99 protein-coding genes (1 of these 99 running past the window's edge) are annotated in these 102,244 nt (G+C 66.0%); 53 read left to right on the top strand and 46 right to left on the bottom strand.

Annotated features, from left to right (window positions below):
- Both BLQ74_RS23730 and gbdR read left to right on the top strand, forming a co-directional pair.
- Positions 1-335 (top strand): L-serine ammonia-lyase, iron-sulfur-dependent, subunit alpha (locus BLQ74_RS23730; protein WP_212633168.1); only part of this gene is annotated, 335 nt, incomplete at its 5' end.
- Positions 336-709: 374 nt separating this feature from the next.
- On the top strand, positions 710-1,813 hold the full coding sequence (gene gbdR, locus BLQ74_RS23725; RefSeq protein WP_090267517.1) for a choline metabolism transcriptional regulator GbdR: 1,104 nt from the start codon (positions 710-712) through the stop codon (positions 1,811-1,813).
- Positions 1,814-1,872: 59 nt separating this feature from the next.
- On the opposite strand, the gene siaD is transcribed toward gbdR, so the two are convergent.
- The 7 genes from siaD to BLQ74_RS23690 form a co-directional block, all read right to left on the bottom strand.
- On the bottom strand, positions 1,873-2,667 hold the full coding sequence (gene siaD / locus BLQ74_RS23720) for a biofilm regulation diguanylate cyclase SiaD (RefSeq protein ID WP_212633167.1): 795 nt from the start codon (positions 2,665-2,667) through the stop codon (positions 1,873-1,875).
- 5 nt (positions 2,668-2,672) lie between these two features.
- Positions 2,673-3,053, bottom strand: coding sequence for a biofilm regulation phosphoprotein SiaC (gene siaC / locus BLQ74_RS23715; RefSeq protein ID WP_090267515.1), 381 nt, complete (start codon positions 3,051-3,053; stop codon positions 2,673-2,675).
- Between the two features lie 25 nt (positions 3,054-3,078).
- Positions 3,079-3,621 (bottom strand): biofilm regulation protein kinase SiaB, encoded by a 543-nt coding sequence (gene siaB / locus BLQ74_RS23710; protein ID WP_090267513.1) that lies wholly within the window; start codon positions 3,619-3,621, stop codon positions 3,079-3,081.
- A 9-nt stretch (positions 3,622-3,630) separates the two neighbouring features.
- Positions 3,631-5,628, bottom strand: a complete 1,998-nt coding sequence (gene siaA, locus BLQ74_RS23705) for a biofilm regulation protein phosphatase SiaA (protein ID WP_090267511.1) — start codon at positions 5,626-5,628, stop codon at positions 3,631-3,633.
- Between the two features lie 437 nt (positions 5,629-6,065).
- The gene (locus BLQ74_RS23700; RefSeq protein ID WP_090267508.1) at positions 6,066-7,676 is read right to left on the bottom strand and encodes an arylsulfatase; all 1,611 of its coding nucleotides are present in this window, start codon (positions 7,674-7,676) and stop codon (positions 6,066-6,068) included.
- A gap of 55 nt (positions 7,677-7,731) precedes the next feature.
- On the bottom strand, positions 7,732-8,559 hold the full coding sequence (locus BLQ74_RS23695) for an ABC transporter ATP-binding protein (protein ID WP_090267504.1): 828 nt from the start codon (positions 8,557-8,559) through the stop codon (positions 7,732-7,734).
- Positions 8,556-10,160, bottom strand: a complete 1,605-nt coding sequence (locus BLQ74_RS23690; protein ID WP_090267501.1) for an ABC transporter permease — start codon at positions 10,158-10,160, stop codon at positions 8,556-8,558. The genes BLQ74_RS23695 and BLQ74_RS23690 overlap by 4 nt, the downstream gene beginning before the upstream one ends.
- 243 nt (positions 10,161-10,403) lie before the next feature.
- Here BLQ74_RS23690 and BLQ74_RS23685 point away from each other — a divergent pair, with 243 nt between their 5' ends.
- Complete coding sequence (locus BLQ74_RS23685; protein WP_090267496.1) at positions 10,404-11,465, top strand: ABC transporter substrate-binding protein; 1,062 nt, start codon at positions 10,404-10,406, stop codon at positions 11,463-11,465.
- 127 nt (positions 11,466-11,592) lie between these two features.
- On the opposite strand, the gene BLQ74_RS23680 is transcribed toward BLQ74_RS23685, so the two are convergent.
- Positions 11,593-12,513: a LysR family transcriptional regulator gene (locus BLQ74_RS23680; protein WP_090267493.1), complete on the bottom strand. Its 921-nt coding sequence runs from the start codon at positions 12,511-12,513 to the stop codon at positions 11,593-11,595.
- A 357-nt stretch (positions 12,514-12,870) separates the two neighbouring features.
- Between BLQ74_RS23680 and BLQ74_RS23675 the strand changes: the two genes are divergently transcribed.
- From BLQ74_RS23675 to BLQ74_RS23665, 3 genes are all read left to right on the top strand, one after another.
- Positions 12,871-15,273, top strand: coding sequence for a TonB-dependent receptor (locus BLQ74_RS23675; protein WP_090267489.1), 2,403 nt, complete (start codon positions 12,871-12,873; stop codon positions 15,271-15,273).
- A 70-nt stretch (positions 15,274-15,343) separates the two neighbouring features.
- Positions 15,344-16,246, top strand: a complete 903-nt coding sequence (locus tag BLQ74_RS23670; RefSeq protein ID WP_090267487.1) for a TauD/TfdA dioxygenase family protein — start codon at positions 15,344-15,346, stop codon at positions 16,244-16,246.
- A gap of 86 nt (positions 16,247-16,332) precedes the next feature.
- Positions 16,333-17,217 (top strand): TauD/TfdA dioxygenase family protein, encoded by an 885-nt coding sequence (locus BLQ74_RS23665; protein WP_090267484.1) that lies wholly within the window; start codon positions 16,333-16,335, stop codon positions 17,215-17,217.
- 95 nt (positions 17,218-17,312) lie between these two features.
- On the opposite strand, the gene BLQ74_RS23660 is transcribed toward BLQ74_RS23665, so the two are convergent.
- From BLQ74_RS23660 to BLQ74_RS23635, 5 genes are all read right to left on the bottom strand, one after another.
- A complete protein-coding gene (locus BLQ74_RS23660) occupies positions 17,313-17,963 on the bottom strand; it encodes an HAD family hydrolase (protein WP_090267482.1) in 651 nt (216 codons plus the stop codon).
- A gap of 156 nt (positions 17,964-18,119) precedes the next feature.
- Entirely contained in the window at positions 18,120-19,166 is a 1,047-nt protein-coding gene (locus tag BLQ74_RS23655; protein WP_090267480.1) for a hypothetical protein, read from the bottom strand.
- Positions 19,163-20,977, bottom strand: a complete 1,815-nt coding sequence (locus BLQ74_RS23650) for a WVD2 family protein (RefSeq protein ID WP_170842862.1) — start codon at positions 20,975-20,977, stop codon at positions 19,163-19,165. The genes BLQ74_RS23655 and BLQ74_RS23650 overlap by 4 nt, the downstream gene beginning before the upstream one ends.
- Before the next feature lie 13 nt (positions 20,978-20,990).
- On the bottom strand, positions 20,991-21,848 hold the full coding sequence (locus BLQ74_RS23640) for a glycine zipper 2TM domain-containing protein (RefSeq protein ID WP_244507257.1): 858 nt from the start codon (positions 21,846-21,848) through the stop codon (positions 20,991-20,993).
- A 302-nt stretch (positions 21,849-22,150) separates the two neighbouring features.
- Positions 22,151-22,693 (bottom strand): gamma carbonic anhydrase family protein, encoded by a 543-nt coding sequence (locus tag BLQ74_RS23635; protein ID WP_090267469.1) that lies wholly within the window; start codon positions 22,691-22,693, stop codon positions 22,151-22,153.
- Positions 22,694-22,787: 94 nt separating this feature from the next.
- Here BLQ74_RS23635 and prlC point away from each other — a divergent pair, with 94 nt between their 5' ends.
- The 3 genes from prlC to BLQ74_RS23620 are packed head-to-tail and all read left to right on the top strand — an operon-like array spanning position 22,788 to position 26,187.
- A complete protein-coding gene (gene prlC, locus BLQ74_RS23630) occupies positions 22,788-24,833 on the top strand; it encodes an oligopeptidase A (protein ID WP_090267466.1) in 2,046 nt (681 codons plus the stop codon).
- 1 nt (position 24,834) lies between these two features.
- Positions 24,835-25,101, top strand: a complete 267-nt coding sequence (locus tag BLQ74_RS23625) for a YheV family putative zinc ribbon protein (protein ID WP_090267462.1) — start codon at positions 24,835-24,837, stop codon at positions 25,099-25,101.
- Between the two features lie 18 nt (positions 25,102-25,119).
- Positions 25,120-26,187, top strand: a complete 1,068-nt coding sequence (locus BLQ74_RS23620) for a hypothetical protein (protein ID WP_090267458.1) — start codon at positions 25,120-25,122, stop codon at positions 26,185-26,187.
- 40 nt (positions 26,188-26,227) lie between these two features.
- Here the strand turns inward: BLQ74_RS23620 and BLQ74_RS23615 are convergent, their stop codons facing one another.
- Positions 26,228-28,732, bottom strand: coding sequence for an EAL domain-containing protein (locus tag BLQ74_RS23615; RefSeq protein WP_090267454.1), 2,505 nt, complete (start codon positions 28,730-28,732; stop codon positions 26,228-26,230).
- 282 nt (positions 28,733-29,014) lie between these two features.
- On the opposite strand from BLQ74_RS23615, the gene BLQ74_RS23610 reads away from it, so the two are divergent.
- Both BLQ74_RS23610 and BLQ74_RS23605 read left to right on the top strand, forming a co-directional pair.
- Positions 29,015-30,076, top strand: coding sequence for a PA0069 family radical SAM protein (locus BLQ74_RS23610; protein ID WP_090267451.1), 1,062 nt, complete (start codon positions 29,015-29,017; stop codon positions 30,074-30,076).
- Positions 30,077-30,311: 235 nt separating this feature from the next.
- The gene (locus BLQ74_RS23605) at positions 30,312-31,028 is read left to right on the top strand and encodes a carbonic anhydrase (RefSeq protein ID WP_090267447.1); all 717 of its coding nucleotides are present in this window, start codon (positions 30,312-30,314) and stop codon (positions 31,026-31,028) included.
- 26 nt (positions 31,029-31,054) lie between these two features.
- On the opposite strand, the gene BLQ74_RS23600 is transcribed toward BLQ74_RS23605, so the two are convergent.
- On the bottom strand, positions 31,055-31,705 hold the full coding sequence (locus BLQ74_RS23600) for a hypothetical protein (RefSeq protein WP_090267443.1): 651 nt from the start codon (positions 31,703-31,705) through the stop codon (positions 31,055-31,057).
- A 373-nt stretch (positions 31,706-32,078) separates the two neighbouring features.
- Here BLQ74_RS23600 and coxB point away from each other — a divergent pair, with 373 nt between their 5' ends.
- From coxB to BLQ74_RS23575, 4 genes are all read left to right on the top strand, one after another.
- Entirely contained in the window at positions 32,079-33,203 is a 1,125-nt protein-coding gene (coxB, locus tag BLQ74_RS23590) for a cytochrome c oxidase subunit II (RefSeq protein ID WP_090267439.1), read from the top strand.
- 10 nt (positions 33,204-33,213) lie between these two features.
- A complete protein-coding gene (gene ctaD / locus BLQ74_RS23585) occupies positions 33,214-34,809 on the top strand; it encodes a cytochrome c oxidase subunit I (RefSeq protein ID WP_090267435.1) in 1,596 nt (531 codons plus the stop codon).
- A 70-nt stretch (positions 34,810-34,879) separates the two neighbouring features.
- A complete protein-coding gene (locus tag BLQ74_RS23580; RefSeq protein ID WP_090267525.1) occupies positions 34,880-35,437 on the top strand; it encodes a cytochrome c oxidase assembly protein in 558 nt (185 codons plus the stop codon).
- A gap of 25 nt (positions 35,438-35,462) precedes the next feature.
- On the top strand, positions 35,463-36,350 hold the full coding sequence (locus BLQ74_RS23575) for a cytochrome c oxidase subunit 3 (RefSeq protein ID WP_090267432.1): 888 nt from the start codon (positions 35,463-35,465) through the stop codon (positions 36,348-36,350).
- Positions 36,351-36,398: 48 nt separating this feature from the next.
- On the opposite strand, the gene BLQ74_RS23570 is transcribed toward BLQ74_RS23575, so the two are convergent.
- Positions 36,399-36,608 (bottom strand): twin transmembrane helix small protein, encoded by a 210-nt coding sequence (locus BLQ74_RS23570; protein ID WP_090267429.1) that lies wholly within the window; start codon positions 36,606-36,608, stop codon positions 36,399-36,401.
- Positions 36,609-36,635: 27 nt separating this feature from the next.
- On the opposite strand from BLQ74_RS23570, the gene BLQ74_RS23565 reads away from it, so the two are divergent.
- From BLQ74_RS23565 to BLQ74_RS23515, 11 genes are all read left to right on the top strand, one after another.
- A complete protein-coding gene (locus BLQ74_RS23565) occupies positions 36,636-37,418 on the top strand; it encodes an SURF1 family protein (RefSeq protein WP_090267426.1) in 783 nt (260 codons plus the stop codon).
- Positions 37,393-37,980: a hypothetical protein gene (locus BLQ74_RS23560; RefSeq protein WP_090267423.1), complete on the top strand. Its 588-nt coding sequence runs from the start codon at positions 37,393-37,395 to the stop codon at positions 37,978-37,980. The genes BLQ74_RS23565 and BLQ74_RS23560 overlap by 26 nt, the downstream gene beginning before the upstream one ends.
- A gap of 69 nt (positions 37,981-38,049) precedes the next feature.
- A complete protein-coding gene (locus tag BLQ74_RS23555) occupies positions 38,050-39,123 on the top strand; it encodes a COX15/CtaA family protein (protein WP_090267421.1) in 1,074 nt (357 codons plus the stop codon).
- A 47-nt stretch (positions 39,124-39,170) separates the two neighbouring features.
- On the top strand, positions 39,171-40,076 hold the full coding sequence (gene cyoE / locus BLQ74_RS23550; RefSeq protein WP_090267418.1) for a heme o synthase: 906 nt from the start codon (positions 39,171-39,173) through the stop codon (positions 40,074-40,076).
- A 107-nt stretch (positions 40,077-40,183) separates the two neighbouring features.
- Positions 40,184-40,822 carry an SCO family protein gene (locus tag BLQ74_RS23545; protein WP_090267415.1) on the top strand — a complete coding sequence of 213 codons (639 nt, stop codon included), beginning with the start codon at positions 40,184-40,186 and terminating at the stop codon, positions 40,820-40,822.
- Between the two features lie 22 nt (positions 40,823-40,844).
- The gene (locus BLQ74_RS23540; RefSeq protein ID WP_090267412.1) at positions 40,845-41,483 is read left to right on the top strand and encodes a hypothetical protein; all 639 of its coding nucleotides are present in this window, start codon (positions 40,845-40,847) and stop codon (positions 41,481-41,483) included.
- Positions 41,484-42,151: 668 nt separating this feature from the next.
- Entirely contained in the window at positions 42,152-43,270 is a 1,119-nt protein-coding gene (locus BLQ74_RS23535; RefSeq protein ID WP_090267409.1) for a Re/Si-specific NAD(P)(+) transhydrogenase subunit alpha, read from the top strand.
- A gap of 83 nt (positions 43,271-43,353) precedes the next feature.
- The gene (locus BLQ74_RS23530; RefSeq protein WP_090267408.1) at positions 43,354-43,674 is read left to right on the top strand and encodes an NAD(P) transhydrogenase subunit alpha part 2; all 321 of its coding nucleotides are present in this window, start codon (positions 43,354-43,356) and stop codon (positions 43,672-43,674) included.
- 1 nt (position 43,675) lies between these two features.
- Positions 43,676-45,112, top strand: coding sequence for an NAD(P)(+) transhydrogenase (Re/Si-specific) subunit beta (locus tag BLQ74_RS23525; RefSeq protein ID WP_090267405.1), 1,437 nt, complete (start codon positions 43,676-43,678; stop codon positions 45,110-45,112).
- Between the two features lie 214 nt (positions 45,113-45,326).
- On the top strand, positions 45,327-46,823 hold the full coding sequence (locus tag BLQ74_RS23520) for a succinyl-CoA:acetate CoA-transferase ScpC (protein WP_090267402.1): 1,497 nt from the start codon (positions 45,327-45,329) through the stop codon (positions 46,821-46,823).
- Between the two features lie 357 nt (positions 46,824-47,180).
- Positions 47,181-47,387 carry a DUF1127 domain-containing protein gene (locus BLQ74_RS23515; RefSeq protein ID WP_090267400.1) on the top strand — a complete coding sequence of 69 codons (207 nt, stop codon included), beginning with the start codon at positions 47,181-47,183 and terminating at the stop codon, positions 47,385-47,387.
- Positions 47,388-47,448: 61 nt separating this feature from the next.
- Here the strand turns inward: BLQ74_RS23515 and BLQ74_RS23510 are convergent, their stop codons facing one another.
- The 8 genes from BLQ74_RS23510 to BLQ74_RS23475 are packed head-to-tail and all read right to left on the bottom strand — an operon-like array spanning position 47,449 to position 56,486.
- The gene (locus tag BLQ74_RS23510) at positions 47,449-48,597 is read right to left on the bottom strand and encodes a glycosyltransferase family 4 protein (RefSeq protein WP_090267397.1); all 1,149 of its coding nucleotides are present in this window, start codon (positions 48,595-48,597) and stop codon (positions 47,449-47,451) included.
- Positions 48,598-49,731, bottom strand: coding sequence for a glycosyltransferase family 4 protein (locus BLQ74_RS23505; protein WP_090267394.1), 1,134 nt, complete (start codon positions 49,729-49,731; stop codon positions 48,598-48,600).
- On the bottom strand, positions 49,715-51,103 hold the full coding sequence (locus BLQ74_RS23500) for a glycosyltransferase family 4 protein (RefSeq protein WP_090267391.1): 1,389 nt from the start codon (positions 51,101-51,103) through the stop codon (positions 49,715-49,717). Before BLQ74_RS23500 ends, BLQ74_RS23505 begins: the two co-directional genes overlap by 17 nt.
- A complete protein-coding gene (locus tag BLQ74_RS23495; protein ID WP_090267389.1) occupies positions 51,100-52,362 on the bottom strand; it encodes an ABC transporter ATP-binding protein in 1,263 nt (420 codons plus the stop codon). The genes BLQ74_RS23500 and BLQ74_RS23495 overlap by 4 nt, the downstream gene beginning before the upstream one ends.
- Positions 52,362-53,159: an ABC transporter permease gene (locus BLQ74_RS23490; RefSeq protein ID WP_090267388.1), complete on the bottom strand. Its 798-nt coding sequence runs from the start codon at positions 53,157-53,159 to the stop codon at positions 52,362-52,364. The genes BLQ74_RS23495 and BLQ74_RS23490 overlap by 1 nt, the downstream gene beginning before the upstream one ends.
- On the bottom strand, positions 53,159-54,595 hold the full coding sequence (locus BLQ74_RS23485) for a mannose-1-phosphate guanylyltransferase/mannose-6-phosphate isomerase (protein ID WP_090267385.1): 1,437 nt from the start codon (positions 54,593-54,595) through the stop codon (positions 53,159-53,161). The genes BLQ74_RS23490 and BLQ74_RS23485 overlap by 1 nt, the downstream gene beginning before the upstream one ends.
- Positions 54,596-54,600: 5 nt before the next feature.
- Complete coding sequence (gene gmd / locus BLQ74_RS23480; protein ID WP_090267382.1) at positions 54,601-55,572, bottom strand: GDP-mannose 4,6-dehydratase; 972 nt, start codon at positions 55,570-55,572, stop codon at positions 54,601-54,603.
- Positions 55,569-56,486, bottom strand: coding sequence for a GDP-mannose 4,6-dehydratase (locus tag BLQ74_RS23475; RefSeq protein ID WP_090267379.1), 918 nt, complete (start codon positions 56,484-56,486; stop codon positions 55,569-55,571). Before BLQ74_RS23475 ends, gmd begins: the two co-directional genes overlap by 4 nt.
- A gap of 106 nt (positions 56,487-56,592) precedes the next feature.
- Between BLQ74_RS23475 and BLQ74_RS27485 the strand changes: the two genes are divergently transcribed.
- Together BLQ74_RS27485 and BLQ74_RS23470 are read left to right on the top strand one after the other, a co-directional pair.
- A complete protein-coding gene (locus BLQ74_RS27485; RefSeq protein ID WP_170842860.1) occupies positions 56,593-56,766 on the top strand; it encodes a hypothetical protein in 174 nt (57 codons plus the stop codon).
- Between the two features lie 514 nt (positions 56,767-57,280).
- Entirely contained in the window at positions 57,281-58,363 is a 1,083-nt protein-coding gene (locus BLQ74_RS23470; protein ID WP_170842859.1) for an acyltransferase family protein, read from the top strand.
- A 15-nt stretch (positions 58,364-58,378) separates the two neighbouring features.
- On the opposite strand, the gene BLQ74_RS23465 is transcribed toward BLQ74_RS23470, so the two are convergent.
- The 5 genes from BLQ74_RS23465 to BLQ74_RS23445 all read right to left on the bottom strand — a co-directional run bounded on the left by BLQ74_RS23465 (position 58,379) and on the right by BLQ74_RS23445 (position 65,146).
- Positions 58,379-59,752 (bottom strand): hypothetical protein, encoded by a 1,374-nt coding sequence (locus BLQ74_RS23465; RefSeq protein ID WP_090267373.1) that lies wholly within the window; start codon positions 59,750-59,752, stop codon positions 58,379-58,381.
- Positions 59,753-59,827: 75 nt separating this feature from the next.
- Positions 59,828-61,267 carry an ArnT family glycosyltransferase gene (locus tag BLQ74_RS23460; RefSeq protein WP_170842858.1) on the bottom strand — a complete coding sequence of 480 codons (1,440 nt, stop codon included), beginning with the start codon at positions 61,265-61,267 and terminating at the stop codon, positions 59,828-59,830.
- Between the two features lie 11 nt (positions 61,268-61,278).
- On the bottom strand, positions 61,279-62,100 hold the full coding sequence (locus BLQ74_RS23455; protein ID WP_090267370.1) for a class I SAM-dependent methyltransferase: 822 nt from the start codon (positions 62,098-62,100) through the stop codon (positions 61,279-61,281).
- 71 nt (positions 62,101-62,171) lie between these two features.
- Positions 62,172-63,716, bottom strand: a complete 1,545-nt coding sequence (locus tag BLQ74_RS23450; protein WP_090267366.1) for a glycosyltransferase — start codon at positions 63,714-63,716, stop codon at positions 62,172-62,174.
- A complete protein-coding gene (locus BLQ74_RS23445) occupies positions 63,713-65,146 on the bottom strand; it encodes a glycosyltransferase (protein ID WP_090267363.1) in 1,434 nt (477 codons plus the stop codon). The genes BLQ74_RS23450 and BLQ74_RS23445 overlap by 4 nt, the downstream gene beginning before the upstream one ends.
- A 276-nt stretch (positions 65,147-65,422) precedes the next feature.
- Here BLQ74_RS23445 and BLQ74_RS23440 point away from each other — a divergent pair, with 276 nt between their 5' ends.
- The 5 genes from BLQ74_RS23440 to BLQ74_RS23420 all read left to right on the top strand — a co-directional run bounded on the left by BLQ74_RS23440 (position 65,423) and on the right by BLQ74_RS23420 (position 68,774).
- Positions 65,423-65,620: a DUF1127 domain-containing protein gene (locus BLQ74_RS23440; RefSeq protein ID WP_090267360.1), complete on the top strand. Its 198-nt coding sequence runs from the start codon at positions 65,423-65,425 to the stop codon at positions 65,618-65,620.
- A gap of 102 nt (positions 65,621-65,722) precedes the next feature.
- Positions 65,723-66,040, top strand: a complete 318-nt coding sequence (locus tag BLQ74_RS23435) for a DUF2388 domain-containing protein (protein WP_090267357.1) — start codon at positions 65,723-65,725, stop codon at positions 66,038-66,040.
- 107 nt (positions 66,041-66,147) lie between these two features.
- Entirely contained in the window at positions 66,148-66,441 is a 294-nt protein-coding gene (locus BLQ74_RS23430) for a DUF2388 domain-containing protein (protein ID WP_090267352.1), read from the top strand.
- A gap of 39 nt (positions 66,442-66,480) precedes the next feature.
- The gene (locus BLQ74_RS23425) at positions 66,481-66,816 is read left to right on the top strand and encodes a DUF2388 domain-containing protein (protein ID WP_090267349.1); all 336 of its coding nucleotides are present in this window, start codon (positions 66,481-66,483) and stop codon (positions 66,814-66,816) included.
- Complete coding sequence (locus tag BLQ74_RS23420) at positions 66,816-68,774, top strand: DUF7844 domain-containing protein (RefSeq protein WP_090267522.1); 1,959 nt, start codon at positions 66,816-66,818, stop codon at positions 68,772-68,774. Before BLQ74_RS23425 ends, BLQ74_RS23420 begins: the two co-directional genes overlap by 1 nt.
- A 44-nt stretch (positions 68,775-68,818) precedes the next feature.
- Here BLQ74_RS23420 and BLQ74_RS23415 read toward each other — a convergent pair whose 3' ends face one another.
- Entirely contained in the window at positions 68,819-69,220 is a 402-nt protein-coding gene (locus BLQ74_RS23415; RefSeq protein ID WP_090267347.1) for a GFA family protein, read from the bottom strand.
- Positions 69,221-69,230: 10 nt separating this feature from the next.
- Positions 69,231-69,980 (bottom strand): phytanoyl-CoA dioxygenase family protein, encoded by a 750-nt coding sequence (locus BLQ74_RS23410; RefSeq protein ID WP_090267344.1) that lies wholly within the window; start codon positions 69,978-69,980, stop codon positions 69,231-69,233.
- A gap of 214 nt (positions 69,981-70,194) precedes the next feature.
- On the opposite strand from BLQ74_RS23410, the gene BLQ74_RS23405 reads away from it, so the two are divergent.
- Together BLQ74_RS23405 and BLQ74_RS23400 are read left to right on the top strand one after the other, a co-directional pair.
- A complete protein-coding gene (locus tag BLQ74_RS23405) occupies positions 70,195-70,422 on the top strand; it encodes a CopG family ribbon-helix-helix protein (protein WP_090267341.1) in 228 nt (75 codons plus the stop codon).
- Positions 70,419-70,700: a type II toxin-antitoxin system RelE/ParE family toxin gene (locus BLQ74_RS23400; RefSeq protein ID WP_090267337.1), complete on the top strand. Its 282-nt coding sequence runs from the start codon at positions 70,419-70,421 to the stop codon at positions 70,698-70,700. The genes BLQ74_RS23405 and BLQ74_RS23400 overlap by 4 nt, the downstream gene beginning before the upstream one ends.
- A gap of 314 nt (positions 70,701-71,014) precedes the next feature.
- On the opposite strand, the gene BLQ74_RS23395 is transcribed toward BLQ74_RS23400, so the two are convergent.
- Together BLQ74_RS23395 and BLQ74_RS23390 are read right to left on the bottom strand one after the other, a co-directional pair.
- Positions 71,015-71,326, bottom strand: a complete 312-nt coding sequence (locus BLQ74_RS23395; RefSeq protein WP_090267334.1) for a hypothetical protein — start codon at positions 71,324-71,326, stop codon at positions 71,015-71,017.
- A 205-nt stretch (positions 71,327-71,531) separates the two neighbouring features.
- Positions 71,532-71,813, bottom strand: coding sequence for a DUF2218 domain-containing protein (locus tag BLQ74_RS23390; protein ID WP_090267331.1), 282 nt, complete (start codon positions 71,811-71,813; stop codon positions 71,532-71,534).
- 94 nt (positions 71,814-71,907) lie between these two features.
- Between BLQ74_RS23390 and BLQ74_RS23385 the strand changes: the two genes are divergently transcribed.
- Both BLQ74_RS23385 and BLQ74_RS23380 read left to right on the top strand, forming a co-directional pair.
- A complete protein-coding gene (locus BLQ74_RS23385) occupies positions 71,908-72,834 on the top strand; it encodes a LysR family transcriptional regulator (RefSeq protein ID WP_090267327.1) in 927 nt (308 codons plus the stop codon).
- A 49-nt stretch (positions 72,835-72,883) separates the two neighbouring features.
- Positions 72,884-73,342 carry a GNAT family N-acetyltransferase gene (locus BLQ74_RS23380; protein WP_090267323.1) on the top strand — a complete coding sequence of 153 codons (459 nt, stop codon included), beginning with the start codon at positions 72,884-72,886 and terminating at the stop codon, positions 73,340-73,342.
- Positions 73,343-73,360: 18 nt separating this feature from the next.
- On the opposite strand, the gene BLQ74_RS23375 is transcribed toward BLQ74_RS23380, so the two are convergent.
- Positions 73,361-73,735 (bottom strand): hypothetical protein, encoded by a 375-nt coding sequence (locus BLQ74_RS23375; RefSeq protein WP_090267320.1) that lies wholly within the window; start codon positions 73,733-73,735, stop codon positions 73,361-73,363.
- A gap of 491 nt (positions 73,736-74,226) precedes the next feature.
- Here BLQ74_RS23375 and BLQ74_RS23370 point away from each other — a divergent pair, with 491 nt between their 5' ends.
- Genes BLQ74_RS23370 through BLQ74_RS23360 form a run of 3 tightly spaced genes read left to right on the top strand, consistent with a single transcriptional unit; the run spans position 74,227 to position 78,668 of the window.
- A complete protein-coding gene (locus tag BLQ74_RS23370) occupies positions 74,227-76,320 on the top strand; it encodes a 3-hydroxyacyl-CoA dehydrogenase NAD-binding domain-containing protein (protein ID WP_090267317.1) in 2,094 nt (697 codons plus the stop codon).
- A gap of 10 nt (positions 76,321-76,330) precedes the next feature.
- Positions 76,331-77,521, top strand: a complete 1,191-nt coding sequence (locus tag BLQ74_RS23365) for an acyl-CoA dehydrogenase family protein (protein WP_090267314.1) — start codon at positions 76,331-76,333, stop codon at positions 77,519-77,521.
- A 13-nt stretch (positions 77,522-77,534) separates the two neighbouring features.
- Complete coding sequence (locus BLQ74_RS23360) at positions 77,535-78,668, top strand: acyl-CoA dehydrogenase family protein (protein ID WP_090267311.1); 1,134 nt, start codon at positions 77,535-77,537, stop codon at positions 78,666-78,668.
- A 10-nt stretch (positions 78,669-78,678) separates the two neighbouring features.
- Here the strand turns inward: BLQ74_RS23360 and BLQ74_RS23355 are convergent, their stop codons facing one another.
- Positions 78,679-79,464 (bottom strand): IclR family transcriptional regulator, encoded by a 786-nt coding sequence (locus tag BLQ74_RS23355; protein WP_090267308.1) that lies wholly within the window; start codon positions 79,462-79,464, stop codon positions 78,679-78,681.
- 181 nt (positions 79,465-79,645) lie between these two features.
- Between BLQ74_RS23355 and BLQ74_RS23350 the strand changes: the two genes are divergently transcribed.
- A complete protein-coding gene (locus tag BLQ74_RS23350; protein ID WP_090267304.1) occupies positions 79,646-81,277 on the top strand; it encodes a long-chain-fatty-acid--CoA ligase in 1,632 nt (543 codons plus the stop codon).
- Between the two features lie 50 nt (positions 81,278-81,327).
- Complete coding sequence (locus BLQ74_RS23345; protein WP_090267301.1) at positions 81,328-82,863, top strand: 3-hydroxyacyl-CoA dehydrogenase; 1,536 nt, start codon at positions 81,328-81,330, stop codon at positions 82,861-82,863.
- A gap of 61 nt (positions 82,864-82,924) precedes the next feature.
- Here BLQ74_RS23345 and BLQ74_RS23340 read toward each other — a convergent pair whose 3' ends face one another.
- Positions 82,925-84,013 carry an aminopeptidase gene (locus tag BLQ74_RS23340; protein WP_090267298.1) on the bottom strand — a complete coding sequence of 363 codons (1,089 nt, stop codon included), beginning with the start codon at positions 84,011-84,013 and terminating at the stop codon, positions 82,925-82,927.
- 58 nt (positions 84,014-84,071) lie between these two features.
- Between BLQ74_RS23340 and BLQ74_RS23335 the strand changes: the two genes are divergently transcribed.
- Entirely contained in the window at positions 84,072-84,497 is a 426-nt protein-coding gene (locus tag BLQ74_RS23335) for a PA0061/PA0062 family lipoprotein (protein WP_090267295.1), read from the top strand.
- Between the two features lie 46 nt (positions 84,498-84,543).
- Complete coding sequence (locus BLQ74_RS23330; protein ID WP_090267292.1) at positions 84,544-84,972, top strand: PA0061/PA0062 family lipoprotein; 429 nt, start codon at positions 84,544-84,546, stop codon at positions 84,970-84,972.
- Positions 84,973-84,979: 7 nt separating this feature from the next.
- Here BLQ74_RS23330 and BLQ74_RS23325 read toward each other — a convergent pair whose 3' ends face one another.
- The 4 genes from BLQ74_RS23325 to BLQ74_RS23310 all read right to left on the bottom strand — a co-directional run bounded on the left by BLQ74_RS23325 (position 84,980) and on the right by BLQ74_RS23310 (position 86,918).
- Positions 84,980-85,219 carry a DUF1161 domain-containing protein gene (locus tag BLQ74_RS23325; RefSeq protein WP_090267289.1) on the bottom strand — a complete coding sequence of 80 codons (240 nt, stop codon included), beginning with the start codon at positions 85,217-85,219 and terminating at the stop codon, positions 84,980-84,982.
- 159 nt (positions 85,220-85,378) lie between these two features.
- Positions 85,379-85,603 (bottom strand): DUF1161 domain-containing protein, encoded by a 225-nt coding sequence (locus BLQ74_RS23320; RefSeq protein ID WP_090267286.1) that lies wholly within the window; start codon positions 85,601-85,603, stop codon positions 85,379-85,381.
- Positions 85,604-85,728: 125 nt separating this feature from the next.
- Entirely contained in the window at positions 85,729-85,944 is a 216-nt protein-coding gene (locus BLQ74_RS23315; RefSeq protein ID WP_090267281.1) for a dodecin, read from the bottom strand.
- Positions 85,945-86,030: 86 nt separating this feature from the next.
- On the bottom strand, positions 86,031-86,918 hold the full coding sequence (locus BLQ74_RS23310) for a LysR family transcriptional regulator (RefSeq protein ID WP_090267277.1): 888 nt from the start codon (positions 86,916-86,918) through the stop codon (positions 86,031-86,033).
- A gap of 160 nt (positions 86,919-87,078) precedes the next feature.
- Between BLQ74_RS23310 and trpB the strand changes: the two genes are divergently transcribed.
- Positions 87,079-88,284: a tryptophan synthase subunit beta gene (gene trpB, locus BLQ74_RS23305; RefSeq protein WP_090267274.1), complete on the top strand. Its 1,206-nt coding sequence runs from the start codon at positions 87,079-87,081 to the stop codon at positions 88,282-88,284.
- On the top strand, positions 88,281-89,087 hold the full coding sequence (trpA, locus tag BLQ74_RS23300) for a tryptophan synthase subunit alpha (protein WP_090267271.1): 807 nt from the start codon (positions 88,281-88,283) through the stop codon (positions 89,085-89,087). The genes trpB and trpA overlap by 4 nt, the downstream gene beginning before the upstream one ends.
- 71 nt (positions 89,088-89,158) lie before the next feature.
- Here the strand turns inward: trpA and BLQ74_RS23295 are convergent, their stop codons facing one another.
- Entirely contained in the window at positions 89,159-90,634 is a 1,476-nt protein-coding gene (locus BLQ74_RS23295) for a YdgA family protein (protein WP_090267267.1), read from the bottom strand.
- Positions 90,635-90,822: 188 nt separating this feature from the next.
- On the opposite strand from BLQ74_RS23295, the gene gloA2 reads away from it, so the two are divergent.
- Both gloA2 and BLQ74_RS23285 read left to right on the top strand, forming a co-directional pair.
- Positions 90,823-91,206 (top strand): SMU1112c/YaeR family gloxylase I-like metalloprotein, encoded by a 384-nt coding sequence (gloA2, locus tag BLQ74_RS23290; protein ID WP_090267264.1) that lies wholly within the window; start codon positions 90,823-90,825, stop codon positions 91,204-91,206.
- A 128-nt stretch (positions 91,207-91,334) separates the two neighbouring features.
- Positions 91,335-92,813, top strand: a complete 1,479-nt coding sequence (locus tag BLQ74_RS23285) for a DASS family sodium-coupled anion symporter (protein ID WP_090267261.1) — start codon at positions 91,335-91,337, stop codon at positions 92,811-92,813.
- A gap of 3 nt (positions 92,814-92,816) precedes the next feature.
- Here BLQ74_RS23285 and BLQ74_RS23280 read toward each other — a convergent pair whose 3' ends face one another.
- Positions 92,817-93,758 carry an AraC family transcriptional regulator gene (locus BLQ74_RS23280; protein ID WP_090267258.1) on the bottom strand — a complete coding sequence of 314 codons (942 nt, stop codon included), beginning with the start codon at positions 93,756-93,758 and terminating at the stop codon, positions 92,817-92,819.
- 309 nt (positions 93,759-94,067) lie between these two features.
- Between BLQ74_RS23280 and BLQ74_RS27480 the strand changes: the two genes are divergently transcribed.
- Positions 94,068-94,394 (top strand): antibiotic biosynthesis monooxygenase family protein, encoded by a 327-nt coding sequence (locus BLQ74_RS27480; RefSeq protein WP_090267256.1) that lies wholly within the window; start codon positions 94,068-94,070, stop codon positions 94,392-94,394.
- Here the strand turns inward: BLQ74_RS27480 and BLQ74_RS23270 are convergent.
- Together BLQ74_RS23270 and BLQ74_RS23265 are read right to left on the bottom strand one after the other, a co-directional pair.
- Positions 94,391-94,744 carry a DOPA 4,5-dioxygenase family protein gene (locus BLQ74_RS23270; protein WP_090267253.1) on the bottom strand — a complete coding sequence of 118 codons (354 nt, stop codon included), beginning with the start codon at positions 94,742-94,744 and terminating at the stop codon, positions 94,391-94,393. The genes BLQ74_RS27480 and BLQ74_RS23270 overlap by 4 nt on opposite strands.
- Entirely contained in the window at positions 94,741-95,646 is a 906-nt protein-coding gene (locus BLQ74_RS23265) for a choline sulfate utilization transcriptional regulator (RefSeq protein ID WP_090267251.1), read from the bottom strand. The genes BLQ74_RS23270 and BLQ74_RS23265 overlap by 4 nt, the downstream gene beginning before the upstream one ends.
- 128 nt (positions 95,647-95,774) lie before the next feature.
- On the opposite strand from BLQ74_RS23265, the gene betC reads away from it, so the two are divergent.
- Genes betC through BLQ74_RS23250 form a run of 3 tightly spaced genes read left to right on the top strand, consistent with a single transcriptional unit; the run spans position 95,775 to position 99,800 of the window.
- Positions 95,775-97,283, top strand: coding sequence for a choline-sulfatase (gene betC, locus BLQ74_RS23260; RefSeq protein WP_090267249.1), 1,509 nt, complete (start codon positions 95,775-95,777; stop codon positions 97,281-97,283).
- A 29-nt stretch (positions 97,284-97,312) separates the two neighbouring features.
- On the top strand, positions 97,313-98,236 hold the full coding sequence (gene choX / locus BLQ74_RS23255) for a choline ABC transporter substrate-binding protein (protein ID WP_090267247.1): 924 nt from the start codon (positions 97,313-97,315) through the stop codon (positions 98,234-98,236).
- A gap of 7 nt (positions 98,237-98,243) precedes the next feature.
- Positions 98,244-99,800: a SulP family inorganic anion transporter gene (locus BLQ74_RS23250; protein WP_090267244.1), complete on the top strand. Its 1,557-nt coding sequence runs from the start codon at positions 98,244-98,246 to the stop codon at positions 99,798-99,800.
- Positions 99,801-99,854: 54 nt separating this feature from the next.
- Here the strand turns inward: BLQ74_RS23250 and aroE are convergent, their stop codons facing one another.
- The gene (aroE, locus tag BLQ74_RS23245; RefSeq protein ID WP_090267241.1) at positions 99,855-100,676 is read right to left on the bottom strand and encodes a shikimate dehydrogenase; all 822 of its coding nucleotides are present in this window, start codon (positions 100,674-100,676) and stop codon (positions 99,855-99,857) included.
- Between the two features lie 115 nt (positions 100,677-100,791).
- Positions 100,792-101,706, bottom strand: a complete 915-nt coding sequence (hemF, locus tag BLQ74_RS23240) for an oxygen-dependent coproporphyrinogen oxidase (RefSeq protein WP_090267520.1) — start codon at positions 101,704-101,706, stop codon at positions 100,792-100,794.
- Between the two features lie 181 nt (positions 101,707-101,887).
- Here hemF and BLQ74_RS23235 point away from each other — a divergent pair, with 181 nt between their 5' ends.
- On the top strand, positions 101,888-102,244 hold the 5' portion of the coding sequence (locus tag BLQ74_RS23235; protein ID WP_090267238.1) for an NADPH:quinone reductase. The gene runs 621 nt beyond the window's last position; 357 of the gene's 978 nt are visible here — the first part of the coding sequence; it begins with the start codon at positions 101,888-101,890; the stop codon falls past the right edge of the window.

The following is a 102,244-nucleotide window of genomic DNA, read 5'->3' as shown; positions in this document are numbered from 1 at the left end:
GCTCCGCCTGCGCCATGGCCGCGGCCGGCCTCGCGGAAGTCCTCGGGGCCTCCCCGGAACAGGTCGAGAACGCCGCCGAGATCGGCCTGGAACACAACCTCGGGCTGACCTGCGACCCGGTCGGCGGACTGGTCCAGGTGCCCTGCATCGAACGCAACGCCATCGCCGCGGTGAAAGCCATCAACGCCGCACAGATGGCCCTGCGCGGCGACGGCCAGCACTTCATCAGCCTCGACCAGGTGATCCGCACCATGCGCGACACCGGCGCCGACATGCACGACAAGTACAAGGAAACCTCGCGCGGCGGCCTGGCCGTCAGCAGCATCGAATGCTGACCTGATATCGCTCACCGGGAGGCGGGCGCGCTACCTTTTGGCGCACCGCCCCGGCTGCCCCGGCGAGCTGAAGACAATTCTGACAAACGTTACTTTTCCGACCAGCCGGTCGCATCCTGCCTCCCGCGCCAGTGCTACCAAAAGCCTCAGAGGCCCCAGCACATAAGCATTTGCGACCTCCCGGATGTCGCTTCTACGCTCCCAAATGCGCCGCCCTGAGCCTTCCTCTTTTTTATATTGAACGCCCAATCAATTTAGGCATGGCATTTGCCTTGCTCTAGATATGGGTAATGCCCGCGGGCAACCCCCAAGCAGAGAACAACCATAAGAAAGGCCCCTTCCGGGCGACTGTGACTAGCGTGAGGAGATCAAGCATGAATGCCTTCAATCCCGGAGTTCCCCCGCAGAACCGAGCTCCGCAGTCCATCGGCTTCCTGCTGCTGGACAATTTCACCCTGATCTCCCTGGCCTCCGCGGTGGAACCCTTGCGCATGGCCAACCAGCTCTCCGGACGCGAGCTGTACCGCTGGCACACCATCAGCCTCGACGGCCGCCAGGTGTGGGCCAGCGACGGCCTGCAGATCACCCCCGACGCCGGCGCCGACAGCGCCCCGGCCATGGACACGCTGATCGTGGTCGGCGGCGTCGGCATCCAGCGCAGCGTCAGCCGCGAGCACGTCAGCTTCCTGCAGACCCAGGCGCGCCTGGGCCGCCGCCTCGGCGCCGTGTGCACCGGCAGCTGGGCACTGGCCCGCGCCGGCCTGCTCGACGGCTACGACTGCAGCGTGCACTGGGAATGCCTGGCGGCGATGCAGGAGGCCTTCCCGCGGGTGGCCATGAGCACCCGCCTGTTCTCCATCGACCGCAACCGCTACACCTCCTCCGGCGGCACCGCACCGATGGACATGATGCTGCACCTGATCGGCCGCGAGCACGGCCGCGAACTGTCGGCGGCAATCTCCGAAATGTTCATCTACGAACGCATCCGCAACGAGCAGGACCACCAGCGCGTGCCGCTCAAGCACATGCTCGGCACCAACCAGCCGAAGCTGCAGGAAATCGTCGCGCTGATGGAAGCCAACCTGGAAGAACCGATCGACCTCGACGAACTGGCGGTCTACGTCAACGTGTCGCGGCGCCAGCTCGAACGGCTGTTCCAGAAGTACCTGCACTGCTCGCCATCGCGCTACTACCTGAAGCTGCGCCTGATCCGCGCGCGCCAGTTGCTCAAGCAGACCTCGATGTCGATCATCGAAGTGGCCTCGGTGTGCGGCTTCGTTTCCACCCCGCACTTCTCCAAGTGCTACCGCGAATACTTCGGCATCCCGCCGCGCGACGAGCGCCAGGGCCAGCCGCTGGGCCAACCGGTGGTGCTGATGCCGATCCCCCAGGACCTGGCGCTGATGCCGCATTCCTCGGCCATCTCGGCGCTGAGCCAGGCGCAGGGTGAATCGACCTTCGCCAGCGTGCGAATCTAAGGCGCCGCGCAACACCCGCCCGGCCCGCCGTAGAAGCGGGCCGCCTGGGCGCAGCGCGCTCAGTCCTCGACCAGGCTGGCCACGCACTTGTCGCGCCCGCCGCGTTTGGCGGCGAGCAGTGCCGCGTCGGCGCGGCTGAGGGTCTGCGAGTAGCTCTCGCCCAGCTGGTATTCGGCAACCCCGAAGCTGGCCGTCACCGACAGCGCCTCGGTGCCGACGCGCACGGCCAGGGCGCGGATATCGTTGCGAACGCGCTCGATCACCTGCCCGGCCTCGGCCATGCCGGTATCTGGCAGCAGCAGGAGGAATTCCTCGCCGCCCCAGCGGCCGCAGAGGTCGTATTGGCGCAGTGCGGCCTGCATGGCGCGGCCGATTTCCACCAGCACGCGGTCGCCCACCTCATGCCCCCAGTTGTCGTTGACCAGCTTGAAATGGTCGACGTCGAGGATCACCAGCACATAAGGGCGCTTCTGGCGCTGGGCGCGCTCGCTCTCTTCGCGCAGGCGATCCATCAGCAGGCGGCGGTTGCCGATGCCGGTCAGCGGGTCGTGGGTGGAGGCTTCCTTCAGCGCCAGGTTGAGGTCGCGCATCATGTCCTGGTAGCGATCGGAGATGCGCGCGACCTTTTCCAACTGGCGCAGTTGCTTGTGATAACGCTCGGACAGCGTGGAGTTCTGCGCGCGCGCCATCGACTGGAAACCGTCGGAGATACGCGCGATACGCTCCAGGCGAGCCAACTGTTCGAGGGATTGCTGGTGCTTGAGGAACAAGGCCTCGCGCAGGGGATGGCCGACGTACTGGGGGTCGGCCAACAGCTCCTCGATCAACAGGTCCAGCTCGCGCTCGCTGCTCATGGCCGTCACTCGTCGTAGGGCTGGATTTCGAAGGGGAAGCTGCAGTCTTCGCGGAATTCCTCGGCCAGCTCGGCGACCCGTTCGTTGCGCCGGTCGTAGTGCCAGCTCACCTGGGTCCGAAGCCCCCTGCCATGGGCTTCTTCGAGCAGGTCGAAGATATCCATCATGGCCTTGATCGAGCTGGTGTTGAGGTACAGCAGGCGCAGGTCGAGGGACAGCGGGCGCTGCTCCTCACTGAGGAAGCGCTGCACCCACTCGATCACTTGGCCGAAGAGTTCGTAGGAGTTCTCCGGATAGGAATCGCCCTGCATGGCGAGGACGCCGGCCTGCCAGTCGCCATGGATCGACGGGGTGGACTGGGTGCCGCTGATATTGAGGTCACTCATAGCGTTGTATTCCTGAAACGCAGGGTCAGATAACGGCGCGCAGGCTGAAGAACGCGCGGCCATCGGGTTGTTCGGTAAGGGAAGTGAACAGCGGCGCGCTGGCTTTGCGGGCGATGTCCAGCAGGCCCAGACCGGCACCGCTGCTGGCCTCGGCGTCGCGCGGGCGGCGCAGTTGTTCCTTGTAGGCGGCCTTGAGCTGGGCCTTGTCGAGCCCGGCGATGGCCTCGATGCTGCGCACCAGGGCGCGGCCGTCTTCCAGTTCCACCAGGTTGCCGGCGGAGACCAGGTAGTGGCCGTCGTCGTCGCGGGCGATGGCCACGGTGGCCGAGGCATCCTGCTCGCTGTAGCCGCGCGTGCTGGCGTAATGACGGATGTTCTGGGTCATCTCGATGTACACCGCGAAGACATCCATCGCCTCGCTGGGATGCGCCTGCTCGGCCTGCATGTAGTTGCGCAGGGCGTGGCCGATTTCCTCGATCAGGCTGCGCGAGATCGGTCCGTTGAAGCACAGCAGGATGCGTTGCCGGGTAAAGCTGTCACGCATGGCCAACAGGTCTAGTGTCTCCATGGCGAACTCCTACTCGAAGCGGAAGGAAAGGATAGTAATGTCGTCGCGCTGCGGCCGCTCGCCCTGATACTCCGCGAGGCTGGCGGCGAACACCCGCGCCTGCTCGCCCAGGGGCAGCCGCGCATGCTGGCGCAGCAACTCGGCGAAACGGCTGTTGCCGAAGCCGAAGCCATGCTCGCCGCCGGCCTGGTCGAGGAAACCGTCGGTGCACAGGTAGAAGGTCCAACCCGGCTGCAGGGCGACCTCGATGTTCTGGTACTCGCCCTGGCGCTTGTCGCCGAGGGCGCGGCGGCCGCCCTTGAACTCGCGGACTTCCTCACCGTCGCAGGCGAATAGCGAAATCTTCGCCCCGGCGAAGTGCAGCAGGCGGCGGTCGTGGTCGATGCGCACGAAACCGGCATCCATGTTGGTAGCCAGGGCCTGGGTCAGTTGCTCCTGGCTGAGCATGCCGCGCATCACCTGGTCGGTTTCCCGCAGGATGGACGCCGGATCGTGGCTCTGCACGCTGTCGATGGCGTGGTCGATGGCGGCCAGGGCGAGCATGGTCATGAGCGCGCCGGGCACCCCATGGCCGGCGCAGTCGACCACGCCGATCAGGCTGTCGTGGCTGCCTTCGCGGTAGATGTAGAAGTCGCCGCCGACCACATCGCGCGGCTTCCACAGGACGAAATGGTGTTCGCCGAGGGAGGCCTGCAACTGACGGTCGGGGAGGATGGCGCGCTGGATCAGGCTGGCGTAATCGATGGAATCGCCGATCTTCTTCTGCGCTGCGGCCATCTCGCGGTTGGCCTGCTCCAGGGCGGACGTCCGCTCGCGGACCTTGTCTTCCAGCTCCTCGGTGTGCCGGCGCACCTGCTCGGCCATGCTCGAGAAGGCTTGCGACAACTCGCCGATCTCATCCCCGCGAGCCTTCGGCATCGGGTTGTCGTAATGCCCGGCGGCGATCGCCTTGGCCGACTGGCGCAGGGCGCGCAGCGGCCTGAGCACCAGCAGTTCGACGGTGTAGGCGAAGCCCAGCAGGAGCAGCGCCAGCAGTCCCACCAGGGTTCCGAGCAGCGGCCAGATCCAGCGGCTGTCGAGCACCTGCGCGGCATGCAGGTCGACGGCGCTGAGCACGTGCCAGCGCAGTTCCGGGATATAGGCGGTGGCCAGCAACTGGCGCTTGCCGTCGAGGGTCGCCCAGAAGGTGCGCACCTCGCCGGGATGCGCCTCGGCGTCATCCATCGCGCCGCGCAGGCCGCTGCGCTCGGCGTCGCTGCCGAGCAGGTCGAAGATACGGTGCTGGGCGGCGGCGCCGGTACCGGTGCCCGAGCTGTAGGCGATCAGGCGCTTGTCCGGGTGCGCCTGGATGGCGCCGTCGGCGTCGACGATCATCGAGGTCACGCCGGGCTCGCGGCGGGAGATGAACTGGTCGAGGAAGGACGTCAGGTCGAGGCCGCCGCCGGCCAGGCCGATCTTGCGGTTGCCGGCGATCACCTGGACGTTGAACCAGACCTTGGTGACCTTGAGCTTGGCGTCATAGTTGACGTTGATGTTGTAGGGCTCGGCACTGGCCATGCTGGCGAAGTACCAGGAGTCCTGCGGATCGTCGGGGCTCAGGGTGTAGCGCGGGGCGTTGGAAAGGGGCGCCGTGGAGTCGTTGAAATAGTAGTGGTGCGAGGCGTCGACGATGACGAAGTAGGAATAGTCGTTCTGCTGGTCGCTGCGGTAGCCCTCCACCTCGCGGAAGAAGCGCGTGCGCCGCTCGGAATCGCCTTCGTCGAGCAGCCAGTCCTGGGTCACCACCGACTCGGCCAGACGCCGCGACAGCGACAGCTCGCGGATCACCGGGGCGAGAATCTTCTGCTGGTTGAGCAGGGTGAAGTTTTTCGCATAGGCCAGGCCGAAGTGCGTACGGATGTCCTCCATCGCCTTCCAGCCAAGCAGCACCGCGGGAACCAACGCCAGAACGCAGGCCAATAACAGCGCTACTACCGATTTGCCGCGCAACCCCCATCTTGCCGCCATGGCCGTCCCCAGAAGTCCCGTTCGCCGTTTTCTGTCGTTCTTTTGGCGAAAGCGCAATTGTGCAGTTGTGTAGGAAAGCAGGCAATGCAAATTGCTGGCAAAACGCCATTTCATTGACGCCATTCAACTGACTGCCGAATTCTAGACGCCTTTCCCGCTTTCGCTAGCGCGCCTGGGCGCGGCCTTGCCCGATGCCCGCAGCCCAGCATCCGTGGGGCTCGCCGGCGGCATCCGGGGGCACGGCGGCGACCGCGCGGCAGCGCTGTCGCGGACGCTGTGTTTCGACTGGCGAGGAGTTGACCCTCAGTTTTTACTGAAGGTCATGTCGTGCGGAGTAGGAATTCACTGAATCTGAAAGGGGTTGTGCGGGAGGCCTGCTTCGCCTGGTCAGGCGCAGCAGGCCACGCGGGTGCCGCCGCCGACGGCAGCGGCCGGGTTCACTTGACCAGGAAGGGCGAGGCGCCCTCGATCACCCCGGTCTCGCTGACGTACTGCTTCCAGTGCTCGATCAGCTCGGCCAGCTTGCCGGCATGGCTCTTCGCCAAGTCGTGGATCTCGCCGGGGTCCTTGGCCAGGTCGTAGAGCTGCCAGGTGGCCGGACCGACCGGCGCCGGCAGGTACACCGCCTTCCAGTCGCCCTGGCGGATGGCGCGCATGCCGAACAGCTCCCAGCCGGTCACGGTCTTCTCGTCGTGGGCCTGGGCGGTCTCGCCGGACAGCCAGCCCAGCCAGGACTTGCCGCGCGGCTCGGCGACCTCGCGGCCGCGCCAGTGCTTGCCGGGATGGCGCACGCCGGCCAGGTCGAGGATGGTCGGGGTGATGTCCATCACGGTACTGAAGGAATCGCTGATGGCGCCCTGGCGGGCCAGTTGTGGATAACGCACGAAGGCCGGCACGCGGATGCCGCCCTCGGTGGTGAAGGCCTTGTACAGGCGCGACGGCGCGGTGGCCGCCTGGGCCCAGCGCGGGCCGTACCAGACGTAGGAGTTGGCGCGGCCGATGTTGTCCAGGCTGTTGTCGTAGTGCTGGTCGAGGAAGCCCAGCAGGTCCGGGCCGAATTTCGGGAAGGCCTCCAGCAGCGCGCCCTCGGCGCCGTTGTCGGACATGAACAGGACGAAGGTGTTGTCCAGCTCGCCCTGCTGGCGCAGGTAGTCGAGCACCCGGCCGATGTTCCAGTCCATGCGCTCGACCATGCCGGCGTAGACCTCCATGGCGCGCGCCGACCTGGCCCGCTCCTCGGCGGAAAGCTGGCTCCACTCCTTGCTCAGCGCCAGCACCATGTGCGCTTCCACGTCGGGCTCGACCAGGCCCAGCGCCTTGAGTCGCGCCAAGCGCTCCTGACGCAGCGCCTCGGGCCCGGCGTCGTAGCGGCCACGGTACTTGTCCACCACCTCCTTGGGCGCCTGCAGCGGCCAGTGCGGCGCGGAGAACGGCAGGTAGGCGAAGAACGGGCGGCTCTGGTCGCGCTCCTTGAGGTACTGCAGCAGCTTGTCGCCGAAGGCGTCGGAGGAATAGAAGCCCTCCGGCAGCCGCTCGATGAACTGGTCGTCCTCGATGTACAGCGCCGGGGTGCCCTTGAGGATGCGCGGCGTGCTCTCGTCGTAGGGCGGCTCGTAGCCGTAATGGTTGGCGGCGCCGGGCAACAGCGAGAAGGAACGCTCGAAGCCGCGCGCGTGGGGGGCCTGCTCGGCCTTCAGGCCGAGGTGCCACTTGCCGGACATCAGCGTCTGGTAGCCGGCCTCGCGCAGCAGCTCGGGCAGCGCCACCACGCGCTCGTTGAGGTAGCCCTCGTAACCCGGCTTGCCCTCCAGCTCCGGGGTCAGCACCTCGGCCATGGTGCCGATGCCGGCGATATGGTGATCGGTGCCGGTGAGCAGCATCGAGCGGGTTGGCGAGCAGGTCGGCGCGGTGTGGAAGTCGGTCAGGCGCAGACCGGCGTGGGCCAGGGCGTCTAGGTTCGGCGTGGATATCTCACCGCCGAAGGCGCCGATGTCGGAGAAGCCGAGGTCGTCGGCGACTATCACCAGGAAGTTGGGGCGTTTGCTCATGTCGGGACTCGGATGGTGTGGGGGAAACGGCCTGTCGCGGCACCAGGGAAAGCGCTCAGCAGGCGATGAACTCGAAGGGCAGGTTCTCCACGCGCCTGGGCAGCGGGGCGAGGTAGTCGCCGTCGGCGGTCAGCTCGTGCAGCAGTGCCTCGCGCAGGCGCAGGAAATCGAAGCCGCCACGCTCGCGCGGGTGCGCCAGCGGCACCTCGACGATGCGTTTGATGCGCCCCGGCCGTGGCGCCATGACCACCACGCGGTCGGCGAGGAACAGCGCCTCCTCGACATCGTGGGTCACCAGCAGGGTGGTGATGCGTTCGCGCGCGCGGATGCGCAGCAGCTCCTCCTGCAACTGCTGGCGGGTCAGCGCATCGAGGGCGCCGAAGGGCTCGTCGAGCAGCAGGATGCGCGGGCTGGCCACCAGCCCGCGGGCGATCGCCACGCGCTGCGCCATGCCGCCGGACAGTTGGTGCGGGTAGGCGCGCCGGAAGCTCGACAGGCCGACCAGCTCCAGGTAGTCGGCGACCTTGCGCGCCTTGTCCGCCTCGCTCAACGGCTCGTTGACCAGGCCCAGGGCGACGTTCTGTTGCACCGTCAGCCAGGGGAACAGGCGGTGTTCCTGGAAGACGATGCCGCGCTCGCTGCCAATGCCGTCGATGGGCTGGCCGGCGATGCGGATCTCGCCGCGGTACTCGCGGTCGAGGCCGACCAGCAGGCGCAGCAGGGTCGACTTGCCGCAGCCGCTGGCGCCGACAATGGCGATGAACTCGCCGTCGCCGATGTCCAGGTCGAAGCGCTGGATGGCCTCCAGTTCACGGCCGTCCACGGGGAAACTCTTGCCGACCTGGCGGAAGCTCACCAGCGGCTGGGAAGTCAGGGCGTTCATGCGTGTCTCCAGCGCGTGGCGCGCGCTTCGATGCGTTGTCCGAGGGCGCCGAGCAGGGCGCCGGTGAGGCCGACCAGGAGCATCCCGGCGCTGACCAGGTCCATGCGGAACAGTTGCTGGGCGCTGATCATCTGGCTGCCGATGCCTCCGTTCGACGGCATGAAGTACTCGGCACCGATGGTCCCCAGCCAGGCGTAGATCAGGCCCAGGCGCAGGCCGGCGAAGATCGACGGCGCGGCGCCCGGCAGCACCAGCAGGCGCAGGCGTTGCCATGGCCCGAGGCGCAATGCGCGGGCCGCTTCCGCCAGTTGCGCCGGCAGGCTGGCGATGCCGCGCTGGGTCGCCAGCAGCAGCGGGAAGAACGCGGCCAGGGCGACGAACACCACCTTGGCCGCCTCGCCCAGGCCGAACCAGGCGGTGAGCAGCGGCACCCAGGCGAAAATCGCCACCTGGCGCAGCGCCGCGAAAGACGGGCCGAGCAGACGTTCCGCCGGGCGCCACAGGCCCAGCGCCAGGCCGAGCAGGAAGCCGGCGCCGCCGCCCAACAGCAGGCCAAGCAGCGTGCGGCTCAAGCTACTGCCCAGGGCCCGCAACAGGCTGCCGTCGAGCAGCCCCTGGGCAGTGGCGTCCAGCACCGCCGCCGGGCTGGCGAGAATCGCCGGATCGACCCATTGCAGACGGCTCGCCGCCTGCCACAGCGCCAGCAAGACCAGCGGCAGCGTCCAGGGTTGCAAGCGTTGCCAGCCACGTCCGCGGCTGCCGCGACGGAACTCGCCGGCGGCCTGCTGCGGCCAATGCACCAGGCGCCGCTCCACGGCCTGGATGCCGCGATCCATGGCGGCGCCGACCAGGCCGACGACGAGGATGCAGACGAACACCACGTCGAGCATGAACAATTGCCGGCTCTGCACCATCAGGTAGCCGATGCCTTCGCTGGACGCCAGCAACTCCACCGCCAGCAGCGAGGTCCAGCCTTGCGCCAGGGCCAGGCGCACGCCGGTGAGAAAGGCCGGCAGCGCCGCCGGCAGGAGCAGGCGCCAGACCAGCAGGCGCGGCGGCAGGCGCAGCACGGCGGCGGCCTCACGCAGTTTGGGCTGGGCGTCGCGCACACCGACCAGGGTGTGCAGGGTGACCGGGACGATCACCGCCTTCACCAACACCACCAGCTTGAGCAGCTCGCCGATGCCGAAGAACAGCATGAACAACGGAATCCAGGCCAGGGTCGGGACCTGCGCCAGGGCGGTGAAGGTCGGCAGGATGAAACGCTCGGCGCGGCGGCTGAAACCCAGCCAGGCACCCAGCGCGAGACCGCTGGCGATCCCGGCGAGCAGGCCCCAGGCCAGGCGCTGCAGGCTGATCGACAATTGCTGCCAGAGTTCGCCGGCGATCAGTTCGCGGCCGCTCTGCCAGACCAGCGCCGGCGCCGGCAGCACCTGCGCCGACATCCAGTGGCGCTCGGCGGCCAGCCACCAGAGGCCGAACAGCAGCGCCGCCGGCAGCCAGGCCAGCAAGCGCTCGCCGAGCCGACCGGGACGCCAGGCCGGGAAGCCTCGGGGCGAGAAGAGGGGCGCGGCGGCAAGCGCCTTCTGATTATTCTTCATTGGAATAATAAAATATCCGTCAATGCATTTAAGAGCTAAGAGAACCCATTTAAGGAAAGTGCCCCGCCCGCGGCCAATGCATTCGGCGAATATTTTTTATGCCTTTTGCGCATCTGCCCGGCAAAGCAGAGCGGACGCGCCTTAATACTTAAAGTTACTAAAAAATAAGTTTTTATTATTTTATTTATCAGCCGTTAGCTGCCTTAAGTGCCTCCCCTATCCCACCCGCAGGAGGCAGGCGCCATGAGAGCCCTCACCCATCAGTTGCTGTCCCTATTCGCCGCCCCGGTCCTCGCCGGCCTGCTCGGCGCCTACGCGCCCTTCACCAGCGCCGCCGAGGCGCCGAAGGAAATCCGCATCGCCGTGCCGGACGTCAGCGCCGGGCCGAATCACGCCGGCGGCGGAATCGTCGACGTGATCAATACCCGCCAACTGCTGGAGAAGGAATTCGCCAACGATGGCATCCAGGTGAAGTGGACCTACTTCAAGGGCGCCGGCCCGGTGATCAACGAGGCCCTCGCCAACGGCCAGGTGGACTTCGCCTACCTCGGCGACCTGGCGGGCATCATCGGCAAGTCCGGCGGGCTCGACACCCGCCTGCTGGCCGCCACCGGACGCGGGGTGAACCATTACCTGGGCGTGCAGCCGGGCTCCTCGATCAAGACCCTGGCCGACCTCAAGGGCAAGCGCGTCGGCATCTTCCGCGGCACCGCCAGCCAGTTGTCGTTCGACAACGCCCTGGCCAGCGCCGGCCTCAGCGAGAAAGACCTGAAAGTCATCAACCTCGACTTCAGCGCCGCCCTCGCCGCCCTGGCGGCCAAGCAGATCGACGCCACCTGGGGCCTGGCCGGGCTCTTCGCCCTGCAAGCCAAGGGCCTGGCGGACATCCCCCTGAGCACCCGCGACCTCAACGGCGCCGGCACCCTGCAAGGCGTGCTGATCGGCAACGGCGCCTTCGTCGACGCCCACCCGGAAATCACCCAGCGCCTGCTCAAGGTGGAACTGCAAGCGCTGGCCTGGGCCACCGCCGAGGCCAACCACGACGCCTTCGTCGACCTGATCTCCAAGCAGGCCAGCTATCCGCCGGTGATCCTGCAGACCGAGTTCAAGGACCGCCCACTGGCCGACGCCCTCTCGCCGCAACTGGATGCCGACTTCCTCGGCAAGCTCGACGCCTCGATCCAGGCCGCCAAACAGTTCGGCCTGATCCGCCGCGACTTCAAGGCCGCCGACTGGGCCAAACCGGACTACCTCGCCGCCGCCGCCAAACAAGCCGCCGCGCAGCCCGTGGCACAAGCGCAATAGCCCACACCGCCGTAGGAAGGCGTGGAGCGAAGCGATACCCATCGATGGGTATCGCTCCGCTCGTCCCATCCTACGAACGCGCCCACCCGCCAAGCCCCGCAGCCGGGGGCACGGGCGCCGTGGCCGCTCAGGCCAGCGCGCTGTCCCCTTCGCTGTCCAGCCGCACCAGGGTTTCGATCAGCGCCCGCGCCGCCGCCGAGAAGCGGTAGCCGGTGCGGCTGACGATGCCGCAGTGGGCGTGCAGGCCGTCGATGTTGGGCGGCAGGTTGCGCACCTGCAGGCGGTGCAGTTCGCCGCTGGCCAGCGCCGCGCGCAGGCCGTCTTCGGTGCCCAGGCCGATGGCCTCGGTCTGCGCGACGATGCGGATCAGCGAGGTCATGTCCTCGCACTGGACGTTCGCCTGCAGGTCGGCCTTGCCGCTGAGGTTGGCGAGCAGCTTGCGCACCCCCGGCGGCATCCGCGAGGAGGCCAGCGGGTAGGCGAACAGATCATTGGTCGAGAGGCTGTCCTTGGCCAGCAGCGGATGCCCCGCGCGGCAGAAGAAGAAACCGCGCCGCGGATGCAGCGGGCGCGTCTGGAAGTTCGGGTCGGCCTCGAACTGGCGGATGTCGGCGACGAAGAATTCGATCTCCTCGCGCGCCAGGCTGCGGCTCAGGCGTTCCCAGTTGTCGACCTCGTAGCGGATCTGCAGGCGCGGGTGGCGCTGGATCAATTCCGCCAGCGCATCCGGCACCAGTTTCTGTGCCGGCGCCGGGCCGCAACCGAAGTGCAGTTCACCGGCGTCGAGCTTGTTCAACTGGGTGATTTCCTGGGTCAGGTTGGCCGCGCCCTGCACCAGGCTCAAGGCGTGCTGCAGCACCACCTGGCCCTCCGGCGTGGGGCGCAGTTCCTTGCTGCCACGGTCGACCAACTGGCAACCGAGTTCCTGTTCCAGGCCCTGGATGCTGCGGCTGAAGGCCGGCTGGGTGATGCCCATGGCATCGGCCGCGCGAACGAAACTGCGGTGTTCGGTGAGGGCGATGAAGTAACGCAGTTGGCGCAGATCCATGATGCTTTACCGGCATTGAAAATATTGGACAAAGGCATTTGCCGTCGGAGATGCGCTGGTTTTAAATGCAAGCTCTTATTCCGTCAACGAAGAATAAAACTTAAATCTATTCGATTAAGAAATAAGAATATGCACACGACCAGGAGCTGCCCGATGGCTACCCAGCGTTTCGCCGTTTCCCCCCTGTCGGCGCGAATGTGCCCCCCGCGCGGCTGTCGCCGCTGATCACCCCGGTGCCTGAGCCCTAAGGGCCAGGCCCAGCCAATCGAAGAGAGCCGCTTTCGCCAGCGACCGCCTGGCGCGGCCCCCTGTTGCCCGAAGAAAGCGGGCGGCGCCTATCGTCAAGGAATCCACTCGATGAGTTCGACAGTCCCGCAAGCCCACCCCCTCCTGCGTACCGGCCGAGCGTGGCCGGGCGTGCCCGACTACGCCTGGGTCCTGCTGCTCGCCCTGGGCGGCGCCCTGCCGCTGCAGGCAGCCGAGCAGAACGACGCGCAGACGACCACGCCCAGCACCGAACAAAGCGCCAGCGACACCCGCAAAGACAACCCGTCGGCCACCGCCCTGGGCAAGGTCACGGTCACCGCGCGGCGCCGCGAAGAGGATTCGCAGAAGGTGCCGACGCCGCTCACCGTGCTCGACGGCGCCACCCTGGAAAGCCAGCGCATCAGCAAAGTGCAGGACCTGCAGCAAGTGCTGCCCAGCGTCAACGTCGCCTTCATCCACGCGCGGCAATCGAGCATCGCCGTGCGCGGCATCGGCAACAACCCGGCCAGCGACGGCCTGGAAGGCTCCGCCGGGGTCTACCTGGACAACGTCTACCTGGGCCGTCCGGGCATGGCGGTATTCGACCTGCTCGACATCGAGCAGCTCGAACTGCTGCGCGGCCCGCAGGGCACCCTGTTCGGCAAGAACACCACCGCCGGCGTGCTCAACATCAGCACCCGCGCGCCGACCTTCACCCCCGAGCGCACCATCGAAGTCTCCGGCGGCCAGGAAGGCTACTTCCAGGGTCGAGGCACTGTCTCCGGCCCGCTCACCGACAGCCTGGCCGGGCGCGTCTCGGCCTACCACACGCGCGACGACGGCTACATCACCAACGTCCACGACGGCAACAAGCTCAACGGCGGCGAGCGCCAGGGCATCCGCGGACAGCTGCTGTACAAGCCGCACGACGACTTCAGCCTGCGCTTCATCAACGACTACAACGAGGAAGACTCCAGCTACGGCAGCATGGTGGTCTACGGCGCCGCGCCGAAGTTCTGGCAGCGCGCGGCGCTGGTCGGCGCCTCGCCGATCAGCGATCCGGGCCGGGACAAGGTCAACATCGACAGCCGCCAGCACGTCAGCGTGCATCAGGGCGGCAGCTCGGTGGAGGCCAACTGGAAGCTCGACAACGACTTCACCCTGACCTCGATCAGCGCCTACCGCTTCTGGAACTTCACCCCGGCCAACGACGAACAGCTCAACGTCTCGGCGATCCGCAACACCGGGGTGCAGGTCAACGACCGCCAGTTCTCCCAGGAAATCCGCCTGGCCTCGCCCACCGGCGGCGCCTTCGACTATGTGCTCGGCGCCTACGCCTTCAACCAGAACCTCGGCAACCGCACCTTCACCTACTACGGGCCGCAAGCGGACAGATACCTGCTGGGGACCAACCTCAACGCGCTGAACGACACCTACAGCAAGGCCAACGGCAAGATCGAGACGAACAGCTTCGCGCTCTTCTCCCAAGGCACCTGGCACCTCACCGACAAACTCGACTTCACCGCCGGCCTGCGTGGCACCTACGAAGAGAAGGACGCCAAGGTGCAGCGCTTCGACCCGGTCGGCGGCGCCGCCGTCAGCGGGGCCGCCGCCACGGTGCGCAGGAACCAGCTCGGCGCCTATGACTCCGGCGACCTCAGCCTGTACAGCTTCGCGCCCTCGGCGCTGCTCAGCCTGAGCTACCAGTTCAACGACGACCTGCTCGGCTACGCCTCGCTGTCCCACGGAGAGAAATCCGGCGGGGTGAACCTGGCGGTGGCCAGCGCGCCGACCGCCGGCGCCGACTCGCTGCTGGTCGGCCCGGAGCGCGCCAACGACGCCGAACTGGGCATCAAGTCGACCCTCTTCGACCGGCGCCTGCAGCTCAACGCCAACCTGTTCTGGACCGGCATCCACGGCTACCAGGCGACCACCTACTACCAGCCGGCCGGCTCCTCGCAACTGGTGCAGGTGTTGTCCAACGCCGGCGACGTGCGCTCGCGCGGCCTGGAATTCGAGGCCACCGCGCTGCCGCTGCGCGGCCTGACGCTGAATTTCAACGGCTCCTACAACGACGTCACCTACCTGTCGTTCAAGGACGCCCCGTGCCCGGCGGAAATCAGCACCCAGCCCGGCGCCCCGGCCACCTGCGACCTCAGCGGCAAGCGCGTGGTCGGCGCCTCGAAATGGATCGCCAACCTCAACGGCGAATACAAGTGGCAACTGGAGAACCGCTTCGAGCCCTACGTCAGCGCCAGCTACGCCTACCGCTCCGAAGCCGAAGGCACGCTGGACGACTCCAGCCTCTCGAAGATTCCCGGCTACGGCCTGGCCAACTTCTCCGTGGGCCTGCGCCACGACCTCGGCGACGGCCAGTTGGATGCGTCGGTCTGGCTGAAGAACGCCTTCGACAAGGAGTACTACCTGGCGGCCTTCGCCAGCCTCAACGGCTCCTACACCGCCTCGGTCGGGCAACCGCGGACCCTCGGTGCCTCGCTTCGCTACGACTTCTAGATCCCACTCGCCGCGCGCAGCCGTTCGCCGTGGCCCTTTGCAGTACTCCCTACAGCATGAGGAAAGACAGATGAGCAACGCAGCACACGCCGTACAACCGACCATCGCACTCGACATCCACCCGGTGGCCGGGCGCATCGGCGCGGAAATCCGTGGCGTGACCCTCTCCGGCCACCTCGACGCGGCGACGGTGGAGGCCATCCAGGCCGCCCTGATCCAGCACAAGGTGATCTTCTTCCGCGGCCAGACCCAGCTCGACGACCAGGGCCAGGAAGCCTTCGCCAAACTGCTCGGCAGCCCGGTGGCGCACCCCACGGTGCCGGTCCGCGACGGCACCGAATACCTGCTCGAACTGGACGGCGCCGAAGGCCGCCGGGCCAACTCCTGGCACACCGACGTGACCTTCGTCGACGCCTACCCGAAGGCCTCGATCCTGCGCAGCGTGGTGGCCCCGGCCGCCGGCGGCGATACCGTCTGGGCCAACACCGCGAGCGCCTACGACGACCTGCCGGACGAACTCAAGCTGCTGGCCGACAAGCTCTGGGCGGTGCACAGCAACGAATACGACTACGCCAGCGCCAGACCAAGCGCCTCGGTCGAGCAACTGGAGCACTACCGCAAGGTGTTCACCTCGACCCTCTACGAAACCGAGCACCCGGTGGTGCGCGTGCACCCCATCAGCGGCGAACGCACGCTGCTCCTCGGCCACTTCGTGAAGCGCCTCAAGGGCCTCTCGCAACACGACTCGGCGCACCTCTTCGCGGTGCTGCAAAGCCACGTCACGCGCCTGGAAAACACCGTGCGCTGGCGCTGGCAGGCCGGCGACGTGGCCATCTGGGACAACCGCGCGACCCAGCACTACGCCGTCGACGACTACGCCACCCAGCCGCGCATCGTGCGCCGCGTGACCCTGGCCGGCGAAGTGCCGGTGGGCATCGACGGCCAACGCAGCCGGACGATCAAGAAAGTCTGAGCCTTGCGCCGCCCCCTCTGCCCGGCCCTCCCTGCAGCGAGAGGGCTCGGCAGAGGGCAACCCCAGCCTGATACGGAGTACCCGCCATGAGCCAATCCGCCGCCCTGAAAATCACCCCCGACACCTTCGCCATCGTCCCCCTCGACGCCCCGCTCGGCGCCGAAGTCCGTGGCCTGGACGCGCGCCAGCCACTGACGCCCGAGCAGATCCTGGCGATCAAGCAGGCCCAGCGCGACCACCACGTCCTGATCTTCAGGAACCAGCACCTCGACGACGCGCAGTACCTGCGCTTCGCCACCCTGTTCGGCGCCGTGTTCCAGCCACCGGCGGATGTCCCGGTGCTCTCCTCCGGCGCCGACGGCAAGGCCCCGGACATCGTCAAGGTCGCCAACACCGGCGACGGCGAACTGGGCAACTTCGCCCTGCCGGCGCACATCGACCACCAGTGGACGCCACTGCCCTCCTCCGGCTCCTTCCTCTACGCCCTGGAAGTGCCGCAGCACGGCGGCGAGACCCAATTCACCAACCTGGCCCTGGCCTACCAGCGCCTGGACGACGCCACCCGCGCGGAAATCGACGGCCTGCGGCTGATCAACTACAACCCCTTCGTGCGCCTGAAGAACGGCTACACCGGCGGCCACATCCGCTATCGCACGCCGGACATCGAACCGATCCAAGGCAGCGAGCACCCGCTGGTGCGCACCCACCCGGAAAGCGGCCAGCGGGTGATCTACCTCAGCGTGCACACCGAAGTGGAAATCCCCGGCTACGCCGCGGAGCGTGGCCAGGCGCTGATCGAACGCCTGCGCGCGCACCTGCAACAGCCGGAACTGATCTACACGCACCAATGGGCGGTGGGCGACATCGTCTGGTGGGACAACCAGGCCACCCTGCACGGCCGCAACGCCTTCCCGGCCAGCGAACGCCGGCGCCTCAAGCGCATCAGCCTGAGCGGCAGCCGGCCGTTCTGACCCCGCAATGAGGCGCGGGGGGACGGTCGACGAGCCCCTCCGTCGGCCGTTCTGCCGCGCCTCACCAGCCAACGCCAGGCATCATTGCCCGGGGCTCAGGCGGCGGCGAACGCCTCGCGCAACTCGCCCAGGCTGGCGAAATAATGCGCCGGGCGCTCCGCCAGCAACTCCTCGCGGCTGCCAAAGCCGTAGCCCACCCCCGCGGCGCGCAAACCATTGCGGTGCGCGCCGATCAGGTCATGCTTGCGGTCGCCGATCATCAGCGTCTGCGCCGGGTCGAGCGCTTCACGCTGCACCAGATGCGCGATCAGCTCGACCTTGTCGGTGCGCGTGCCATCCAGCTCGCTGCCGTAGATCATCTTGAAGTGCCGGGCGAAATCGAAATGCCGGGCGATCTCGACGGCGAACACCGTCGGCTTGCTGGTGGCGATATACAGCGTGCGCCCCTGCCCGCCGAGCAGATCGAGCAACTCGCCGACGCCCTCGAACAGCCGGTTCTCATACAACCCGGTGTCCTTGAAACGCACCCGGTAATGCGCCACCGCCTCCCAGGCCCGCGCCTCGTCGAAGCCATAGCTCGACATGAAGCACTGCAACAGCGGCGGCCCGATGAAATGCTCCAGCCGGCGCAGATCCGGCTCATCGATGCCCAACTGCGCCAGCGCGTACTGGATCGACCGGGTGATGCCCTCGCGCGGGTCGGTGAGGGTGCCGTCGAGGTCGAAGAGGATGTTCTGGTAATGCATGGGCAAGCTCCGGCTGCGCGGGTCGGGGCGGGAAGGATACTGCGGGAGGCCAATGCGGGCGAAGAATCAGCTGACTGGCAGCACAGGGCGGACGGCTCGAAGAGCCCGGGCGGGACAGTAACCGGCACGGCAGTCAGACCACCGTGCCGATTCAGGTCAGAGAGCGCTGACCTCGGGGTTGAGACGCTCGACCAGACGTTTGCTGGCCGCCCCCCCACTGCTGATCTTGTCCAGATCGGCGAGGCGCACACGCTCTTCCGGTTTGATGCTGAAGGCCACGCCTTTGCGCTTACCATTGGCCACATCGACGGCAATTTCGCACAGCTCGATCAGCTTGGGCGCGGCATCGCGAATACCGCTCTCGCAATTTTTGCTGAAGTTGCGCAGGGTCCGCTCGAAGTATTCATCACGCTGCTTGTCGGCAGCGCCGGCGGTCGGGTCGAGAGTGGCGCCGTAACGCTTCTGCAGGGCGACACTGCGCTTCACCAAGCCATTGTCCTTCAGGCTCAGGCTCACTTCGGTCAGTTCGGCGCGCCCCAGGATATGCTCGAAGTCCGCATCGCTGTCGGCAAAGGCGGCCGCTGGCCAGCCGGGGTTCTTGCGCAGATTGTCGAGGCTCTTCTGCAAGCGCCGCATACTGCGATTGAAGTCCTTGAGGTTGGCGACGCCATAGCGCGTTTCGACGGAGAAAAGCTCCGGCAGGTCGAGACTCAACTCGGTCTCGGCGGTGCCTTCGCTGTCATCGGCATCGAAATACAGAGCGATGTCGAATGGCTTCAATTCGTTACGCCCACTGCTCAGCAGGGGACCATAGCCCGAGGCCTGGCGACCAATGCCGGTCATGCTGCCGTAGTTCTGGAACAGCCGAAGCAACTGCGGCGAAGCAGTGACACCCTGGACCTTCATGCGCACCCGGGTATGGCTGTCCTCGTCAATCAGCTCGGAGAGCTGCATGCGCTCGGCGTGCACGCTCAGGTCGAGACCCTTGGCAGTGCTGAACTCGACACCCTTGAGGGTCACGGTGCCGCCTAAAGGCGAGGCGCTGACCGACTCCCAGGTCAGGCTTTCATCGAGTCCGTGGTCGTAGACCCAGTCCTCGAGCCTTTTCTGCGCCTGCTTGCTGCTGTATGCACTCAGGCCGAAATAACCGGCGACCGCCACCACCAGGATGGCTGCCGGAACCCATACTTTCTTCTGCATCATTCCGCACTCTCTTGGTCGACGGCCCGATCCGGCCAGGCTTGCTTGACGGTTTCCCTGGCCGCTTCTGGCGTCCAGTGGTCATCACCCACCTGTTGCCGCACCAGCTTCAGCGGGTCGCGCAGGTCGGCGCAGCCGTCTTCGCTGCACGGCTGCAGGTTGCTGGCGGCGATCAGGGTCAGCGGCAGATCTTCCTTATCGCGTTTCTGGCCATCCAGGCTGACTTTGCCCTTGACCAGGAACCAGCCCTTGTCGGGACTGCTCTGGCCATCATCGACGCTGAGCAGCGCCTCGTAGGGATAGTCGACCGACCAGCCGCCGTCGCTCTTGCCGCTGATACGGACGATCTGGCTGACACTGGCGTTGCCGCCGGCAACCAGGCCGGCGTAGCCGCTGCTGCCCACCGGCGAGTAGCTGACGTCACTGAGAATGCGCGAGTAGAGCTGGCGGGGATTGTTGGCCTCCTTGCGCAGCTCGCGGTACAGGCGCAATTGCTGCTCGGCCTGGTAAGCCAGTTGCTCGCGCTTGAGCTGCTCCTCGCGCTGGCGTTGCGCGGCGAGTTCGCGCTCGCGCTGGGCAGCCTTGGCCTCGGCATCGAACAGCCAGTTGCGGGCGTATTGTGGGTTGAAGTCCCAGGCTTTGCTGCTCCAACCACGACTGGCACTGACCTCGTACAACCACTGCTCACGGTCGTTCTTCATCACACCCTGAGGCAGGTCGCGAATGGCGTAGAAATGCAGGCTGCTGGTCTTCGGAAGCGCCGAGTCGAGCTTGCTCAGGCCAAAGAACAGGGTGCTGCGGATGGTCTCGATCTTGCGGAAGAGGTCAAGGTTATCGGTCAGCGCAATCAGCGGTTGGTTATCCAGGTTCCAGCGACCATCCCAGCTTGCATCGGCCTGGATCAGGTAATGCACCCGGGTGGACGGCTCGCTATGCAGCAGCAGATAGGCGTTGTGGTTGCCATCGAACGCAACGATAGGTAGAGGCGGCACTTCGCGGTTGAACGGGATGCCACGATGGAAACCACCGCGATAGCTGCCGATTTCCATGCCATCGGAGCGCATGAGGGTCAGTTGACCGGCACCGCTGGCGTAGCCGTCGGGACCACAAACCACGCCCGTGGACTGGGCGCTGAGGTACTGTGCGTTGGCGTCTGTCTTGCGCACGAGACGGAAGCGGCAGCCGTTCTGATCCTGCACCTGGGTAAAGAAATCGGCGCCTTTGAGCACCTCCTCCTCAAGCGGCGGCTGCCAACCGTTGACGGCAAAGTCGCGCGGCACACTGTTGGCAACGCTCGCCTCGGCGACCGGAGCGGCGGCTGGAGCGGCTGGCGCAGCCGGAGTCGCTGGTGTTGCCGCGACCACCGGCGCCACCGGTGCGGAGGTCGGGGCGGGCGCAGCAGGCGGCGGCGCAGCAACGGCTGGCGCAGCGCTCGGGGCGGCAGCCGCCGCCGTGGCATTGGTCGGAGTCGCCTGATTCAGAGTAGCGACCCAGCCGGCTGCCTTGCTCGCACTGCCGCTGGCGACGCTCGCACCGCTTGCGTTGAAGCTCTTCCAATTCAACGATGCGGCTGTACCGCACTGGCTGTTCAATAGTCCGCCGAGCTTTGGCATCAGCCGCTCGATGGATGCCTGGACCGGCGTCGCAGCAAAGACGAAACGCAGCTCCAACTGCTGGCTGCACCAGGGCTGGCCATCGGGGTGGTCAACGAAGACCTCGACGTTCTCTGCCTTGGAGTACGCCAAACGGTAGCTTTCCGCCTGTGCAGTCAAAGAGACGGCAAGCAGGCTCAGGGTAATACCCAGTGTTCTCATCGAGCGTGCTCCGTCAAATCAGTTCCCAGGCGCCATCGCCGGCCTGGCAGGCTTTGACAGTCTGCTGCTCGCTGCCGCCCTGAGCCTTGATGTCATAGTTGACGGTACGGCAGGTTGTTTGCGCAGCCATGGTTTCCTGAACCGGAGCGGCATCGAGATCGAAGCCCTGAGCCTTGGCCTTGCTGTCGTCGAGGGCGTCGAGATCGGTCGCTGGCGCAGCGGCAACGGAACTCGCCGCGCTACCCGAAGTGGCGCTGGCCACGACCGGAGTGCCTGCCGGTGTAACCAGCGGGGCATAGACATAACCCACCGTCACACCACGGCGGCCGACCATGATCCAATTGTTGTCGGTGCGGCCAATGGCGGTGAAGGTCGCATTGGCTTGCAGACCGCCGACCTTGTCCGCGGCGTTGTCCGGCGCATTGCGCAGATTGGCAGACTTCAACGTGCGGTAAGGCTTGTTGAGCACGGTCATGTTCGGCACGGCCTGCACCTTGGGCAGCCGCTTGACCGCCACCTGGCGGGTTTCGGTCTCGGTCTTGACCGGGGTGATCTGGGCGGTTGCACCGCTGTGGGAAGAGGTCCAGGTGGTGGCCTGACCATCACGGCTGGCATCCAGCACCTGTTGCGTCTGCAGGGCCAGGGCCTGGCGGTCGTTCTCGTCCATCTTGGCGCCAATGGTCTTGCCCAGCGCACCACCGGCCAGCGCGCCGATCAGCATCGCCGCGGTACGGCCATTGCCCTGGCCAATCTGGCTACCGATCAGCACCCCTGCAGTGGCACCGACCAACGTACCGATATTCTCTTTGTTAGCCCACTCGTTGCCCGACATATTCGCGCAGCCGGACGAGATACCGATGGTGGCGATCAATACGGTAACGCTGGCCTTTCGTGCAAAACCCATTGCGAGACTCCCTTGAACCGTGAAAGAGGGCTCCAGAGATAGGCGCGCGGTAACACGAAAGCGGGTTTCCCAATGCTTCACATCCCTGGAGGCAGGGCGGATTAGACCTCAGCAAATGATGGCAAAACAATATCTTTTTGACGCCAAGGAATTGATTAATCGCTAAAATGGCCATTACAGCGCCATCTTAATGATGGCCATCGGCTGGTCGGCGGGCGAGCCTCGTGCCGATAGAGAATGCGGGCGGCCGCTGCGCCGCCCGCCTCGGCTCACTCGCGGTAGCCTTCGGCCAGGTGCTGGTCCTTGAGCTTCACGTAGTTGCCGGCGGTGTAGCGGAAGAAGCTGCGCTCCTTGTCGTTCAGCGGGCGGGCTTTTTTGGCCGGGCTGCCGACGTAGAGGAAGCCGCTTTCCAGCACCTTGCCCGGTGGCACCAGGCTGCCGGCGCCGAGGATGACCTCGTCCTCGATCACCGCACCGTCCATGACGATGCAGCCCATGCCGACCAGCACGCGGCTGCCGACGCTGCAGCCGTGCAGCAGCACCTTGTGGCCGACGGTGACGTCGTCGCCGATGTTCAGCGGGAAGCCGTCCGGGTTGTAGGGGCCGGCGTGGGTGATGTGCAGCACGCTGCCGTCCTGGATGCTGGTGCGCGCGCCGATGCGGATGCGGTGCATGTCGCCGCGGATGGTGACCAGCGGCCACACCGAGCTGTCGGCGCCGATCTCGATGTCGCCGATGAGCACGGCGCTGGGGTCGACGAAGACGCGTTCGCCGAGCGCTGGCGTTTTGCCCTGATAGGTACGAATGGCCACGATAGCTTTCTCTCCCAAAATCAGCCTTCAGGCTGCGGATGACGGCGATTGTATTTAAGATGGCCGGGTGTTTCTCCAGCCAAGGTTGCCCACCGTGAGCGTGAACCCCCTTCTGCAGTCCTACGACCTGCCGCCCTTCTCCGCCATTCGCCCCGAGCATGTGAAGCCGGCCATCGAGCAGATTCTCGCCGATAACCGCGCCGCCATCGCGCGCATCCTCGCCGAGCAGAACGGCACGCCGACCTGGGACGGCCTGGTGCTCGCCCTGGATGAGCTGCATGCCCGCCTGGGCGCGGCCTGGAGCCCGGTCAGCCACCTCAACGCAGTGTGCAACAGCAGCGAGCTGCGCGAGGCCTATGAAGGCTGCCTGCCGCTGCTCTCGGCCTACTGGACCGAGCTGGGCCAGAACCGCGCGCTGTTCGAGGCCTACGAGGCGCTGGCGGCCAGCCCGGCCGCCGATGGCTTCGAGGTGGCGCAGAAGACCATTCTCGAACACGCCCTGCGCGACTTCCGCCTGTCGGGTATCGACCTGCCGGCGGCGCAGCAGCAGCGCTACGCCGAGATCCAGTCGCGCCTGTCCGAGCTGGGCAGCCGCTTCTCCAACCAGTTGCTCGACGCCACCCAGGCCTGGACCAAGCACATCACCGACGAGGCCGCGCTGGCCGGTCTCACCGACTCGGCCAAGGCGCAGATGAAGGAGGCCGCCGAGGCCAAAGCGCTGGACGGCTGGCTGATCACCCTGGAATTCCCCAGCTATTACGCGGTGTTGACCTACGCCGAGGACCGCGCCCTGCGCGAAGAGGTGTATGCCGCCTACTGCACCCGCGCCTCCGACCAGGGCCCGAACGCCGGCAAGGACGACAACGGCCCGGTGATGCAGGAAATCCTCGACCTGCGCCAGGAGCTGGCGCGCCTGCTCGGTTACGCGAATTATTCGGCGCTATCGCTGGCGACCAAGATGGCCGAGTCGCCGCAGCAGGTGCTGCATTTCCTGCGCGACCTGGCGCTGCGCAGCAAGCCCTTCGCCCAGCGCGACCTGGAGCAGCTCAAGGCCTACGCCGCCGAACAGGGCTGCGCGGACCTGCAGAGCTGGGACGCCGGCTTCTACGGCGAGAAGCTGCGCGAAGCACGCTACAGCGTGTCGCAGGAGGCCTTGCGCGCCTACTTCCCGATCGACAAGGTGCTCTCCGGGCTGTTCGCCATCGTGCAGAAGCTCTACGGCATCCAGATTCGCGAGTTGCAGGACTTCGAGCGCTGGCACCCGGACGTGCGCCTGTTCGAGATCGAGGAGCACGGCCAGCACGTCGGACGCTTCTATTTCGACCTCTATGCCCGCGCCAACAAGCGCGGCGGCGCCTGGATGGATGGCGCCCGCGACCGTCGCCGTGACACCGCCGGCCAGTTGATCGCCCCGGTGGCCTACCTGGTGTGCAACTTCACCCCGGCGGTCGGCGGCAAGCCGGCGCTGCTCACCCACGACGAAGTGACCACCCTGTTCCACGAGTTCGGCCACGGCCTGCACCACCTGCTGACCCGCGTCGAACAAGCCGGCGCCTCGGGCATCAACGGCGTGGCCTGGGACGCCGTGGAGCTGCCCAGCCAGTTCATGGAGAACTGGTGCTGGGAGCCGGAAGGCCTGGCGCTGATCTCCGGCCACTACGAAAGCGGCGCGCCGCTGCCGCAGGACCTGCTGGAGAAGATGCTGGCGGCGAAGAACTTCCAGTCAGGCCTGATGATGGTGCGCCAGTTGGAGTTCTCGCTGTTCGACTTCGAACTGCACACCAGCCACGGCGACGGCCGCAGCGTGCTCGACGTGCTGGAGAGCATCCGTGACGAGGTGGCGGTGATGCGCCCGCCGAAGTACAACCGCTTCGCCAACAGCTTCGCGCACATCTTCGCCGGCGGTTACGCAGCCGGTTACTACAGCTACAAGTGGGCCGAGGTGCTGTCCGCCGATGCCTTCTCGCGCTTCGAGGAAGAGGGCGTGCTCAACCCGCAGACCGGCGCCGCCTTCCGCGAGGCGATCCTGGCCAAGGGCGGCTCGCAGGAGCCGATGGCGCTGTTCGTCGCCTTCCGTGGCCGCGAACCGTCGATCGACGCGCTGCTGCGTCATTCCGGACTCACCGAGGAGGCTGCGTGACATGAGCGCCAGCAAGAAACGTTTCATCGCCGGCGCCGTGTGCCCGGCGTGCAGTGCCGAAGACAAGATCCAGATGTGGGACGAAGACGGTGTGCCGCACCGCGAATGCGTGGCCTGCGGCTACGCCGACACGCTCAACGCGCAAGGCCAGTCGGTGCCCAAGGAGCTGGGCACGCGGGTCAACCAGCTGGCCCCCAAGCCGGCCGACCCCAAGGTGCAGAGCGTGCAGTTCTTCCCCAATCCGAAGCTGAAGAAACCCAGCGAATAACACCAGTCCAGGGACGGCATGAAACTTCTCGCCAGCGCACTGCTGCTCGCGCTCGCCACTCCGGCGAGCGCGGCCTTCCAGATCGACAGCCTGACCGCGACCCACCCCAGCGGCAGCCGCTACCGCTTCCCGCTGTTGCGCGACACCAGCCCGGCAGCGCAGAAGATCAACCTGTGGCTGCAAGGCATGGAGCTGCACAAGCTGCCGGGGCGCTACCGCACGGCGGCGTTCGAGGACATCTGGCCCCCCGCCGACAGCGAGCAGGGCGTGACCGCCCTGGACTACAGCGTGATCAGCAATGCGCCGGGCTATCTGTCGATTGGCTTCGCTGGCGAGTACATGGGCGCGTATCCATCGCAGAACACTTACAGCTACACCTTCGACGCGGCCAGCGGCACGCCGATCGACCTCGGCGATCTGTTCACGCCGCAAGGCCTGCAAGCGCTGCGCGCCGACGCGGTGGCGCAGCGGGTCAAGCGCATCGAGGCCTTCCTGGCCGGCCAGCAAGTCGAGCAAGGCGTGCAATTGCGCACCGACGATACGGAAACCGCCGACGAGCAGAGAGCGCTGTACACCGACTGCCTGCCGTTCATTCGCGACGACGACCTGAACTACAACGACCTGCAACTCGGCAGCGAGCGCCTGACGCTGGTGCGCGAGCTGTGCGCGCCGCACGTCGCCCAGGCCATCGATGACCTCGGCGAATACCGCAACAGTTGGCGCTACCAGGACCTGCGCGAGCAGCTCAGCGACTACGGCCGCTGCCTGCTGCTGGAACGGCGCAGCGATTGCCGCCGCCCCGACGCCCGCGTGGCTGGCGCTTTCCGGGGCACGCTGGGCGGGCGCTACCCGATCACCCTGGTGATCCGGCGGCGCATTGCCAGCGACGCGCTGGAAGCCGGCTACTTCTACGACAAGCACGCCACGTTCATCGAATTGAGCGGTGAGCAGAAGGCCGACGGCAGCCTGATCCTCAGCGAAGACGGCCCACCCGCCGCGCGCTTCGTGCTGCACCTGGATGGTGGCAGCCTGAAGGGTACCTGGCAGCAGGACGGCAAGGCGCCGCAGGCGGTGGAGCTGCATTGAGCGGGCCGGCCACGCGCTAGCCGTGCCGGCGGAGATCCGCTCAGCGCCGCTGGCGCAGCCACTCCTCCAGGCCGCCCGCCGGCAGCGGGCGGGAGAACAGGTAGCCCTGGGCCACCGGGCAGCCTTGCTCGCGCAACAGCGCCAGTTGCTGTTCGTCCTCCACGCCCTCGGCGATCACCATCAGTTCCAGGCTGCGGCCGATGTTCATCACCGCGCGGGTCAGCGCCTCGGCGGCGCTGCCGGCGCGCAGGTCGCTGACGAAACTGCGGTCGAGCTTCATTTCGCTGATCGGCAAGTGGTGCAGGTAGCTGAGGCTGGAATAGCCGGTGCCGAAGTCGTCCAGCGACAGGCGCACGCCCAGCGCATCCACGGCACCCAGGGTGTCGCGGGTGAGCGGGTTGTTGTCCAGCAGCAGGCCCTCGGTGATTTCCACCACCAGATCGGCGCCGCTCAGGCCGTGGCGCTGCAGGAGCGCCTGGATGCGCTGCGGCAGCGTGGGATCGTGGAAGTCCGGGGGTGACAGGTTGACCGCCACCGCCGGCACGTCGATGGCGCGGTGGCGCCAGTCGGCCAGTTGCCGGCAGGCCTCGGCCAGCACCCACTGGCTGAGTTCACCGATCAGGCCACACTCCTCCGCCAGCGGGATGAAGCGGTTCGGCGGGATCGTGCCCAGCCATGGATGGTGCCAGCGCGCCAGCGCCTCGACGGCATGGACGCGGTCGTCGTCGAGACGCACCTGCGGCTGGTAGTGCAGGCTCAGGCCGCCGTTGGCCAGCGCCTCGCGCAGCGCGCTTTCCAGGGCCATGCGCTCCTGCGCGCGCCGGTTCATTTCCTCGCTGAAGAAGCGGAAGCTGCCGCGCTCGCTGTTCTTCGCCTGGTACATGGCCATGTCGGCGCGGTGCAGCAGGCTTTCCATGTCCTGGCCATTGCAGGGGAAAAGGCTGATGCCGACGCTGGCCAGGGTGATCAGCCCGACGCCCGAGACGCTGTGCGGGATGGCCAGGCGCTGCAGGATGCGCTCGGCGATCTGCGCGGCGAGCAGGCTGCCGCAATGCGGCAGGACCACGACGAACTCGTCGCCGGACAGGCGCCCGACGATGCCCTGTTCACGCACCACCTCCTGCAAGCGCGCGGCGACCACGCGCAGCAGTTCGTCGCCGGCGGGGTGGCCAAGGGAGTCGTTGATCTGCTTGAAGCGATCGAGGTCGATGAACAGCACTGCCAGCTCGGCGTCCTCGGCCTCGACGCGGGCGATGGCCTGCTCCGCTTCGGCCAGCAGCAGGGCGCGGTTGGGTAGGCCGGTCAGGGTGTCGTAGAAGGCCAGCTGGCGAATGTGCGCGCGGGCGGCCTCGCGTTCCAGCGCCAGGGCGCAGAGGTGCAGGCTGAGGTCGACCAGGCGCTGGTGCAGTTCGTCCGGGCCACGGCATTGCTGGTAATAGAAGGCAAAGGTGCCGACCACCCGGCCGTCGCTGTTCTTGATCGGGCTCGACCAGCAGGCGAGCAGCCCGAGCGGCAGGGCCAGGTGCCGGTAATCGGCCCACAGCGGGTCCCTGGCAATATCGCTGACCAGCACCGGCTCGCCACGATAGGCGGCCGTTCCGCAACTGCCGGCGCTCGGGCCTATGAGCACGCCTTCGAGCGCCTGCGAGTAGGCCTGCGGCAGGCTCGGCGCGGCCAGCGGATGCACGCGGCCCTGTTCGTCGACCCGCAGGATCGAGGCCTTCACCTCGGGGGCGATGCGTTCGACTTCGCGGCAGACCAGGTCCATCACCTGCACCAGCGGCTCTTCGCGCACCAGGGCTTCGAGCACCTTGTTCTGCAGCACTTCGTGCATCTTGGTGCGGGTGATGTCGGTGAGCAGCATCACCGAATGGGTCGGCTTGCCACGCGTATCGAAGATCGGGTTGGCCACCACCGAACACCACAGCGGGTGCCCATGCAGGTCACGCACCAGTTCCTCGCCACGGAACAGCCCGGCGCCGGCCAGGCGCCAGCGTGCGGCACTGGCCTTGGGCACCTGCAGCAACTCCGACGGGTAATGGCCGACGGCCTGGGCGCGGGTCCAGCCGAACATGCGGCTGAAGCCGCCGTTGACGTAAAGGATGCAGCCGTCGTGATCGGTGACGATGACCGCGTTGTCGGTTTCGTTGGCCGCCAGCGAGAGCACGTCCATCTGCTCGCGCTGCTGGCGCTGCAGGGTGCAGTCCTTGATGAACGCGGTGAGGAAGCATTTGCCGCCGACCTCGATGCGTGAGATCGACATCGAGCCCCAGCGCCGGCTGCCATCGCGGCGCTGCATGGGTACTTCGCTGCGGCTGCCGATGATGGCGTCGGTGCTCCGCGGCGTGTCCAGGCGGCTGCGCACATCCGTCGGCAGCAACAGACCGACGTCGCGCCCCAGCACTTCATCGCGGCCGTAGCCCCAGAGGCGCTCGGCCGCCGCGTTGAACAGCACCACCCGGCCGTCCTCGTCGAGCACGACCACACCGTCGATCGCCTGCTCCAGGGTTTGCAGGACAACATCCGGGGTCTGGTAATCGGTCATCGCGGGCTTCCATGGCAAGTTCGCATACGCACGGACGCGCCCCACGGGGCGGCGCCCTCCATCGGCGGATGCCGACAGAATCCATTTGCAAAGAGTAGCGGTGCGAATCTTCTCATGCGTAATGGCCATTTGATATTCGACCTGTCGCGAACGGTCGATGTCCGGGCCCCAGCGTGGCCGGCGTCCCGTCGCGCCACCGGCGTCCGCGCGCCATGTATCGGCAGAGGCTGGTATCCACGGCAAAATACTGTATTTATATACAGTCATCTTCGGAGCCCGCCCATGCCTCCCACTCTCCCGCCCCGCGGTCGCGGCACCGCCAGCAACCCACACAACCGCTTCGCCCCGACCCGTAGCGAAACCGAGGACGACGGCTGGTATCAGGACGCGGCACCGCCCTGCCGCGCCACCGAGGTGCGCCGAGAAACCGCCAAGACGGTGATCAGCCGCAACCAGTCGCCGGACGTCGGCTTCGACCGCTCGATCAATCCCTATCGCGGCTGCGAGCACGGCTGCATCTACTGTTTCGCGCGGCCCAGCCACGCCTACTGGGACCTGTCGCCGGGCATCGACTTCGAGACCCGGCTGATAGCCAAGACCAACCTCGCCGAGCGCCTGGAAGAGGAACTCAGCAAGCCGGGCTACCAGCCACGGCCCATCGCCCTGGGCATCAACACCGACGCCTACCAGCCGCTGGAGCGCGAACAGCGGCTGACCCGCCAGGCGCTGGAAATCCTGCTGCGCTTCCGCCACCCGCTGCACATCATCACCAAGGGCTCGCTGATCCTGCGCGACCTCGACCTGCTCAGCGAACTGGCCAGCCAGAACCTGGTCAGCGTGGCCTTCAGCCTCACCACCCTGGACGACGAACTCAAGCGCATCATGGAGCCGCGCGCCGCCGCCCCGGCCGCGCGGCTGCGCGCCATGCGCAGCCTGCACGAACACGGCGTGCCGGTGAGCGCGGTGTGCGCGCCGATGATTCCGATGATCAACGACCGCGAGCTGGAGCATCTGCTGGAGGCGGCCCGCGATGCCGGCGCGCGCTCGGCCGGCTACATCCTGCTGCGCCTGCCGCTGGAAATCGCCGAGCTGTTCCAGGAGTGGCTGCGCGCGCACTTTCCCGACCGCGCCGAACACGTCATGAGCCTGATCCGCCAGAGCCGTGGCGGCCGCGACTACGACAGCCGCTTCGGCACGCGGATGCGCGGCGAAGGGGTGTTCGCCGATCTGCTGGAGAAACGCTTCCGCCTGGCGGTGCGCCGCCTGGGCCTGGACCAACGCGATTACGCTGGGCTGGATTGCACCCGGTTCGCCGTGCCGCGCGCGCAAATGAGCCTGTTCTGAAGCGCAGCCCGCTGCACAGGGGAGGCCGTGCGACAGGTCGGCGGCTTGCGGTTGAAAGTGGCCGCGCGGGGGAAATAGAGTGGCATCGCAGGCTTGCCGGCGCCGAATGTCCCGACAGTCCTGCGGGAAATATCGCGCCTGTCATGCACGGACTTCAGTCTATTTGTGTCTTTCCCCACGCATCGCGTCGTCGGCAAGCATGGGAAATTTCACCGTCACTCTTCGAGGCCAGTACATGAACGAAAAAAAGCACGGCGAGGTTCACTCGACTGAGAGCGCGGACGCTGCGCTGCAGCGCATCGTCGAGGGATTCCGGCATTTCCGCCAGGATGTATTCCCGGGGCAGGAAGCGCTGTTCAAGAAACTCGCCCATGAACAGAAGCCCCGCGCCATGTTCATCACCTGCGCCGACTCGCGCATCGTGCCGGAACTGATCACCCAGAGTTCGCCAGGCGACCTCTTCGTCACCCGCAACGTCGGCAACGTGGTGCCACCTTACGGTCAGATGAACGGCGGCGTATCCACCGCCATCGAGTTCGCCGTGATGGCCCTCGGCGTGCAGCACATCATCGTCTGCGGCCACTCCGACTGCGGCGCCATGAAGGCCGTGCTCGACCCGCAGACCCTGGAGCGCATGCCCACGGTGAAGGCCTGGCTGCGCCACGCCGAAGTGGCCAAGACGGTGGTCGCCGAGAACTGTGGCTGCGCCAATCATGAAACCCTCGGCATCCTCACCGAGGAAAACGTCGTGGCCCAGCTCGACCACCTGCGCACCCACCCCTCGGTAGCGGCGCGCCTGGCCAGCGGCCAGTTGTTCATCCACGGCTGGGTCTACGACATCGAAAGCTGCGCGATCAAGGCGTACGACGCCGAGCGGGGATGTTTCCTGCCGATCGACGGCGACGGCCCCATCCCCATGGCGACCCCGCGTCCGCGCTACTTCAATCCCTGACCCGCGATTGGCCGGAGCGCGCGGCGTCAGTCGCCGCCGCGCTCCAGGTTCAACTCCACCCCGAAACGCCGCGACAGGCACGGCCACTGCTTCCAGGCGGTGACCGTCTGCGGATCGCTCAGGCGCGCGCGGTAGGCTTGCGCCGAGGCGCTGCTGAAGATGCTGTCGTCGAGCATGCTCTCCACCGCGTGGTGCACGGCCTCGTCCAACTGGTTGGCGAAGGGCTCGCCGATCAACTGGTGCGCCACCAGGTTGGCCACGGTGGTGTCCAGCGGAATCAGCGGCTGGCCGAAGTGGGCGATGTAGCGATCGTTGACCTCCTCGACCAGGCGGTGGGCGAGGTAGGCCTCGTCGAGCAGGGCATCCAGGCCGTCATGGCCCTGCAGCACGCTCGGCGGAGTCAGGAAGAACTGTTCGGCGACGCCCAGCACCGGCTGGATGCGCTCCTCGATGCCGGCGTTGCGCGCCACGCTGGCGGCAGCGTCGAGGAATTCCGGCACTTGCTCGATATAGGCATGCACGAAGCGGGTCAGCACACCGATGGTGTCGTCGCTGGCCAGGGCGATGCTCGGGTGCAGGCTGTCGATCTGCGCCTGGATCAGCCTGGCCAGGTGGCCATTGCGCGCATCGACGGCATAGGCCTGCTGGATCAGTTCACGAACTGCTGCGGTACTCATGACAACTCCAAGACAACTCGATTTGGAAAACGAAGATTGACCTTAGCCGCGCCCGGGCGGCAGCTAAGACACAATCGTCATAATCATGACGCCTTTATAGTGTCGGAGCATATCAAGAGGCCAGCAGCGTAGCGCAAAGCCTCGCCATCCGTGGTCTTGAGAGCATCATTCGCAATTTGCAGCGGGGTTTTTACGCTGCGTTGTTATGTCGCAAGCCCTGTCTATACTCCGATTCGACACACCTGAACCTGATGAACCCGGCCTGCCTTGCGAGAGCCGAGGCTTCGACGGTCAAAGTTCGCTGTCTTGGCGGTCGCTCCCTTGGCCGTTGGCGTATGCCGGCGGGATAAAAACAACGATAAGGGGAACCCGAATGCTGCGACATCCACGAGCCTGGATGGGCCTGCTGTTGCTCCTGGCGTTCGCACCGGCGCATGCCGCCTGGACGGTGAACATGTCGCCCGGGGCGACCGAGGTCAGTCGTTCCGTGTTCGACCTGCACATGACCATCTTCTGGATCTGTGTGGTGATCGGCGTGATCGTCTTCGGCGCGATGTTCTGGTCGATGATCGTCCACCGCCGCGCCACCGGCCAGCAGCCGGCGCACTTCCACGAAAGCACCACGGTGGAAATCCTCTGGACCGTGGTGCCCTTCCTGATCCTGGTGGTGATGGCCATTCCGGCCACGCGCACCCTGATCCACATGTACGACACCTCCGAGCCGCAACTGGACGTGCAGATCACCGGCTACCAGTGGAAGTGGCAGTACAAGTACCTGGGCCAGGACGTCGAGTTCTTCAGCAACCTGGCCACCAGCCAGGAGCAGATCCACAACAAGGACGCCAAGGACGAGCACTACCTGCTGGAAGTGGACAACCCGCTGGTGCTGCCGGCCGGGGTCAAGGTGCGCTTCCTGGTGACCTCCAGCGACGTCATCCACTCCTGGTGGGTGCCGGCCTTCGCGGTCAAGCGCGACGCCATCCCCGGCTTCGTCAACGAGGCCTGGACCAAGGTCGACCAGCCCGGCATCTACCGCGGCCAGTGCGCCGAGCTGTGCGGCAAGGACCACGGCTTCATGCCCATCGTGGTCGACGTGAAGGCGCAGCCGGACTTCGACAAATGGCTGGCCGCGCGCAAGGAAGAGGCGCTCAAGCAGAAGGAGCTGACCAGCAAGCAGTGGAGCAAGGATGAGCTGGTCGCCCGTGGCGACAAGGTCTACCACACCATCTGCGCAGCCTGTCACCAGCCCGAGGGCCAGGGCATGCCGCCGATGTTCCCGGCGCTCAAGGGCTCGAAGATCGTCACCGGCCCCAAGGAAACGCATCTGGCGACCGTGTTCAACGGCCGGCCGGGAACGGCCATGGCCGCCTTCGGCAAGCAGCTCTCGGAAGTGGATATCGCCGCGGTGATCACCTACGAGCGCAACGCCTGGGGCAACAACGACGGCGACATGGTCACCCCGCAAGAGGTGGTGGCCTACAAGCAGAAACAACAGTGAGGAAGCCGAGATGAGCGCTGTGATCGATACGCCCGACCATTCGCACGCCGGCGACCACCATCACGGCCCCGCCAAGGGCCTGATGCGCTGGGTACTGACCACCAACCACAAGGACATCGGCACCCTCTACCTGTGGTTCAGCTTCTGCGCCTTCCTCCTCGGCGGCTCCTTCGCCATGGTGATCCGCGCCGAGCTGTTCCAGCCGGGGCTACAGATCGTCGAGCCGGCCTTCTTCAACCAGATGACCACCATGCACGGCCTGGTGATGGTCTTCGGCGCGGTGATGCCGGCCTTCGTCGGCCTGGCCAACTGGATGATCCCGCTGATGATCGGCGCGCCGGACATGGCCCTGCCACGGATGAACAACTTCAGCTTCTGGTTGCTGCCGGCGGCCTTCGGCCTGCTGGTCAGCACCCTGTTCATGCCCGGCGGCGGCCCCAACTTCGGCTGGACCTTCTACGCGCCGCTGTCGACCACCTTCGCCCCGCACAGCGTGACCTTCTTCATCTTCGCCATCCACCTGATGGGCATGAGTTCGATCATGGGCGCGATCAACGTGATCGCCACCATCCTCAACCTGCGCGCCCCGGGCATGACCCTGATGAAGATGCCGCTGTTCGTCTGGACCTGGCTGATCACCGCGTTCCTGCTGATCGCGGTGATGCCGGTGCTGGCCGGCTGCGTGACCATGATGCTGATGGACATCCACTTCGGCACCAGCTTCTTCAGCGCCGCCGGCGGCGGCGACCCGGTGCTGTTCCAGCACGTGTTCTGGTTCTTCGGCCACCCCGAGGTGTACATCATGATCCTGCCGGCCTTCGGCGCGGTCAGTTCGATCATCCCGGCGTTCAGCCGCAAGCCGCTGTTCGGCTACACCTCGATGGTCTACGCCACCGCGTCGATCGCCTTCCTCTCGTTCATCGTCTGGGCGCACCACATGTTCGTGGTCGGCATCCCGCTGGTCGGCGAGCTGTTCTTCATGTACGCCACCATGCTGATCGCCGTGCCCACCGGGGTGAAGGTGTTCAACTGGGCCTCGACCATGTGGCAGGGCTCGCTGACCTTCGAGGCGCCGATGCTGTTCGCCGTGGCCTTCGTCATCCTTTTCACCATCGGCGGCTTCTCCGGGCTGATGCTGGCCATCGCCCCGGCGGACTTCCAGTACCAGGACACCTACTTCGTGGTGGCGCACTTCCACTACGTGCTGGTGCCCGGGGCGATCTTCGGCATCTTCGCCTCGGTGTACTACTGGATACCCAAGTGGACCGGGCACATGTACGACGAAACCCTGGCCAAGCTGCACTTCTGGCTGAGCTTCATCGGCATGAACATGGCCTTCTTCCCCATGCACTTCCTCGGGCTGGCGGGCATGCCGCGGCGGATTCCGGACTACAACCTGCAGTTCGCCAACTTCAACATGGTCTCGTCGATCGGCGCCTTCCTCTTCGGCACCACCCAACTGCTGTTCCTGTTCATCGTGATCAAGACCATTCGTGGCGGCAAACCGGCCCCGGCCAAGCCCTGGGACGGCGCCGAAGGCCTGGAGTGGACGGTGCCCTCGCCGGCGCCCTACCACACCTTCAGCACCCCGCCGGAAGTGAAGTGAGATGTTCATGATCTTTTCCGGGACCCCGTCGATGCCGCCGCGCGGCGGTCCCGGCAAGAAGCGGCAGCGCATGGGCGACGGCTCGGTCGATACGCGCAAGCTGGTCACCCGCCTGCTGGTCGTGGTGGTGGCGATGTTCGTCTTCGGCTTCGCCCTGGTGCCGATCTACAACGTCATGTGCAAGACCCTGGGGATCAACGGCAAGACCTCCGGCAGCGCCTACCAGGGCAGCGCCCAGGTGGTGGACGAGTCGCGCCAGGTGAAGATCGACTTCGTCGCCAACAACAACATCGACATGGTCTGGGAGTTCCACCCCAAGGCCGAGCTGCTGACGGTGCATCCGGGCGCGGTCAACGAAATGCTGTTCGTCGCGCAGAACCCCAGCGACCACGTCATGACCGCCCAGGCGATCCCCAGCATCGCGCCGTCCGAGGCGGCCAAGTATTTCCACAAGACCGAATGCTTCTGCTTCACCCAGCAGGTGCTCAAACCCGGCGAGCGCATCGAAATGCCGGTGCGTTTCATCGTCGACCGCGACCTGCCCAAGGACATCCACCGCGTCACTCTCGCTTACACGCTGTTCGACATCACCGCCCGCAAACCGCCGGTCGCCAGCAGCGGCCAATGACGGGTAGATCAGGAGAACAACAAGAATGGCAAGCCACGATCCCTACTACGTCCCGGCGCAGAGCAAGTGGCCGATCATCGCCACCATCGGCCTGCTCACCACGCTGTTCGGCGTCGGCACCTGGATGAACGACTACAGCGCCGGCAACAAGGCCTCCCACGGGCCGTGGATTCTCTTCGTCGGCGGACTGATCGTCGCCTACATGCTGTTCGGCTGGTTCGGCAACGTCATCAAGGAAAGCCGCGCGGGGCTCTACAGTCCGCAGATGGACCGCTCCTTCCGCTGGGGCATGAGCTGGTTCATCTTCTCCGAGGTGATGTTCTTCGCCGCCTTCTTCGGCGCGCTCTTCTACATCCGCCACTTCGCCGGCCCCTGGCTCGGCGGCGAAGGCTACAAGGGCATCGCGCACATGCTGTGGCCGAACTTCCAGTACACCTGGCCATTGCTGAGCAACCCGGACAACAAGCTGTTCCCACCGCCCAAGGAAGTGATCCAGCCGTGGAAGCTGCCGCTGGTGAACACCATCCTGCTGGTCAGCTCCAGCTTCACCGTGACCTTCGCCCACCACGCGCTGAAGAAGAACCATCGCGGCCCGCTGAAACTCTGGCTGGCGCTGACCGTGCTGCTGGGGGTGAGCTTCCTGGTCCTGCAGGCCAACGAATACCACGAGGCCTACAACGAACTGGGCCTGACCCTCGGCTCGGGCATCTACGGCACCACCTTCTTCATGCTCACCGGCTTCCACGGCGCCCACGTGACCATAGGCGCACTCATCCTCAGCATCATGCTGGTGCGCATCCTGCGTGGGCATTTCGACGCCGAACACCACTTCGGCTTCGAAGCGGCGAGCTGGTACTGGCACTTCGTCGATGTGGTGTGGATCGGGCTGTTCATCTTCGTCTACGTGCTCTGAAAGCACGCGGGGGCAGCTGCTTGGCTGCCCCCGCGCATCGAACGAGACTCAGAAATGCCAGGGCGCGCTACTGGCCAGTTGGCCGGAGTAGAAGCCCCAGGCGACCAGGGCGAGGGTCAGGGCGGCAAGGATGACCCGCAGGGTGAGGGCGTTGACCACCCGCGAACCCTGGCCTTCGTCCTTGACCAGAAAGAACAGGCCACTGAACAGACTGACGACGGTGGCCAGCAGCAGAACGACTATCGCGGCCTTGAGCATGACAGGGCTCCGAATCGAGGGGGTACCTTGCAGTATAGCCAGCACGCCATTGGCGACCGCGCCCCGCGCGGCCTAGCGGCAGCCTTCCGGCCCGGCCTGGCGCCGACCCTGGTGGTCCTGGCGCTGCTGCCGCTGCTGGTTGCCCTGGGCTGCTGGCAACTCGCGCGCGCCAGCGAGAAACGCGCCATGCTGGCCACGGCCGACGCACGCCGCGAGGCCACCCCCATCCCCGCCGCCCAGCTCGACGCCCTGCGCGACGATCCGGCCTATGTGCGGGTGCGCCTGCAGGGTCGCTTCGACGCCGAGCACAGCCTGCTGCTGGACAACCGCACCCGCGACGGCGTGGCCGGTGTCGAGGTGCTGCAACCCTTCCATGACAACGCCAGCGGCCTCTGGCTGCTGGTCAACCGCGGCTGGGTCGCCTGGACCAATCGCCGCCAGCCGCCAGCGATCGCCACCCCGGCGCAGGACCTGCTGCTCGACGCCTGGGTCTATGTCGCGCCTGCGGGCGGTCTGCAACTGAGCGACAAGCCAAGCCAGGGCTGGCCGAAACTGATCACCCGGGTCGAGCCGGCGGCCATCTGGAGCGCGGTCGGGCGTGACGGCCTGCCCCTGGAGCTGCGCCTGGAACCCGGCGATGCCGCGTTCGACAGCAACTGGCCGGTGGTCGCCGTCTCGCCCGAGCGACACACCGGTTATGCCGTGCAGTGGTTCGCCATGTCCGGCGCGCTGCTCGGCCTCTACCTCTACCTCGGAATCCGTCGCGCACGGGAGAACGCTCGCCATGAACCCCAGCCTGACCCTCGATGACAGCCGGGCGCGCCGCCGCAACCGCGGGCGCCTGCAACTGATCCTGATCCTTGCCGTGGTGTTCGGCCCCATGCTGCTGGCCACCGGCATGTATAAGTTCCGCTTCTGGGTGCCGGACAGCCGCAGCTACCACGGCGAACTCATCGGCGACGGCCAGACACCGGCCGACCTCGGCGTGCGCCTGGACACCCCGAGCGAGCGCTGGCAACTGCTGGTGACCGCGCCCGGCGCCTGCGCCGCCGATTGCCAGAAGCTGGTCTACCTGGCCCGGCAGATCAACATCGGCCTGAACCGCGATGCCAACCGCGCCGAGCACGCCCTGGCCGCCGCCCAGGCGCTGCCGGCGGAGTTCCAGGCGCAACTGGACAAGGACTACCCGCGCCTGAAGCGCTACGGCCTCGACCCGGCCGCCCAAGGCCAGGCGCTGCCGCAGGGCGCCGCGCCCCACCTGTGGATCGTCGACCCGCATGGCAACCTGGTGCTGCGCTATGCCGCCGGCAGCGACGGCAAGGCGATCCTCGGCGACCTGCAATTGCTGCTGAAGCTGTCGCACATCGGCTGACGCGACCCGGGAACAAAGGGCGGCTGGCACCCGCCGGGCCCAGAAAGAGAACAAGAACGGGGGCAGTGAATGAGATCCAACGCGCGCAAACCCGGCTTCTACATCGCCGCCCTGGCCACTGTCCTGGCCCTGCTTGTGGTGATGCTCGGCGCCTACACACGGCTGACCCACGCCGGCCTCGGCTGCCCGGACTGGCCAGGCTGCTACGGCTTCATCCACGTGCCCAGCAACGAGGCCCAGGTGGCCCACGCCGAGGCGCGCTTCCCGGACGCGCCGCTGGAAGCGCAAAAGGGCTGGAACGAAATGATCCACCGCTACTTCGCCGGCAGCCTGGCCCTGCTCATCGTCGGCCTGGCCGTGCACGCCCTGCGCCGCCGTGGCCGCGATGGCCAGCCGTTGCGGCTGCCGCTGCTGCTGCTTGGCGTGGTGCTGGCGCAGGCCGCCTTCGGCATGTGGACGGTGACCCTCAAACTCTGGCCGCAAGTGGTCACCGCGCACCTGCTCGGCGGCTTCACCACCCTGTCGCTGCTGTTCCTGCTCAGCCTGCGCCTGTCCGGCGCCTTCCCCGCGCGCAGCCTGCCCGTCTCGCTGCGCCTCCTGGCCGGCGTGGCCCTGCTCCTGGTGATCGGGCAGATCGCCCTGGGCGGCTGGGTCAGCAGCAACTACGCGGCGGTCGCCTGCATCGACCTGCCCACCTGCCATGGCCAGTGGTGGCCAGCGATGGACTTCAGCAACGGCTTTCACCTGAGCCAGCACATCGGCCCGAACTACCTCGGCGGCCAGCTCGACAGTGAAGCACGGACCGCCATCCACCTGACCCACCGCATCGGCGCGCTCTGCGTCGGCAGCGTCGTGCTGCTGCTCGCCTGGCGCCTGCAACGGGTCGGCATGATCCGCCTGACCGCGCTGATGCTGCTGGCCCTGGCGGTGCAGATCGGCCTGGGCATCAGCAACGTACTGCTGCACCTGCCGCTGCCGATCGCGGTGACGCACAACCTCGGCGGTGCCTGCCTGCTGCTGACCCTGGTGCTGGTCAACTACCGCCTGCGCGCCCCGGTGACGGCCGCCAGCAGCGCCCGCCTCGGCCGCTCGCGGCGATTGCCGGCGGTGCAGCGCCCGGTCGCCTACCCCTCGCAAGGTTGAACGCCCGCCCTGGCGCGGTGCACCCACGAATCGACGGAGAAACGAGCATGGCCAGTGTACTCAGCAGCACCCGAAGCCAACCCGGCTGGCGCGACTATCTGGAGCTGACCAAGCCCAAGGTGGTCCTGCTGATGCTGATCACCTCGCTGATCGGCATGCTGCTCGCCACCCGCAGCGGCGTGCCCTGGCAAGTGCTGCTGTTCGGCAACCTCGGCATCGGCCTGTGCGCCGGCGCCGCCGCGGCGGTGAATCACGTGGTGGACAGGCGCATCGACTCGATCATGGCGCGCACCCATCGCCGGCCCCTGGTCGAAGGCCGCCTGTCACCCGGCACGGCGCTGGGCTTCGCCCTGCTCCTGGCCGTGGCCGGGATGAGCCTACTGCTGACCTTCACTAACCCGCTGACAGCCTGGCTGACCCTGGCCTCGCTGCTCGGCTACGCAGCGCTCTACACCGGCTTCCTCAAGCGCGCCACGCCGCAGAACATCGTTATCGGCGGCCTCGCCGGCGCCGCGCCGCCGCTGCTCGGCTGGGTCGCGGTGACCGGACACCTGTCCGCCGAACCGCTGCTGCTGGTGCTGATCATCTTCGCCTGGACGCCGCCGCACTTCTGGGCCCTGTGTCTGCACCGCAAGGATGAGTACGCCAAGGCCGACATCCCAATGCTCCCGGTGACCCATGGCGAGCGCTACACAAAACTGCACATCCTGTTCTACAGCCTGGTGCTGTTCGCCGTGAGCCTGATGCCCTTCGCCATCCACATGAGCGGCCTGGTCTACCTGCTCGCCGCCCTGGCCCTCGGCGCGCGCTTCCTCGACTGGGCCTGGGCGCTGTACCGCGACAGCCGACCCCATGCGGCCATCGGCACCTTCAAGTACTCTATCGCCTACCTGTTCCTGCTGTTCATCGCCCTGCTGGTCGACCACTACCTGCCGCTGAACCTGCCACTCTGAAGCGTCATGGGCAGCATTCCGCAGGGCTCGTCACGCCACAGGCGTCATGTGCCCTGCGACAGGTTGCCGACGAACGATTCCGACCGCTCCCGACCCACGAGAAACGCATGTCCCGAGTCAACAAGACTGTCCTCATCCTGGCCGCCATCGTGGCGCTGATCCTCGGCCTCACCGTGCACAAGGTCATCAACCAGCAGCACCGCCTCGATCCGACGGTCATGCTCGACGCCGGCATCGTGCTGCTGCCGCAGACCCGCAGCGTGCCCTCGCTGCAGTTCCAGGACCAGGACGGCAAGGCCTTCGATACGGCCAACCTGAAAGGCCGCTGGAGCCTGCTGTTCTTCGGCTACACCTTCTGCCCGGACGTCTGCCCGACCACCCTGGCGCAACTGCGCGAGCTGCAGGGCAAGCTGCCGCCGGAGGTGAGCAAGCAACTGCAGGTGATCTTCGTCAGCGTCGACCCGCACCGCGACACGCCGGCGCGCCTGAAGGAATACCTGGGCTTCTTCAACGCCGGCTTCCAAGGCCTGGTGGGCAGCGACGAAAACATCCAGAAGCTGGCCAACGCGATGAGCATCCCCTACATCCCGGCGGACACCAGCAAGCCCAACTACACGGTCGACCACAGCGGCAACCTGGTGATCGTCGGCCCGGACGGCACGCAGCACGGTTTCATCCGCGCGCCGCTGAACAACGCCAAGCTGGCCGCGCAGTTGCCAGCGGTACTGAGCCAGAGCGGCAACTGAGCAACCACGGATACTGGCGGAAATGGATGTTCGCTATCGCATCGACAGGGCGCAGCTGGACGCGCTCAAGCAAACCCTGATCGCCGAGCGCCGGCTGCGTGATGAGCAGCGCCTGCAGGACTACCAACAACGTTTGCAGCAGGCCGGCCAGCGCTTCCTGCTCAGCCCCGCGCCACTGCTCATCGGGCTGGCGGGCGCCTGGTGCTACCTGGACGCACGGCCGCTGGAGTTCGCCCTGGCCGCGGCCATCGTCACCGCGCTCTACCTGCTGTTCTGGCGGCGCTGGCTGGGCAAGCGCCTGCTGCCCCCACTGATTCGACTTGCCCAGCGGCGCGCCCAGGCAGCCGCTCCGCGACGGCTCGACCGTCTCGCACGCATCCACGGCTGGGGGCTGGAACAGACATTGCGGCGTCTTGCGGGTGACTATCGGCTGCATATCGGCGATGCCACGCTGACCCTGCGAACGCCGGCGGGCAAATCCATCCAACTGCCCTGGGACACGCTCAGCCGGCTCGCGCCCAAGGCCGGCTTCCAGCGCCTCGCTACGGGGCCGCACGCCAAGCTGTGCTACCTGATTCCACAGACCAGCTCGCTCATGGACGAAACCCAATACAGCGCCGGGATTACCCAGCTGCTGGAGCGGATTACTCCGCGGCAATGAGCCGCAGGGACACCCAGCCAAGCCCGCCAAGCCCCGCCGCAGACATCGCCGGATGCAAAGTCCGATCATTCACCCGTCTTTTTCAATGCGTCACGGGCTCCCCATTCCGTTCATTTTTTCAATCACTGGTCGCTGATTGGCATGCTGCTGCCGCATTCGGCAGAAAGCTCCCGTTGCGAGACAAGTCTCTGAAAACAGCCGTAACAGGGGCGCTCCAGCGGAAAAGCTGACTCCGTAGTCAACGTAAAAAATCTGCTACAGAAATCCAGCCATCAGGATTGACTCATACTCCATATTAAAAACATTAATTAACACCTATACCTGCGCCTGCGGCAGGATTGACGGGCCTCTCACCGGGTCTCGGGGGGTTTTGATGAGCCGTCATTCACGTCAGGGATAGCGTTTTCCCCCGGTCACAATAGGCAATTAGGCTAAAGCCCAGGGCTGACGCGGCCTGCACCACAGACGCGGAATTATCGGTCCGAACGTGACTTGTAGTTATTGATTAGTCTCACTTCAGAACTCCTTGCCGACCCCGTGGTTCGATTGCACAATGCCGCAGCCCATCGGGTTCCGTATCCGCTGGATCGAGACATCCGCTGCCAGTTCGACATCCCGGCCGCCCATGCAGCGCCGGATTACTCAACGATCACGCAGGAGATTTGTGAGTGCAGATCGGTGTTCCCCTTGAGACCCATGCCGGTGAAACGCGGGTTGCCGCCACCGCGGAAACCGTCAAGAAGCTGATCGGCCAAGGCCATCAGGTGATCGTCCAGAGCGGTGCCGGCGTCAACGCCTGCCAGCCGGACAGCGCCTATGAGGCCGCCGGCGCCCGTATCGGCAGCGCCGCCGAAGCCTTCGGCGCCGACCTGGTGCTGAAGGTGGTCGCCCCCAGCGAAGCCGAACTGGCCCAGATGAAGGCCGGCGCGGTGCTGATCGGCATGCTCAACCCGTTCAACAACGAGAACATCGTCCGCATGGCCGAGCGCGGCATCACCGCCTTCGCCCTTGAGGCCGCGCCACGCACCTCGCGTGCGCAGAGCCTGGACGTGCTCTCCTCCCAGGCCAACATCGCCGGCTACAAGGCCGTGATGCTCGCCGCCAATCACTACCCGCGCTTCATGCCCATGCTGATGACCGCCGCCGGCACCGTGAAGGCCGCCCGCGTGCTGATCCTCGGCGCCGGCGTCGCCGGCCTGCAGGCCATCGCCACGGCCAAGCGCCTGGGTGCGGTGATCGAGGCCTCCGACGTGCGCCCGGCGGTGAAGGAGCAGATCGAGTCGCTCGGCGCCAAGTTCGTCGACGTACCGTACGAGACCGATGAAGAGCGCGAGTGCGCCCAAGGCGTCGGCGGCTATGCCCGGCCGATGCCGGCGTCGTGGATGGAGCGCCAGGCCAAGGCCGTGCACGAGCGCGCCAAGCAGGCCGACATCGTCATCACCACCGCGCTGATCCCCGGCCGCAAGGCCCCGACCCTGCTGCACGAAGCCACGGTGCAGGAAATGAAGCCGGGCTCGGTGGTCATCGACCTGGCCGCGGCACAGGGCGGCAACTGCCCGCTGACCGAAGCCGAGAAGGTGGTGGTCAAGCATGGCGTGACCATCGTCGGCCACAGCAACCTGGCCGCCCTGGTTCCGGCGGACGCTTCGGCGCTGTATGCGCGCAACCTGCTCGACTTCCTCAAGCTGACCCTGAGTGCCGAAGGCTTCAAGGTCAACCTGGAAGACGACATCGTCGCCGCCTGCCTGATGTGCCGCGACGGCCAGGTGGTCCGCAAGAACGGTTGATGCCACGGCGGACTGTCGCCAAGCACCTCTTATAAAGAAGAACGCGCCGGGCCTCGGCCCGGCCTCAAGACCGGTGAAAGACGATGGAAGAAATGCTGATCTCCCACGGGATCTACAACCTGATCATCTTCGTGCTGGCCGTGTACGTCGGCTACCACGTGGTATGGAACGTCACCCCTGCCCTGCACACCCCGCTGATGGCGGTGACCAACGCCATCTCGGCGATCGTCATCGTCGGCGCCATGCTGGCCGCCGCCCTGACCATCACCCCGTTGGGCAAGATCATGGGCACCCTGGCCGTGGCCCTGGCGGCGGTGAATGTCTTCGGTGGCTTCCTGGTCACCCGCCGCATGCTGGAAATGTTCAAGAAGAAAGCGCCGAAAGCGCCGGCGGAGAAGCACTGACATGAGCATGAACCTCGTCACCCTCCTCTACCTCATCGCCTCGGTCTGCTTCATCCAGGCCCTCAAAGGCCTGTCGCACCCGACGACCTCGCGGCGCGGCAACCTGTTCGGCATGATCGGCATGGCCATCGCCGTGTTCACCACCGTGGCCCTGGTGTTCAAGCTGGGCGCGGAAATCGCCACCGCCGGCATCGGCTACGTCATCGTCGGCCTGCTGGTCGGCGGCACCGCTGGCTCGATCATGGCCAAGCGCGTGGAAATGACCAAGATGCCCGAGCTGGTCGCCTTCATGCACAGCATGATCGGCCTGGCCGCCGTGTTCATCGCCATCGCCGCAGTGGTCGAACCGCAATCGCTGGGCATCGTCGAACATCTGGGCGACACCATTCCCACCGGCAACCGCCTGGAGCTGTTCCTCGGCGCGGCCATCGGCGCCATCACCTTCTCCGGTTCGGTGATCGCCTTCGGCAAACTGTCCGGCAAGTACAAGTTCCGCCTGTTCCAGGGCGCACCGGTACAGTTCGCCGGCCAGCACCTGCTCAACCTGGTGATCGGCCTGGCGACCCTGGGCCTCGGCCTGCTGTTCATGTTCACCGGCAACATCGGCGCCTTCGCCATGATGCTGGCCCTGGCCTTCGTCCTCGGCGTGCTGATCATCATCCCCATCGGCGGCGCCGACATGCCGGTGGTGGTGTCGATGCTGAACTCCTACTCCGGCTGGGCCGCGGCGGGTATCGGCTTCTCGCTGAACAACTCGATGCTGATCATCGCCGGCTCCCTGGTAGGCTCCTCGGGCGCGATCCTCTCCTACATCATGTGCAAGGCGATGAACCGCTCCTTCTTCAACGTCATCCTCGGTGGCTTCGGCGCCGATGCGGATGCCGGTGCGGCGAGCGGCTCGACGGAACAGCGCGCGGTGAAGTCCGGCTCGGCCGATGACGCCTCCTTCCTGCTGACCAACGCCGACAGCGTGATCATCGTCCCCGGCTACGGCCTGGCGGTGGCCCGCGCCCAGCACGCGCTGATGGAACTGGCGGAAAAGCTGACCCACCGCGGCGTCACCGTGAAGTTCGCCATCCACCCGGTCGCCGGGCGCATGCCGGGCCACATGAACGTACTGCTGGCCGAGGCCGAAGTGCCTTACGAGCAGGTGTTCGAGATGGAGGACATCAACTCCGAGTTCGGCCAGACCGACGTGGTCCTGGTGCTCGGCGCCAACGACGTGGTCAACCCGGCAGCGAAGAACGATCCGAAGTCGCCGATCGCCGGCATGCCGATCCTCGAGGCGTACAAAGCGCGCACCGTGATCGTCAACAAGCGCTCCATGGCCAGTGGCTATGCCGGCCTGGACAACGAACTGTTCTACCTGGACAAGACCATGATGGTCTTCGGCGACGCCAAGAAAGTCATCGAAGACATGGTCAAGGCGGTCGAGTAAGCGTACCCACGCGCCGACCGCGGCGCTTGAGACGCCACCTGAAAAGACACCGGCCTCGTGCCGGTGTCTTGCTTTCCGACAAAGCAACGCACGCTGGACTTTGGTAGTAACTAAGCTGAGACGGAGGTGGTTTTGCGACCTTGGTATAAAGGCGAAAAACTGCCGAACCCATAGACTGGCCGCCTCGCACTTCTCTACTGCCTGAGGTTTTTCCATGTACCGTGATCGTGTGCGTCTGCCCTCCCTGTTGGACAAGGTGATGACTGCGGACCAGGCTGCGGCCTTGATCCAGGACGGCATGACCGTCGGCATGAGCGGCTTCACCCGCGCGGGCGAAGCCAAGGCCGTGCCGGAAGCACTGGCGCGTCTCGCCAAGAAGCATCCGCTGAAGATCAGCCTGATGACCGGCGCCAGCCTCGGCAACGACCTTGACAAGCAACTGACCGAGGCCGGCGTGCTGGCCCGGCGCATGCCCTTCCAGGTCGACAGCACCCTGCGCAAGGCGATCAACGCCGGCGAGGTGATGTTCATCGACCAACACCTGTCGGAAACCGTGGAGCAACTGCGCAACCACCAGCTCAAGCTGCCCGACATCGCCGTGATCGAAGCCACCGCCATCACCGAGCAAGGCCATATCGTGCCGACCACCTCGGTGGGCAACTCCGCCAGCTTCGCGATCTTCGCCAAGCAGGTCATCGTCGAGATCAACCTGGCCCACCACACCAACCTGGAAGGCCTGCACGACATCTACATCCCGACCTACCGGCCGACCCGCACGCCGATCCCGTTGACCAAGGTCGACGACCGCATCGGCAGCACCGCGATCCCGATTCCGCCGGAAAAGATCGTTGCCATCGTCGTCAACAACCAGCCGGATTCGCCGTCCACCGTGCTGCCGCCGGACGACGAGACCCAAGCGATCGCCGACCACCTGATCGCCTTCTTCAAGCGCGAAGTGGACGCCGGCCGCATGGCCAAGAACCTGGCGCCGCTGCAAGCGGGCATCGGCAGTATCGCCAACGCGGTGATGTGCGGCCTGATCGAGTCGCCGTTCGAAGACCTGACCATGTACTCCGAAGTGCTGCAGGACTCGACCTTCGACCTGATCGATGCCGGCAAACTGCGTTTCGCCTCGGGTAGCTCCATCACCCTGTCGACCCGCCGCAACGCCGACGTCTTCGATCACCTGGAGCGCTACAAGGACAAGCTGGTGCTGCGTCCGCAGGAGATCTCCAACCACCCCGAAGTAGTGCGTCGCCTGGGCATCATCGGTATCAACACCGCGCTGGAATTCGACATCTACGGTAACGTCAACTCCACCCACGTGGGCGGCACCAAGATGATGAACGGCATCGGCGGTTCCGGCGACTTCGCCCGTAACGCACACCTGGCGATCTTCGTCACCAAGTCCATCGCCAAGGGCGGCAACATCTCCAGCGTGGTACCGATGGTCAGCCACGTCGATCACACCGAGCATGACGTCGACATCCTGGTGACCGAACAGGGCCTGGCCGACCTGCGCGGCCTGGCACCGCGCGAGCGCGCCAAGGTGATCATCGAGAACTGCGTGCACCCGTCCTACCGTGAAGCGCTGACTCAGTACTTCGAAAAAGCCTGCGCCCATGGCGGCCACACCCCGCATATCCTGCGCGACGCCCTGAGCTGGCACATCAATCTGGAAGAACGCGGCCACATGCTCGCCGCGAGCTGACGGAAGCCACCTTGCGGGCCATTTCGCAAAGAATGGCCCGCAAGGCTGGACACGCCAAAAAAAACCACGTAAAAACACTTCAGAACAGTTTTTTATCCCGCCTCGACTGTTCCTGTCCTACCGCTGTTTCCTCGTTTTCCCCCGCAAGAACCCCCGCCAAACCCATCGAATGCGCACCAAAGCGGAGCGCAGCGGTACAGTTCGCACCAAAATCGGCATTACAGTTCACTAAAACAGATGCCTGATGCCATGCAATTTAGATCGACTGTACCTGTCTCGATTGACCAAAAAGTCAGAACATATGTCTCAAGAACTTCAGTAACTGACTACCCGTCAAAAGCGGGAAGGATAAACACCATGGAACGTACCCTCGGTTCCGCCAGCTTCAGCAATAGCCGTTCTTCTTCCACCGCCCACCGTGGTCTGGTAGGCACTGTGCGCCTGTGGCAGCGTCGCCTCGAAAGCCGTCGCCAACTGGCCCGCCTGGATTCCCGCCTGTTGGCCGACGCCGGCATCAGCGAAGCCCAGCGCTACGCAGAACTGAACAAGCCGTTCTGGCGCTAAGCCAAAACAGCAACTGTTCAGAGATATACAGACAGTTAAAAACTGTACTGGTGAAAGGCCGCTAGATTGAGCGGCCTTTCTGTATGGATACGGCCTTCTCGGCCAGCAGTTCGCGGTATAGGTCGGCCCAACGGCGCCCCATGGCTTCGGCCGTGAACAGTTCCCGATAGCGCGCTTCCGCGTGCTCGCCCATCGCTGTCGCAGCGACAGGATTCTCCCAGAGCCAACGCATCGCCTCACGAAACGCCTGCGGGTCGCTGGGCGGCACGACCAGGCCGGTCAGCCCGTGCGCATTGATGTAGCTGGTCCCGGTGCCAATTTCGCTGGAAATCATCGGCTTGCCGTACATGGCCCCTTCCAGCAAGGAAATGCCGAAGGCCTCTGAGCGCAGGTGGGAAGGGAAGACGATGGCCCGACTCAACTGCAGCAAGGCAACCTTGTCCTCCTCGCTGACACGCCCGAGGAAGCGGACATGGCTCTCGACACCCAGCGCCGCCGCCTGCGCCTTCAATTGCTGCTCCAGCGGCCCGGCACCCACTACCACCACCGGAAGCCCCGTCCCCTGGACAGCCTCCAGCAGGATGTGTAGCCCCTTGTAGTAGCGCATCACCCCGACGAACAGGAAGAAGCCATCGCCAACCTGCCTTCGCCAGTGTTCCAGCCGCTCATCACCCGGCTGTGGATAGCCCGACTTGTCCAATCCGTAGGGAATCACTTCGGTCTTGGACCTGTAGCGACACAGCACTTCGCTGCTGGCGAGGTAGTTGGGCGACGCCGCCACTATGCGATCGGCACGTCCCAGGAAGCGGTGCATCAGCGGCTGGTAAAGCTTGAGCAAATGGCGCTGCCGCACGATGTCCGAATGGTAGGTCACCACCATTGGCTTGCGGATCCCCGACGCGAAGTGCACCAGGTCCATGAATGGCCAGGGAAAGTGAAAGTTGATGATATCCGCCTGGGCGGCCAGTTCGCGGAAGCGCGCCAGCACGCTATAGGAAAACCCCGTCGAGGCGATCTGCAGGTCGAGGCGAGCGCGGTGCACACGATGACCATCGACTTCCAGCACCGCAGGCTCGGGGTTGGCGCTCAGCGTCAGGACCTGATTGTCGATCCCATGCGCAGCGCCACTGCGGCATAGCTGATTGATGACTTGTTCGATACCGCCAACCGAGTCGGGCAGGTAGGTCTTGAAGAAATGCAGAATTCGCATTCAATCCCCCATGGCTTGGCGATAAGTATCGGCGGTAATTCGCGCACAGGCGCTCCAACTGAACGCTTCGGCCCGGCGCAGCCCCAGCGACCGGCGGCGGCCCCACTCCTCGTCGTCCTCCAGCAGCCGCAGCATGGCCTCGGCCATCGCCTCGTCATCGTCAGGAGCGACGAAACACCCGGCCTCTCCAGCCACTTCCGGCAGCGATGAGGTACGCGCGAGCACTACCGGTACGCCGCTGGCCATCGCCTCCAGTACCGGCAGCCCGAATCCCTCGTAGCGCGACGGGAACAGCAGCAGGCGCGCACCGGCAAGCAACTCGGCGAGGACTTGATCGCTCTGGTAGCCCAGCAGCCGCACCTGACCCGACGCCAGTGCCGGCCCCAGAGTGGCATTCAACTGCTCGCTGCGCCAGCCTGGCATGCCGGCGATCAGCAGCGGAAAACGAGCGCGCAGCACAGCCGGAAGCCGCAGGTACGCGCGCAGAGCGAGTTCGAGGTTCTTGCGCGGCTCCAGGGTTCCGACGCAGAGCAGGTAGCCGCCCGCCGCCAGCCCGAACGGCGCCAGCGTGTCGCGCAGAGCCTCGGCGGAACGAGGGTGAAAACGCGGCGCATAACCCAGGGGGGCGACCACCACCCGCTGCTCCGGCAGACCAAAGTGCGCGCGTATCTCGTCAGCCACGAAATGTGAGTCAGTCAGGATTCTGCTGGCCCGCCCCACGCCCTCGCCGACGCGCCGCTCGATCTCCGCCAGGCGGTCGCGCGGCTGGGTTTCGGGGTAGCGCACATGGGTCAGGTCATGCAGGGTCATCACCATGGGCCCATCGAAGTCCAGCGGCCACAGGCTCGGCTCGTGGTACAGATCGACCCGACGCCGACGCAGCCCGCGCTCGAACCGTCCCTGTTCCAGCCAACGACGAATGCGGTAGGCGCCGGGTACCTGCTTGGCCAAAGCGCTCCAGCGCGAATAGCCGGGTAACGCCGCCTGCGGAAGATCGGCTCCCCAGCCCCAACCATGGAAATAATCGAGTTCGATATCCCCGAGCGACCCCAGCGCCTCGGACAAGGCCGCGACGTATTGGCCGATCCCGGTTCGCGGTGCCTGCAGGATGCGTGCATTAAGTGCAACCCGCATGCGGCTCCCCCTGCTCCGCGGGCTCAGGCCGACGCTTCGGCCTCAGCGCGCCCAGCACGCGGTCGATCAACTGCTGACTGGCTTCGCGCCAGCCGATCCAGCGCCACTCGGAAACGTCGCGCGCCGCCGGGAAAGCGCCGCTCGCCTCGAAACGCTCCACCAGATCCGCCAGCGTCTGCGGCTGTGCCAGGTCGAAATAGGCCATGAATTCTCCGCCGATCTCGCGGAACACCGGGATATCGCTGGCCATGACCGGCAACTGGCGCTGCATCGCTTCGACCAGCGGCAGCCCGAAGCCCTCGACGAAGGAAGGGAAGACCAGGGCGCGGGCATTGGCGTAGGCATGCTCCAGGCCGCGGTCATTGAGCTTGTTGAACACGAAAAGACGCTTGTTCAACTCGGGATGCCGGCGAATCCGCGCCATCAGCTCATCGCACTTCCAGCCCACCCGACCGATGATGCACAGGCGCACCGCAGAACCACGCGCCCACAGACGCTCGAAGGCATCCAGCAGGTAGCCGTGGTTCTTGCGCGGCTCGATGGTACTGACCATCAAGTAGACAGGCGCACCCGCGTCGAACATTTGCACAAGCTGCGGGTCAAGCCGGGAGGTCTGATCCACCAGGTCGAGCTCGGAGCCCAGGTAGAAATGCTCGAACCAGAGGCGCTGGGCAGCCTTCTCGCCGCGACGGCGGACGATCTCGTCGCGCACCTGGTCGCGAATGGTGGTGGAAATGCAGATGAAGCCATCGGCCATTTCGGCGATCCAGTCGAACCAGTGGTCGAAGACCCGGACCAAGCCGGCGTCGCAGAACTGCGGGTGGGTCGTGGGAATCAGGTCGTAGATCACCGACACGATGCCCACCCCCTGCGCCTTCAGCCGCTCGGCGACCGGGAAAAAGTCGGCATGCCAGGACGAGTCGAGCAACAGCAACTGGTCTCCCGGCTGGATTTCCAGTGGGCTCATGCGCTCCGGCACCACATGGTTGCGTGACGCGAAGAGGGCAACGCGCAACGGCAGGGTAATCGCCAGGCTGGCCAGCTTGCACAGCACGTAGAGTACGCGCCGCGCATTCCGCGAGCGGTTCATCGGCCAGCGTCGATCGAGGCGCGCGTGCCACATCCAGTAGGTGTTGCGCAGTTGCTCCAGGGCGATGCGCATCCGGCTGTGCCAGGGCAATGACTTGCCGGACAAGGGCGCGAGATGCAACACCCGGTGCATTTGCCCACGGGCAAAGACCACCGGGATGCATTCGGCGTCCGAGCTGACCTCGCCGAGGTGACGGATGACGTTACGGACGACCCGCTGAATCCCCGAGTTCACATCGGGGTGCTCGAAGACATAGGTGCACTCGACGAGTAGGCGCGTCACGAAAGACTCCGCATCAGTTCCTGTTCCCCAGACCGAAGACCGCGGTCGACGGTCAGCTCGGCGCCCAGCCAGGAGTAGCCGATGAAGTTCTCCCGGGTGCTGTTGACCACATGGAAGATCATCGCGCAGTCGCGCCATTCATAGTTGCCGTCCAGGTGCGAATCGAGCTTCGACAGGCTCAGCGAGACCGAATAGTTGCCCTGGCCCAGGCGCATGGGGAAGGCATAGCGGTAGAGGATCCGCTCGCCGACCTTGAGGTCCCTGAGCTCCTGCTTCAGGCGATGGGAGTTGATGCCGTACATGGCTTGGCCAAGGCGGTCCTTGAGCATGAACCCCAGCACCAATCGGTCGATGTCCTTGTTCACGCTGACGGCTACTTCGAGCACCACGTCATGCCCCACTTCGACCACCTCGGTGGGCTCGCCGTGGGCGTCCAGCAGTCGAACGGAATCGACTTCGACTTCGCCGGTGCCGGAGATGGTGCGGGTCTTGCCGTTGGCCAGCATCTCCTGCCGCACCAACTGGTTGAGACCGTCGCCCATGCGCGCGTGGTAGTAGTCCATGACCATTTCCGGGTCGCCCTGCATGGCGACTTGGCCGAACTCCAGAAGCACGGCTCGATCGCAGATCGACTGGATGGCGAAGCGATCATGGGAAACGATCAGCAGCGTGGTGCCATCCCGGCGGAAGCTACGAATGCGCTCGAAGCTCTTGTGCTGGAAGTAGGCATCCCCCACCGAGAGAGCTTCGTCGACGATCAGGACATCGGGGCGGCGGGCCGTCGCCACGCTGAACGCCAGGCGCATCTGCATGCCGCTGGAGTAAGTGCGCACGGGCTGGTCGATGGCGTCGCCTATTTCCGCGAACGCCTCGATCGACGGCATCAAGGCTTCGATCTCATAGCGCTGCAGGCCCAAGAGCTGCGAGGCCATGAAAACGTTCTGCCGACCAGTGAATTCCGGGTGGAAGCCCATGCCCAGTTCCAGCAACGCCGATACCTGGCCACCGACGCTGCAGCTACCGCAGGTGGGCATGGTGGTCCCGGTGATGATTTTCAGCAGGGTACTCTTGCCGGCGCCGTTGGAGCCGACTATCCCGACCGCTTCGCCTGGCTGGATGTCCAGCTCGATCCCCTGCAGCACCCACTTCTGCTGATGCCTTGGCTGGCCGCCGGGCGTCAGCCATTCACGCAAACGCGCCCAACGCGACGGGTACTGCCGGTAGGCCTTGCCGAGCTGGTGAATTCGAATGTGTCCCATCAGAGTTCATCCACCATTTCACCCGAGCGACTGCGAAACAGCAGCAGCGCCAGACCACACACCACGGCCGCGATGAGCACCAGGGGCAACAGATGCAACCACTCCGGCCAGCGCCCAAAGAGAAACAGGTCCTGGTAAGACTGGATCAGGGCGGTAAGCGGATTGAGCTGGACCAGCCGGCGAATCGGTTCCGGCAGAATGCTCAGCGGGTAGACGATGGGGGTGAACCAGAACCAGAACTGCAGGACGATCCCGAACATCTGCCCGACATCGCGGAAGAAAACATTGAGCAGCCCGAGCAACATCCCCAGCCCGGCGGCGAAGGTCAACTGGAGGAACAGCAGGGCCGGGAAAGCCAGGAGCGCGATGCCCGGCAGACGCCCGCTGATCACCAGGAATCCGCAGAACAGCGCAAAGATGATCATGAAGTTCAGCAGCGCATTGCTGACGCTCACCAACGGCAAGCAGATGCGCGGGAAATTGAGCTTCTTCAGCAGATTCGCATTGTCCAGAAACATCGTCAGGCTGCGGGAAACCACCTCAGCGAACAGCCCCCAGGTGAGCAGGCCGGAGCAGAGGAACACGCTGTACGCCAGCTTGTCGTCCACGCCGGGCAAGCGGGCACGCATCACTTCGGAGAAGATCACCGTGTACACCAGGATCATCGCCAGTGGATTGAGCACGGTCCAGGCCGCACCCAGAATCGAGCCGCGGTAACGCGACTCGAACTCCCTGCGTACGCTACCAACGATGAAGCCGCGGTACTGCCACGCACCCTTGAACATCCTCAGCAACATCAAAGGGCCCTGCCGTACTGGTCCTCGAAGCGGACGATATCGTCCTCTCCCAGATACTCGCCGCTCTGCACTTCGATCATCACCAGATCGATGACCCCCGGATTCTCCAGGCGATGTTTGTGCCCGGCAGCGATATAGGTCGACTCGTTGCTGTTCACCAAGCGTACGCCATCGCCATTGGTGACCTTGGCCATGCCGCGCACCACGATCCAGTGCTCGCTGCGATGGTGGTGCATCTGCAGGGACAGGGAGGCACCCGGCTTGACCACGATGCGCTTGATCTTGAAGCGCGGCCCCTCCTCCAGCACCGTGTAGGTTCCCCAGGGACGGCTGACGGTGCGATGCAGGCGATAGGCCTCGTGCTCGCTATCCTTCAGCTGCTTGACCACTTTGCGCACGTCCTGCGCCCGGTCGGCGTGGGAGACCAGGATGGCGTCGGCGGTGTCGATCACGATCAGGTCGGAAACCCCGACCGTGGCAATCAGCCGGCTCTCGCTCTGCACATAGGTATTCTGCGTATCGACGAAGACCGCGTCGGCCGCGGCGCGGTTGTTCTGTGCATCCGGCTCGACCAGGGCGCTCAAGGCATTCCAGGAGCCGATGTCGCTCCAATCGAAAGCGGCGGGAATGACCGCTACCCGCTCGGAGCGCTCCATCAACGCATAGTCGATGGAAATGTCCGGGAAAGCGGCGAAATGCTCGCTACTGAGTTCCTGCTGCAACACGCTACCCGCCTCGTCGGTGGGGCTGGCGGCATGGCAGGCCAGGGCGCAGGCGAACAGCTCCGGCGCATGCCGCTCGAGCTCACTGAGCAGGGTGCCGACGGTGAAGCAGAACATCCCGGAGTTCCAGAGGAACTTGCCGCTGTCGAGGAAGCGCCGGGCGGTTTCCAGATCCGGCTTTTCCACGAAACGCAGAACCTTGGCGCCTTGCCGATCATCCAGCTCATCGCCCATTTCGATGTAGCCGAAGCCGGTCTCAGGCGCGCTCGGAACCACGCCGAAGGTCACCAGATGGCCGCTGGCGGCCAGCGCCTGGGCGTGCTCGACCGCCCGAGCGAAGGCCTCGACATCGCGGATCAGGTGATCCGCCGGCATCACCACCAGCGTCGCCTCGTCACCCAGCCGATCGCGGATGGCCAGCGCCGCCATGGCGATCGCCGGCGCGGTATTGCGCCCGCAGGGCTCCAGCACGAAATGGCCGCGCTGGGCCAGCTTGGCGGCCTGGAAATGATCCTTGCTCTGGAAGTAGTAATCACGGTTGGTCACCGTGACGATCTCACCGCCGCCAGCCAGCAAGCCAGCCGCGCGACGATAGGTCTTGTGCAACAGCGTCTGGCCATCCGGCAGAAGCATGAAGGGCTTTGGCTGCCCCTCGCGGGATACCGGCCACAGACGCGTTCCGGCGCCGCCGGAAAGAATCACGGGAACCAGCATGGCCGTTACTCCTTGGCGACGCGACGCAGGTCGGCATCCAGCATCATGTGGATCAGCGACTCCAGGCTGGTCTTCGGGCTCCACCCCAGCACGCGCTCGGCCTTGCCGGGATTGCCCAGCAATACATCGACCTCGGCAGGACGGAAGAACGCCGGATCGATGATGACATGGTCCTGGTAGTTCAGCTCCACATGCTCGAAGGCGATACGGCACATTTCGCGCACGGTGGTGGTCACCCCGGTGGCCACCACATAATCGTCTGGCTTCTGCTGCTGCAACATCAGCCACATCGCCTCGACGTAATCACCGGCAAAGCCCCAGTCACGCTTGGCGTCGATGTTGCCCAGGCGCAGTTCGCGCTGCTTGCCGAGCTTGATCCGGGCCACGGCGTCAGTGACCTTGCGGGTCACGAACTCGATGCCGCGCAGCGGCGACTCGTGGTTGAACAGGATGCCGCTGGAGGCATGCAAGCCGAAGCTCTCGCGGTAATTCACGGTGATCCAGTGGCCGTAGAGCTTGGCGACCCCATAAGGGCTGCGCGGATAGAAGGGAGTGTTCTCATCCTGCCGCTCCGCCTGGATCAGGCCGAACATCTCGCTGGTGGAGGCCTGGTAGAAGCGCGTGTGCGGGCTGAACTGGCGAATCGCCTCGAGCAGATGGGTAACCCCGAGGCCATCGACGATGCCCGTGGTGATGGGCTGGTCCCAGGAGCTGCCGACGAAACTCTGCGCACCGAGGTTGTAGACCTCATCGGGCTTGGCCTTGATCACCGCGCGCTGGATGGACGAAGCATCGGCCAGGTCGCCATCCAGGTACGTCAGTTCGGATTCGATACCCAGTTCACGAAGGCGCCAGCGTGTGTCGGAACTGCGCCGAGCCACCAGACCAGATACGCGATATCCCTTTTCCAGCAGCAGTTTGGCGAGATAGGCACCATCCTGGCCCGTCACCCCAGTAATCAATGCATTTTTTATCATTGTTGCGATACCCGTGATTCCCAGTCGGACAGCATCGTCGTCAGGGTTTGTTTTATCGTTATGTTCGGTTTCCAACCCGTCGCGTTCCGCAGCTTGGCGTGACTGCCGCAGACTCGACGTTGCTCCGCACGCCTCATTCGTGCGGGATCCTGGACCAGCTCCAGGTCGACGCCAGCCAATTCCGCCAATTGCAGAATAAGCTCGCGAATGCTGCGCTCCTGCCCGGAGCAGACGTTGTATATCTCCCCGCCAGTTCCTTTATCCAGAATGTGGAAGTACGCGTTCACCACATCTTCCACATCCAGGAAATCCCGCGTGACATCCACATCACCGACCTCCAGGCACGGAGCCTGCAGGCCCAGGCGGATGCGGGCCACCTGCTGCGCGGCACTGGCCAGCACGAAGCTGTCCTTCTGCCCCGCCCCCACATGGTTGAACGGCCGTGCCAGCATGATGCGCCAGCCCTCCGTATAACTCCATTGCTGACAGAGCAACTCGGCTGCGACCTTGCTCACAGCGTATGGATTACGTGGGCGAGGCGGCATCTCCTCGCGAATCGGCAAGGACTGCTCGTCGACCTGGCCGTAGACATCCCCCGAACTGACATACAGGAAACTACCGTTGAACCCGCTTCGCTTCAGCGCCTGCAGCAGGTTCAGCGTACCGAGCAGATTCACCTCGAACGTCGCCGCCGGATCACGAAAGGCCGCCGGCACGAAGGTCTGTCCCGCCAGGTGAATCACCGCGTCCGGCCGCGCCTCCGCCACGACTGCATCGAGCGCCTCCGCCCGCAGCAGGTCGAATCTTTCCGTCTCCACCAGTCGCCAGCCGAGCTCCGGCGAGCGATCGAGATAAGCCTTCAAATGCTGGCCAACGAAACCGGAAAGACCGGTGACGAAGAGTCGCTTTTTCATTGAATCACTCTCTCTGATTGCTGACAGAAAAGGGAGCCTGTTGCGCTGACCGGTCAGTCAGTTGCACCACAGAGCATTCGCAACTGCGTCCACCTACAAAGCGGCAATGCCGGATCTCGTTCTCGCCGTGGCCAATTCGCTCGCAGAGCACTCTATCGGCCATATGGGGTCGCAGACCATTGATGGCCCCGGCATGCGGACCAGCCTGAAGGAGAACGCGGTTGACTTGCAGAAGGACAACAAACGTCAAGCTCAAGGCAATGCCGAGAGCCGGGGATGAGGCGACGCAACAGAGTAGAAGCGCAAGAAAAGCATGCTGGAGCGCCGCGGATTGGCAACGAGACCCAGAGACCGACAGAGAAGCACGGACAACAGCATTTCCCCCCCACTGACGCGGACGTATCAGTGTCACCAAGCCTTTCAATTGACCTCGAGACGACTGACTCACTACGGTAGCATGCACGCCATTTGCCCCCGGATGGCTTATAAGAATTCTGACGAAACCTGCATTGATCTACACGCTATTGGTAGCAATCGCAACCAAAAACAACAATCTTGAGCAAGAGCTGACAGCATGGTCTTTACCAGCAGCGACACCAGCGCCCATTGCGTAATGATGGGCACCGAAGCAGGCCATTCAAAGACGCGAGAGGTTCTTGACTCGCCCTGGCCGCCGACACCTGATCGTTAGCATCGTCAACCCGAATCCTGAGCGCCTGTTCAAGCGTCCGTCCTAATTACCGCCCGCCCATCCATGCCGCATCGAGTACCCAGACGGCCAGGACCCCATGCAAATGCAGATAAATGACAACAAGGTCAAAACACTCCACTTCAGTGCACTCGACGGATTACGAGGCCTCGCTGCCATCGCCGTGGCCCTTTTCCATTGGCTGCTGAACTTCGCCGGCTTCCTCGCAGTGGATTTCTTCCTGGTACTCAGCGGCTTCATCCTGGCTCACCGCTATCTGTACTCGGATAGGCCGATCAGCAGCGGCCGGTTCGTCATCAGCCGCCTGGCCCGTCTCTATCCGATGCACCTATTCGGCCTGCTCAGCTACGCCGCAGTCTACACATTGCTGGTGAAAGACATACCGCGCTACCCGGACGGCACGCTATTCACCTTCATCCAGCAACTTACGATGACCCACAATATCGGCCTGAACACTCATGGCCAGACTTGGAATGTGCAGAGCTGGTCGATCTCCGTAGAGTTCTGGCTGAACCTGATCTTCTTCTGCTATATCCGCCGCACCACCAGCAGCATTGGCCTACTGCTGATGAGCGTTGCCGGCCTTCTGATCATCTTCAACCTTACCGGGCATATCGATACCACCTACCAGAATTACTTTCAGGTGATCAATTCGGGCTTGCTGCGCGGCTGGTCATCTTTCGTACTGGGCATCCTCGCTTACAGAGGCTGGCTACTGGCCCGCAGGATCGAATGGCAGCCCCTGACGATCCTGATGGCGGAATGCATTGTCACCCTTGCCACACTGACACTGTTCTTCGCACGTAACGGCAACATGCGCTCTCTGGATATATTCGCGCCCTTCGCTTTCACTGCCTTGGTACTGGTATTCGCGTTGGAACTAGGGCCACTCGCCCGTCTGATTCGCAGACTGAAGTGGCTGGGCAACATTTCTTACTCGATCTACCTGAACCACTTGGTCGTACTGATGCTCGTCGACACCGGGCTGGCCAGCCTAGGACTCAGCCATGCGGCTCTCACCCCGATCTATCTGGGCAGCCTGCTGGTCTACTCGATGCTGACCTACCGCTGGATAGAACTACCGGGCAAGGCATGGATAGCCCGCGCAGTTAAGCAGCAGAGAGCAAACCACAGCGTTGACGCACGCGGCGACGAACTGCGCTCCTGAGTCGAAGCCCCCTGCTCAATGTGGCGCAAGGGCACTGACCTGCCCTTGCGGATCGATTTCATACTGCGCCTGCTCATGAGGGACGAATCGCATGTTCGGATAGCGCAGCGGAAGGATCTGGCTATATGGCTTGGCGACCTTCAACCAGTCCCCATACACGTAGAGAGGCAGGTTACCCTCGGCTACCTGGACGCTCCCGGCAGGCAGGGCATCGAGGCTCGCCAATAGCGTCCGCATGTAGCGCGAGGCCTGCTTGTGCACCGGCCCTGTGGTATGCGCGAATGCTTCTTTCGCCGCGTGGTAAGCGGCAAGAGGATAGATAAGGCAGAACATCAAAACCGCAGCGCTCCATGTCTTCGATTGCACTCGCTGAGCGGCGCCCCGGCTCTCATCAGGCACCGGGTTCAGAATCAGGCAAAGGAAGATCGCCGCCAGGAAGAACACCTCATAGTAATAACGCAACGCGCCCGCCAGAAAGGCGCCGAGCAATTGCCCCCGGCTCGAGCCCGCGATGAGGAGGAAGTTCAGCGCTAGCACGCCCAAAAGAGCCAACCAATAGATAACGTTTTCGCGCTTCCGAAGACAGGTGACGAGTATCAGCGCGCTCCAGCAAAGCACGACCAGCGCCTCAACGAGACCCCACTGCGAAAGCTCCCGCAACAGCACCAGGTTCATCAGGACGCGGAAGAACGCTACGGTAATTTCCAGCGCGACATCGGGAGAAGTGGACACATCGGAGCGCTGCACCGGAGCGAACTTCAGGTACCAGCCGACATAGGCCAGAGACAGTAACAACAACACCGCGCCCGGAACATAACGGCGCCACGCCTTGAGCGCTTCTCGCCAGCTCAGGCAAAACTCCAGCGCCAACACATAAAAGGGAATCAGTACCGCCTTGCTATAGAAGCCCAGGGCAATCATCGCACTCAGAAAACAACCAATGAGTTCGATCGGCCGCTGCCGTTCACGATATCTCAGGTAGAAAAACAAGCTGACAAGCGTCAATAGCACGTAGGGCAACCGATGAATACCGGCACTCCACCAGATGATCAGGTGCAATAGCGCGGAGTTACAGGCGCACAGCAGGACCAAAGGTGGATTCCAGGGACCTTTGCGAACTTTTTCCAGCACCCGGTAGAGCATCAGGAGCGAAGCGAGCTGAAATGCGATCAGAAGCCACACCGCCAATGAAAAGTTGAGCGGCGCCAGCTTAAGCAGCAGGTAACTGAACAGCCTGTGCAACGGAACGAAGTGAACGTCGATGGGGGTCAGCAGGAACTCTTCGAATGGAAGCGCCCCCGCCAACTGAAAATGATCGTAATCGTCGGCGATGAAATAGCTGTTCGCGAGCGTGAAGCGAGCAGTCCACCAAGTGAACATCACCACCATTGATACGACCAGTATCCATAGCCAATTGGCAGCTAACCGTCTGGCCAAGGGTGGGTTACGCACGCCCATACTCGGTTACTGCCCCTTTGCGAAGATGACACAGCCACTGTCCTGACTGCGGCGCGGGTGGCCATCCCAATCAAAGTTGGCCAGGTAGGGCGGGAACAATGCACTGTCGCAAAATACCCGATAGTCATTACTGCGCGCGGGAAAGACCTGCACCATGCTGTGCGCCGAAATACTCCACAACGCCCCCGCGCGAGCGAAGTCAGTAAAGAAGAACGGCTCCACACCGGTGTAGCCGAAGGAAACCGTAGTACCCGGCGGTAGTTGGGCGATCCACGCTTTGATCTTGGTTAATTCCTGCTGCGCCAGGAAATGCCGGCCCATGAGTTCAAGGCGTGGCCACATCGGCGCGAATTGCGCGTTCTTGGCCCACGCGTATTGACCCAGCGGGTAAAGCAGCAGCCCGGCGAGCAGGGCCGTCACCAATCGCCAGCCCTGGCGGGAGCCCAAGGCGAGATAGGTGACCAGCAGGCTCAGCAACAGCAGCCAAAGGGCAAAGACGAAGGCAAAGCTGTACCACATGTTGTGCCCGTTGAGCGCCAGCGCCAGAAACGCAGCCGCGTGAAGCGTCAGGATGACATCCTCACCGAAGCGGCGGCGTAGACACAGCTGAACGAGCGCGACTGACAGTACGCCCGCCACCTTCATCCAGCCCCAAGGGCCATCCATTACCGGCGATCCCAACTTGAAGCTGAACTGGAACTTCATATCTTCCAGGAAGCCGCCGATGTGCTTGATCGCAAACACGCCATAGCCGGCTAGCGCCAGCAGCGCCAGCACCAGCGCCAGCAACTCGCCTGGACCAATTGACAGGTCCTCCCGGCGGAGGATCTTCCACGCCACCAAGGCGGCATAGGGCAACAACAGGTAAACCGCGTTGAAATGCACCAGAGCACCCAGCAGGACCAACGCCAGTCCCAGCCCATAGCGCCCACGCAGCATGGCCAGGAGCGAAGCGAGGAAAACCAGGGTATACATGGCCTCCATACGCGCGAGGTTGGAGATCGCCAGCGAATAGGGTGAGAGGAAGGCGATCAAAGTCAGCAAGAGGGCGGCGATCGCCCACCTACCGCTGAACTGCAAATGGCGCAGTATTCCCAGCGCGACGCCGAAGGCGCCGAGGTACAGGAAACAAGAGACCCAGCGAGCCAGCTCGAAGCTATAGCCGAACACCTTGAAGACGGCGGCGAGCAAAAGCATGTAACCGGGCGGCATCCACATCAGCACCCGCTCGCTGTTCAGCCCGTAGACGAAAAAGCTGCCGGTGCGGCTGAACTCGAAGGCCTGGGCTATGAAGGCCGTTTCGTCGTTCCAGGGGATCGGGAACTCGAATCCCATGCCAAGTCGAACGGTTAACAGCGCGGCAACCAGGATCACCACGGCCGCTAGAACGTAATAGCGACCAACGCAAGCATCGCCGCGAGAGGGAGATGGGCCAACTTCGGGCATCGACACGCACCTCACAACGGCTTGCGCGCGATGATCGCCTGGCTCTTGGGCATCGCCCGGTCCAGTGCCCGCTTGATCCGCGGCCCGTCTTCCATCGACAGCAACAGGTTCCAGGTCCGCGTCCAGCTATCCAGCAGAGGATGCCAGGGCGGCGAAAGATCCTGCTTGCAGGCCCAGAAGAAGAACCACCAGACGGACCAGTAGAATCCGTATTGAGTCCTGCGCTCGATGACCAGCCCGGACGCCTCGATCAGGCGCTCGAACTCTTCACGCTGGAATACGCGGATGTGGTTGGGCTTCTCGAAATAGGCAGGCGGCGCCAACTCCTTCTGCACGCTTTCGCCCAGGGGATCGGGCACGGTGATCAGGTACTGCGCGCCCGGCTTGCCAACCCGCACCAGCTCGCTCATGAACTGCGCGGGATCGTCGACATGCTCCAGCACTTCCATCGCGACGATCTTGTTGACCCGCGCATCTGGCAAGGGAATGGGATTCGCGTCGGTCACCAGCGGCAGCATCGCGCGCGCGGCAGAGCCCTGCAGGGCACGCTCGACCGCGGCCACCTTGTCGCCATCGATGTCGGCGAAGATGACCTCCGCACCGCGCTGCGCACAGAACTGCACGAAGGGCCCATCGCCGCAGCCGATATCCAGAACGGAGTCCTCCGCGCGAATGGGGAAGCCCTCGAACAGTTCGTCGCTCTCCTGCTTGAACCAGCCACTGAGAGAGGTATCCGTCAGCGTGGAAAGATCTTCAGCAGGTTCGACAGCAGCAGGCGCAGGCGCCTCGACGTCAGGCGCTCGCCGTTGCAGGCGCTTAATGAATTGCAGCATCTCGGCTCCTAGATAACTTCAAACAACGGCATTCAAGCCAAACGGCGGATGACCCGACCCGGCCTTCCGGCTCATGCTTCAGCCCTCTCGTTCAGCTTCAGCAACGACGCCAGGCGTGCACCGGCAGTGGCCCTGGAGCAATGCTCGCGCATGCGCGCCACGCTGGCGGCGGCCATCTGCCGGTAACGCTCCGGGTTTTCCATGAAGGTTCGATAGGCTTCGCGATAGGCCGATACCAGAGAGGCCCAGTCGATCTGATGACGCAAGGTGCGATAGGCGAGCCGTGGATCGTGCGGCCAGGCGGTGGCGTCCAGCCAACTGTCGACCACGAAGGCGATATCGGCGTCGATGTAATCGGCCATCGCGGAATGACAGGGTGCGACGGCCGGTTTGCCGCAACTGAGGAACTCCATCAGCGGCAGGCACTGCCCTTCGCCATGGGAGGCATTGACGACGAAAGCGGTGGAACGGATCAGCGCGGCGTAATCGGCGCCGTCCAGGAAGCCATGCAGCAGCACCACCCGGCACTTGAAGGCAGGCATCCGCGCCATGCACATGAGCATGTCATTCATCGCCGACTGGTAGTCGTGGTGACCCAGCTTGAACAAGAGCGTGGCATCGGCAGTGTCACGAAACGCCGAGCAGAATGCGGTCAGCATATCGACCCAGTTCTTGCGGCCGTCATACGGGTTGAATACCGCGGTGAAGACCACCCCCGACAATTTCAGGCAATGCTCGGCCAGGGGTAATTCCGGCATGTCCTTCAGCGTCCCCGGCAGTTCCGGCAAGCCACCCGGCTCTACCGGGTTCGGCGGCTCCATCTGCCTCTGCGCCTCTGGCGCCGACTCGCTCACGCCGGCGGCGGGGCGCAGGAGGTCAAGCCAAACCAGGCGATACCACTCCACCAGATAGCGCAAGGTGATGCGCAGCCGCGACTCGCCCGCCGCCACCGCAGCCGCCTGCGCCGGCGCCTTGGGTGGTTCAGGCGGCTGAGCCGGCTGCTCGCGCTCACGGGCATCGGCCACCGCTCTGGCCACCGCATCGGCATCAGGGATATAGGGCGCCAGGGAAAGATCGTGGCTGTCCATCAGCACCCCGGAACGCACGCGGATCTCCGTGTCGATAGCGGACGACTGGCCCGGATCGTTCTCGCGCAGCGGCGCGAAGCGGTCCCACACGGGAGCGGGAATGGAAAGGATGGGATAGTCAGCCCCCAGTTCGTTCCTGACCGCTTCGACGGTCAGGTTCGAGTGGGTGATGGCCTGGCCGCAACCCGCCAGGACGGCGGCCCAGTTCTGTCGTTCGTCGTCCAGCCAGCACTGGTTGGGAATCGAATCGAACTCCCAGGCGAACACCGGCACCGTCGGGCAACGCAGCCCCTGCGCCGTCTTGTGCGGCGGCGTGAAGCTGAGGAATACGCAAGCCTCGCCACGCTCGCGGGCCTGCTCGTAAAGGGCATCGACTTCCGCCTGCGGATGCTCGACGACGATGACCTCGCCAAGCTCGCGCAGCAGCGGAAGAAACTCCTTGAGCACGAAGTAGTAGCTGTAGTCGGGCAACCCGAGACTGCTGGCGATCTGCGCGGCGCCCACTTCGGAATGAACCAGGAATCTCATGTCGCGGCACTCCGGGTCTGGGTCTCTGACGTGACGCGCGCGCGCTCGGCGACCTGGTCGAGAAATGCATCCAGGGTGCCCGTCACGACCGGCAGCGAGCAGAAGGCTCGCATTTTTTCGTACGCGCTCGCGGACATCTGTGTGTAGCCCCGCGCATCCGCCCTGGCCAGGGCGTAGCTGTCGCGGAAGGCCTGCATCAACGACTGCCAGTTGAGTCGATAACGGTGCGTGGCCAGCATCCCGGTCGGGTCGTGCGGCCAGCAGGTCGGCTCCAGGGCACCCTGCAACAGGAAGCCCATGTCGGCCTCCAGGTAGTCGGCCATGGCCGTGTGCCTGGGCGCCAGAGCGGGCTTGCCGGCGCTGAGGAACTCCATGAGCGGCAGGCACAGGCCCTCGCAGGACGAAGCGTTGACGTAGTAGTCGCTCGCCGCCACCAGCGCACGATACTGGGCATCTTCGAGGAAACCGTGCAGCACGACGACCCGGCAGGCGAAGGGCGCCAGGCGCGAGAGCAAGGTCATCAACACGACCCGATAGTGCTCCAGGCTGTGATGGGTCATCTTCACCACCAGCGTGGCATCGGCGTTGTCGCGGAACGCCCAGCAGAAGGCGGTGATCAGGTCGATCCAGTTCTTGCGCCCGTCGGCGGGGTTCAAGACCGTCGTGTAGACCACGCCACGCAAGTCCACTTCGGCGATCGGCGCCTCGACCGGGGCAACCGCTGGCGCTGCCGGCGCTCGGCGGACTTCCCTCTTCCAACCATCGAAGAGCGCCCGGCTGAGTCGCCGGTAATGCCGCCAGCGCGACTCGACCGGCGGCACAGCCGCCACCTCGGCAACCGGATGTTCCTCGGGCTGGCGGACCAGGCCGTCGGCGCTGAGCCCCAAGGCCGGGCTATCGATAACGGTGCCGGCGAAAGGAAAACGGCGAGCGGAACGGCAAGGTGCATGGCCGTGCGGCGAACCGAGGTCGGCGAAGCGATCCCAGACGGGCGCCGGCAAGGCCAGGGTCGGCAACTGCTCGTGCATGGCCGACGCAACCAGGGCGGCCGCTTCGCGGCTGGTGGCGATGCAGCCCTGGACCCGCTCGAAGACATACCGCCAGTCATTGCGCGGGTCGCCCTCCCAGGCCACATCGGGAATGCTATCGAACTCCCAGGCGAACAGCGGAATCGTCGGGCAGCGCAGCCCCAACGGCGTCTGCTGCGGTGGGCTGAAGCTGAGGAACAGCACTTGCCTGCCCAACGCACTGTGCTGCTCGAACAGCGCGTCCACTTCCTCCAGGCGTTTCACCTCGATGACGGTTCCCAGGCGCCGCAACGCCGGGATGAACTCCTTCATCAGGAAGTAGTAACTGTATTCAGGCTTGCCCAGCGAGTGCTGAATGCTCTCCTGGGTGATCTTGGAGCCAATGAGAATGAGCCTTTCCATAACACCTACACAGGCTCCGCTCCTGCGCCACGCATCCATTGCTGGCCGGTCGGACCGATTGTTATTCGAATAAGGAGCGAATAGCACCAGTTCTGCAACAGTCTGGCAAGCCTTGGCGTCGGCAAACACAGTTCTCCCGCTGCGCAACCGTACAGTCACGATCTCCCGCGAACTGACCCGGAACAATCGGCGATGGCTGTGACTGGCCGGTCGTCGGCCGCCTGCGGAATCATGTCCTGCCATCAGCACGGCCCACAGCGGTCGGAGGACAGCGCAATGGATCGCACCCTGGGCAGCCTGCCCCTGCTATCGCCAGCACGCCCGCACCTGAAACTGTTCGGCCTTCTCCGCCAGTGGCGCCAGAACGTCCGCACACGCCGCCAACTGGCAGAGATGAGCGGCCGCGAATTGGCCGATGCCGGCATCAGCCACTGCCAGCGCGCAGAGGAGCTTTCGAGACCGTTCTGGCGCTGAGTCACTGCGCTGCGTCACTGGTCGCCCATGCCCGGCTCCGTTAGTCTGCGAGCAAGCACGATGCCCCCGCCGTGCTGGTTCGACCCGAAAGGAGCGTTTTTCATGAATCGTCTGCGTCTGCTTACCGCCGCCGCCCTGCTGACCTGCGCCAGTGGCGCCTTCGCCAGCAGCTTCATCGTCACTACCGACACCCTGGTCGATGCCACCAAGGCCACCTCGGACGGCACCACGGATGTCACCCACTCATTCCGCGACGACAAGATCGTGCTGCAAGCGCGCGACGATGCAGCCGCCTTCGTCGCCACCCGTGGCGACGTGCGTGGCGCGCAACTGGAAGCGGCGTTGCGGCATATCCGCGGCAAACTGCCGAACCTGGCCGCCAACGACCTGCAACTGGCCCAGGCCATCCTGGTCATCTGACCCCGCTCGACGCGGTCGCCATTGGCGGCCGCCGAGCGCCGCGCTCTGGCTCTCCGGGGCGCATTCCGTTAGCCTTGGCGGCTGTGCTTTTCCGATCGCCATTGTCCATGCGCATCCTGCTATTCCTGCTCACCGGCCTCTGCGTCGCCACCCCCGTGCTGGCCTTCGACCAGACCACCATGTTCGGCGCCCGCAGCAGCTACGTGACCAGCAAAATCACCAGTACGCCATTCGAGAACAAACTCCTCGGTGCCGCCCGCGACGACGCTGCCAGCTTCGTCGCCACGGACGGCCGGGTGCGCGGAGCGCGCCTGGAACAGGCGCTGCGCTGGTTGCGCAAACAGCATCCGGAGCTGGCGGCGAACGATCGGGAACTGGCCGAAGCGATTCTTGCCCAATAAGTGAGCCGGCAGCCGCTGCTGCTATTTCGGAGTAGTCCCATGCGTTTCAGCGCCTTTCCCAAGAGCCCCCTTCTCGTTGGTCTGCTGCTGGCTGTCTGCGCCACCGGCGCCCAGGCACGCTCGGTCGTGCACCTGAGCGAAATCCTCACCCGCGCCCTCGATCGCAGCCTGAACTTCACCTCCGACACCACCACCTCGGTGCGGGACATGAAGCTGGTCCGCGAAGCCCGTGACGACGCCGCCAGCTTCGTCGCCAGCGAAGGCGCCATCCGCGGCGTGCAGCTGGAAGCGGCGATGAAGATGGTGCGCGAACGCGTACCGGAAGCGCGCGATGCTTCCGATCAGCAGCTGGCCGAAGCCATCCTCGCCCTGTGATACCCCGCGGGAGCCGCTGGCTGGCGGCATTCGCGCTGTTCGCCGCCGCCAGTAGCCATGCCGCGCTTCGCCTGGATCTTCAGGATGCCGGTCTGAACCCGGCACAACGCCAGGCCAGCGAGCGATTGCTCGACGACGTCCAACAGCTGCTGCCCACGCCCTTCAGCGCGGCGCTGGACCGTCGCGTCGAGGTGGAGTGGCGCGATGACCTGCCGAGCAATGGCATCGGCGAAGCCATGCGTCCCGGCGCCATCGCCCTCAACCGCAAATACCTCGCTGCGCTCACCGATGGCAGCGCGGCAACGCTCAAGACCGGGCGCAGCCACGGCACCCTGCGGCGCGAGCTGCTCGCCACGGTCATCCATGAGCTGACCCACCTGTACGACCGTGGCCGTCTCTGGTCGCCGGCCGAGGCCCGCCTGATCCGTCGCTGCAGCCAGCAACGCGAGAGCACCGGCCAGATCGGCGAGGGCGCCGAATGCCGTGGTCAGGCCGAACGACGCTTCACCTTGTCGGACGACCCGCGCCTGCTCGATCTCGCCGGCTGGCCACAACGGGCCGGCAAGCGCGGTCTGCGCGATCCCGACAACCGCTTCATCCTGCGCAGCCCGGACCGCTACGAGCTGAGCAACCCGCGCGAATTCGTCGCGGTGAACATGGAGTACTTCGTCCTCGATCCGAGCTACGCCTGCCGCCGCCCGGCGCTTTACCAATATTACGCGGCGCGCTTCGGCGAGCGGTCACAGCGGCAGTCCTGCGCATCCGGCCTCGCCTACCTCAACGCCGGCCGCGATTTCGCCCACCAGCCGCTGGGCTACCTCGATCCGGAGCGGGTCTATGAGGTCGACTACCTGCTCGCCGAAGCCAATGACCAGTGGGTGAGCCGCTGGGGCCATGCCATGCTGCGCCTGGTAGTGTGCGCCCCTGGCCGCCCGCGCGGCCCGGACTGCCGCCTCGATCTGGACCAGCATCTGGTGCTGTCCTACCGCGCCTTCGTCGGCGACCTGCAGCTATCGAGCTGGGAGGGGCTGACCGGCGCCTACCCGTCGCGACTGTTCGTGCTGCCGCTCTCGCAGATCATCGAGGAATACACCAAGGTCGAACTGCGCAGCCTGGCCTCGGTGCCGCTCAAGCTCGATCGCGCACAGATCGATACCCTGGTCGAACGCGCCGTGCAGAGCCACTGGAGTTACGACGGCAACTACTACTTCATTTCCAATAACTGTGCGGTGGAAACCCTCAAGCTGCTGCGCAGCGGCGTGTCCGATCCACGCTTGCAGGACCTCGACAGCATCACCCCCAATGGCCTGCTGGAAATCCTCGAGAACCGCGGCCTGGCCGACGCCAGCGTGCTCGACGATCCCAAGCGCGCGCTACGCTTGGGTTATCGCTTCGACTCCTTCCGCGACCGCTACCAGGCGATGTTCGCGGTCATCACCCAGCGCCTGGATATCCCGCAGCGACGAGTCGAGGATTGGCTGGCCCTGCCCGCCACCGAGCGCCGCGCCTGGTTCGCCAAGGCTGACCTGCGCGCCAGCGCTGCCTTGCTGCTGCTCGAACAAGCCTCGTTGCGCCGCCAACTGCAATTGGCCCAGGACGAACTCAAGCACCTGTACCTCGGCCAGCGCGAAGATATCCACAGCGATCCCAAGTTGGTCGCCGCCGGCAAGACCTTGCAGCAGATCCTCGACGACAGTGGCTTCCTCAGCCAGCCGGCGGAACTGCTCGACACAGGTTATGGCCTGCCGCAACCCGGCGAGTCAGCGCACCTCGAACAGCAGACCCAGGCGCGCCAGGCGCGCTTGCGCCAACTCAGCGACAGCCTCGATCAGGAAGTCCGCGCACTGCTGGTGCCCGAGCGGCGCGCCGAACTGGCTGCGCTGGAGAGCAACCTCAAACAGCTCGGCACCCATCTGCGCGCACTGCACAAGGCCGCCGGCGGCTTCGAATTGCCCTGAGTCGGCATGCGCCGCCCGCGCAAGCGCAAGGCGCTTCTGGAGAGCTACAACTGCTCCTCCTGCTCCTCCGGTAGCTGCTCGTCGAGGTGCAGCCAGGGCAGGCGACTTTTCACCCAGATATGCCGCTGCGCCGGCACTCGTTCGGGGTGATCGAGGCTGGCGATGGTCACGTCCAGGCTATCGGGACTCTGCTCACTCTCGAATACCAGTTGGGTGCCGCAGTGGCCGCAGAACCGCCGCCAGTTGCCAGGCGTCGACTCGTAGCTGGCTGGGCGCCCGGCCAGCCATTGGAACGCGGTGCGGGGCAGCGTCGCCCAGGTCACCACGATACCTCCGCTGCTGCGTCGGCAGAGCGAGCAATGGCAGTGCGCGACATCGTCCAGCGCCGCGTCGATCCGATAACGCAGCGCGCCGCACAGGCAGCCGCCCTGGTGTATTGCCTCCATACCAACCTCCTCAGTCGTATTCCGCGGCCTCATGATCGCCCAGCAGGCGCCGCTGACGTGGTGTGCAGGCAGCCAGCACCCGCGGGTCGAAACGCCAGGCCAGATAGGGCGAGAACTTCTGCGCCACCATGCGCCGGCCGTAGTGCACCTGCAGCAGATAGCGCGTGCGCTGGCTCAGGTTGCGGCTCCCCGCATGCCATAGCTCGCTGCGGAACAGCAAGGCATCGCCGGCGCGGCAGAGTATCGGCAGCGCGGCATTCCCCTGCCACTCATGCTCCGTCGTGGCCGGCGCACGGCCGGCCCGGTGGCTGCCGGGAATGACCCAGGTCGGGCAGAGCTGTTCGTCGATGTCATCGAGATAGATCTGCGCCGTGCAGATGAACATTGGCAGTTGGAATCCGCTATCGCGCAGCAGCGATTCCGGCAGGGCCATGGGCAGGTAGTCCAGGTGCATTTCCGCGCCGATGAAGCCGGGGTGGCAGCGCCAGGCGGTCTGGCCGATCACTTGGCAATCGGTGCCCAGGGCCAGTTCGGCCAGCTCGATCAGACCTGGCGGATCGAGGTAGGGCAGCCAGCGAGGCGAACGGTTGAACACACACTTGTAGTGATCGACCAGGCCCTCGTAGTCCCAATGCAGCGGCCGCAAGGCGTCGATCAGCCCGCGTACCTCGCCAACCTGCGCGGCATCCAGCACCCCGGGGATAAGCACATAGCCCTGCTCGTGCAGTGCGCGCAGGCGCATCGACAGCTCGCCGTCCATCCTCGGCTCCTCGTGCAGACCTGATTGCCACCCAGCATGCGCGGCACGTGCCGGCGCATCAACCGATGCGCCTCATCGGCAGCGCACCCGGCGCAATCCACGGCGACGCTCAGTGACGCCTCCTAAACCCTCAGACAACTTCCAAGTGATTGATTTGTATACCCATGTTATCTTTGTAAACTCTGTATACAGCGTAAACGGAGCTGCTCAGAAATTGACCACCGTAATCTCCTTCCGCGCCGATGACAGCCTGGTCGTGGCGCTGGACCAACTGGCCCGCGCCACCCATCGAGACCGCCCGTATCACCTGCGCCAGGCCCTGGCGCAGTACCTCGAACGGCAGAGCTGGCACGTCGCGGCCATCGACGAAGGGCTGGCCGACGCCAATGCCGGGCATCTGCTGGAACACGCGGAAATCGAAGCCAAGTGGGGGCTGGCATGAGCCTGCTATGGACGCACAAGGCAGCCGCCGACCTGGACGGGCTGTACGACCACTACGTGGTGTTGATCGGCCCGGAGAAAGCGCTCAAAGCCATCCAGGACATCGTCGGCCAGGTGCAGGCGCTGCTGGACTCGACCCAGAGCAGCGCGGGCCGGCCCAGCGAGGTACCCGGCGTGCGCGAATGGCTCATCGAGCGCTGGCCGTACCAGGCCGCCTACCGGGTCAAAGGGCGAGATGTACAAATTTTGCGCATCGATTCTGTGGATAACCCGGCCTGAAAGTGGCCGCATGGTTACAAGATGTTTCAAAGTATTGATTTATCTGAATAACCATGAATCGACAGATTTGTCCGAAGCCTCTGTTTCGGTCATGCCAAGTTCATGATTGGCATCATCGAGCTGCTTATGACCGAATCATCCAGTTCAGTTTTTCAGTGCCACCGAGCGCTCTTTCCTGCCGACAGCGCTGCCCGCTGACTGTCCCCGGTGTTTTCAATCCCGGCACCCTGGCCGGCCAGCCTCGCCATCCTTGATTAAATGCCTTGATGAACATGACCACTAAAGTCCGCCACCTCGCGCTTTGCTTGTGCCTGTTACCCACGGCGGTTCCAGCCTGGACGGGCGCTGGCGTCGAACAACAACAGCGATGGCAGGAGCAACAGCGCCTGCAGCAGGAGCAGCAACGGCTTCGCCAGGAAGACCAGCGACGCCAGTTCCTGGAACAGCACAGGCGCCGTGAAGAGCAGCAACACGAGGAGGCACAGCGACACCAGCAGGCAGAGCAGCAACGCTGGCTGGAGCAGCAGCACCTGAGTGCCGAGAAGCAGCGCCTGTGGCAGGAAGAACAGCATCGGCAGGTGGAAGAACGCCAGCGCCAATGGGCGGAAACGCAACGCCAGCAGCAAGAGGAACGCGAGCGGCAGCGGGAGGGGGCCAGGCGGCGCCAGGAAGCCCAGCGCTAGCCGGCCCGGCGCAGTGCCGCGGGTGCGGGCGCCAGCGCCAGTCGGTGCCTGGCGCGGGTCAGTGGCGGAGGGCGGTCAGTTGTCGCGCGAGCGACGCAACGGGCCAGCCCTGCGAGGGGTGATGGCGAAAGGGGGTAGGGTGCTGCGCTCAGCGCCACGCCACCGGCAGTTGCCCTTCCTTCCAAGCGAAGCGATCGAGGTGGCTGACCACCACCTGTTGCAGGCGCGCCAGCGCCTCGCTATCCGCCGCCTCGGCTTCCAGGTGCAACGCCTGCGCATCGGCGAGCAAGCGGCAGGTACCGAAGTCGAAACGCAGCACGCCCCGGTCTTCGTTCAACTCGACCGGCAGCTTGTGGGCGAAATGGTTGCACAGGCGCTTGAGGTAGCGGGCGCCATCGGGAGTCGTCACATCGGCGTGGGATGTCAGCATGGTTTTTCTCCTTTGACAGGCAGCGCATCCTAGAAAGAAGAAAGCGCGGGAAAAACCGGCTATTTTGCCTTTCACTCTTAAGCGGAACTTCACAATGGACAATCTCAGAGGCATGGCCATCTTCGCCACCGTGGTTGCCCGCGGCTCCATGGCATCCGCTGCCGAGGCCCTTGGCATGACGCCGTCGGCGGTGAGCCAGCAGATCCGCAAGCTGGAAACCCAGGCCCAGGTCACCTTGTTGCACCGCACGACCCGCAAGCTGACCCTGACCGAAGCCGGCGAGGTGTTCTACCGCAGTTGCGCGCAAATGCTGGCGATCGCCGAAGAGGCCGAGCAACGCCTCGGCGAATGGCGCGAAGCACCGGTCGGCGAACTGCGCCTGGCGGCACCGGTGGGTTTCTCCGGCAAGCTGATCACCGAAGCGTTGCGGCCGCTGCTGGAAAATCACCGGCAACTGCGCTTGCAACTGTTCTTCCACGACGAACAGATCGACCTCATCGAACAACGTATCGACCTGGCCATCCGGGTCGGCAACCTGGCCGACTCCAGCCTGGTGGCGCGCCATCTGGCGGAGTGGAACAACCTGGTCTGCGCCGCGCCGTCCTACCTGCGCCGCTACGGCCCGGTGGAGCATCCGGAGCAATTGCTGGGACTCGACTGGCTGTCGCTGAACACTTACAGCCATGGCATCCAATTGCAGTTCGACGGCCCGGCCGGGCAGACCTGCAAGCTACGCCCGGAACCCCGGGTGGCCGCCAACAGCATGATCGCCCTGCGCCAGTTCACCCTCGACGGCCTGGGTGTCTCGGTGCAGCCGGAGCCGGAGGTGCGCGACGCGCTGGAGGAGGGCAGGTTGCAACGCTTGCTGCCGGGCTGGTCGTTGCCGAGCATCGGCATCTACGCGGTCACCCCGCGCCGCGATGCCCAGCCAGCCAAGGTCAAGGTGGCCATCGAGGCGCTGCGCCGGCACCTCGGCGGCATGCTGGCGGCGCGTCCCGCGTCGGCTGTGCAAGGACCCTGACTCTGCGAAGATAGGCGATCCCGTTCGCTGCCCTCAGGAGAGGCGCGCCATGCAATTGACCTGGACCTGCAAGCACCACAGCCAACTGAGCAAAGAAGAGCTGTACGCCATCCTGCGCCTGCGTTGCGAGGTGTTCGTGGTCGAGCAGCAATGCCCTTACCAGGACATCGACGGCCTCGACCTGATTGGCGATACCTGCCATCTGCTGGGGCACGCTGGCGAGCATCTGCTGGCCTACCTGCGCCTGCTCGATCCCAGTCGCCATGGCGGCGACGTGGTGATCGGCCGGGTCATCAGCGCCGCCACCGCGCGCGGCCAGGGCCTCGGCCATCAAATGCTCGAACGCGCGCTGGAACAGGCCGCGCAACGCTGGCCGAACCATCCGCTCTACCTGTCGGCGCAAGCGCACCTGCAAGGCTATTACGGCCGCTACGGCTTCAGCGCGGTGGGCGAGGTCTATCTGGAAGACGATATCCCGCACATCGGCATGCGCCGCCCGGCACCCTAGCCGCCAAGCCGCGGCGCCCTAGCGGGCCTGGACCTTGCGCCAGGCCGGGCGCCGCACCCCGTCCGCCGACGTTTCAGTGCCACGCCGGACCTGGTCTTCCCAGGCCCTGAACTGGCAAGCGGTCATCATTTCCATCAAGGCGCCGGGCGCCAGACAAGGCTCGGCGAAGGCATCGCTGGCGATGTAGACGCTGTGCCCGTTCACGTCGCTGGCGGGAGCATGGTGGTAGTAGTGCGCTGACCAGACCTGCTCCGCCTGCGCCGCGTCATTGGCTGCGACGTAGCTGGTCTTGCAACTGACCTGATTCCCGTGGGGGTAGAACACCAGCACGGTGAAAATCTTTGGCGCGGCCTGCACACATCCGGTGGTGACGGCCGTAGGTTGGCGGTTCATGGTCTTTCCTTGAAAGGTGAGGGGCGTTCGGACCGTTGGCCGTGGCGTCGAACCCGCCAGCCCCTTTGCGAGCGCGGCAAGCTTCTCCAGCCGACAGCGCTGGTGCAAGTATCCGATACGTCTATTTTGCGGGTTTCCGAGGATCAGGCGACGCTTGCCGCGGTGCGATTAAGGATCGCGCCGGGCGCAGCCGCGGGCCTCGCTGGCGCTCTCGGCCATGCGCGGAGCCGACGCTGGCCTGGGCGACGCACGGGCGCTAGACGAAGCCTCCGCCGAGACGGGTCACGCCCAGCCAGCGTGCGCACTCGCCCGCCATCGCCCTTGACCTCAGGTCGCTGCCCCAGGCGGCCTGATCCCCCCTCGCGACAGCCAGCAGGGCTCGCGTCCGAATGATCCGCTCGCAGCACGCTCGACAAGCCTCAGTGATCTTTATATTCTGCACAGCGAAACAAGGTTCCGTTAAACAACAAAAATCAACGACGGAGGCTGACATGCCCGAAGTGGTGCGGGTCGAGCGTCATGGCGACGTGGCCCTGATCAAGGTCGACAATCCCCCGGTCAACGCTCTCGGCCTGGCGCTACGCGCCGGGCTGCTCGCGGCCTTTCGCGCAACCGAGGCGGATGCCGCGGTGCGGGCCGTGGTGCTGCTCTGCGAGGGGCGCACCTTCATGGCCGGCGCTGACATCAAGGAGTTCGGCAAGCCTGCGCAGGCGCCCTCGTTGCCGGAGCTGGTGGAAGCTATCGAAGCCGCGAGCAAGCCGAGCGTCGCGGTGATCCACGGCAGCGCCCTGGGTGGCGGTCTGGAAGTCGCCCTGGCCTGCCATTACCGCATCGCCACGACCACTGCCCAGGTCGGCCTGCCCGAAGTGAAACTCGGCCTGCTTCCCGGCGCCGGCGGCACCCAACGCCTGCCACGCCTGGCCGGCGTGGCCAAGGCCCTGGAGATGATCGTCTCCGGCGCGCCCATCGGCGCGGCCCAGGCGGTGGAACAGGGCATCGTCGACGAGCTGCTCGACAGCGACCTCGCCGACGCCGGCCTGGCCTACGCCCGCCGCCTGATCGCGGAAGGCCGCGGGCCGCGCCGCACGGGTGAGCGCCAGGCGCATCTGCCGGACGAAGACTGCGCCGCGCTGATCGCCGCCAAGCACGCCGAGGTGCAGAAGCGCCAGCCCGGTCTGTTCTCGCCACTGCGCTGCGTGGCGGCGGTGGAAGCCGCCACCCGCCTGCCCCTGGCCGAGGGCCTGAAGCGCGAGCGCGAGCTGTTCCAGGAATGCCTGGCGTCTGCGCAGCGCGCCGCGCTGATCCACAGCTTCTTCGCCGAGCGCGAAGCGGCGAAGATCGCCGGCCTGCCGGCCGACACGCCGCTGCGCGAGGTGCGCAGCGCGGCGGTGGTGGGCGGCGGCACCATGGGGGTTGGCATCGCCCTGTGCTTCGCCAATGTCGGCATCCCGGTGAAGCTACTGGAGATCGATGGCGCCGCCCTCGAACGCGCTCTGCAACGGGCGCGCGCGATCTACCAGGCCAGCGTCGAACGCGGCAGCCTGAGCGCCGAGGCCAGGGACAAGCGCCTCGGTCTGCTCCAGGGCGTGCTCGACGACGCCGCCCTGGCCGACGTGGACCTGGTGATCGAGGCGGTGTTCGAGAGCCTGGAAGTGAAACGCCAGGTGTTCGCGCGCCTCGACGCGGTGTGCAAGCCCGGCGCCATCCTCGCCAGCAACACCTCGTCGCTCGACCTCGACCAGATCGCCGCGTTCACCCAGCGCCCGCAGGACGTGGTCGGCCTGCACTTCTTCAGCCCGGCCAACGTCATGCGCCTGCTCGAAGTGGTGCGCGGCAAGGCCACCAGCGCCGAGGTACTGGCCAGCGCCATGCACCTCGGCAAGCGCCTGAAGAAGGTCGCGGTCGCGGTGGGCGTGTGCGACGGCTTCGTCGGCAACCGGATGATCTTCCAGTACGGCCGTCAGGCCGAATTCCTCCTGGAGGAGGGCGCCAGCCCGGCGCAGGTGGACAAGGCCCTGCGCGACTTCGGCATGGCCATGGGGCCGTTGGCGGTGCGCGACCTGTCCGGGCTGGACATCAGCCATGCGATCCGCGAGGGCCAGCGGCCCAGGCTCAAGCCCGGGCAGACCCTGCCCACCGTGCTCGACCAGTTGTTCGCCGCCGGCATGCTCGGACAGAAGAGCGGCGTCGGCTTCTACCGCTACCAGGACGGCGCCCGCGCGCCGCAGGACAACCCGGCACTGCCGGCGATGCTGGAACAGGCCGCCGCCCTGCGCGGCATCCGGCGCCAGCCGCTGAGCGATGAACACATCGTCGAACGCTGCCTGTTCGCCCTGATCAACGAGGCGGCGCAGATCCTCGACGAAGGCATCGCCCAGCGCGCCAGCGACATCGACCTGATCTTCCTCAATGGCTACGGCTTCCCGTCCTGGCGCGGCGGCCCCCTGTTCTATGCCGACAGCCTCGGCCTGGAGCACGTGCTGCAGCGCATCCGCGAGTTCCACCAGCGCTTCGGTGCCTGGTGGCAGCCGGCCCCGTTGCTCGAACGCCTGGTGGCCGAAGGCCGCCGCTTCGCCGATCTCTAAGGAGCCCACCATGGACATGCATTTCACCCCCGAGGAGCTGGCCTTCCGCGACGAAGTCCGCGCCTTTCTGCAGGACAAGCTGCCCCACGACATCAGCACCAAGGTGCGCCTCGGCAAGCCGCTGAGCAAACAGGACCACCAGCGCTGGCAGCGCGCGCTCAGCGCGCAGGGCTGGTACGCCACGCACTGGCCGGAAGCGTTCGGCGGCACTGGCTGGAATGCCGTGCAGAAACACATTTTCGAGGAGGAGTGCGCCGCCCACGGGGCGCCGCGCACCATCCCCTTCGGCGTCAACATGGTCGCTCCGGTGATCATCAAGTTCGGCACCCCGGCGCAACAGGCGCGCTTCCTGCCGCGCATCCTCGACGGCAGCGACTGGTGGTGCCAGGGTTACTCCGAACCGGGCGCCGGCTCCGACCTGGCCTCGCTGAAGACCCGCGCGGTGCGCGACGGCGAGCACTATGTGGTGAACGGCCAGAAGACCTGGACCACCCTCGGCCAGCACGCCGACTGGATCTTCTGCCTGGTCCGCACCGACCCCGAGGCGCAGCAGCAGCGCGGCATCAGCTTTCTGCTGATCGACATGAAATCCCCCGGCATCACGGTACGGCCGATCATCACCCTGGACGGCGAGCACGAGGTCAACGAGGTGTTCTTCGACAACGTGCGGGTGCCCCTGGAAAACCTGGTCGGCCGCGAGAACGAGGGCTGGACCTGCGCCAAGTACCTGCTCACCTACGAGCGCACCGGGCTGGCCGGCATCGGCGCGTCCAAGGCGGTGCTCGGCCACCTCAAGCGCGTCGCCAGCCGCGAGCTGTGCGACGGTCGGCCGATGCTCGACGACCCATTGTTCCGCGCCCAGGTCGCCGAGTTGGAGATGCAGTTGATGGCCATCGAGATGAGCACCCTGCGCATCCTCGCCGCGGCCCGCGAAAGCGGCGTGCCGGGGGCGGAAAGCTCGATCCTCAAGGTCAAGGGCACGGAGATCCGCCAGGCCATCAGCCACCTGCTGCGCAAGGTGCTCGGCCCCTACGCGCTGCCCTTCATCGAGGAGGAGTTCGCCGGCCAGGCCGAGCCGCTGCACGCCGACTACGCGACGGCGCCGGCCAGCCAGTACTTCAACCTGCGCAAGCTGTCGATCTTCGGCGGCTCCAACGAAATCCAGAAGAACATCGTCTCGAAGATGATTCTCGAGCTGTGAGGACGGACCGACCATGGACTTCAAACTCAGCGAAGAGCAGCAGATGCTGCAGGACACCGCGGCGCGCCTGGTGCGTGACGCCTATGGCTTCGAACAGCGGCAGCGCTTCGCCGCCAGCGAGCTGGGCTACAGCGCCGAATTCTGGCGCCAGCTCGGCGAACTCGGACTGACCGCCGTGCCCTTCGGCGAAGCCCACGGCGGCTTCGGCGGCGGCGGTGTGGAAAGCCTGCTGATCCTCACCGAACTGGGCCGCGGCCTGTGCCTGGAACCCTACCTGCAATCGGTGATCCACGCCGGCGGGCTGCTCGCCCAGCTCGGCAGTCCGGCACAGCAGGCGCACTGGCTGCCGCGCATCGCCAGCGCCGAGGCGCAGCTCGCCGTGGCCCTGGAAGAGCCGCAGAGCCACTACCAACTGCACGACGTACAGACCCGCGCCGAAGCGACCGGCGACACCTGGACGCTCAGCGGACGCAAGGCGGTGGTGATCGGCGGGCACAGCGCCACGGCGATCCTGGTGTCGGCGCGGGTGAGCGGCGGCGCGCGCGACGAGGCGGGCATCGGCCTGTTCCTGGTCGATCCGTCGCAGCCCGGCGTCAGCCGCCGCGACTACCCGACCATCGATGGCCAGAAGGCCTGTGAACTGTTCCTCGACGGTGCCGTCGGCGAAGCCCTGGGCGAGCCCGGAGAGGCCCTGGCAGCGCTGCGCTACCAGCAGGGCCGGGCCATCGCCGCGCAATGCGCGGAAGCCTTGGGCAGCATGCAGGAAGCCTGCGACCTGACCCTGGACTACCTGAAGACGCGCAAGCAATTCGGCGTGCCGATCGGCAAGTTCCAGGTCCTCCAGCACCGCATGGTGGACATGCGCAGCGAGCTGGAACAGGCCACCAGCATGGCCATCCTCGCCGCCTGCGTGGCCGACCAGCCGGACAGCGCCGAACGCAGCCGCACCCTGGCGGCGGCCAAGTTCATCGTCACCCGCGCCGGGCGCTACATCGCCGAACAGGCGATCCAACTGCACGGCGGCATCGGCATGACCTGGGAGTACCTGCTGGCGCACCACGCCAAGCGCCTGGTGATGCTCAGCCACCAACTGGGCGACGACCACCACCACCTGAAGGCCTACGCCAAGCTGATGGAGGTGGCGTAAGAGGCGACCCTCAGGCGCCGAGGCTTTCGATATCCCGCGCGAGCATTTCCAGCTCATGGGCCAGGGAACCCTTGAGGGTTTCCTCGCTGAGCTGGAAGGAGGGCGCGCCGCAGGTGAGCGCCATCAGGCTGCCGTCGGCCAGGCGCAGCGGCACGCCGGCGGCCTTGACGTTGCGGTCCCAGTCGCCGAGGGACAGGCAGAAGCCGTGCTCGCGGTACTCGGCGAAAGAGGCCTCCAGGGACGCCCGCAGGGCTGCCCAGTCGCCCTCATAGCGCGCCTCCAGGGCTTGCAGCAGATGCTCGCGTTCCTGCTCCGGGGTCGCCGCCAGGTAGGCACGGCCTGCCGCGGTGGTGGCCAGCGGCAGGCGCACACCGGCGTCCATGCGCAGGGAGGTGGCCTCCGGCGGGCGGCAGTTTTCCACGTAGATCATCGACAGCCAGTCGCGGCAGGTCAGGCCGACGGTGGTGTTGGTGCGCTTGGCGAAGGCCTCCATGTACGGCTTGGCCAGTTGCCGCACGCGCAGGTTGGAGACGTAGGCGTAGCCCAGCGCCAGCACCCCGGAATCGAGCTGGTACTTCTCGTGCTGCTGCGAGTAGCTGAGGTAGCCGAGCTTGGTCAGGGTGTAGGTCATGCGCGACACGGTCGGCTTGGGCAGCCCAGTGATCCGCGCGATTTCCTGGTTGCCGAGCACCACCGAGCCGTGGGTGAAAGCGCGCAGCACATCCAGGCCGCGGGCCAGGGCCTCGACGAACTTGCGGTCCTTGGGATTGCTGCTGTCTTCGACGTCGTCGCTCATGCTGCCTCGGCTGGGAAGAAAAGGGAGCCGGAGCGGCGCCCGGCGCGGGCGAACGATAGCAGATCGGCCCCCGGCGAACAGCAACGTGCGCCGCCGTTGCACGGTAAAAGCCTATCGCATACCATCGATTTCGACATCTTGTTTCGCAGAGCAAAATAACAATTCACAAACGGAGCACCGCATGCCCGTCACTGCCGAAGGTTATGTCGCCGCCCAGCTCACTGCGCGCGGCTACCGGAATGTCCACGATCTGCTGAGCGAAGCCTGCGCGCAGTACCCCGAGCGCAGCGCCTTCTCCTGCGGGCCGAGCCGCCTCAGCTTCGCCGAACTGGAGCGCCAGGCCGACGCCTTCGCCCGTTACCTGCGCCACCATGCCGGCTTGCAAGCCGGCGAGCGCCTGGCGCTGATGCTGCCCAACTCGCTGCAATACCCGATCGCCGCCTTTGGCGCGTTCAAGGCCGGGCTGGTGCTGGTCAACACCAATCCGCAGTACACCGCCGGCGAGCTGTCGCACCAGTTGCGCGACTCCGGTGCGGTGGCCGTGCTGCTGCTCGATCGCCTGCTGCCGCTGCTGCGCAAGGTGCAGGACGACAGCGCGGTGCGCCAGGTGCTGCTGACCGCGCCGGACGACATCGAGGCGCCGCAGTACCAGAGCGAGCAGCCCGACTGCACGCGCTTCATGCAGGCCCTGCGCCTGGGCGCCGCGGCACCGCCGCTGGAGACGGTCGCCGGCCTGGAAAAACTCGCCCTGCTGCAATACACCGGCGGCACCACCGGCGTTTCCAAGGGCGCCATGCTCAGCCACTACAGCCTGCTGGCCAACGTCATCCAGACCCTGGAACTGTTCATGCGTCCGGGCCTGCTCGCCCCCGAGCGCGACGTGCGCATCGCGCCGCTGCCGCTCTACCACATCATGGCCTTCGCCACGAACTGCCTGAGTTCGGTGGGCATGGGCCTGCACACGGTGGTGATCCGCGACGGGCGCAACCTCGAGGAAATCATCGATGCCATGCGCCGCTATCCGTTCAGTCTGCTCAGCGGGCTGAACAGCCTGTTCGTCGGGCTGATGAACCACCCGGCCTTTGGCGAACTGGACTTCAGCCACCTGAAATGGGTGACCTCCGGCGGCGCCCCGCTGAACGTGGAAGTCGGCCGCCGCTGGAAGGCCCTCACCGGCGCCCCGGTGCTGGAAGGCTTCGGTCTCACCGAGGCGTCTCCGGTGGTCTGCACCAACACTCTGCTGACGCCCTACCGCGAGGGCTACGTCGGCCAGCCGTTGATCGATACCCAGGTGCGCATCCTCGACGAGCAGGGCAAGCCATGCCCGCCCGACGAGCCCGGCGAGCTTTGCCTGCGCGGACCGCAGGTGATGCAGGGGTACTGGCAGCGCCCGGAGGAGACCGCCCAGGTGCTCGACGCCGACGGCTGGCTGCGCACCGGCGACATCGCCGTGCAGGACGCCGCCGGCCTGCTGAAGATCGTCGACCGCAAGAAAGACATGATCCTGGTCAGCGGCTTCAACGTCTTCCCCAACGAGGTGGAAGACGCGGTGATGCGCCACCCCGGTATCCGCGAATGCATCGCCATCGGTGTGCCGGATGCGCGCAAGGGCGAGTCGGTGAAGCTGTTCGTCAGCCTGCGCGACCCGGCCCTGGACGCCGCCGCGATCATCGCCCACTGCCGTGAGTACCTGACCGGCTACAAGGTGCCGAGCGCCGTGGAAATCCTCGATGAGCTGCCCAAGACCTCGGTGGGCAAGATGCTCCGCCGCCAGTTGCGCGACCTGGAGCTACAACGGAGCGCCGCATCGTGAGCACAGCGACTAAGGTAAAACCAGGCCAGCCAGACGAGACCGCAACGCCCATGCCAGCCACCAGCCAACTGCCCTTCAGCCGCATCGGTGTCATCGGCGCCGGCGCCATGGGCCGTGGCATCGCCCAGCTGTTCGCCAGCGCCGGAGTGCCGGTGCTGCTCTACGACACGCGCGCGGACAGCCTCCAGCAAGCCCTGGCCTTCAACCGCGAGCTGCTCGAACGCGCCGCGGCCAAGGGCACGCTCAGCGCCGACGCCCTGGCCGCCACCCTGCATCGCCTGAAGGCGGCCAGCAGCCTCGACGAACTGGCCGGCTGCGACCTGCTGATCGAGGCCATCGTCGAAGACCTGGACGCCAAGCAGGCGTTGTTCGCCGAGCTGGAGGCGCGGGTCGCGGCGGACACCGTGCTGGCGAGCAACACCTCGTCGCTGTCGATCACCCGCATCGCCGCGCGCTGCCGGCATCCCGAGCGGGTCGCCGGCTTCCATTTCTTCAACCCGGCGCCGCTGATGCGCATCGTCGAAGTGGTGCGCGGCCAGCGCACCAGCGCGGCGGTGGTAACACGCCTCGCCCGGCTCGCCGAGCAGGCCGGACACTTCCCGGCGCTGAGCCCGGACAGCCCCGGCTTCATCGTCAACCACGCCGGCCGCGCCTTCAGCACCGAGGCCCTGCGCATCCTCGGCGAAGGCATCGCCAGCGCCGCGCAGATCGACCGCATCCTGCGCGACACGGCCGGCTTCCGCATGGGCCCCTTCGAGTTGCTCGACCTCACCGGCCTGGACATTTCCCACGCGGTGATGGAATCGCTCTACCAGCAGTTCTACCAGGACCCGCGCTACGCCCCCTCGCCGCTGGCCGCGCAGCGGGTCGCCGCCGGCCTGCTCGGGCGCAAGAGCGGCGAGGGTTTCTACCGCTACCAGGATGGCCAGCAGGTGCGCGAGGCAGAGCCGCGGCCCGAGCCGGTGAACCTCGACCGGCCGTTCTGGCTGGACAGCCAGGACCCGGAGCTGCGCCACCGCGTCGGCCTGTTGCTGAGCCAGGCCGGGGTGGTCCTGGAAAGCGCCGAGACACCGTCGGCGCGGGCCATCTGCCTGGTCACACCGCTGGGCGAGGACGCCAGCACCTGCATCGACGCCCAGGGCCTGCCGACCGAACGCAGCCTGGCCCTGGAGAGCTTCGGCGAACTCGATCGACGCCGCGTGCTGATGCGCCAGCCGGCGCTCGACCCGCGCCTGGAAGCCCAGGCGCGCCAGGCCCTGGGCACCGACGGCGTGCCGGTGGAAGTGATCAATGACTCACCCGGCTTCATCACCCAGCGGGTGATCGCCAGCATCGTCAACCTGGGGTGCGAGATCGCCCAGCGCGGCATTGCCTCGCCGCTCACCCTGGACCGCGCGGTGCACCTGGCGCTGGGCTATCCGTTCGGCCCGCTGGCCTTCGGCGAACACTTCGGCACGGCGCGTATCCTCACCATCCTCCAGGGCCTGCAGGCCTGCTACGGCGAGCCGCGCTACCGGCCCAGCCCCTGGCTGCGCCGGCGCGTGCAACTGGACCTGCCGCTGCACAGCCCGGACGCTGCCGAGTGAAGGCAAGCGCGGCCATCCGCGCATCGGGCGAGGCGTCATTGGCGCCGCGCCGTCTGCACGCTCAGAACGGGTAGAACCGCCCCGCCTGCAAGTGCTCCAGCGCCGCCTGGCGCTGCGCGTCGGGCAGGGCGCCGAGTTTCTCGACGCGGGCGAAGAACGCCGGCCAGTTGCCGCCGACCTGGCGGTGCAGGGTGGCGAAGGCCGGCACCCACTGGTCATAGAGACCGAAGGGCAACAGCTTGGCGTTGTTCATCGGCGCCTCGATCCAGGCGTCGAAAGGCGCCTTGCCGCCCCACTCGCGATCGCGCACGTCACGGTATTCGCGGCGCAAGCGCTCGAACTCGGCGGCCTTGCCGGCACGCAGGGCGTCCGCCGGCTGGCCGCTGGCGTAGAGCTTTTCCAGGCGCGCGCGGCTGTCGAGGATCAGCCGGGTGAAGCGGGCGCGGCGCCCCACCTGGCCGGCGTCCTCCGCCGGCAGAGCGCGGAAGACGCGCCAGCGACGCCCGCCTTCCTGTTCGACGAAGCTGGCGTAGGACTCGTTGAAGGCGGTGTCGCCGGGCAGGTAGTAACGCTGGTGCGCCAGCTCGTGGAAGATCGTCTCGGCCAGGCGCTGGTCGTCCCAGCGCAGCATGCTGCTGAGGATCGGGTCGTCGAACCAGCCGAGGGTGGAGTAGGCCTCCACGCCGCCGATGTAGACATCCTGCCCCTGCGCCTTCAGGCGCCGCGCCTCGGCCTTGGCGTCGGCCTCGCGGTAGTAGCCGCGATAGGCCACGCAGCCGGCGATGGGGAAGCAGTGGGTCAACGGCTGCAACGACAGCTCGGCGGTGGCGAAGACGTTCCACACCACATAGGGCCGCTGGATATCGCTGTACAGCCGGTAGCTCTCATTGTCCGGCAGGCCCAGCTCGGCGCTGGCGAACGCACGCGCCTGCTGCGCCAGCGCCAGACGCTGGCGCAGCCCGGCATCGCGGGAGGGATCGGCGACCACCTCGGCCACCGGCTCGCGGGCCATCAGCAGCTTCATTTGCCCCGAGCCCAACTGGCTGTAGTAGCCGACCGAGGAGCAACCGCTCAGCAGCGCCAGCGCCAGGCAGGGAACCCAGCGGGACAGTCGGTGGTCGAGTAACGCAATAGGCAGGCGAGCGGGCATGCGCGGCACCTTAGCACAGCCCCAGTGCGGCCCGAACCTACCCCTGACAGGAGTGTCCATGCGCCCATTGTTGCTTGCCGGCGGCCTGCTCGTTCTGAGCGGCTGCGCCCTGATCCTGCCCAGGCCGGACCCCAACCGCGCCTGGATCGACCTGGACACCAACGGCGAGAGCGATCTCGCCGCGCTGGAGGTGGACGGCAAACCCTGGCGCAGTTCGCGCTACTTCGAAGTCGACCCCGGCCAGCACGAACTGCGCGTGCGCTTCCAGTTCCAGGTCGCAGCCAGCGACATAGGCGCCACCGACGCGGTCAACGAGGGGCTCTGGCGCGATTGCCAACTGACCCTGAAGTACAAGGACTTCAACGCCGGGCAGCGCTACCGCCTGCAGACCGGCAACATCGGCTTCTATCCCTGGGCGAAGCTGTACGACGCCGAGGCCAAGGAAGTCGCGCGCGGTCGGACCGGACGCTGCGAGAAAGTTTGAGGCACTATGCTGGAATCCTTGGGGCCCGCTTTCAGGTCATACCGCCATGCGCACCCGCTTCCTGCTGCTTCTCGCACCCTTGCTCGGTGCCTGCGCCGGCCCGCTGCCGGCGCATGACCCGCAACGCGCCTGGGTCGACCTCTATACCCAGCCGGCCAATACCCTGCTCGCCGAGCGCCTGGACGGCGTCGTGCTCGACGACGGTCGCTACTTCCAGGTGCCACCCGGCAAGCATCGCCTGGAAGTGCGCTTCCAATATGAAGTACCGGGCGGTGGCGGCCCCAACGGAATGAACGACATGGGCCAGATCACCTGCCGCGTCTGGCTGACCTACGAGCACTTCGTGGCCGGCCAGCGCTACCGCCTGGAGTTGCGCCCGCAACTGCGCAGCGCCCTGGCCCTGCTGACCGATGCCAGCGGCCAACTGGTGGCCAAGACCGACTTCCAGGGCACGCTGGACTGCAGCCTGCCCTGAGCCGGCCTCAGCCGTCGTTCTTCTGGTAGACGATCTTGCGCGAGCCCCCCTCGCAACTGCCGACCACCATGCCGGGGTCCATGACCTCGCTGGCGGTGACGATTTCCAGGGTATAGGCGGTCACCCCGGCGGACTGGATCTTGGTTTCGATCTCCGCCTTGAGTTCCTCGCACGGCTTGGTCGCGGCCTGCGCCGCGATGCTGCCGGCCAGGCCCAGCGACAGAATGGCGATCTTGCTGATGTTCATGGCATTCCCTCGTCTGCCTCCCCCCTGGAGGCGCTGCCTATCCTAACGACAGACAGTGACGCGGCGACAGAGTGCCGGAAGCGCCGGGCGCCGACGGCGCGCATAAAAAAACCGGGGCTCCTGGCGAAGCCCCGGTGCGCTTGTCATTCCCCCGAGCGGTCAGTGACGCGCGTAGACGATCTCCTTGCGCCCGGAATCGCAGGTGCCAACCACTTTCTTGTCGCCGGCACTGCCCTTGTCGACGATTTCCAGGGTGTAGCCCGAGGCGCCCTTGGCCTTGATCTTCGCGTCGATCTCCGACTTCAACGCCTCGCACGGCTTGGCCGCGGCGAACGCGCTTCCCGCCATAGCCAGCAGGCCTACAGCCAACAGCACTTTCTTCATGAACGAACGCTCCCTCGTTGAACACACAAAAATGCCCCGTAGGGCGATGGACCGGGTCACGGCCAGCGACCGCCCCGGGAACCCTTGCGAGGAATCCCCGCGCACGCGGGCATTCCTCGAAAATCTCAACTGTCAGTGATGCGGAAGCCGACCTTGAGGGTCACCTGATAATGCCCCACCGCACCGTTCTCGATATGCCCGCGGGTATCCACCACCTCGAACCATTCCAGGTTCTTCAGGCTTTTGGAAGCTTCGCTGAGGGCATTGTTGATGGCGTCCTCAATGCTGGTGCGCGAAGAGCCGACCAGTTCGATTTTCTTGTAGGTGTGATGGTTGGACATCGCTGCTCTCCTGTTCGCGGCTCCGCCGTCACGGGCGTTCTAATGGACAGTAGTAGAGCGCCAGAGGCGCGGCAAATTGCCAGCGCTCATTCGCTCAGTTCAGCGCGCAACCACTCCGCCAGCTCGGCGGCCCGCCGGTCCGGCAAGCGTGCCGGCGCCCACAGCACCAGGCGCGCGCGGGTTTCGACGAAGCCCCAGGGCGCCGCCAGGCGGCCGGCGGCGAGATCGTCGGCGACCAGCGCCTGCGGCGCGATGGCGACGCCGAGACCGGCGACGGCCGCCTCCAGCAGGTAATAGAGATGCTCGAAGCCCTGGCCGAGCCGCAGGGCTCCGGGCGCCAGGCCGGCCGCGCGCGCCCACTCCGGCCAGGCCTGGGGACGCGAGGCCGTGTGCAGCAAGGGCTCACCGAGCAAGGCGGTGGCGGGCGCCTGGCGCAGCTCGGCGAATCGCGGATGACGCGGACTGAGCACCGGCCCGATGCGCTCGACCGCCAGCTCGAACACCTGCATGTCCGCCGGCCATGGCGGCTCGGCGAACCACAGGGTGGCATCCAGGCCGGCGCGGCGCGGGTCCAGTTCGCCCTCGCTGGCCGACAGTTGCAGACGCAGCCCGGGCAGATCGCGGTTGAGGCGGTCCAGGCGCGGAATGAACCAGCGGGCCAGCAGGCTGCCAGGGCAGCCGAGGACGAAAGGCGCATCGCTGCCGGACTGGCGCAACTCCGTGCAGACCCGGCGCAGACGCTCGAAGCTGTCGCTGGTCGCATCCCCCAGGCGGCGTCCGGCATCAGTGAGTTTTACGCCGCGCCCGTCCTTGACCAGCAGGGTCACCCCGAGCTGCTCCTCCAACTGCCGCACCTGGCGGCTCACCGCGCCGTGGGTGACATGCAGCTCGGCGGCCGCCTGGCCGATACCGCCGAGGCGCGCGGCGGCCTCGAAAGCGCGCAGGGCATTGAGCGGCGGAAGGTCACGGCTCATGGCGATCAACCTGTGAGATTTTCTGACATGTTTGGGCGATCTTATCGCTTTTCCAGCGGCCGCCACAGCCGTATCCTCAGCCCATGTCCGTAGGAGCGGGTCCGGCCCGCCAATGCGCCCATGGGGCGCTCCTACACCACAACCCCACAGGAGTCTTCCCATGTCACTGCGCACCGGTCCCGACGCCAAAGGCCTGTTCGGCCGCTTCGGCGGTCAGTACGTCGCCGAAACCCTGATGCCGCTGATCCACGACCTGGCCCGCGAATACGACAAGGCCAAGGACGACCCGGCATTCCTCGAAGAACTGGCCTACTTCCAGCGCGACTACGTCGGCCGGCCGAGCCCGCTGTACTTCGCCGAGCGCCTGACCGAGCACTGCGGCGGGGCGAAGATCTACCTCAAGCGCGAAGAGCTGAACCACACCGGCGCGCACAAGATCAACAACTGCATCGGGCAGATCCTCCTCGCCCGGCGCATGGGCAAGAAACGCATCATCGCCGAGACCGGCGCCGGCATGCACGGCGTCGCCACCGCCACCGTGGCGGCGCGCTTCGGCATGCAGTGCGTGGTCTACATGGGCACCACCGACATCGACCGCCAGCAGGCCAACGTCTTCCGCATGAAGCTGCTCGGCGCCGAGGTGATCCCGGTCACCGCCGGCACCGGCACCCTGAAAGACGCGATGAACGAAGCCCTGCGCGACTGGGTGACCAACGTCGACAGCACCTTCTACCTGATCGGCACCGTCGCCGGGCCGCACCCCTACCCGGAGATGGTCCGCGACTTCCAGTCGGTGATCGGCAAGGAAACCCGCGAGCAGTTGCAGCAGAAGGAAGGGCGCCTGCCCGATTCGCTGGTCGCCTGCATCGGCGGCGGCTCCAACGCCATGGGCCTGTTCCACCCGTTCCTCGATGACGCCAGCGTGAAGATCATCGGCGTCGAAGCCGCCGGCCATGGCATCGAAACCGGCAAGCACGCGGCCAGCCTGAACGGCGGCGTGCCCGGCGTGCTGCACGGCAACCGCACCTTCCTGCTGCAGGACGAGGACGGCCAGATCATCGACGCGCACTCGATCTCCGCCGGCCTCGATTACCCCGGCATCGGCCCGGAACACGCCTGGTTGCACGACATCGGCCGCGTCGAATACACCTCGATCACCGACCACGAAGCGCTGCAGGCCTTCCACACCTGCTGCCGCCTGGAAGGCATCATCCCGGCGCTGGAGTCGTCCCACGCCCTGGCCGAGGTGTTCAAGCGCGCCCCCAACCTGCCCAAGGATCACATCATGGTGGTGAACCTGTCCGGTCGTGGCGACAAGGACATGCAGACCGTCATGCACCACATGCAACAGGAGCAGAACGCATGAGCCGCCTGCAAACCCGCTTCGCCGAACTGAAACAGCAGAACCGCGCCGCCCTGGTGACTTTCATCACCGCCGGCGACCCGGGCTACTCCACCTCGCTGGACATCCTCAAGGGCCTGCCGGAAGCCGGCGCCGACGTGATCGAGCTGGGCATGCCGTTCACCGACCCGATGGCCGACGGTCCGGCGATCCAGTTGGCCAACATCCGCGCCCTGGGCAACGGCCAGAACCTGGCCAAGACCCTGCAGATGGTCCGCGAATTCCGCGCCGGCAACGACAGCACCCCGCTGGTGCTGATGGGCTACTTCAACCCCATCCACTACTACGGCGTGGAACGCTTCATCGCCGACGCCAAGGCCGCCGGGGTCGACGGTCTGATCGTCGTCGACCTGCCGCCGGAGCACAACGAAGACCTCTGCCAGCCGGCCCAGGCCGCTGGCATCGACTTCATCCGCCTGACCACCCCGACCACCGACGACAAGCGCCTGCCGACCGTGCTCAACGGCAGCTCGGGCTTCGTCTACTACGTCTCGGTGGCTGGCGTGACCGGCGCCGGCGCGGCGACCCTGGAACACGTCGAGCAGGCCGTTGCGCGCCTGCGTCGTCACACCGATCTGCCGGTGGCGATCGGCTTCGGCATCCGCACCCCGGAACACGCCGCGAGCATCGCCCGGCTGGCCGACGGCGTGGTGGTGGGTTCGGCGCTGGTGGACAAGATCGCCAACGCGCAAAGCTCCGCCGATGCGGTGCAGGGCGTGCTCGGCCTGTGCCGCGAACTGGCCGAAGGCGTGCGTAACGCGCGCTGAGGCAGACGCCGGAAATGCAAAAGGCGGCCATCGGGCCGCCTTTTTCTTTTCCGCGGCATGCGCGCGCCGGTTCACTCCGCCTGTTGCAGGCCCAGCCCCTGGGCGGAACCGAGGACGAAGGCGACGAACTGCTGCACGCTCATGTTCTGCCCGTTGAAGGTGACCTGATCGTTGGCGTAGCTCAGCGAGCTGCTCAGGCTGTCGCCCTCCAGGCGCGCCCATTTCGAGTTGAGCGCCAGGCCGCTGAACAGCTCGCTGGCGGCATCGGACTCCTGCTTAAGGGCCACCGGGTCGGGCTGGCCGCCGTCGAGGCCGCCCTTGAGCGCGACCAGGTCGCCGATCAGTGGCTTGTCGATCTTCAGCTGGGCCTTCAACGAGGCGAGCACGCTGCTGGCGACCGCCTCCGGCGAGGCGGCGGCCTGGTTCGGTTTGCGCAGATCCACCCGTAGCGACATGCGTGCCGCGCCGTGGGCGGTCTGCAGCGACAGCTCGTCCAGCGCCAGCTTCGGCGCGCCTTCCAGCAGGCGCAGGGCCTGGGCTTGCAGCTCGCTCTTCTGCACCGGAGTCAGCTCGGTGTCCAGCGGGTTGTCGCTCTTCAGGTTGGCCAGGGCGATCTGATTGTAGGTCTCGGAAAGCTGCTTGAGCGCAGCCTCGTCGAGGTCGCGGGCGCTCAGCGAAAGGGTCAGGCTGCCGACGTCCTGGCCCTGCACCGCGAGCTTGCCAAAGCGGTAGCTGACGGTCTGGTCGAGGCCCTTGGCGCCCTTGCTCAGCGACTCTTCCACCAGCATGTCGCGCAGTTCCACGGTGGGCACGCCTTCGCTCTGCACAGTCACGCGCTGCGCCTTGAAGGTGCCCGGGCCGGTGGCGAAGCCAGAGGCCATCTCCAGCTTTCGCGCGCCCAGCTCCATACCACGCAGCTCGATGCGCACCGGCTTGCCGGAGGCGGGATCGGCACTGGTCAGGTCCAGCTCGGCCAGTTGGCCGGCGACCTGCACGTCGGTGTTGTCGGCCGAGATGCTGAAGCTAAGCTGGGTCGGCGACAGGCGCAGGACGTCATTCTTGCCGCTGAAGTTCAGCGCGGCCATGGCCAGCTCGCCGGTCTGGCGACGGTCGTAGCCGATGGTCAGTTCGCCGCTGAGCGGCATCTGCCCGGCGGCGGCGCTGAACAGCGGCTGGGCGAACGGTGTCTGTTCCAGGCTGAAGTGGCTCTGCGCCATGACCGGCGCCAGTTGCCCACGGGCCAGGCGCGAGAGCGGGAAGGGACCGTGTTCGAGGCGGTCGGTGAACACCAGGGTGCGCGGCGCCTGGCCTTTTTCGCCAGCCAGGCTGAGCTGGTAGCGCGCGGTGCTGGCGAACAGGCCGCGCTCGATGCCCAGCAGGCTGAAGCTGACCTCGGAATCGGGCGCCAGCTCCTTCATCTTCGCGTTGGCCTCGGCGAGGCTGAGGTTCACTTCCTGTTCGACGCGTGTGCCGGTGTACCAGGCGCCGGCCACGGCGAGGCCGGCGATGGCCAGGGGAATGGCGAGGGCGAGGGTGGATTTCTTCATGCTGCTTCCTTTCGAGTGCGGCCGTACGGGGACATCCTGTCAGCCGTGGTTGAATTGGCGCCGGCACTCTAGCAGCCACACCCCGGACGCTCCAGCCTCGCCGGCGACGGGCGGCGATTCGCCGTCATTGACCGCGCGCCCACGGCTGGCAGGATAGAGCGCCCCCTCCGCGAAAGACCGCATTGCCCATGAAGTTGCACAGCGTCCATCACGTCGCCCTGATCTGTTCCGACTATGCGCGCTCGAAGCGCTTCTACTGCGACATCCTCGGCCTGCGCGTGGTCGCCGAAACCTACCGCGCCGCCCGCGACTCCTGGAAGCTCGACCTGGCCCTGGGCGACACGCAACTGGAGCTGTTTTCCTTCCCCGGCGCACCGCCACGGCCGTCCTATCCGGAAGCCCAGGGCCTGCGCCACCTGGCCTTCGCGGTGGAGGATGTGGAGGCCGCGGCGGCCGAGTTGCACGCCCAGGGTGTGCTCTGCGAGCCGATCCGCCGGGACGAGCTGACCGGTAAACGCTTCACCTTCTTCGCCGACCCCGACGGCCTGCCGCTGGAACTCTACGAGCGCTGAGGCGGCCGGCGAGCCGCGGCGCAGAGCAGCCGAAGGGCTTTGCCCGGCGCTGATCTACCTCAAGTTGCGTGCTTGCGCCGCGGGCTAGATTGACTGCCTGACAGACCCACCCAGACCCTGGAGGCAGCATGCCGGCTCAATCCGCAAGCCCACCCACCTTCCGCCTGCCCTGGGGCCTGCTGTGCGGCCTGGCGGTGGCCGTCGCCATCCTCCTGCTGCCGGCCCAGGCCGGTCTGCCGCTGGCCGGTCAGCGCATGCTCGGCATCCTCGCCTTCGCGGTAATCGTCTGGATCAGCGAATCGGTGTCCTACGAGGTCAGCGCCATCATCATCCTGGCGCTGATGGCCTTCCTCCTCGGCAGTGCGCCGAGCCTGGCCCATCCGGAGCAGTTGATGGGCACCAAGGACGCCCTGGCGCTGGCCCTCGGCGGCTTCGCCAACTCGGCGCTGGCGTTGGTCGCCGCCGCGCTGTTCATCGCCGCGGCCATGACCCACACCGGGCTGGACAAGCGCATCGCGCTCTACACCCTGTCGCGGGTCGGCGCCAGCACCCACCGGGTGCTGATCGGCGCCACCCTGGTGACCATCCTGCTCAGTTTCATCGTGCCCAGCGCCACCGCGCGGGTCGCCTGCGTGGTGCCCATCATCATGGGCGTGATCGCCGCCTTCGGCGTCGACAAGCGCTCGTCCTTCGCCGGCGGCCTGATGATCCTGGTGGCCCAGGCCACCAGCATCTGGAACGTCGGCATCCAGACCTCGGCGGCGCAGAACCTGCTGACCACCGGCTTCATGCAGAAGCTGCTCGGCCAATCGGTGACCTGGCTCGACTGGCTGATCGCCGGAGCGCCCTGGAGCATCCTCATGTCGCTGGTGCTCTACGCGGTGATCCTCAAGGTGATGCCACCGGAAACCGAGCGCATCGAGGGCGGCAAGGAAGCGGTGCGCAAGGCGCTCGGCGAACTCGGGCCGATGACCCGCAACGAACGCAAGCTGCTCGCGGTGTCCTTGCTGCTGCTGGGCTTCTGGGCCACCGAGGGCAAGCTGCACGACTTCGACACCGCCTCCACCACCCTGGCCGGCCTGGCGCTGCTGATGCTGCCGGGCATCGGTGTGATGAGCTGGAAAGAGGCGCAAGCGCGCATTCCCTGGGGCACGGTGATCGTCTTCGGCGTCGGCATCAGCCTCGGCGGGGCGATCCTCGCCACGGGCGCCGGAGGCTGGCTGGCCAAGCTACTGGTCAGCTTCCTGGGCATGGAAGGCTTGTCGCCGTTCTGGGTCTTCGCCTTGCTCGCGCTGTTCCTGATCCTTATCCATCTCGGCTTCGCCAGCGCCACCGCGCTGACCTCGGCGATGCTGCCGATCATGATCGCGCTGCTGCAGCAGCTCGGCGGCGAGATCAAGCCGCTGGGCATGAGCATGCTGCTCGGCTACGTGGTCAGCTTCGGCTTCCTGCTGCCGATCAACGCACCGCAGAACATGGTCTGCATCGGCACCGAGACCTTCACCTCCAAGCAGTTCCTGCGCACCGGCATCTGGCTGACGCTGATCGGCTACCTGCTCATGCTGCTCTGCGCCGCCACCTGGTGGCGCTGGCTCGGCTGGATCTGAGGCTCAGGCCGGCAGCGCCTGCGCACCGAGGGCGCTGCGCAAGCTGGCCAGGTCGCGCAGCGGCGGCGCGCCGAACAGGCGGCTGTATTCGCGGCTGAACTGCGACGGGCTTTCGTAGCCGACGCGGTGCCCGGCCACCGCCACTTCCAGGCCTTCGGAAAGCATCAGCCGGCGCGCCTCCTGCAGACGCAGTTGCTTCTGGTACTGCAACGGGCTGAGCGCGGTGACTTCCTTGAAACGGTGGTGCAGGGTCGAGGGGCTGAGGTTGACCTCGCGGGCCAGGTCCTCGATGCGCAGTGCCTTGTCGAAGTTGCGATTGAGCCATTCGATGGCGCGGGTCACCCGGTGCGTCTGGCTGTCGGTCATGGCCAGGTCGTGCAGCAGGTGGCCCTGCGGCCCGCGCAACAGGCGGTAGAGAATCTCGCGGATGTACAGCGGCGCCAGCATGGCGATGTCGCGCGGGCTGTCGAGCAGGCGCATCAGCCGCAGCAGGGCGTCGAGCACGCAGGTGTCCAGGCGTTGCAGGTACAGGCCGCGCGCGGCGGGGCGGGGGGTGCTGCCGACGAGGCCGGCCTCGGCGATCAGCCGGGTCAGCTCGCCGGGGTCGATGTCCAGGCGCAGCGCCAGGTAGGGCTTGTCCGGCGAGGCTTCGGTCACCTGCCCGGAAACCGGCAGGGTCACCGACACCACCAGCAGGTTGAGTTCGTCGTAGCGGTACAGCTCCGAGCCCAGGCGCACGTCTTTGCTGCCCTGGGCGATCACGCACAGCGCCGGGCGATAGAGGGTCGGCATGCGCCCCTCGCTGGGCGAGTCGCTGCGGGCGACCAGCAAGGAATCGACGGCGGTTTCATACACGCCTTCGCTGGGGCAATGGCGCTGGATGATGTCCGCCAGCTCCTGCCGGCTGGCGGCGACCGAATCGTGCGGGGAAAGCGGCTGGGACATACGCGGACCTCCGGTTGCGGCGTCGGACAGCTTACGCCCGGGCGCGCACGAGGGGTGCGACAGAACGACGAGCGCTGGAGGATCAGGCAAGCAATCGGCAGGAATGGACAAGCGCAACGCCCCGGCAAGCGTCAAAGATGCTCAGGCCAGAGCCTGGCAAGGCCGTCTCGCGGGCAGTTCGGCGAGCAGCGCAGGATCAGGCAAAAAGCCGGCAGCATCCGGCTAACCCCGCCGCGCCCCCGGCACTTACCCTGGGTGTACTGGGCCCCGTTCCGTTCAGCACGGCCCAGGTTAGCGGAGGACACCTGCATGGACAGTCGACAACCGATCGAACACCACCTACTGATCCACTCCCGCCCAGGCCATGAAACGCAGCTCGCCGTCCTGCTCGACCGCCTGATCAGCGCCGCGCACCAGTTGCCCGGCTGCCAGGCCTATGAGGTGCGCCTGCCAGCCACCAGCCGCGATGTCTGGCGCCTGCGCGGGCGCTGGGATGACGCCGCCTGCCTGGAGGCCTACCTGGCCCTGCCGGCGCAGCAACTGCTCGGCGAGATCCTGCAACACCACTGCCTGAGCCTGCACACGCGCATCGACGAACCCTTGGCCGCCCTGCAGCCCTTGCGCGAAGCCAGCTAGGCCGGCGGCTGCAGGCAGCTCAGGTCCAACGGCCGGACCGCCCCCAGCCAGATCGCCCGATCGCGGTGATCCACCAGGTCGTCCCCCGTCAGCGGGTGGATGAACACCACCAGCCCGCCGCGGTGCAACGCCAGCCAGGGCACCAACTCAGCGAACACCGACGGCGCGAAGGCCAACTGGCAGCTCCAGTCCGGATGCGGGCCGACAGGTTTCTGGTGTACCCGGCCCATCTGCAGCGGGAAGCGCCGCGCCGCTTCCTCGCAGAGGGCGCGGGCCTGCGCCAGAGTCTCGGCGGCGAAATAGACGTGGGCGTGATAGCCGTGGATGGCAATCTCGGGGTAGGGGTTCATTGCGGCTCGGGGCCTCCTTCCAGTTCGGCGCGCAGCCAGTCGACGAAGGGCTGCACCAGGCGCGCGCGCCGTTTGCGTTCGGGCAGCACAGCGTAATAGCCGAAACGCGAGCAGGCATGTTCGACGATGGGCCTGCACAGCAGGCCCTGGTCGATCGGCTCATCGACCAGATGGCGCCAGCCGATCGCCACGCCCTGCCCGGCGATGGCCGCCTGCACCAGCAGGGTGTAGTTGTCGAAGCGCAACCCGGCGGACTCCGCCGGCTGCTGGATGTCCAGGGCGCGGAACAGCGCCGGCCAGTCGAACCAGCGACTCAGCGCCTCGGACTTCAGGTGCAGCAGCGGCAGCCGCGCCAGCTCCTCGCGCGGCAACGGCAGCGCGCGGCCTTCCAGCAGGCGCGGGCTGCACACCGGAAACACCTCTTCGCTGAACAGGCGCAGTGCCTCGCCGTGCTTGAAGCGCCCGTCGCCGAAGGCAATCGCCACGTCCACATCGCTGCGCAAGACGTTGGGGCTGCGCTCGCTGCTGAGCAGGCTGACATCCAGTTCGGGGTGGGCCTGGCGAAAACGCGGCAGGCGCGGCATCAGCCAATAGGCGGCGAAGGCGAAATCGGTGGCCACCTGCAGCACTTCCTGGCTGCGCCGGGCGCTGACCGCGGCGATGCCGGCATCCAGCTCGGCCAACCCGGCCTGCACATGGCGTTGCAGCAGCACACCACTGTCGGTGAGGACGATGCCGCGGTGCACGCGGTCGAACAGGCGCACGCCGAGCAGGCGCTCCAGGCGCTTGATCTGCTGACTCACCGCCGGCTGGGTGCTGCCCAGCTCGGCGGCGGCGGCGGTGAAGCCTTGCTCGCGCGCCGCGCACTCGAACACCCGAAGCAGCTCCAGGGGCAGGTTCATGTGCGCCCATGGCATAAGCTGACGTTATCCGAAGCATGTCTGGCCATGCGCTTTACCCTCGATTGGCGCGGCAGGAAACTCATCCACAGCACTATCCCATAACATTCGTGCATAGGATAAGTCCCGCCATGCCACGTCCGAACATCCTCTTCATCATTGCCGACCAGATGGCCGCGCCGCTGCTGCCACTGCATGATCCGGCCTCGCCGATCCGCATGCCCAACCTGATGCGCCTGGCCGAACGCGCGGTGGTCTTCGACTCGGCCTACTGCAACAGCCCGTTGTGCGCCCCCTCGCGCTTCACCCTGGTCAGCGGGCAACTGCCGACGAAGATCGGCGCCTGGGACAACGCCGCCGACTTCGCCGCGGACATCCCCACCTACGCCCACCACCTGCGCCGCCTGGGCTACCGCACGGCGCTGTCGGGCAAGATGCATTTCTGCGGCCCGGACCCGTTGCACGGCTACGAGGAACGCCTGACCAGCGACATCTACCCGGCCGACTATGGCTGGGCGGTGAACTGGGACGAGCCGGACCTGCGCCCGAGCTGGTACCACAACATGTCGTCGGTGCTGCAAGCCGGTCCCTGCGTGCGCACCAACCAGCTGGATTTCGACGAGGAGGTGGTGTTCAAGGCCCGCCAGTACCTCTACGACCACGTCCGCGAGCACGCCGGACAGCCGTTCTGCCTGACCGTGTCGATGACCCACCCGCACGACCCCTACAGCATCCCGGCGCAGTACTGGAACCTGTACCGCGACCAGGACATCCCGCTGCCGCAGGTGCAACTGGCGCAGGACGAGCAGGACCCGCACTCGCAGCGCCTGCTCAAGGTCATCGACCTGTGGGACAAGCCACTGCCGGCGGAGAAGATCCGCGATGCCCGCCGCGCCTATTTCGGTGCCTGCAGCTATGTCGACGGACAGATCGGCGCGCTGCTGGCAACCCTGGAGGAATGCGACCTGGCCGAGGACACCCTGGTGGTGTTCTGCGGCGACCACGGCGACATGCTTGGCGAGCGCGGCCTCTGGTACAAGATGCACTGGTTCGAGATGGCCGCCCGCGTGCCGCTGCTGATCCACGCCCCGCAGCGCTTCGCCGCGCGCCGGGTCAGCGAGTCGGTATCGACCCTCGACCTGCTGCCGACCCTGGTCGAACTGGCCGGCGGCGAACTGCCGGCCGAACTGGCGCTGGACGGCCAGTCGCTGCTGGCGCACCTGCAAGGGCAGGGCGGACACGATCAGGTGATCGGCGAATACACCGCCGAAGGCACCCTCAGCCCGCTGATGATGATTCGCCGCGGCGCCTACAAATTCATCTACTCCGAGCAGGACCCGTGCCTGCTCTACGACCTGCGCAACGACCCGCACGAGCTGGAGAACCTGGCCGGCTCCGCGCAACACCAGGCGCTGTTGCAGGCCTTCCTCGCCGAGGCACGCGAGCGCTGGGACATCCCGGCGATCACCGCCCGCGTGCTGGCCAGCCAGCGGCGCCGGCGCTTCGTCGCCGACGCCCTGAGCCGCGGCAAGCGCACCAGCTGGGACCACCAGCCCTTCGTCGATGCCAGCCAGCAGTACATGCGCAACCACATCGACCTCGATGACCTGGAGCGCCGCGCCCGTTATCCACACCCCTGATCTTTCACAACACGCTGAAGGGAACGAGCATGACCAAGCTACCCGCATTGCTGTTAGCCGCCGCCCTGGCACTGGCCGGGAAGGGCGTCCACGCCGAGGACGCCGCCTGCGCCACCGTCAAGCTGGCCGATCCGGGCTGGACCGACATCGCCGTGACCAACGGCATCGCCAGCTTCCTGCTCGACAGCCTCGGCTACCAGGCCAAGGTCGATACCCTCTCGGTGCCGATCATCTACGGCGGCCTGCGCGACGGCCAGGTCGATGCCTTCCTCGGCAACTGGATGCCGGCGCAGCAGAGCTACCACGACAAGTTCGTCGCCAGCGGCCAGGTCCAGCGCTTGGCGAAGAACCTCGACGGCACCGAGTTCACCCTCGCCGTGCCGACCTACGTGTGGAACGCCGGGGTGCGTAGCTTCGCCGATCTCGGCAGGCACGCCGGGCAGTTCGAGCACAAGCTCTACGGCATCGGCTCGGGCGCGCCGGCCAACCAGTCGATCGAGAAGATGATCGCCGCCAACGAGTTCGGCCTCGGCGACTGGAAGCTGGTGGAGTCCGGCGAACAGGCGATGCTCGCCGAGGTCGGTCGCGCGGTGAAGCGCGGGCGCTGGATCGTCTTCCTCGGCTGGACCCCGCACCCGATGAACGTGCAGTACGACATGAAGTACCTCAGCGGCGGCGACAGGTACTTCGGCGCCAGCGGCAGCGTCTACACCCTGACCCGCAAGGGTTACGCCGAGCAGTGCCCGAACAGCGGCCGGCTGCTGGCCAACCTGGCCTTCGAGCTGCCGATGGAGAACGCCATCATGGCCGATATCCTCGAAAAGAACGTCGCCAACCCGGACGCCGTGAAGGGCTGGATCAAGGCCAACCCGCAGGTCCTCGGCAAGTGGCTGGACGGGGTCAAGAGCCGTGACGGCGGCGATGCCCTGGCCGCCGTCCAGGCCAGGCTGTGAGCCGTCGATGGGCCGCCTGCAACGCCTGCTGCCGTTCCTCGACTGGCTGCCCGGCCTCGGCCCACGCGCGATCGGCAAGGACGCCTGGGTCGGCCTCGGCGGTGCGGTGCTGGCCCTGCCGCAGTCGATCGCCTACGCGCTGATCGCCGGACTGCCGCCGCAATACGGGCTCTACGCGGCCATGCTGCCGGTGGCGGTGGCCTGCCTGTGGGGCTCGTCGCGGCACATGGTCGGCGGGCCCACGGCGGCCATCTCGGTGGTGCTCTACACCACGCTGGCGCCCTTGGCGCCGCCCGGCAGCGCCCAGTACATCGAGTACGTGCTGCTGCTGACATTCCTCGCCGGACTGTTCCAGTGGAGCCTGGGCGCGCTGCGCGTCGGCGTACTGGTGAACTTCGTCTCGCACTCGGTGCTGCTCGGCTTCACGCTTGGCGCCGCGCTGGTCATCGCCCTCGGCCAGTTGCCCTATCTGCTTGGCGTGGCAGTGCACGGCCGGGGCAGCGCCATGGAGGCGGCGCGCTTGCTGCTGGCGCGCCTGGGCGAGTGCGACCCGGCGTCCCTGGCCATCGGCCTGCTCGGCCTGGCGGTGAGCCTGCTGTGCCGCTGGTTGCGGCCGCGCTGGCCGGCGCTGCTGCTCGGCCTGCTGGTCGCCAGCCTGCTGGCCTGGGCGCTGCCGGCGCGCTTTGCCGGGGTGGCGCGGGTACAGGCCTTCAGCGCTGCGCTGCCGCCCTTCAGCCCTTTGCATTTCGATGCCGGCGCCATTGCCCAGCTGCTGCCTGGCGCCCTCGCCTGCGGCATGCTCGGACTGGTCACCAGCCTGTCCATCGCCCGCGCCCTGGCCGGTCGCAGCCAGCAGCCGCTGGACAGCAACCGGGAGGTGCGCGCCCAGGGCCTGTCGAACCTGCTCGGCCCCTGGTTCTCCGGCAGCCTCTCGGCGGGCTCCTTCACCCGCTCCGGGCTGAACCTGGACAGCGGCGCGCGTTCGCCGCTGGCCGGGGTCTTCTCCGCCGCCTGGGTGGCCGCGCTGGCCTGGCTCGGCAGCCGCTCGCTGGCACAGATACCGCTGCCGGCGATGGCCGGCGGCATCCTGCTGATCGCCTGGGGCCTGGTCGATCGCCCGGCCCTGCGCGCCCTGTGGCGCGGCAGCCGCAGCGAATTCGCGGTGATGGCCGCGACCGCCGTGGCGACCTTGCTGCTGCCGCTGCAGAACGCCATCTACGCCGGAGTCCTGGCCTCGCTGCTGGTCTACCTCAAGCGCACCTCGCAGCCGCGCGTGCAACGCTGGGAAGGGCCGGGCGAAGAAATCCTGCGGGTCGAGGGATCGATCTTCTTCGGCGCCTGCGACTACCTGCAACGCCTGATCCAGCGCAGCTCCGCTCGCCGCCTGGTGCTGGACGCGCAACACGTGAACTTCATCGACTTCGCCGGCGCCCATATGCTCCAGCAGGAAGCCCGCCGCCTGGTCGGCGAAGGTCGCCACCTGGTCCTGCGCAATGCCCGTCCACGGCTGCGCGACGAGCTGGCCCGGCAGATGGGCGAGGGCACGGCATTGCAGGTGGAGTAGGGCGCATAACGCCCCCGGCGTTATCCGCCGATGCTGCCCACCAACACCGCCGAACTACGCCGCCATCAGCCGGCGCAGCTCATCCAGCACCGGCCGCGAATCAGGGCGCACGCCACGCCACAGCAGGAAGGCTTCGGCCGCCTGCTCCACCAGCATGCCCAGGCCATCGATGCAGCGCGCCGCGCCCTGCTCGGCGGCCCAGCGATTGAACGCGGTGGAGTCCTTGGCGTACATCATGTCGTAGCAGACCGTGTGCCCCGGGCGGATCAGCCCCGGGTCGATCGGCGGCAGCTCGCCGGCCAGGCTCGCCGAGGTGCCGTTGACGATCAGGTCGAAGGGCTCGTCGCGCAGGTCGAAACCACCGGCGCGCACCTCGCCGAGGTCGGCGAATTCACGTGCCAGTTGCTCGGCTTTCTGCACGGTGCGGTTGAGCACCACCAGCGCCGCCGGGCGTTCGCCGAGGAAGGGTTCGAGGATGCCGCGCACCGCGCCGCCGGCACCGAGCACCAGCACGCGCCTGGCGCTCAGGGGCACACCGGCGTTCACCGTCAGATCGCGGGTCAGGCCGGCGCCATCGGTGTTTTCGCCGAACAGGCGACCATCGGCGAGCTTCTTCAGGGTGTTCACCGCGCCAGCGCGGCGTGCGCGCTCGCTCAGTTCGTCGCAGAGGCGGTAGGCGTCTTCCTTGAACGGCACCGTGACGTTGGCGCCCAGGCCCTCGGCGAAGAATGCCCGCGCGGCCCCGGCGAAATCGTCCAACGGCGCCAGCACGGCGTCGTAGCGCATGACCTGGCCGGTCTGCTCGGCGAACAGGCGATGGATCAGCGGCGATTTGCTGTGGCCGATGGGGTTACCGAAGACGCAATAGCGGTCCATGGGAAATCCTGGAGAGTTTTTTCTTGTGGATGATGTCGCTGGGGCTCGCCACGCTCAACACCCTCCTACGCACGCCAGTGGCCCCGTAGGAGGGGAGGAAGCTGGGCGATCCCCGTCACGCGCCGGCGAGCCAGTCGCGGTCCTGCAGGAAGTACTCGGTCAGGCGCGCTTCTTCGCTGCCCGGCTCGGGTTTCCAGTCGTAGCCCCAGCGCACCTGCGGCGGCAACGACATGAGGATCGACTCGGTGCGCCCGCCGGACTGCAGGCCGAACAGGGTGCCACGGTCGTAGACCAGGTTGAACTCGACGTAGCGGCCGCGGCGGAATTCCTGGAACTCGCGCTGCTTCTCGCTGAAGGGCATGGCCTTGCGCTTGCGCACGATCGGCAGGTAGGCCTCGATGTAGGCATCGCCGATGGCGCGCAGGAAGGCGAAGCTGGTGTCGAAGTCCCACTGGTTGAGGTCGTCGAAGAACAGTCCGCCGATACCGCGCGGCTCGTTGCGGTGCTTGAGGTGGAAGTAGCGGTCGCACCATTCCTTGTAGCGCGGGTAGACATCCTCGCCGAAGGGCGCGCAGGCGTCGCGGGCAACCCTGTGCCAGTGCACGCAGTCTTCTTCGTTGGCGTAGTAGGGGGTCAGGTCGAAGCCGCCGCCGAACCACCAGACCGGCTCTTCGCCTTCCTTCTCGGCGATGAAGAAGCGCACGTTGGCGTGGGAGGTCGGCACGTGCGGGTTGTGCGGGTGGATCACCAGCGACACGCCGAGGGCCTGGAAGCCACGCCCGGCCAGCTCCGGACGGTGCGCGCTGGCCGAAGGCGGCAGACCGGCGCCGAACACGTGGGAGAAGTTCACTCCGCCTTTCTCGATCACCGCGCCATCAGCGATCACCCGGGTGCGGCCACCGCCACCCGCCGGACGCTGCCAGGCGTCTTCGACGAAGCGGGTGCCGCCGTCCTCGGCTTCGAGCGCGGCGCAAATGCGGTCTTGCAGGTCGAGCAGGTAGGCCTTCACGGCCTCGATACGGTCGGTCACGGAATCACCTTGGAGCGGGAAAGCCGCACGGCGCTTGGGCCGCAGGCCGAACAAAGGGGCGGCAAGCATAGCATTGCCGACCGCCAACTCGCGCTTGACGGCGATCAACAGGGCGGTTTGGATGAAGGCCTTTGCCCAAAGCGGCGCCATCCCTTGGCGCCGCGCGTTTCAGGAGATCGACATGGCCAAGCGTATCCAGTTCGCCCGCACCGGCGGCCCGGAAGTCCTCGAATACCTCGATTACCAGCCGGCCGAGCCCGGCCCGCAGCAGGTGCGCGTGCGCAACCGCGCCATCGGCCTGAACTTCATCGACACCTACTTCCGCAGCGGACTCTATGTGGCGCCGGCGCTGCCATCCGGGCTGGGCACCGAGGCTGCCGGCGAGGTGGACGCGGTGGGCAGCGCGGTCACCGACTTCAAGGTCGGCGACCGCGTCGCCTATGCCACCGGCCCGCTGGGTGCCTACAGCGAGCTGCATGTACTGCCGGCGGCCAATCTGGTCGAGCTGCCGGAGGCGATCAGCTTCGAGCAGGCCGCG

The organism is Pseudomonas panipatensis (genome assembly GCF_900099785.1).
In the GTDB taxonomy this organism is placed as follows: domain Bacteria; phylum Pseudomonadota; class Gammaproteobacteria; order Pseudomonadales; family Pseudomonadaceae; genus Pseudomonas; species Pseudomonas panipatensis.
This window is presented reverse-complemented; position numbering and strand designations above follow the sequence as displayed.

What these genes read in the sequence shown, in the direction of transcription:
- gbdR (WP_090267517.1), top strand. Translation starts at nt 710, where the DNA reads ATGAATGCCTTCAATCCCGGAGTTCCCCCGCAGAACCGAGCTCCGCAG.
- siaD (WP_212633167.1), bottom strand. Translation starts at nt 2,667, where the DNA reads ATGAGCAGCGAGCGCGAGCTGGACCTGTTGATCGAGGAGCTGTTGGCC.
- siaC (WP_090267515.1), bottom strand. Translation starts at nt 3,053, where the DNA reads ATGAGTGACCTCAATATCAGCGGCACCCAGTCCACCCCGTCGATCCAT.
- siaB (WP_090267513.1), bottom strand. Translation starts at nt 3,621, where the DNA reads ATGGAGACACTAGACCTGTTGGCCATGCGTGACAGCTTTACCCGGCAA.
- siaA (WP_090267511.1), bottom strand. Translation starts at nt 5,628, where the DNA reads ATGGCGGCAAGATGGGGGTTGCGCGGCAAATCGGTAGTAGCGCTGTTA.
- BLQ74_RS23700 (WP_090267508.1), bottom strand. Translation starts at nt 7,676, where the DNA reads ATGAGCAAACGCCCCAACTTCCTGGTGATAGTCGCCGACGACCTCGGC.
- BLQ74_RS23695 (WP_090267504.1), bottom strand. Translation starts at nt 8,559, where the DNA reads ATGAACGCCCTGACTTCCCAGCCGCTGGTGAGCTTCCGCCAGGTCGGC.
- BLQ74_RS23690 (WP_090267501.1), bottom strand. Translation starts at nt 10,160, where the DNA reads ATGAAGAATAATCAGAAGGCGCTTGCCGCCGCGCCCCTCTTCTCGCCC.
- BLQ74_RS23685 (WP_090267496.1), top strand. Translation starts at nt 10,404, where the DNA reads ATGAGAGCCCTCACCCATCAGTTGCTGTCCCTATTCGCCGCCCCGGTC.
- BLQ74_RS23680 (WP_090267493.1), bottom strand. Translation starts at nt 12,513, where the DNA reads ATGGATCTGCGCCAACTGCGTTACTTCATCGCCCTCACCGAACACCGC.
- BLQ74_RS23675 (WP_090267489.1), top strand. Translation starts at nt 12,871, where the DNA reads ATGAGTTCGACAGTCCCGCAAGCCCACCCCCTCCTGCGTACCGGCCGA.
- BLQ74_RS23670 (WP_090267487.1), top strand. Translation starts at nt 15,344, where the DNA reads ATGAGCAACGCAGCACACGCCGTACAACCGACCATCGCACTCGACATC.
- BLQ74_RS23665 (WP_090267484.1), top strand. Translation starts at nt 16,333, where the DNA reads ATGAGCCAATCCGCCGCCCTGAAAATCACCCCCGACACCTTCGCCATC.
- BLQ74_RS23660 (WP_090267482.1), bottom strand. Translation starts at nt 17,963, where the DNA reads ATGCATTACCAGAACATCCTCTTCGACCTCGACGGCACCCTCACCGAC.
- BLQ74_RS23655 (WP_090267480.1), bottom strand. Translation starts at nt 19,166, where the DNA reads ATGATGCAGAAGAAAGTATGGGTTCCGGCAGCCATCCTGGTGGTGGCG.
- BLQ74_RS23650 (WP_170842862.1), bottom strand. Translation starts at nt 20,977, where the DNA reads ATGAGAACACTGGGTATTACCCTGAGCCTGCTTGCCGTCTCTTTGACT.
- BLQ74_RS23625 (WP_090267462.1), top strand. Translation starts at nt 24,835, where the DNA reads ATGAGCGCCAGCAAGAAACGTTTCATCGCCGGCGCCGTGTGCCCGGCG.
- BLQ74_RS23620 (WP_090267458.1), top strand. Translation starts at nt 25,120, where the DNA reads ATGAAACTTCTCGCCAGCGCACTGCTGCTCGCGCTCGCCACTCCGGCG.
- BLQ74_RS23615 (WP_090267454.1), bottom strand. Translation starts at nt 28,732, where the DNA reads ATGACCGATTACCAGACCCCGGATGTTGTCCTGCAAACCCTGGAGCAG.
- BLQ74_RS23610 (WP_090267451.1), top strand. Translation starts at nt 29,015, where the DNA reads ATGCCTCCCACTCTCCCGCCCCGCGGTCGCGGCACCGCCAGCAACCCA.
- BLQ74_RS23605 (WP_090267447.1), top strand. Translation starts at nt 30,312, where the DNA reads ATGAACGAAAAAAAGCACGGCGAGGTTCACTCGACTGAGAGCGCGGAC.
- BLQ74_RS23600 (WP_090267443.1), bottom strand. Translation starts at nt 31,705, where the DNA reads ATGAGTACCGCAGCAGTTCGTGAACTGATCCAGCAGGCCTATGCCGTC.
- coxB (WP_090267439.1), top strand. Translation starts at nt 32,079, where the DNA reads ATGCTGCGACATCCACGAGCCTGGATGGGCCTGCTGTTGCTCCTGGCG.
- ctaD (WP_090267435.1), top strand. Translation starts at nt 33,214, where the DNA reads ATGAGCGCTGTGATCGATACGCCCGACCATTCGCACGCCGGCGACCAC.
- BLQ74_RS23580 (WP_090267525.1), top strand. Translation starts at nt 34,880, where the DNA reads ATGGGCGACGGCTCGGTCGATACGCGCAAGCTGGTCACCCGCCTGCTG.
- BLQ74_RS23575 (WP_090267432.1), top strand. Translation starts at nt 35,463, where the DNA reads ATGGCAAGCCACGATCCCTACTACGTCCCGGCGCAGAGCAAGTGGCCG.
- BLQ74_RS23570 (WP_090267429.1), bottom strand. Translation starts at nt 36,608, where the DNA reads ATGCTCAAGGCCGCGATAGTCGTTCTGCTGCTGGCCACCGTCGTCAGT.
- BLQ74_RS23560 (WP_090267423.1), top strand. Translation starts at nt 37,393, where the DNA reads ATGAACCCCAGCCTGACCCTCGATGACAGCCGGGCGCGCCGCCGCAAC.
- BLQ74_RS23555 (WP_090267421.1), top strand. Translation starts at nt 38,050, where the DNA reads ATGAGATCCAACGCGCGCAAACCCGGCTTCTACATCGCCGCCCTGGCC.
- cyoE (WP_090267418.1), top strand. Translation starts at nt 39,171, where the DNA reads ATGGCCAGTGTACTCAGCAGCACCCGAAGCCAACCCGGCTGGCGCGAC.
- BLQ74_RS23545 (WP_090267415.1), top strand. Translation starts at nt 40,184, where the DNA reads ATGTCCCGAGTCAACAAGACTGTCCTCATCCTGGCCGCCATCGTGGCG.
- BLQ74_RS23540 (WP_090267412.1), top strand. Translation starts at nt 40,845, where the DNA reads ATGGATGTTCGCTATCGCATCGACAGGGCGCAGCTGGACGCGCTCAAG.
- BLQ74_RS23530 (WP_090267408.1), top strand. Translation starts at nt 43,354, where the DNA reads ATGGAAGAAATGCTGATCTCCCACGGGATCTACAACCTGATCATCTTC.
- BLQ74_RS23525 (WP_090267405.1), top strand. Translation starts at nt 43,676, where the DNA reads ATGAGCATGAACCTCGTCACCCTCCTCTACCTCATCGCCTCGGTCTGC.
- BLQ74_RS23520 (WP_090267402.1), top strand. Translation starts at nt 45,327, where the DNA reads ATGTACCGTGATCGTGTGCGTCTGCCCTCCCTGTTGGACAAGGTGATG.
- BLQ74_RS23515 (WP_090267400.1), top strand. Translation starts at nt 47,181, where the DNA reads ATGGAACGTACCCTCGGTTCCGCCAGCTTCAGCAATAGCCGTTCTTCT.
- BLQ74_RS23510 (WP_090267397.1), bottom strand. Translation starts at nt 48,597, where the DNA reads ATGCGAATTCTGCATTTCTTCAAGACCTACCTGCCCGACTCGGTTGGC.
- BLQ74_RS23505 (WP_090267394.1), bottom strand. Translation starts at nt 49,731, where the DNA reads ATGCGGGTTGCACTTAATGCACGCATCCTGCAGGCACCGCGAACCGGG.
- BLQ74_RS23495 (WP_090267389.1), bottom strand. Translation starts at nt 52,362, where the DNA reads ATGGGACACATTCGAATTCACCAGCTCGGCAAGGCCTACCGGCAGTAC.
- BLQ74_RS23490 (WP_090267388.1), bottom strand. Translation starts at nt 53,159, where the DNA reads ATGTTGCTGAGGATGTTCAAGGGTGCGTGGCAGTACCGCGGCTTCATC.
- BLQ74_RS23485 (WP_090267385.1), bottom strand. Translation starts at nt 54,595, where the DNA reads ATGCTGGTTCCCGTGATTCTTTCCGGCGGCGCCGGAACGCGTCTGTGG.
- gmd (WP_090267382.1), bottom strand. Translation starts at nt 55,572, where the DNA reads ATGATAAAAAATGCATTGATTACTGGGGTGACGGGCCAGGATGGTGCC.
- BLQ74_RS23475 (WP_090267379.1), bottom strand. Translation starts at nt 56,486, where the DNA reads ATGAAAAAGCGACTCTTCGTCACCGGTCTTTCCGGTTTCGTTGGCCAG.
- BLQ74_RS27485 (WP_170842860.1), top strand. Translation starts at nt 56,593, where the DNA reads ATGCCGGATCTCGTTCTCGCCGTGGCCAATTCGCTCGCAGAGCACTCT.
- BLQ74_RS23470 (WP_170842859.1), top strand. Translation starts at nt 57,281, where the DNA reads ATGCAGATAAATGACAACAAGGTCAAAACACTCCACTTCAGTGCACTC.
- BLQ74_RS23465 (WP_090267373.1), bottom strand. Translation starts at nt 59,752, where the DNA reads ATGGTGGTGATGTTCACTTGGTGGACTGCTCGCTTCACGCTCGCGAAC.
- BLQ74_RS23460 (WP_170842858.1), bottom strand. Translation starts at nt 61,267, where the DNA reads ATGCCCGAAGTTGGCCCATCTCCCTCTCGCGGCGATGCTTGCGTTGGT.
- BLQ74_RS23455 (WP_090267370.1), bottom strand. Translation starts at nt 62,100, where the DNA reads ATGCTGCAATTCATTAAGCGCCTGCAACGGCGAGCGCCTGACGTCGAG.
- BLQ74_RS23450 (WP_090267366.1), bottom strand. Translation starts at nt 63,716, where the DNA reads ATGAGATTCCTGGTTCATTCCGAAGTGGGCGCCGCGCAGATCGCCAGC.
- BLQ74_RS23445 (WP_090267363.1), bottom strand. Translation starts at nt 65,146, where the DNA reads ATGGAAAGGCTCATTCTCATTGGCTCCAAGATCACCCAGGAGAGCATT.
- BLQ74_RS23440 (WP_090267360.1), top strand. Translation starts at nt 65,423, where the DNA reads ATGGATCGCACCCTGGGCAGCCTGCCCCTGCTATCGCCAGCACGCCCG.
- BLQ74_RS23435 (WP_090267357.1), top strand. Translation starts at nt 65,723, where the DNA reads ATGAATCGTCTGCGTCTGCTTACCGCCGCCGCCCTGCTGACCTGCGCC.
- BLQ74_RS23430 (WP_090267352.1), top strand. Translation starts at nt 66,148, where the DNA reads ATGCGCATCCTGCTATTCCTGCTCACCGGCCTCTGCGTCGCCACCCCC.
- BLQ74_RS23425 (WP_090267349.1), top strand. Translation starts at nt 66,481, where the DNA reads ATGCGTTTCAGCGCCTTTCCCAAGAGCCCCCTTCTCGTTGGTCTGCTG.
- BLQ74_RS23415 (WP_090267347.1), bottom strand. Translation starts at nt 69,220, where the DNA reads ATGGAGGCAATACACCAGGGCGGCTGCCTGTGCGGCGCGCTGCGTTAT.
- BLQ74_RS23410 (WP_090267344.1), bottom strand. Translation starts at nt 69,980, where the DNA reads ATGGACGGCGAGCTGTCGATGCGCCTGCGCGCACTGCACGAGCAGGGC.
- BLQ74_RS23400 (WP_090267337.1), top strand. Translation starts at nt 70,419, where the DNA reads ATGAGCCTGCTATGGACGCACAAGGCAGCCGCCGACCTGGACGGGCTG.
- BLQ74_RS23390 (WP_090267331.1), bottom strand. Translation starts at nt 71,813, where the DNA reads ATGCTGACATCCCACGCCGATGTGACGACTCCCGATGGCGCCCGCTAC.
- BLQ74_RS23385 (WP_090267327.1), top strand. Translation starts at nt 71,908, where the DNA reads ATGGACAATCTCAGAGGCATGGCCATCTTCGCCACCGTGGTTGCCCGC.
- BLQ74_RS23380 (WP_090267323.1), top strand. Translation starts at nt 72,884, where the DNA reads ATGCAATTGACCTGGACCTGCAAGCACCACAGCCAACTGAGCAAAGAA.
- BLQ74_RS23375 (WP_090267320.1), bottom strand. Translation starts at nt 73,735, where the DNA reads ATGAACCGCCAACCTACGGCCGTCACCACCGGATGTGTGCAGGCCGCG.
- BLQ74_RS23370 (WP_090267317.1), top strand. Translation starts at nt 74,227, where the DNA reads ATGCCCGAAGTGGTGCGGGTCGAGCGTCATGGCGACGTGGCCCTGATC.
- BLQ74_RS23365 (WP_090267314.1), top strand. Translation starts at nt 76,331, where the DNA reads ATGGACATGCATTTCACCCCCGAGGAGCTGGCCTTCCGCGACGAAGTC.
- BLQ74_RS23360 (WP_090267311.1), top strand. Translation starts at nt 77,535, where the DNA reads ATGGACTTCAAACTCAGCGAAGAGCAGCAGATGCTGCAGGACACCGCG.
- BLQ74_RS23355 (WP_090267308.1), bottom strand. Translation starts at nt 79,464, where the DNA reads ATGAGCGACGACGTCGAAGACAGCAGCAATCCCAAGGACCGCAAGTTC.
- BLQ74_RS23350 (WP_090267304.1), top strand. Translation starts at nt 79,646, where the DNA reads ATGCCCGTCACTGCCGAAGGTTATGTCGCCGCCCAGCTCACTGCGCGC.
- BLQ74_RS23345 (WP_090267301.1), top strand. Translation starts at nt 81,328, where the DNA reads ATGCCAGCCACCAGCCAACTGCCCTTCAGCCGCATCGGTGTCATCGGC.
- BLQ74_RS23340 (WP_090267298.1), bottom strand. Translation starts at nt 84,013, where the DNA reads ATGCCCGCTCGCCTGCCTATTGCGTTACTCGACCACCGACTGTCCCGC.
- BLQ74_RS23335 (WP_090267295.1), top strand. Translation starts at nt 84,072, where the DNA reads ATGCGCCCATTGTTGCTTGCCGGCGGCCTGCTCGTTCTGAGCGGCTGC.
- BLQ74_RS23330 (WP_090267292.1), top strand. Translation starts at nt 84,544, where the DNA reads ATGCGCACCCGCTTCCTGCTGCTTCTCGCACCCTTGCTCGGTGCCTGC.
- BLQ74_RS23325 (WP_090267289.1), bottom strand. Translation starts at nt 85,219, where the DNA reads ATGAACATCAGCAAGATCGCCATTCTGTCGCTGGGCCTGGCCGGCAGC.
- BLQ74_RS23320 (WP_090267286.1), bottom strand. Translation starts at nt 85,603, where the DNA reads ATGAAGAAAGTGCTGTTGGCTGTAGGCCTGCTGGCTATGGCGGGAAGC.
- BLQ74_RS23315 (WP_090267281.1), bottom strand. Translation starts at nt 85,944, where the DNA reads ATGTCCAACCATCACACCTACAAGAAAATCGAACTGGTCGGCTCTTCG.
- BLQ74_RS23310 (WP_090267277.1), bottom strand. Translation starts at nt 86,918, where the DNA reads ATGAGCCGTGACCTTCCGCCGCTCAATGCCCTGCGCGCTTTCGAGGCC.
- trpB (WP_090267274.1), top strand. Translation starts at nt 87,079, where the DNA reads ATGTCACTGCGCACCGGTCCCGACGCCAAAGGCCTGTTCGGCCGCTTC.
- trpA (WP_090267271.1), top strand. Translation starts at nt 88,281, where the DNA reads ATGAGCCGCCTGCAAACCCGCTTCGCCGAACTGAAACAGCAGAACCGC.
- BLQ74_RS23295 (WP_090267267.1), bottom strand. Translation starts at nt 90,634, where the DNA reads ATGAAGAAATCCACCCTCGCCCTCGCCATTCCCCTGGCCATCGCCGGC.
- gloA2 (WP_090267264.1), top strand. Translation starts at nt 90,823, where the DNA reads ATGAAGTTGCACAGCGTCCATCACGTCGCCCTGATCTGTTCCGACTAT.
- BLQ74_RS23285 (WP_090267261.1), top strand. Translation starts at nt 91,335, where the DNA reads ATGCCGGCTCAATCCGCAAGCCCACCCACCTTCCGCCTGCCCTGGGGC.
- BLQ74_RS23280 (WP_090267258.1), bottom strand. Translation starts at nt 93,758, where the DNA reads ATGTCCCAGCCGCTTTCCCCGCACGATTCGGTCGCCGCCAGCCGGCAG.
- BLQ74_RS27480 (WP_090267256.1), top strand. Translation starts at nt 94,068, where the DNA reads ATGGACAGTCGACAACCGATCGAACACCACCTACTGATCCACTCCCGC.
- BLQ74_RS23270 (WP_090267253.1), bottom strand. Translation starts at nt 94,744, where the DNA reads ATGAACCCCTACCCCGAGATTGCCATCCACGGCTATCACGCCCACGTC.
- BLQ74_RS23265 (WP_090267251.1), bottom strand. Translation starts at nt 95,646, where the DNA reads ATGAACCTGCCCCTGGAGCTGCTTCGGGTGTTCGAGTGCGCGGCGCGC.
- betC (WP_090267249.1), top strand. Translation starts at nt 95,775, where the DNA reads ATGCCACGTCCGAACATCCTCTTCATCATTGCCGACCAGATGGCCGCG.
- choX (WP_090267247.1), top strand. Translation starts at nt 97,313, where the DNA reads ATGACCAAGCTACCCGCATTGCTGTTAGCCGCCGCCCTGGCACTGGCC.
- BLQ74_RS23250 (WP_090267244.1), top strand. Translation starts at nt 98,244, where the DNA reads ATGGGCCGCCTGCAACGCCTGCTGCCGTTCCTCGACTGGCTGCCCGGC.
- aroE (WP_090267241.1), bottom strand. Translation starts at nt 100,676, where the DNA reads ATGGACCGCTATTGCGTCTTCGGTAACCCCATCGGCCACAGCAAATCG.